73 protein-coding genes, 6 tRNA genes, 9 rRNA genes and 2 pseudogenes (1 of these 90 running past the window's edge) are annotated in these 115,343 nt (G+C 64.6%); 64 read left to right on the top strand and 26 right to left on the bottom strand.

All coding sequences use genetic code 11. From position 1 onward, the window contains the following. Positions 1 to 339: 339 nt before the first annotated feature. The 12 genes from E7V67_000005 (at position 340) to rrf (E7V67_000060) (ending at position 16,111) form a co-directional block, all read left to right on the top strand. Positions 340 to 1,870: ribosomal RNA gene (locus E7V67_000005) — 16S ribosomal RNA — on the top strand. A gap of 81 nt (positions 1,871 to 1,951) precedes the next feature. After that, positions 1,952 to 2,028 (top strand) — tRNA-Ile (locus E7V67_000010). A gap of 7 nt (positions 2,029 to 2,035) precedes the next feature. Next, positions 2,036 to 2,111: transfer RNA gene (locus E7V67_000015), tRNA-Ala, on the top strand. Positions 2,112 to 2,332: 221 nt separating this feature from the next. After that, positions 2,333 to 5,205, top strand: a 23S ribosomal RNA gene (locus E7V67_000020). A gap of 121 nt (positions 5,206 to 5,326) precedes the next feature. Next, a 5S ribosomal RNA gene (gene rrf, locus E7V67_000025) occupies positions 5,327 to 5,439 on the top strand. The 16S, 23S and 5S rRNA genes sit together here with 2 tRNA genes alongside, the layout of an rRNA operon. 368 nt (positions 5,440 to 5,807) lie before the next feature. Next, positions 5,808 to 8,144: a penicillin acylase family protein gene (locus E7V67_000030; protein WUR13543.1), complete on the top strand. Its 2,337-nt coding sequence runs from the start codon at positions 5,808 to 5,810 to the stop codon at positions 8,142 to 8,144. A 127-nt stretch (positions 8,145 to 8,271) separates the two neighbouring features. Beyond that, on the top strand, positions 8,272 to 10,605 hold the full coding sequence (locus tag E7V67_000035) for a penicillin acylase family protein (GenBank protein WUR13544.1): 2,334 nt from the start codon (positions 8,272 to 8,274) through the stop codon (positions 10,603 to 10,605). A gap of 400 nt (positions 10,606 to 11,005) precedes the next feature. Next, positions 11,006 to 12,536 (top strand): 16S ribosomal RNA (locus tag E7V67_000040). Positions 12,537 to 12,631: 95 nt separating this feature from the next. After that, positions 12,632 to 12,708: transfer RNA gene (locus tag E7V67_000045), tRNA-Ile, on the top strand. A gap of 13 nt (positions 12,709 to 12,721) precedes the next feature. After that, positions 12,722 to 12,797, top strand: a tRNA-Ala gene (locus E7V67_000050). A gap of 207 nt (positions 12,798 to 13,004) precedes the next feature. Next, positions 13,005 to 15,877 (top strand): 23S ribosomal RNA (locus tag E7V67_000055). Positions 15,878 to 15,998: 121 nt separating this feature from the next. Continuing rightward, positions 15,999 to 16,111: ribosomal RNA gene (gene rrf, locus E7V67_000060) — 5S ribosomal RNA — on the top strand. 157 nt (positions 16,112 to 16,268) lie between these two features. On the opposite strand, the gene E7V67_000065 is transcribed toward rrf (E7V67_000060), so the two are convergent. From E7V67_000065 to E7V67_000075, 3 genes are all read right to left on the bottom strand, one after another. After that, entirely contained in the window at positions 16,269 to 18,134 is a 1,866-nt protein-coding gene (locus E7V67_000065; GenBank protein WUR13545.1) for a reverse transcriptase family protein, read from the bottom strand. 343 nt (positions 18,135 to 18,477) lie between these two features. Then, positions 18,478 to 20,136, bottom strand: coding sequence for an SWIM zinc finger family protein (locus E7V67_000070; GenBank protein WUR13546.1), 1,659 nt, complete (start codon positions 20,134 to 20,136; stop codon positions 18,478 to 18,480). Further along, entirely contained in the window at positions 20,133 to 23,117 is a 2,985-nt protein-coding gene (locus E7V67_000075; GenBank protein WUR13547.1) for a hypothetical protein, read from the bottom strand. The genes E7V67_000070 and E7V67_000075 overlap by 4 nt, the downstream gene beginning before the upstream one ends. A gap of 219 nt (positions 23,118 to 23,336) precedes the next feature. On the opposite strand from E7V67_000075, the gene E7V67_000080 reads away from it, so the two are divergent. The 12 genes from E7V67_000080 (at position 23,337) to rrf (E7V67_000135) (ending at position 40,714) form a co-directional block, all read left to right on the top strand. Next, positions 23,337 to 25,109, top strand: coding sequence for a DUF885 domain-containing protein (locus E7V67_000080; protein WUR13548.1), 1,773 nt, complete (start codon positions 23,337 to 23,339; stop codon positions 25,107 to 25,109). 105 nt (positions 25,110 to 25,214) lie between these two features. Beyond that, on the top strand, positions 25,215 to 26,792 hold the full coding sequence (locus tag E7V67_000085) for a DUF2138 family protein (protein WUR13549.1): 1,578 nt from the start codon (positions 25,215 to 25,217) through the stop codon (positions 26,790 to 26,792). After that, positions 26,789 to 27,454 (top strand): DUF1175 family protein, encoded by a 666-nt coding sequence (locus E7V67_000090; GenBank protein ID WUR13550.1) that lies wholly within the window; start codon positions 26,789 to 26,791, stop codon positions 27,452 to 27,454. The genes E7V67_000085 and E7V67_000090 overlap by 4 nt, the downstream gene beginning before the upstream one ends. Positions 27,455 to 27,462: 8 nt before the next feature. Continuing rightward, positions 27,463 to 31,998, top strand: a complete 4,536-nt coding sequence (locus tag E7V67_000095) for an alpha-2-macroglobulin (GenBank protein WUR13551.1) — start codon at positions 27,463 to 27,465, stop codon at positions 31,996 to 31,998. Further along, positions 31,998 to 33,686, top strand: a complete 1,689-nt coding sequence (locus tag E7V67_000100; GenBank protein WUR16194.1) for a DUF2300 domain-containing protein — start codon at positions 31,998 to 32,000, stop codon at positions 33,684 to 33,686. The genes E7V67_000095 and E7V67_000100 overlap by 1 nt, the downstream gene beginning before the upstream one ends. Continuing rightward, positions 33,683 to 34,477 carry a DUF2135 domain-containing protein gene (locus E7V67_000105; GenBank protein WUR13552.1) on the top strand — a complete coding sequence of 265 codons (795 nt, stop codon included), beginning with the start codon at positions 33,683 to 33,685 and terminating at the stop codon, positions 34,475 to 34,477. The genes E7V67_000100 and E7V67_000105 overlap by 4 nt, the downstream gene beginning before the upstream one ends. A 5-nt stretch (positions 34,478 to 34,482) precedes the next feature. Continuing rightward, positions 34,483 to 35,244 (top strand): DUF2135 domain-containing protein, encoded by a 762-nt coding sequence (locus E7V67_000110; protein ID WUR13553.1) that lies wholly within the window; start codon positions 34,483 to 34,485, stop codon positions 35,242 to 35,244. A gap of 367 nt (positions 35,245 to 35,611) precedes the next feature. Then, positions 35,612 to 37,142, top strand: a 16S ribosomal RNA gene (locus tag E7V67_000115). 92 nt (positions 37,143 to 37,234) lie between these two features. Further along, positions 37,235 to 37,311 (top strand) — tRNA-Ile (locus tag E7V67_000120). A gap of 7 nt (positions 37,312 to 37,318) precedes the next feature. Next, a tRNA-Ala gene (locus E7V67_000125) sits at positions 37,319 to 37,394 on the top strand. Positions 37,395 to 37,607: 213 nt separating this feature from the next. Then, positions 37,608 to 40,480: ribosomal RNA gene (locus E7V67_000130) — 23S ribosomal RNA — on the top strand. A gap of 121 nt (positions 40,481 to 40,601) precedes the next feature. Next, positions 40,602 to 40,714: ribosomal RNA gene (rrf, locus tag E7V67_000135) — 5S ribosomal RNA — on the top strand. Positions 40,715 to 40,899: 185 nt separating this feature from the next. On the opposite strand, the gene E7V67_000140 is transcribed toward rrf (E7V67_000135), so the two are convergent. Both E7V67_000140 and E7V67_000145 read right to left on the bottom strand, forming a co-directional pair. Then, positions 40,900 to 41,445, bottom strand: a complete 546-nt coding sequence (locus tag E7V67_000140; protein ID WUR13554.1) for a GNAT family protein — start codon at positions 41,443 to 41,445, stop codon at positions 40,900 to 40,902. Between the two features lie 215 nt (positions 41,446 to 41,660). Continuing rightward, positions 41,661 to 42,209, bottom strand: coding sequence for an acyloxyacyl hydrolase (locus E7V67_000145; GenBank protein WUR13555.1), 549 nt, complete (start codon positions 42,207 to 42,209; stop codon positions 41,661 to 41,663). 143 nt (positions 42,210 to 42,352) lie between these two features. On the opposite strand from E7V67_000145, the gene E7V67_000150 reads away from it, so the two are divergent. After that, entirely contained in the window at positions 42,353 to 43,252 is a 900-nt protein-coding gene (locus E7V67_000150; protein WUR16195.1) for an NAD(P)-dependent oxidoreductase, read from the top strand. On the opposite strand, the gene E7V67_000155 is transcribed toward E7V67_000150, so the two are convergent. Beyond that, on the bottom strand, positions 43,253 to 44,446 hold the full coding sequence (locus E7V67_000155; protein WUR13556.1) for a M20 aminoacylase family protein: 1,194 nt from the start codon (positions 44,444 to 44,446) through the stop codon (positions 43,253 to 43,255). It lies immediately after the preceding gene. A 157-nt stretch (positions 44,447 to 44,603) separates the two neighbouring features. On the opposite strand from E7V67_000155, the pseudogene E7V67_000160 reads away from it, so the two are divergent. The 4 genes and pseudogenes from E7V67_000160 (at position 44,604) to E7V67_000175 (ending at position 51,569) form a co-directional block, all read left to right on the top strand. After that, positions 44,604 to 46,680: pseudogene (locus tag E7V67_000160) on the top strand (molybdopterin oxidoreductase family protein). Between the two features lie 9 nt (positions 46,681 to 46,689). After that, positions 46,690 to 47,820 (top strand): aminopeptidase, encoded by a 1,131-nt coding sequence (locus tag E7V67_000165; GenBank protein WUR13557.1) that lies wholly within the window; start codon positions 46,690 to 46,692, stop codon positions 47,818 to 47,820. 299 nt (positions 47,821 to 48,119) lie between these two features. After that, positions 48,120 to 49,817: a long-chain fatty acid--CoA ligase gene (locus tag E7V67_000170; GenBank protein ID WUR13558.1), complete on the top strand. Its 1,698-nt coding sequence runs from the start codon at positions 48,120 to 48,122 to the stop codon at positions 49,815 to 49,817. Positions 49,818 to 49,898: 81 nt separating this feature from the next. Next, on the top strand, positions 49,899 to 51,569 hold the full coding sequence (locus E7V67_000175) for a long-chain fatty acid--CoA ligase (GenBank protein WUR13559.1): 1,671 nt from the start codon (positions 49,899 to 49,901) through the stop codon (positions 51,567 to 51,569). Between the two features lie 81 nt (positions 51,570 to 51,650). On the opposite strand, the gene E7V67_000180 is transcribed toward E7V67_000175, so the two are convergent. Continuing rightward, positions 51,651 to 52,580 (bottom strand): LysR family transcriptional regulator, encoded by a 930-nt coding sequence (locus tag E7V67_000180; GenBank protein ID WUR13560.1) that lies wholly within the window; start codon positions 52,578 to 52,580, stop codon positions 51,651 to 51,653. 82 nt (positions 52,581 to 52,662) lie between these two features. Here E7V67_000180 and E7V67_000185 point away from each other — a divergent pair, with 82 nt between their 5' ends. Genes E7V67_000185 through E7V67_000200 form a run of 4 tightly spaced genes read left to right on the top strand, consistent with a single transcriptional unit; the run spans position 52,663 to position 57,612 of the window. Beyond that, positions 52,663 to 53,913, top strand: coding sequence for an acyl-CoA dehydrogenase family protein (locus E7V67_000185; protein ID WUR13561.1), 1,251 nt, complete (start codon positions 52,663 to 52,665; stop codon positions 53,911 to 53,913). Continuing rightward, positions 53,910 to 54,743 carry an SDR family oxidoreductase gene (locus E7V67_000190; protein ID WUR13562.1) on the top strand — a complete coding sequence of 278 codons (834 nt, stop codon included), beginning with the start codon at positions 53,910 to 53,912 and terminating at the stop codon, positions 54,741 to 54,743. The genes E7V67_000185 and E7V67_000190 overlap by 4 nt, the downstream gene beginning before the upstream one ends. Positions 54,744 to 54,746: 3 nt before the next feature. Beyond that, on the top strand, positions 54,747 to 56,609 hold the full coding sequence (locus tag E7V67_000195) for an acyl-CoA dehydrogenase (protein WUR13563.1): 1,863 nt from the start codon (positions 54,747 to 54,749) through the stop codon (positions 56,607 to 56,609). Positions 56,610 to 56,631: 22 nt separating this feature from the next. Next, on the top strand, positions 56,632 to 57,612 hold the full coding sequence (locus E7V67_000200; protein ID WUR13564.1) for an NADPH:quinone oxidoreductase family protein: 981 nt from the start codon (positions 56,632 to 56,634) through the stop codon (positions 57,610 to 57,612). A gap of 110 nt (positions 57,613 to 57,722) precedes the next feature. Here E7V67_000200 and E7V67_000205 read toward each other — a convergent pair whose 3' ends face one another. Both E7V67_000205 and E7V67_000210 read right to left on the bottom strand, forming a co-directional pair. Beyond that, positions 57,723 to 59,297, bottom strand: coding sequence for an alkaline phosphatase D family protein (locus E7V67_000205; GenBank protein ID WUR13565.1), 1,575 nt, complete (start codon positions 59,295 to 59,297; stop codon positions 57,723 to 57,725). Next, positions 59,297 to 59,746: an acyl-CoA thioesterase gene (locus E7V67_000210; GenBank protein ID WUR16196.1), complete on the bottom strand. Its 450-nt coding sequence runs from the start codon at positions 59,744 to 59,746 to the stop codon at positions 59,297 to 59,299. Before E7V67_000210 ends, E7V67_000205 begins: the two co-directional genes overlap by 1 nt. An 89-nt stretch (positions 59,747 to 59,835) precedes the next feature. Here E7V67_000210 and E7V67_000215 point away from each other — a divergent pair, with 89 nt between their 5' ends. Both E7V67_000215 and E7V67_000220 read left to right on the top strand, forming a co-directional pair. Beyond that, complete coding sequence (locus tag E7V67_000215; GenBank protein WUR13566.1) at positions 59,836 to 61,665, top strand: ABC transporter ATP-binding protein/permease; 1,830 nt, start codon at positions 59,836 to 59,838, stop codon at positions 61,663 to 61,665. 117 nt (positions 61,666 to 61,782) lie between these two features. Then, the gene (locus E7V67_000220) at positions 61,783 to 62,100 is read left to right on the top strand and encodes a hypothetical protein (protein ID WUR13567.1); all 318 of its coding nucleotides are present in this window, start codon (positions 61,783 to 61,785) and stop codon (positions 62,098 to 62,100) included. A gap of 63 nt (positions 62,101 to 62,163) precedes the next feature. On the opposite strand, the gene E7V67_000225 is transcribed toward E7V67_000220, so the two are convergent. After that, entirely contained in the window at positions 62,164 to 63,453 is a 1,290-nt protein-coding gene (locus tag E7V67_000225; protein WUR16197.1) for a dicarboxylate/amino acid:cation symporter, read from the bottom strand. 327 nt (positions 63,454 to 63,780) lie between these two features. Between E7V67_000225 and E7V67_000230 the strand changes: the two genes are divergently transcribed. Genes E7V67_000230 through E7V67_000245 form a run of 4 tightly spaced genes read left to right on the top strand, consistent with a single transcriptional unit; the run spans position 63,781 to position 67,417 of the window. Then, positions 63,781 to 64,506, top strand: coding sequence for an amino acid ABC transporter ATP-binding protein (locus E7V67_000230; protein ID WUR13568.1), 726 nt, complete (start codon positions 63,781 to 63,783; stop codon positions 64,504 to 64,506). A 41-nt stretch (positions 64,507 to 64,547) separates the two neighbouring features. Further along, entirely contained in the window at positions 64,548 to 65,603 is a 1,056-nt protein-coding gene (gene pyrC / locus E7V67_000235; protein ID WUR13569.1) for a dihydroorotase, read from the top strand. After that, on the top strand, positions 65,604 to 66,413 hold the full coding sequence (locus E7V67_000240) for a DUF3025 domain-containing protein (GenBank protein ID WUR13570.1): 810 nt from the start codon (positions 65,604 to 65,606) through the stop codon (positions 66,411 to 66,413). Then, on the top strand, positions 66,410 to 67,417 hold the full coding sequence (locus E7V67_000245; protein ID WUR13571.1) for a Gfo/Idh/MocA family oxidoreductase: 1,008 nt from the start codon (positions 66,410 to 66,412) through the stop codon (positions 67,415 to 67,417). The genes E7V67_000240 and E7V67_000245 overlap by 4 nt, the downstream gene beginning before the upstream one ends. Before the next feature lie 48 nt (positions 67,418 to 67,465). Here E7V67_000245 and E7V67_000250 read toward each other — a convergent pair whose 3' ends face one another. Beyond that, positions 67,466 to 67,906 carry a PEPxxWA-CTERM sorting domain-containing protein gene (locus E7V67_000250; GenBank protein ID WUR13572.1) on the bottom strand — a complete coding sequence of 147 codons (441 nt, stop codon included), beginning with the start codon at positions 67,904 to 67,906 and terminating at the stop codon, positions 67,466 to 67,468. Between the two features lie 134 nt (positions 67,907 to 68,040). Between E7V67_000250 and E7V67_000255 the strand changes: the two genes are divergently transcribed. Continuing rightward, positions 68,041 to 69,258: an MFS transporter gene (locus E7V67_000255; protein WUR13573.1), complete on the top strand. Its 1,218-nt coding sequence runs from the start codon at positions 68,041 to 68,043 to the stop codon at positions 69,256 to 69,258. A gap of 1 nt (position 69,259) precedes the next feature. Then, complete coding sequence (locus tag E7V67_000260; protein ID WUR16363.1) at positions 69,260 to 69,388, top strand: hypothetical protein; 129 nt, start codon at positions 69,260 to 69,262, stop codon at positions 69,386 to 69,388. On the opposite strand, the gene E7V67_000265 is transcribed toward E7V67_000260, so the two are convergent. The 5 genes from E7V67_000265 to recG form a co-directional block, all read right to left on the bottom strand. After that, complete coding sequence (locus E7V67_000265; protein WUR13574.1) at positions 69,348 to 70,469, bottom strand: acyltransferase; 1,122 nt, start codon at positions 70,467 to 70,469, stop codon at positions 69,348 to 69,350. The genes E7V67_000260 and E7V67_000265 overlap by 41 nt on opposite strands. Positions 70,470 to 70,478: 9 nt before the next feature. After that, entirely contained in the window at positions 70,479 to 72,557 is a 2,079-nt protein-coding gene (locus tag E7V67_000270) for a TonB-dependent receptor (protein WUR13575.1), read from the bottom strand. Positions 72,558 to 72,631: 74 nt separating this feature from the next. Next, positions 72,632 to 74,095: a M23/M56 family metallopeptidase gene (locus E7V67_000275; protein WUR13576.1), complete on the bottom strand. Its 1,464-nt coding sequence runs from the start codon at positions 74,093 to 74,095 to the stop codon at positions 72,632 to 72,634. 2 nt (positions 74,096 to 74,097) lie between these two features. Then, the gene (locus tag E7V67_000280; GenBank protein WUR13577.1) at positions 74,098 to 74,472 is read right to left on the bottom strand and encodes a BlaI/MecI/CopY family transcriptional regulator; all 375 of its coding nucleotides are present in this window, start codon (positions 74,470 to 74,472) and stop codon (positions 74,098 to 74,100) included. 127 nt (positions 74,473 to 74,599) lie between these two features. Beyond that, a complete protein-coding gene (gene recG, locus E7V67_000285) occupies positions 74,600 to 76,672 on the bottom strand; it encodes an ATP-dependent DNA helicase RecG (GenBank protein WUR13578.1) in 2,073 nt (690 codons plus the stop codon). 78 nt (positions 76,673 to 76,750) lie between these two features. On the opposite strand from recG, the gene queA reads away from it, so the two are divergent. The 7 genes from queA to E7V67_000320 all read left to right on the top strand — a co-directional run bounded on the left by queA (position 76,751) and on the right by E7V67_000320 (position 86,424). After that, complete coding sequence (queA, locus tag E7V67_000290) at positions 76,751 to 77,776, top strand: tRNA preQ1(34) S-adenosylmethionine ribosyltransferase-isomerase QueA (GenBank protein WUR13579.1); 1,026 nt, start codon at positions 76,751 to 76,753, stop codon at positions 77,774 to 77,776. 17 nt (positions 77,777 to 77,793) lie between these two features. Continuing rightward, positions 77,794 to 78,933, top strand: coding sequence for a tRNA guanosine(34) transglycosylase Tgt (gene tgt, locus E7V67_000295; GenBank protein WUR13580.1), 1,140 nt, complete (start codon positions 77,794 to 77,796; stop codon positions 78,931 to 78,933). A 181-nt stretch (positions 78,934 to 79,114) separates the two neighbouring features. Beyond that, complete coding sequence (gene yajC / locus E7V67_000300; protein WUR13581.1) at positions 79,115 to 79,447, top strand: preprotein translocase subunit YajC; 333 nt, start codon at positions 79,115 to 79,117, stop codon at positions 79,445 to 79,447. A gap of 66 nt (positions 79,448 to 79,513) precedes the next feature. Further along, on the top strand, positions 79,514 to 81,373 hold the full coding sequence (gene secD, locus E7V67_000305; protein WUR13582.1) for a protein translocase subunit SecD: 1,860 nt from the start codon (positions 79,514 to 79,516) through the stop codon (positions 81,371 to 81,373). A gap of 20 nt (positions 81,374 to 81,393) precedes the next feature. Continuing rightward, positions 81,394 to 82,416, top strand: coding sequence for a protein translocase subunit SecF (gene secF / locus E7V67_000310; protein WUR13583.1), 1,023 nt, complete (start codon positions 81,394 to 81,396; stop codon positions 82,414 to 82,416). Positions 82,417 to 82,687: 271 nt separating this feature from the next. Beyond that, entirely contained in the window at positions 82,688 to 84,049 is a 1,362-nt protein-coding gene (locus tag E7V67_000315) for an MFS transporter (GenBank protein WUR13584.1), read from the top strand. An 11-nt stretch (positions 84,050 to 84,060) separates the two neighbouring features. Then, positions 84,061 to 86,424 carry an NdvB protein gene (locus tag E7V67_000320; protein ID WUR13585.1) on the top strand — a complete coding sequence of 788 codons (2,364 nt, stop codon included), beginning with the start codon at positions 84,061 to 84,063 and terminating at the stop codon, positions 86,422 to 86,424. A gap of 67 nt (positions 86,425 to 86,491) precedes the next feature. Here the strand turns inward: E7V67_000320 and E7V67_000325 are convergent, their stop codons facing one another. Then, the gene (locus tag E7V67_000325; protein ID WUR13586.1) at positions 86,492 to 87,004 is read right to left on the bottom strand and encodes a gluconokinase; all 513 of its coding nucleotides are present in this window, start codon (positions 87,002 to 87,004) and stop codon (positions 86,492 to 86,494) included. A 180-nt stretch (positions 87,005 to 87,184) separates the two neighbouring features. Next, positions 87,185 to 88,213, bottom strand: coding sequence for a LacI family DNA-binding transcriptional regulator (locus E7V67_000330; protein ID WUR13587.1), 1,029 nt, complete (start codon positions 88,211 to 88,213; stop codon positions 87,185 to 87,187). A 171-nt stretch (positions 88,214 to 88,384) separates the two neighbouring features. Here E7V67_000330 and E7V67_000335 point away from each other — a divergent pair, with 171 nt between their 5' ends. From E7V67_000335 to E7V67_000350, 4 genes are all read left to right on the top strand, one after another. Continuing rightward, complete coding sequence (locus E7V67_000335) at positions 88,385 to 89,173, top strand: FRG domain-containing protein (protein ID WUR13588.1); 789 nt, start codon at positions 88,385 to 88,387, stop codon at positions 89,171 to 89,173. A 62-nt stretch (positions 89,174 to 89,235) separates the two neighbouring features. After that, the gene (locus E7V67_000340) at positions 89,236 to 89,928 is read left to right on the top strand and encodes a YafY family protein (GenBank protein WUR13589.1); all 693 of its coding nucleotides are present in this window, start codon (positions 89,236 to 89,238) and stop codon (positions 89,926 to 89,928) included. A 66-nt stretch (positions 89,929 to 89,994) separates the two neighbouring features. After that, positions 89,995 to 90,612 (top strand): glutathione S-transferase family protein, encoded by a 618-nt coding sequence (locus E7V67_000345; protein ID WUR13590.1) that lies wholly within the window; start codon positions 89,995 to 89,997, stop codon positions 90,610 to 90,612. 173 nt (positions 90,613 to 90,785) lie between these two features. Further along, entirely contained in the window at positions 90,786 to 90,968 is a 183-nt protein-coding gene (locus E7V67_000350) for a hypothetical protein (protein ID WUR13591.1), read from the top strand. Here E7V67_000350 and E7V67_000355 read toward each other — a convergent pair. The 6 genes from E7V67_000355 to E7V67_000380 all read right to left on the bottom strand — a co-directional run bounded on the left by E7V67_000355 (position 90,898) and on the right by E7V67_000380 (position 95,779). Beyond that, the gene (locus E7V67_000355; GenBank protein WUR13592.1) at positions 90,898 to 92,340 is read right to left on the bottom strand and encodes a heavy metal sensor histidine kinase; all 1,443 of its coding nucleotides are present in this window, start codon (positions 92,338 to 92,340) and stop codon (positions 90,898 to 90,900) included. The genes E7V67_000350 and E7V67_000355 overlap by 71 nt on opposite strands. Next, on the bottom strand, positions 92,340 to 93,011 hold the full coding sequence (locus tag E7V67_000360) for a heavy metal response regulator transcription factor (GenBank protein ID WUR13593.1): 672 nt from the start codon (positions 93,009 to 93,011) through the stop codon (positions 92,340 to 92,342). Before E7V67_000360 ends, E7V67_000355 begins: the two co-directional genes overlap by 1 nt. A 62-nt stretch (positions 93,012 to 93,073) precedes the next feature. After that, positions 93,074 to 94,003 carry an alpha/beta hydrolase-fold protein gene (locus E7V67_000365; GenBank protein ID WUR13594.1) on the bottom strand — a complete coding sequence of 310 codons (930 nt, stop codon included), beginning with the start codon at positions 94,001 to 94,003 and terminating at the stop codon, positions 93,074 to 93,076. 113 nt (positions 94,004 to 94,116) lie between these two features. Then, positions 94,117 to 94,953: an HDOD domain-containing protein gene (locus tag E7V67_000370; protein WUR13595.1), complete on the bottom strand. Its 837-nt coding sequence runs from the start codon at positions 94,951 to 94,953 to the stop codon at positions 94,117 to 94,119. A 77-nt stretch (positions 94,954 to 95,030) separates the two neighbouring features. Further along, positions 95,031 to 95,312, bottom strand: coding sequence for a hypothetical protein (locus tag E7V67_000375; GenBank protein ID WUR16198.1), 282 nt, complete (start codon positions 95,310 to 95,312; stop codon positions 95,031 to 95,033). A gap of 14 nt (positions 95,313 to 95,326) precedes the next feature. Further along, positions 95,327 to 95,779 (bottom strand): MarR family transcriptional regulator, encoded by a 453-nt coding sequence (locus tag E7V67_000380; GenBank protein ID WUR13596.1) that lies wholly within the window; start codon positions 95,777 to 95,779, stop codon positions 95,327 to 95,329. Between the two features lie 139 nt (positions 95,780 to 95,918). Here E7V67_000380 and E7V67_000385 point away from each other — a divergent pair, with 139 nt between their 5' ends. The 8 genes and pseudogenes from E7V67_000385 (at position 95,919) to E7V67_000420 (ending at position 109,192) form a co-directional block, all read left to right on the top strand. Further along, positions 95,919 to 96,860: a helix-turn-helix domain-containing protein gene (locus E7V67_000385; protein ID WUR13597.1), complete on the top strand. Its 942-nt coding sequence runs from the start codon at positions 95,919 to 95,921 to the stop codon at positions 96,858 to 96,860. A 194-nt stretch (positions 96,861 to 97,054) separates the two neighbouring features. Further along, positions 97,055 to 98,299 (top strand): acetylornithine/succinylornithine family transaminase, encoded by a 1,245-nt coding sequence (astC, locus tag E7V67_000390; GenBank protein WUR13598.1) that lies wholly within the window; start codon positions 97,055 to 97,057, stop codon positions 98,297 to 98,299. 113 nt (positions 98,300 to 98,412) lie between these two features. Next, positions 98,413 to 99,444, top strand: coding sequence for an arginine N-succinyltransferase (locus E7V67_000395; GenBank protein WUR13599.1), 1,032 nt, complete (start codon positions 98,413 to 98,415; stop codon positions 99,442 to 99,444). 22 nt (positions 99,445 to 99,466) lie between these two features. Next, a complete protein-coding gene (gene astA, locus E7V67_000400; protein ID WUR13600.1) occupies positions 99,467 to 100,516 on the top strand; it encodes an arginine N-succinyltransferase in 1,050 nt (349 codons plus the stop codon). Further along, positions 100,509 to 101,985: pseudogene (astD, locus tag E7V67_000405) on the top strand (succinylglutamate-semialdehyde dehydrogenase). Before astA ends, astD begins: the two are co-directional and overlap by 8 nt. A 9-nt stretch (positions 101,986 to 101,994) precedes the next feature. Beyond that, positions 101,995 to 103,332: an N-succinylarginine dihydrolase gene (astB, locus tag E7V67_000410; protein ID WUR13601.1), complete on the top strand. Its 1,338-nt coding sequence runs from the start codon at positions 101,995 to 101,997 to the stop codon at positions 103,330 to 103,332. A gap of 138 nt (positions 103,333 to 103,470) precedes the next feature. Then, entirely contained in the window at positions 103,471 to 108,195 is a 4,725-nt protein-coding gene (locus E7V67_000415) for an NAD-glutamate dehydrogenase (GenBank protein WUR13602.1), read from the top strand. Between the two features lies 1 nt (position 108,196). Further along, a complete protein-coding gene (locus tag E7V67_000420; protein ID WUR13603.1) occupies positions 108,197 to 109,192 on the top strand; it encodes a succinylglutamate desuccinylase in 996 nt (331 codons plus the stop codon). An 80-nt stretch (positions 109,193 to 109,272) separates the two neighbouring features. On the opposite strand, the gene E7V67_000425 is transcribed toward E7V67_000420, so the two are convergent. Then, positions 109,273 to 109,569: a hypothetical protein gene (locus E7V67_000425; GenBank protein ID WUR13604.1), complete on the bottom strand. Its 297-nt coding sequence runs from the start codon at positions 109,567 to 109,569 to the stop codon at positions 109,273 to 109,275. A 183-nt stretch (positions 109,570 to 109,752) separates the two neighbouring features. On the opposite strand from E7V67_000425, the gene E7V67_000430 reads away from it, so the two are divergent. The 4 genes from E7V67_000430 to E7V67_000445 all read left to right on the top strand — a co-directional run bounded on the left by E7V67_000430 (position 109,753) and on the right by E7V67_000445 (position 115,125). Further along, the gene (locus E7V67_000430; GenBank protein WUR13605.1) at positions 109,753 to 110,865 is read left to right on the top strand and encodes an NADH:flavin oxidoreductase/NADH oxidase; all 1,113 of its coding nucleotides are present in this window, start codon (positions 109,753 to 109,755) and stop codon (positions 110,863 to 110,865) included. Positions 110,866 to 110,869: 4 nt separating this feature from the next. After that, positions 110,870 to 111,541, top strand: coding sequence for an HAD hydrolase-like protein (locus E7V67_000435; GenBank protein WUR13606.1), 672 nt, complete (start codon positions 110,870 to 110,872; stop codon positions 111,539 to 111,541). Between the two features lie 178 nt (positions 111,542 to 111,719). Then, positions 111,720 to 113,195 carry an amino acid permease gene (locus E7V67_000440; GenBank protein ID WUR13607.1) on the top strand — a complete coding sequence of 492 codons (1,476 nt, stop codon included), beginning with the start codon at positions 111,720 to 111,722 and terminating at the stop codon, positions 113,193 to 113,195. 1 nt (position 113,196) lies between these two features. Next, positions 113,197 to 115,125: a S9 family peptidase gene (locus E7V67_000445; GenBank protein WUR13608.1), complete on the top strand. Its 1,929-nt coding sequence runs from the start codon at positions 113,197 to 113,199 to the stop codon at positions 115,123 to 115,125. A 212-nt stretch (positions 115,126 to 115,337) separates the two neighbouring features. Here E7V67_000445 and E7V67_000450 read toward each other — a convergent pair whose 3' ends face one another. After that, positions 115,338 to 115,343, bottom strand: partial view of an MFS transporter gene (locus tag E7V67_000450; GenBank protein ID WUR13609.1) — the final stretch only. 1,791 nt of this gene lie beyond the right edge of the window; the window shows 6 of its 1,797 coding nt (coding positions 1,792-1,797); its start codon lies off the right edge, out of view; its stop codon occupies positions 115,338 to 115,340.

Genomic DNA, 115,343 nt, shown 5'->3' on the forward strand with positions numbered 1-115,343 from the left:
ATAGTTCTGTCCCTGCCGCAGCGTAGACGTGAAAACGAAACGAAGCGACGGAAACCGAGGGGTTGACGAGCTGCACGAAACACCGCATAATCTCATCTCTCTGCTGCTGACAAACACAACGATTTGTCAACGGATGCAGCAAGCGCCTGATGGCAGAATTCTTTAACAATCAACAGTCGATAAGTGTGGGCGTTTGATGTGAGTGTGCCCGGGGCTTCGGTCCCGATACTCAAAATATATAGCATCAAACGCTTACACAAGAAATAAACGTGACCTCGCAAGAGGAACGTCAGTATCTTGAGTGAGTGGCCCCGACAGCAATGTCGGAAAACAGAGATTGAACTGAAGAGTTTGATCCTGGCTCAGATTGAACGCTGGCGGCATGCTTTACACATGCAAGTCGAACGGTAACAGGGAGCTTGCTCCGCTGACGAGTGGCGAACGGGTGAGTAATATATCGGAACGTGCCCAAGAGTGGGGGATAACGTAGCGAAAGTTACGCTAATACCGCATACGATCCAAGGATGAAAGCAGGGGACCGCAAGGCCTTGTGCTCCTGGAGCGGCCGATATCTGATTAGCTAGTTGGTGAGGTAAAGGCTCACCAAGGCGACGATCAGTAGCTGGTCTGAGAGGACGACCAGCCACACTGGGACTGAGACACGGCCCAGACTCCTACGGGAGGCAGCAGTGGGGAATTTTGGACAATGGGCGCAAGCCTGATCCAGCAATGCCGCGTGAGTGAAGAAGGCCTTCGGGTTGTAAAGCTCTTTTGTCAGGGAAGAAACGGTCGTGGCTAATATCCACGGCTAATGACGGTACCTGAAGAATAAGCACCGGCTAACTACGTGCCAGCAGCCGCGGTAATACGTAGGGTGCAAGCGTTAATCGGAATTACTGGGCGTAAAGCGTGCGCAGGCGGTTTTGTAAGTCTGTCGTGAAATCCCCGGGCTTAACCTGGGAATGGCGATGGAGACTGCAAGGCTGGAATCTGGCAGAGGGGGGTAGAATTCCACGTGTAGCAGTGAAATGCGTAGAGATGTGGAGGAACACCGATGGCGAAGGCAGCCCCCTGGGCTAAGATTGACGCTCATGCACGAAAGCGTGGGGAGCAAACAGGATTAGATACCCTGGTAGTCCACGCCCTAAACGATGTCTACTAGTTGTCGGGTCTTAATTGACTTGGTAACGCAGCTAACGCGTGAAGTAGACCGCCTGGGGAGTACGGTCGCAAGATTAAAACTCAAAGGAATTGACGGGGACCCGCACAAGCGGTGGATGATGTGGATTAATTCGATGCAACGCGAAAAACCTTACCTACCCTTGACATGGCAGGAATCCCTGAGAGATCGGGGAGTGCTCGAAAGAGAACCTGCACACAGGTGCTGCATGGCTGTCGTCAGCTCGTGTCGTGAGATGTTGGGTTAAGTCCCGCAACGAGCGCAACCCTTGTCATTAGTTGCTACGAAAGGGCACTCTAATGAGACTGCCGGTGACAAACCGGAGGAAGGTGGGGATGACGTCAAGTCCTCATGGCCCTTATGGGTAGGGCTTCACACGTCATACAATGGTACATACAGAGGGCCGCCAACCCGCGAGGGGGAGCTAATCCCAGAAAGTGTATCGTAGTCCGGATTGTAGTCTGCAACTCGACTGCATGAAGTTGGAATCGCTAGTAATCGCGGATCAGCATGTCGCGGTGAATACGTTCCCGGGTCTTGTACACACCGCCCGTCACACCATGGGAGCGGGTTTTACCAGAAGTAGGTAGCTTAACCGTAAGGAGGGCGCTTACCACGGTAGGATTCGTGACTGGGGTGAAGTCGTAACAAGGTAGCCGTATCGGAAGGTGCGGCTGGATCACCTCCTTTCTAGAGTGGCACGGATCAGAAATGGTCGTGCATCAAACGCTCACACTTATCGACTGTTGTTAGAGAAACAGCAAGAAGCGCGGGTCTGTAGCTCAGCTGGTTAGAGCACCGTGTTGATAACGCGGGGGTCGTTGGTTCGAGCCCAACCAGACCCACCACAAACATGGGGGATTAGCTCAGCTGGGAGAGCACCTGCTTTGCAAGCAGGGGGTCGTCGGTTCGATCCCGTCATCCTCCACCATCGCTTCTGTTGAAAGCACAAACGTAAGTCTCGCACTGTCGAGGATTTAGGTTTGATCTTTTAGAGATCTAAGCTGTTTCGCTCTTTAACAATCTGGAAGAAGTAAAGTTTTATTAAGCGTGTGAGAAATCACACACTTAGGGTAGTGTTCGAAAGAACGCATACAAAAACTCATCAAACACAGTAGTAAATGCTTGAACCGATAGCCGTCAAGGTTATAGGGACAAGTGAATAAGTGCACATGGCGGATGCCTTGGCGATTACAGGCGATGAAGGACGTAGTAGTCTGCGATAAGCTACGGGGAGCTGACAAACGAGCTTTGATCCGTAGATTTCCGAATGGGGAAACCCACCCTTTTAGGGTATCACTCACTGAATACATAGGTGTGTGAGGCGAACGCGGCGAACTGAAACATCTAAGTAGCTGCAGGAAAATAAATCAACCGAGATTCCCAAAGTAGTGGCGAGCGAAATGGGAAGAGCCTGTACGTGATAGTCGGACTGATAGTGGAAGCCTCTGGAAATAGGCGCCATAGCGGGTGATAGCCCCGTACACGAAATCAGACCGGTGGTACTAAGCGTACGACAAGTAGGGCGGGACACGAGAAATCCTGTCTGAAGATGGGGGGACCATCCTCCAAGGCTAAATACTCGTAATCGACCGATAGTGAACCAGTACCGTGAGGGAAAGGCGAAAAGAACCCCGGGAGGGGAGTGAAATAGATCCTGAAACCGTGTGCATACAAACAGTCGGAGCGGACTTGTTCCGTGACGGCGTACCTTTTGTATAATGGGTCAGCGACTTACATTCAGTAGCGAGGTTAACCATATAGGGGAGCCGTAGAGAAATCGAGTCCGAACAGGGCGTTAGTTGCTGGGTGTAGACCCGAAACCAAGTGATCTACCCATGGCCAGGTTGAAGGTGCGGTAACACGCACTGGAGGACCGAACCCACTAATGTTGAAAAATTAGGGGATGAGCTGTGGGTAGGGGTGAAAGGCTAAACAAACTTGGAAATAGCTGGTTCTCTCCGAAAACTATTTAGGTAGTGCCTCAAGTATCACCATCGGGGGTAGAGCACTGTTATGGCTAGGGGGTCATCGCGACTTACCAAACCATTGCAAACTCCGAATACCGATGAGTGCGAGCTTGGGAGACAGACGTCGGGTGCTAACGTCCGGCGTCAAGAGGGAAACAACCCAGACCGCCAGCTAAGGTCCCAAAGATTGGCTAAGTGGAAAACGAAGTGGGAAGGCTAAAACAGTCAGGATGTTGGCTTAGAAGCAGCCATCATTTAAAGAAAGCGTAATAGCTCACTGATCGAGTCGTCCTGCGCGGAAGATGTAACGGGGCTAAGCCAGTCACCGAAGCTGCGGATATCCGTAAGGATATGGTAGGAGAGCGTTCTGTAAGCCTGCGAAGGTGTCTTGTAAAGGATGCTGGAGGTATCAGAAGTGCGAATGCTGACATGAGTAGCGATAATGCGGGTGAAAAGCCCGCACGCCGTAAGCCCAAGGTTTCCTGTTCAACGTTCATCGGAGCAGGGTGAGTCGGCCCCTAAGGCGAGGCAGAGATGCGTAGCTGATGGGAAGCAGGTTAATATTCCTGCACCGTCGTATGATGCGATGGGGGGACGGATCGCGGAAGGTTGTCTGACTGTTGGAATAGTCAGTTTCTGGTTCATAGGAGGTACTTAGGCAAATCCGGGTACGTAATCCAAGGGATCGGGACGAGCGAACTTGTTCGCGAAGCAATCGGAAGTGGTTCCAAGAAAAGCCTCTAAGCTTCAGTCATACGAGACCGTACCGCAAACCGACACAGGTGGGCGAGATGAGTATTCTAAGGCGCTTGAGAGAACTCGGGAGAAGGAACTCGGCAAATTGGTACCGTAACTTCGGGAAAAGGTACGCCCCGGTAGCTTGACCACTTTACTGTGGAAGGGTGAAAGGGTTGCAATAAACTGGTGGCTGCGACTGTTTAATAAAAACACAGCACTCTGCAAACACGAAAGTGGACGTATAGGGTGTGACGCCTGCCCGGTGCTGGAAGATTAAATGATGGGGTGCAAGCTCTTGATTGAAGTCCCAGTAAACGGCGGCCGTAACTATAACGGTCCTAAGGTAGCGAAATTCCTTGTCGGGTAAGTTCCGACCTGCACGAATGGCGTAACGATGGCCACACTGTCTCCTCCCGAGACTCAGCGAAGTTGAAGTGTTTGTGATGATGCAATCTACCCGCGGCTAGACGGAAAGACCCCATGAACCTTTACTGTAGCTTTGCATTGGACTTTGAACCAATCTGTGTAGGATAGGTGGGAGGCTTTGAAGCGGGGACGCCAGTTCTCGTGGAGCCAACCTTGAAATACCACCCTGGTTTGTTTGAGGTTCTAACCTTGGCCCGTGATCCGGGTCGGGGACAGTGCATGGTAGGCAGTTTGACTGGGGCGGTCTCCTCCTAAAGTGTAACGGAGGAGTTCGAAGGTACGCTAGGTACGGTCGGATATCGTGCTAATAGTGCAATGGCATAAGCGTGCTTAACTGCGAGACCGACAAGTCGAGCAGGTACGAAAGTAGGACATAGTGATCCGGTGGTTCTGTATGGAAGGGCCATCGCTCAACGGATAAAAGGTACTCTGGGGATAACAGGCTGATTCCTCCCAAGAGTTCATATCGACGGGGGAGTTTGGCACCTCGATGTCGGCTCATCACATCCTGGGGCTGTAGCCGGTCCCAAGGGTATGGCTGTTCGCCATTTAAAGTGGTACGTGAGCTGGGTTTAAAACGTCGTGAGACAGTTTGGTCCCTATCTGCCGTGGGCGTTGGAAATTTGAAGGGGGCTGCTCCTAGTACGAGAGGACCGGAGTGGACGAACCTCTGGTGTACCGGTTGTCACGCCAGTGGCATTGCCGGGTAGCTAAGTTCGGAAGAGATAACCGCTGAAAGCATCTAAGCGGGAAACTTGCCTTAAGATGAGATTTCCCGGAGCCTTGAGCTCCTTGAAGGGTCGTTCGAGACCAGGACGTTGATAGGTCAGGTGTGGAAGTGCAGTAATGCATTAAGCTAACTGATACTAATTGCCCGTACGGCTTGTCCCTATAACCTTGACGGTTACAGAGCATTTGCCTGTGTTTGAGTTTTACCAGTAACACCCAACTTACTTCTTCCAGATTAGTAGCCGCGTTGCCCAACCGGGAACGAGACTACGTACAAGTCATGCCTGATGACCATAGCAAGTCGGTCCCACCCCTTCCCATCCCGAACAGGACCGTGAAACGACTTTGCGCCGATGATAGTGCTGCAACCAGTGTGAAAGTAGGTTATCGTCAGGCTGTTATATAGAAAAACCCCCGTCCAGTGATCTGGCGGGGGTTTTTCGCTTTGGGCTTCGCGCTGCTCTGGCGAGCCGCGGCCCTTTTCCAATCATGCATCGTGGTTGTTGCCGAACGCGCGCTGTCAGGCACGTTGCCCCCGGGCCGGCATTCGGCGAGGGCGATCCGCCGCGCCGCCTGACAGCATGGGTTGAATGCAGCAAACCCGTTGTCCACTTCATTTCCCTACCAGATTTTACGCCTGCCGGCGCTCTCCGATCCTCACTGTTGTACAGAATATTTCTTTTGCCAGAGGTCTGCACACGCATGCAAGCCACTGCTATCCTTCGCTGTTAGATATCGTTTTAATAACTATAACGGAGGTATGGATGAGGAAGCATATTGCAGTCGCCGTGGGAATCATGGTGCTGGCCGCACAGGCTCACGCCGCAGGGGTGCGTAGTGAAGTTGCCCGCACCAGCTACGGCGTGGTGCACGTGAAGGCCAATGATTACCGCAGCCTGGGATACGGCGCCGCATACGCCTATGCCGAGGACAACGTCTGCATGCTGGCGGATACCCTGCTGACCGTCCGTGGCGAGCGCTCGCGTTACTTCGGAGGCGATGCCGAAGCCACCGCACCCCGCAACGGCGAATATGGCGCGGCGATGGACCTGTTCTTCAAGTTGCGCAATGAGGACAGCGACTTCTTCTTCAAGGGCTATCTCGACCTCGACCAATTGCGCGCCGGTTATGCCGCCGGTTCCGCCGACGTGCGCGAACTGCTGGCCGGCTATGCCGACGGCTATAACCGCTTCCTTGCCGACCACCGCAGCCGCCTGCCGAAGGCGTGCCGCAACGCGGCGTGGGTCAAGCCCATCACCGTCGACGACGTCTACCTGCTGATCGCGGAAAAGGCGATCCACGCGTCCGGCGAAGTATTCGCAGCGGCGATCGTCGGCGCATCGCGCGATCCGGCAGCCGCGCCACCATCGCTGAACAAGAGCATGCCGGCTGCAATGAAACCCCTGCCGCGCGGCATTCCGGCTGGCGTCGGCAGCAACGGCCTCGCGCTGGGCCGCGACGCGACCGCGAACGGCCGCGGCATCCTGCTGGGCAATCCGCATTATCCATGGACGGGCACCGACCGCTTCTACCAGCTGCACATGACCATTCCCGGCAAATACGACGCGATGGGCGTCAGCCTGGGCGGCCTGCCCCTGGTGTCGATCGGCTTCAACAAGCATCTCGCCTGGACGCATACCGTGACGGCGGCCTATCACTTCACGACGTTCATGCTGACACTGGACCCGTCCGATCCGACCGGGACCACGTATTACTACGACGGCGCGCCGATCAAGATGACCGAGCGGAACGTCACTGTCGACGTGCTGCAGGCCGACGGCACCATCGCGACGAAACAGCGCACGTTCTACTTCAGCAAGCATGGCGCCGTGATCGTCATGCCCGACTCGGGCGTGGACTGGACCGCGCAAACCGCCTTCGTGCTGGGCGATGCCAATCGCTTGAACACGCGCCTGGCGGAACAGTGGCTCGCGATCGGCAAAGCCGACAGCGTCGGTGCGCTGCAGCGCAGCGCCAACGCCATCGCCGGCCTGCCTTGGGTGAACACGATCGCGGCAGACAGCGACGGCAACGCGCTGTACATCGACGCCAGCGTCGTACCGCACGTCGCCACCGAGCGCTTCGCATCCGACTGCATGCTGGCGCCGACGCTGCTGGCCCTGGATGGCTCGCGCAGCGAATGCGAATGGGGCCAGGATCCGGATACGCCCAAGGGCGTGTTTGGCGCGGCGAACATGCCCACGCTGATCCGCCAGGATTACGTGGTGAACTCGAACGACAACTACTGGCTGACCAATGGGCGGGCACCGCTGACGGGGCCGGAGCCATACGGTTACTCGCCGCTGTATGGCACGCCAGGCACGCAGCCAACGCTGCGTACCCGCCTGGGCCTGGTCCAACTGGAAGGCGCGCTGGCGCAGCAGCAGTTCCTGCGGACCAGCGACGTGCACGACCTGCTGTTCTCCAACCGGGTCCACGCCGCCGAACTGGTCCTGCCGGACCTGCTGTCGGCATGCTTCAAGTCGCACGACCTGCGCCTGCTGTCGCCCTGCGCGGTATTGACCGCATGGGACCGCAAGGCCGACGTCGACAGCCGCGGCGCGGTGCTGTTCCGCGAATTCTGGAACACGGTGCGTACCCGTGCCGACCTGTGGGCCGTGCCGTTCGACCCGGCCGACCCGGTCAACACGCCCCGCGGCGTGGCGACGGACGCCATGCCGGCATTGCTGGCGGCCCTGCGTGACGCGACGGCCAAGCTGCACTCGCTGGGCGTGCCGCTCTATGGTCGCCTGGGCGACTACCAGACCCAGACGCGTAACGGTCGCCGCATCGGCTTGCACGGCGGCCAGGGCGATGAGGACGGTGTTTACAACGTGCTGACGATGGCGACGGATTTGACGTCGTCGGGTTATCGCGATGTGGCCTGGGGGAGCAGCTACATCCAGCTGATCGGGTTCGACAATGCGGGCCCGGTGGCCAAGGGCGTACTGACGTATGGCCAGTCGGTCGATCCGCTGTCGCCGTACTACGCCGATCAGTTGTCGCTGTTCGCCAGGAAAACGCTGGTGACGCTGCCGTTCACCGAGGCGCAAATCCGCACGGACCGCAATTACTCGCGCAAGGTCCTGACGGACAAATAAGTATCGGGTCGTGCCGCGGCGCTTGGCGCGCCCTGGCACGACTGTCGCGCGAGAGTGCGTTTGCGCGCGATCAAAGCCCGATGCCGGGCGCTTGCGATGATGTCCGTTGACTCATCGGAGGCAGACCATGTGGCGGTTCCATGTAGCATTGTTGTGGATGCTTTTGGCAGGCTGTGGCGACGATGGCGCTCACCCCGCACGCCGCCTCGGCGCTGAAGTGGCGCGTACGTCTTACGGCATCGTGCACGTACGTGCGGAGGATTTCGGCGGTCTCGGCTTCGGCCTCGCGTACGCCTATGCACAAGACAACATCTGCATGCTGGCGGACTTCCTGTTGACGGTACGCGGCGAGCGCTCACGCTACTTTGGCGGCGACGCTCCACCCACGGTCGGAACGAACGGCGAGTACAGCGTCGCGATCGACTACCTGAACGAGCACATGTTCGACCTGCGCAATGAGGATAGCGACTTCTTCTTCAAGGCGTATCTCGATCTCGACGCCTTACGGGCCGGCTACGCGCGCGCCAGTCCGGATGCTCGTGCGCTGCTGCGCGGTTACGTCGCCGGCTATAACCAGTATTTGCGGGAATACCGTGCGAGCCTGCCCAAGGCCTGCCATGACGCCGCGTGGGTAAAGCCGATCACGGTGGACGACCTCTATCTGCTCATTGCCGAGAAGGCCATACACGCGTCCGGTCAGGTGTTCCCGCGCCAGATCCTGGCGGCGGCGCAGGATGTGGACGAAGCACGCACGTTTGCCGCTGTCCGGCCCCGCGACTGGGGTAATCTGGGCCTGGGCAGCAATGGCCTGGCCCTGGGCGGCGACGTCACCCGCAACGGTCGCGGCATGCTGCTGGCGAACCCGCACTATCCGTGGTTCAGCACGGACCGCTTTTATCAGGTGCACCTGACGGTACCGGGTGCTTACGATGTGATGGGCGTCAGCCTGGGCGGCTTGCCTGCGGTCGTCATCGGTTTCAACAGGGACGTGGCCTGGACCCATACGGTGACGAAGGCGCTGCACTTCACGACGTTCCGCCTGCAGCGCGACAAGGCCGATCGTTCAGGCCGCAGCTACCTGATCGATGGCGTGCCGCAGCGGATGACGGAGCGCGTTGTTGAAGTGCAGTTGCGGCAGCCGGACGGCTCTCAGCGGGTACGACGCAAGACGTTCTTCTACACCAGGCTCGGCATGCCGATCGTCGTGCCAGGTGTGCCGGTCGGCCCCGACGATATCATCGTGCTGGGCGATCCCAACCGGGACAATACCCGGCTGCTCGACCAGTGGCTGGCGATCGGCCGCGCGACCAGCGTACAGGCGCTGCGTACGACGCTGGGCAGCATCATGGGCCTGCCATGGGTAAACACGGTCGCGGCCGACCGCCAGGGCGGGGCGCTCTATATCGATGCCAGCGTGGTGCCGCACGTGACAACGGCGCAGTTCCTGTCCGATTGCATGCTGTTCGGGCCGCTACTGCTGTTCGACGGGTCACGCAGTGCCTGCCATTGGGGCAGCGATCCCGGCAGTCCTGCCGGCATCTTCGGCGTGGCGCAGGCTCCACAACTGCTGCGCCGCGACTACGTTGCCAATTCCAACGACAGCTATTGGCTCACCAACAGTGCCCACCTGCTGACGGGCCCTGAGCCGCTGGGTTACTCGCCGCTGTATGGGCCCACCGCGGTGCCGCAACACTTGCGCACCCGGCTGGGCTTCGTGCAGATCGACAGCTTGCTGGCGGCACGCCACGATGTCGATCTCGACGATCTGCAAGACCTGATATTCTCGAACCGGGTGCATGCCGCGGAGCTGGTATTGCCCGATCTCCTGGCAGCGTGCCTAGGCACGACCGACGTTACCCTGGGCAACGCCTGCGGCGTCTTGCGCGCATGGGACCGCAAGGTCGACCTGGACAGTCGCGGCGCGTTACTGTTCCGCGAATTCTGGCTCAAGGCTGTCGCCTTGCCTGCAATTTGGGCGGTACCGTTCGACCCCCGCGACCCGGTCCATACGCCGCGCGGCGTGGCAGCCGCAGCGGTGCCATCGTTGCTGACTGCGCTGAAGGAAACGGCACAGCGACTGTCCGCGCTCGGCATTGCGCCCGACGCCCGCCTGGGCGACTACCAGGTCGACCAACGAGCCGCGTATCGCACCGAGGTGCACGGCGGTACCGGGGACATCGACGGCGTCTACAACGCCCTGCACATGACCGGACCGTTGACGGCGCAGGGGTATGGCAGCGTCAGATGGGGAACCAGCTATGTGCAGTTGGTCGCTTTCGACGATAGCGGACCCATCGCACGCGGTTTGCTGCCTTATGGTCAGTCGACCGACCCGGTATCGCCCTGGTATGCCGACCAGCTACCGCTATATGCCGGTAAGGACTTGCCGAGGCTGCCGTTCACAGAAGAAGAAATCCAGATGGACGGGAACTTCCGGCGCGACACCGTGTCTGAGAAATAGAGGTTGCCACGCGCAAGGCACTTTGCTATCATTCTGTCCCTGCCGCAACGTACCAGTGAAAACGAAACGACGCGACAGGGTTTTGGATCGATATGGAAACAATGCGATACAAAACGAGGGGTTGACGAGCTGCACGAAACACCGCATAATCTCACCTCTCTGCTGCTGACAAACACAACGATTTGTCACCGAATGCGGCAAACGCCTGAGGGCAGAATTCTTTAACAATCAACAGTCGATAAGTGTGGGCGTTTGATGTGAGTGTGCCCGGGGCTTCGGTCCCGATACTCAAAATATATAGCATCAAACGCTTACACAAGAAATAAACGTGACCTCGCAAGAGGAACGTCAGTATCTTGAGTGAGTGACCTCCGATAGCAGTATCGGAACAACAGAGATTGAACTGAAGAGTTTGATCCTGGCTCAGATTGAACGCTGGCGGCATGCTTTACACATGCAAGTCGAACGGTAACAGGGAGCTTGCTCCGCTGACGAGTGGCGAACGGGTGAGTAATATATCGGAACGTGCCCAAGAGTGGGGGATAACGTAGCGAAAGTTACGCTAATACCGCATACGATCTATGGATGAAAGCAGGGGACCGCAAGGCCTTGTGCTCCTGGAGCGGCCGATATCTGATTAGCTAGTTGGTGAGGTAAAGGCTCACCAAGGCGACGATCAGTAGCTGGTCTGAGAGGACGACCAGCCACACTGGGACTGAGACACGGCCCAGACTCCTACGGGAGGCAGCAGTGGGGAATTTTGGACAATGGGCGCAAGCCTGATCCAGCAATGCCGCGTGAGTGAAGAAGGCCTTCGGGTTGTAAAGCTCTTTTGTCAGGGAAGAAACGGTCGTGGCTAATATCCACGGCTAATGACGGTACCTGAAGAATAAGCACCGGCTAACTACGTGCCAGCAGCCGCGGTAATACGTAGGGTGCAAGCGTTAATCGGAATTACTGGGCGTAAAGCGTGCGCAGGCGGTTTTGTAAGTCTGTCGTGAAATCCCCGGGCTTAACCTGGGAATGGCGATGGAGACTGCAAGGCTGGAATCTGGCAGAGGGGGGTAGAATTCCACGTGTAGCAGTGAAATGCGTAGAGATGTGGAGGAACACCGATGGCGAAGGCAGCCCCCTGGGCTAAGATTGACGCTCATGCACGAAAGCGTGGGGAGCAAACAGGATTAGATACCCTGGTAGTCCACGCCCTAAACGATGTCTACTAGTTGTCGGGTCTTAATTGACTTGGTAACGCAGCTAACGCGTGAAGTAGACCGCCTGGGGAGTACGGTCGCAAGATTAAAACTCAAAGGAATTGACGGGGACCCGCACAAGCGGTGGATGATGTGGATTAATTCGATGCAACGCGAAAAACCTTACCTACCCTTGACATGGCAGGAATCCCTGAGAGATCGGGGAGTGCTCGAAAGAGAACCTGCACACAGGTGCTGCATGGCTGTCGTCAGCTCGTGTCGTGAGATGTTGGGTTAAGTCCCGCAACGAGCGCAACCCTTGTCATTAGTTGCTACGAAAGGGCACTCTAATGAGACTGCCGGTGACAAACCGGAGGAAGGTGGGGATGACGTCAAGTCCTCATGGCCCTTATGGGTAGGGCTTCACACGTCATACAATGGTACATACAGAGGGCCGCCAACCCGCGAGGGGGAGCTAATCCCAGAAAGTGTATCGTAGTCCGGATTGTAGTCTGCAACTCGACTGCATGAAGTTGGAATCGCTAGTAATCGCGGATCAGCATGTCGCGGTGAATACGTTCCCGGGTCTTGTACACACCGCCCGTCACACCATGGGAGCGGGTTTTACCAGAAGTAGGTAGCTTAACCGTAAGGAGGGCGCTTACCACGGTAGGATTCGTGACTGGGGTGAAGTCGTAACAAGGTAGCCGTATCGGAAGGTGCGGCTGGATCACCTCCTTTCTAGAGTCGGCACGGATCGTCAAGATCGTGCATCAAACGCTCACACTTATCGACTGTCGAATGAAGAAGAAACAGTAGCACCGCAGTATGAACGCGGGTCTGTAGCTCAGCTGGTTAGAGCACCGTGTTGATAACGCGGGGGTCGTTGGTTCGAGCCCAACCAGACCCACCAAGTATCGCGCCCAGGGGGATTAGCTCAGCTGGGAGAGCACCTGCTTTGCAAGCAGGGGGTCGTCGGTTCGATCCCGTCATCCTCCACCAAAAGTTTAAACGTAAGCGTGACGAGTTCACTTTTATGTTTAGTCTTTTAGAGACTACTGCTGTTTCGCTCTTTAACAATCTGGAAGAAGTAAAGTTTTATTAAGCGTGTGAGAAATCACACACTTAGGGTAGTGTTCGAAAGAACGCATACAAAAACTCATCAAACACAGTAGTAAATGCTTGAACCGATAGCCGTCAAGGTTATAGGGACAAGTGAATAAGTGCACATGGCGGATGCCTTGGCGATTACAGGCGATGAAGGACGTAGTAGTCTGCGATAAGCTACGGGGAGCTGACAAACGAGCTTTGATCCGTAGATTTCCGAATGGGGAAACCCACTCTTTTAGAGTATCACTCACTGAATACATAGGTGTGTGAAGCGAACGCGGCGAACTGAAACATCTAAGTAGCTGCAGGAAAATAAATCAACCGAGATTCCCAAAGTAGTGGCGAGCGAAATGGGAAGAGCCTGTACGTGATAGTCGGACTGATAGTGGAAGCCTCTGGAAATAGGCGCCATAGCGGGTGATAGCCCCGTACACGAAATCAGACCGGTGGTACTAAGCGTACGACAAGTAGGGCGGGACACGAGAAATCCTGTCTGAAGATGGGGGGACCATCCTCCAAGGCTAAATACTCGTAATCGACCGATAGTGAACCAGTACCGTGAGGGAAAGGCGAAAAGAACCCCGGGAGGGGAGTGAAATAGATCCTGAAACCGTGTGCATACAAACAGTCGGAGCGGACTTGTTCCGTGACGGCGTACCTTTTGTATAATGGGTCAGCGACTTACATTCAGTAGCGAGGTTAACCAGATAGGGGAGCCGTAGAGAAATCGAGTCCGAACAGGGCGCTAGTTGCTGGGTGTAGACCCGAAACCAAGTGATCTACCCATGGCCAGGTTGAAGGTGCGGTAACACGCACTGGAGGACCGAACCCACTAATGTTGAAAAATTAGGGGATGAGCTGTGGGTAGGGGTGAAAGGCTAAACAAACTTGGAAATAGCTGGTTCTCTCCGAAAACTATTTAGGTAGTGCCTCAAGTATCACCATCGGGGGTAGAGCACTGTTATGGCTAGGGGGTCATCGCGACTTACCAAACCATTGCAAACTCCGAATACCGATGAGTGCGAGCTTGGGAGACAGACGTCGGGTGCTAACGTCCGGCGTCAAGAGGGAAACAACCCAGACCGCCAGCTAAGGTCCCAAAGATTGGCTAAGTGGAAAACGAAGTGGGAAGGCTAAAACAGTCAGGATGTTGGCTTAGAAGCAGCCATCATTTAAAGAAAGCGTAATAGCTCACTGATCGAGTCGTCCTGCGCGGAAGATGTAACGGGGCTAAGCCAGTCACCGAAGCTGCGGATATCCGTAAGGATATGGTAGGAGAGCGTTCTGTAAGCCTGCGAAGGTGTCTTGTAAAGGATGCTGGAGGTATCAGAAGTGCGAATGCTGACATGAGTAGCGATAATGCGGGTGAAAAGCCCGCACGCCGTAAGCCCAAGGTTTCCTGTTCAACGTTCATCGGAGCAGGGTGAGTCGGCCCCTAAGGCGAGGCAGAGATGCGTAGCTGATGGGAAGCAGGTTAATATTCCTGCACCGTCGTATGATGCGATGGGGGGACGGATCGCGGAAGGTTGTCTGACTGTTGGAATAGTCAGTTTCTGGTTCATAGGAGGTACTTAGGCAAATCCGGGTACGTAATCCAAGGGATCGGGACGAGCGAACTTGTTCGCGAAGCAATCGGAAGTGGTTCCAAGAAAAGCCTCTAAGCTTCAGTCATACGAGACCGTACCGCAAACCGACACAGGTGGGCGAGATGAGTATTCTAAGGCGCTTGAGAGAACTCGGGAGAAGGAACTCGGCAAATTGGTACCGTAACTTCGGGAAAAGGTACGCCCCGGTAGCTTGACCACTTTACTGTGGAAGGGTGAAAGGGTTGCAATAAACTGGTGGCTGCGACTGTTTAATAAAAACACAGCACTCTGCAAACACGAAAGTGGACGTATAGGGTGTGACGCCTGCCCGGTGCTGGAAGATTAAATGATGGGGTGCAAGCTCTTGATTGAAGTCCCAGTAAACGGCGGCCGTAACTATAACGGTCCTAAGGTAGCGAAATTCCTTGTCGGGTAAGTTCCGACCTGCACGAATGGCGTAACGATGGCCACACTGTCTCCTCCCGAGACTCAGCGAAGTTGAAGTGTTTGTGATGATGCAATCTACCCGCGGCTAGACGGAAAGACCCCATGAACCTTTACTGTAGCTTTGCATTGGACTTTGAACCAATCTGTGTAGGATAGGTGGGAGGCTTTGAAGCGGGGACGCCAGTTCTCGTGGAGCCAACCTTGAAATACCACCCTGGTTTGTTTGAGGTTCTAACCTTGGCCCGTGATCCGGGTCGGGGACAGTGCATGGTAGGCAGTTTGACTGGGGCGGTCTCCTCCTAAAGTGTAACGGAGGAGTTCGAAGGTACGCTAGGTACGGTCGGACATCGTGCTAATAGTGCAATGGCATAAGCGTGCTTAACTGCGAGACCGACAAGTCGAGCAGGTACGAAAGTAGGACATAGTGATCCGGTGGTTCTGTATGGAAGGGCCATCGCTCAACGGATAAAAGGTACTCTGGGGATAACAGGCTGATTCCTCCCAAGAGTTCATATCGACGGGGGAGTTTGGCACCTCGATGTCGGCTCATCACATCCTGGGGCTGTAGCCGGTCCCAAGGGTATGGCTGTTCGCCATTTAAAGTGGTACGTGAGCTGGGTTTAAAACGTCGTGAGACAGTTTGGTCCCTATCTGCCGTGGGCGTTGGAAATTTGAAGGGGGCTGCTCCTAGTACGAGAGGACCGGAGTGGACGAACCTCTGGTGTACCGGTTGTCACGCCAGTGGCATTGCCGGGTAGCTAAGTTCGGAAGAGATAACCGCTGAAAGCATCTAAGCGGGAAACTTGCCTTAAGATGAGATTTCCCGGAGCCTTGAGCTCCTTGAAGGGTCGTTCGAGACCAGGACGTTGATAGGTCAGGTGTGGAAGTGCAGTAATGCATTAAGCTAACTGATACTAATTGCCCGTACGGCTTGTTCCTATAACCTTGACGGTTACAGAGCATTTGCCTGTGTTTGAGTTTTACCAGTAACACCCAACTTACTTCTTCCAGATTAGTAGCCGCGTTGCCCAACCGGGAACGAGGCTACGTACAAGTCATGCCTGATGACCATAGCAAGTCGGTCCCACCCCTTCCCATCCCGAACAGGACCGTGAAACGACTTTGCGCCGATGATAGTGCTGCAACCAGTGTGAAAGTAGGTTATCGTCAGGCTGTTATATAGAAAAACCCCCGTCCAGTGATCTGGCGGGGGTTTTTTCATTTCTACGCGCCATCGGAATGCATGCAAGACCCGCCGCTGGCAGGCCGCACGGCCCGGACAACAGCCGGGGTCAGACCCGCCGAGTCTCACCCCGGACCCTTGCGAGCCTCAATCCCATCGATGCAGCACATCCGCCAGCGCCACCAGGAGCACCATCGCGCAGATAAACCGCGTCCAGTGCGGACGGCCATCGCGTCGGGAAGTGCGTGACAGCAGCAGGATGCCGGCAATCGGCAGCGGCGTGCGGTACGTCAGAGCCAGCGCCAGTGCGATGAGCAACTGCGCCAGCAAGGCAAGCCATGGCACCTGGATTTGCGGTACGTCTTGCGGCACAGCGGTTTCCGAATCCGCTGCGGCTGCCGGCGTCTCCGTCGCGGGAGCAGCCGACGCCAACCGCCGCGCTTCCTTCTTGGCCAGCGTTACCTGCTCCTGCGTCTTTTCCAGCACCGGCGGTGCCGGTGGCGCGGCCTGCCAGAAGCCGCCCCATGGTGCCACGCCTTGTGCCGACAGTGCCCGGAAGTTTCCGCCACGGCGGGCAGGCAGCGGCTCGCCGGTGGCCGGTGTGTCGGAGAAGCGCTCCCGCGCAGCGCGCACGCGCGCCAGCAGCGGCGCGCCCTTGTCCGGATCGACCATCCTGATGAACTGCGCATAGCCCTCCAGCGCCGCCAGGACATTCGGGTTGCCGTTCCACTGCTTGCCCTCCGGCCCATCCTTCTCCACCTGGAACAGCGTCGCGCGGAAGCGCCGCAGCGTGTCACGTTCGATGGTCGGCTTTTCGTTGACGACGATGCCGGTCACGCTCTGCCGCTGTGATGCGGCCATCACGTGCTGCTTGTCCGGATGCGGCGTGAACCCTTCGTCGACGACGATCCGACGCACGCGCCACAGCAGCTTGCCAGCCAGCTTGCGCGTTGCCTCGGGTCCCGAGAATGTCAGGTCGTCGGCATAGCGTGTGTACGTGAATCCCAGCTTGGCGGCCGCGCCCTGCAGCCGGGCGTCGAGACGGCGGCACAGGATGTTCGTCAGCGCGGGGCTGGTCGGGGCGCCCTGTGGCAGCACGCGCGCGCCCTGCGCGACAAAGAAGGTCTCGCCATCGACGTTCACTTCCTCCGTTGTCGCCTCCGTGCACAGCAGGGCCAAGGTGGTGGCGACCTGCTTGCTGTAGCCCAGCTGACCGAATACCCCGGCGATGCGGCGCATGTCGATAGACGGGAAAAAGTCCTTCAGGTCGACGTTGATCACGACCGCCTGAGCCACGTGCGGCGCCGCGTTGCTGACGATCGAGCGTCCCTTCAGGAAGCCGTGCGCTGCGGGATGGACGGGCGCGCGTGCCAGCACGTTGTCCAGCACCCAGTACTGGCTGCGTTTCAGGCGCGGCATCGGCGCCGAGATGATCCGTTCGCCACCGGTTTTCTTTGGCATCGCGAAACGCCGGTAGTGGCTGATGCGTGACACGCGGCGGTCGAACGCCAGGAAGCGCAACTCCTGCAGCGACAGGCCCATCGCCTGTGCCAGTGCTCGCGCGTCGTGCAAGGCCGGCAGGGCGGCACGTGCCAACTTGTCGCCGTCGCTGCGCGCCTCGTTCAGGCCCGCCGACACCGCTTCGCCCAGGTAAAGGATTTCGCTGGCGTGACGTTGATGCCAGGCGCTGGCGCGCTCGAACCGTTCGCGCGCGCGGCGCTGCTTCGTTTCTTCGCGGCGGGCACGTGCCTTGGCCATGCGTTCCTGGCGCATCGCCTTCAACGCCAGCGCCGGGTCTTCCGTGCCGCGCAGTTCCTTGCCCAGCTCGCGCAACGCCTTGCTCAATTCCGCTTCGCGCTGGATCAGCGCTTCCGCGGCCGCCAGGCCCGGATCGTCCTTGGGCCAGAAACCCAGGCGCTGCATTTCGCTCAGGGTGACTTCCTCGCGCGTGGACGTACGCAGGCGTTCGTACAGTTCCTGGCGGGTCATCGAAGATGGGGACGGCGCGTTCATTGGGGGGCTCCTGGCAGGGAGGCGAACGCGGTATGCAAGCATGGCGGGACCGTCATCGAAGGGCCGGCAGGACTGGGCCGCTCAACTCGACGCCGGACCGCACTGGTAGCGCTGATGTAATTCAGGGAATTCACACCGACTCGCGCTACCAGTGCTGGTCCGGCACAGTGAAGAGCGGGCCAGTGACGCATGGGGAGGGCAAAGTACGAGGACGGCGATCCACCGTCCGGGTTGCAAGAGCCATCCCGCCATGCTTGCGCGGTCGAGTATAGCAGCGGAGCGGTGCGCGCCTCAAGCGTTGGGTCGCCCTGGAAGTCGTGATGGTGCATAGTGAATGCCCTGGTCATGCTGCCTGTCCTGATTCTTGTCGGTCCCCTTGCGCCAGGCGCAGGGCCAGCATGTGCGCGCATGGGCCCTGGCGCAGCCGGTTCTGGGTGAAGTGATTGCACTGGCAGCTGCCGTCGGCGATGCGCAGGTCCGCGTCGAGGCGCAGGGCGACGTCGTACTTCCTGTCGCCGCTGCGTGCCACGCCGGCCAGGCGCAAGCCGCCGTCGGCCTGCGCTTCGCGACGTTGCAACGTGATCGCATGCAGCGCGAACAGGGTCCAGGCTTCGCTTTCCAGCGAGCTGGCAAAGCGCAGCTCGTCCAGCGGCAGCGGCTCGCGTGTCAGCTCGCGCAGTCGATAGACGCGTTGGGCCAGGTCGTAGATGACGCGACCGGCCTGCGTATACAGCGCCAGCGCCCGTTCCACCACGAGCCGCGACAGTCCCGTGTCCGCGGCCAGTTGGTCGGCCGTCGCAAGCCAGCGCCGTGCCAGCGCCGCGAAGACGCGCCCCTTGCTGTCGTTGTCGACGTCGCCGCGTGGCGCCAGCAGGTCGAAATTCGCGGCCTGCGACCAGTCGTTGGCGGTCCAGCCGGAGAGGCCGAGCGTGAACTGCATGTCTGGCAGGTTGGCGATCCAGAAGCTGGGCATCCCGCTGCCCATCAGGTGCACCGTCACGCTGCGCGCCACCGGGATCAGGCGCTCCAGCAGCAGCAGGCGCCGGCGGCCCCAGATGCGGATCTCTTCCGCGACATTGCCCGGATAGAGCGAGCGGCGGCACACGATCTCCTCGTTCCAGGGCTCGAACATCACCCTTACCGGTTCGCCCGGCCGCAGGATGAAGCGCAGGGAGCGTGGTCCGGTGCGCTCCTTGCGGCGGCGCAGCCGCAGGCAGAAGTTGTGCAGGTCCATCGGATGCAGCTCGAATGTGCGGGCCGGCAGGCTCATCGCGCTGCTCACCTGCAGGAAGCCGCGTACCCAGGTCTCCGGCACGTCGATCTTCTGTTCGACGAACGTTGGATCGTCCGCCGTGCTGACCTGGAAGCCGCCTGGGTCGATGGCCAGCTGGGTACTCTTGTAGTCGCGGATCTTCTGGAATTGGCCGTACAACGCCTCGGAATAATCGATATTGGTGGTGCCGCAGGCGAATTCGCCGATGCGGTCGAACACGTCGTGGCTGCAGCTCAGCGCCGCGTAGCTGGACTCGTCGCGGCTGAAACATTCGAAAAAGATGCGGTCCGGATGGACCGTGATGACGGGATCGAGCACGTACCACAGCTCGCGGTTGTTCTCGTACAGGTAATCGAAGTACTTGCGTTGTGCCGCGAAAAACGGCTTCAGCACGGCGCCCTTGCGCGTCCGTACGTCCTTCAGCTCCTGCATCAGCGGTTCCTGGCGGGCTCGCAAATCCGCCGCCCGGGCCATATAGTCGGCCAGCAGGCGGTCCTCGTTTTCCGCCAGCCAGGCTTTATACGCCGTCTTGTCCGGGGCCTGGTAACGCTGGTCGGCGACGACGACGTCGTGCAGGGCCGACATCGCCTCGCGGAAGGGCAGCCGCCGGTTGATCTCCGCGACGAAGTGGGTGGGCGGACGCAGCACGTCCGGCGCGAAACGCAGGTCGGTGGCCGACGCGCTGTTGTCCACCGTGGTACTGCCGTAATAGCGGTAGTTGAATCTCATCGGACGGCTTCCCCGGTGGTTTCGCGCATGGCGGGCGGCACGATCGTCAGCGCCGGCGGCAGGGCCGGATAGCGCCGCTGGATGTCGCGCAGTCCCTCGATGTATTGCGCCTTGTCGGCGATGGCGACGGTGACGACCTGGCGTGCGAACAGCTGCGCGACCACCGCCGCGATTTCCTCGGACAGCATGGCTTGCGCGCGCAGGAAGCGCTGCACGCGCTGCTTGACGACGCGGCCCCGATTGACCTGCGACAGCACGGTCAGGAAGTAGGGCTCCAGCCGGCGCAGCTTGTCCGCATCGCCGCCACACGCGCTTTCCAGCCAGGTGCTGACGAACAGCTGCATGTTGGCGGACGGGTGTTGGCTCAGCTTGAACATGAACTCGGTGACGTCGGCGATATCGAAGTGCTGCGTGATCATCGCGCGGCCGAAGCGCTGGGCCGCCGGGTCGGGGTGGTCGCACAGGTTCACCAGCAGCAGCGGGCTCCAGTCCTCGGGTCCGCACTGGGCGGCAAAGAACTGCGTCGCGAACTCGCGCGTGTCGTCGAACTTGCTGTCGAACAGGCGCAGCGCGCCCTCCATGTCCGCACGTACCTGGTCGGGATGGGCGGCGAAGGCGCCGTAGGCCCAGCGGCGTACCGTGGCGTTCTGGTTGCGGCCGAATGCCGCCCAGTCGCGCACGCCGAACTGGCCCGGCGTGAACTGACCGATCAGCAGGGCGCCCAGGCGTTGCGCGCCACGGCCGCGTGCCGCCAGCAGCCGGCGCAGCAGGTCCGGGCTGGCCAGTTCGGGCGCCGCGCTCAGTGGACCGGTCAGCCAGCCCAGGATGTCGTCATGGACGCCGTCCGCCGCCTCGCTGCGGAACAGGCTGTCGAGCAGCGTGGGCAGCAGCATGGCCACGCTGTCCGTGTCCGATGCCAGCCGGCGCACGACGTCGTCGATGGCCGCGCGCACGACGCCGTCGGCACTGGTGGCGAAGACCGCCACCAGGTCCAGCTGCGCCTTGAGCACATGCTCGGGCAAGGCCGCGAACAGGCGTACCGCCATGCCGCGCACCTCGACATCGTCGTCGCGCAGCAGGCCGGCCAGCGTGGTGCCGGGCAAACCGGACGGCGGCAGCGCGTGCAGCAGCAACCAGCGGCAGGCCAGCAGTCGCACCGCCGCCAGCCGATGGACGGCGAGGCGCAGCAACGCGTCATACGGTGCCTCGGCGGCGGCCGCGTGCAGCGGATTGTCCAAAGCGTGGAACAGATCGGCGGCCACGGCCGGCACGGTGGCCGCGGCATCGTCGCTGTCGTCGCAATGGGTCAGCCAGTCCAGGATCTGCAGGACGATTTCATCGGGCACGCCGGGCAGGCGCAGCGCGGCCTGGCACAGGATCCAGCCGTGCCTGCGCACGGCCGCATCCGGCGCGCACAGGATGGTGCGCACCAGTACCGGATCGGTCGCATAGCGGGCGCTGTCGCGGCCGATCCACTCCATCGCATAGTCGCGCGCTTCCGGCAGCGCCGCCAGTGCCAGTACCACCAGCCACTCGTGATCCGGCGGCTCCGGCTCGAAGCGTGCGCGGGTGACGGTAAACGCAAAGCGGGCCGTCGCCTGGTATGGGCTGCGCAGCAGGTCGCGCAGCTGATCCAGCGTCAGGGCCGCGCTGAAGGCGGCGTTGTCGGCCAGTGCACGCGCGGCGAATTCGTGCACGCCTTCGCAGCGGCTGCGCTGCATCAGTGTCAGCAGGGCCTCGGGATGGCGGTCCCAGAGTTCCGGGAACGCTTCGGTACGCAGGTCGTCGGCCGCGTGCTCCACAGTGCGATACCAGGTCAGCCCCGTGCGGCTGTGGCGCAGCCCGGCGTGACTGCGCAGCAGGTGGTTGAACAGGGCCCAATGGGCGTAGCGGTCCAGCAGGCGTGCGCCGCGTCGTGACGGTGCGGCGGCGTCACGGTCGTCCAGCGACAGCAGCACGCCCAGCGCCATCGAGATATACGAGGGATCGTCCAGCTCGCCCAGCCGGCGCAGCGTGCGCCAGCCGCGCAGCAGCAGGTAAACGCGGGTGCGGTGGCCGTAGGCCACCGTGCTGTCCGGGTGCGCCGCTTCTTCCGCGAACGGGCGATAGCGCCCTCGTGCCCACACATAGGAGCCCGGCATGTGCGGCGTGGTCTCGAAGCGGCGCTGCAGCAGCCCGAACATCTTCGGGTCCGTGCGCAGTTCGGCCGCCTTGTACAGATGCCGCACGGCGCGGAACACGCCGGCTCGCAGCGGCACCGCGCGCAGCAATGCCAGCAGCAGCGTGCGAGCGGCCGGCCGGGCCAGCGCCACCTGGTCGAGCTGTTCCAGCCAGCTGCCGTCAGCCGCCACCTGGCCGAGCAGGACTTCGGCGTTACCATTCTCACAGGCCGAGCGCAGCGGCTCGGGCCATGTCTCGACCAGCGCGTGCGCGTGCCGCTCGCGTTCCTCGGGCGACGCCAGCATCAGCCACGCCAGCAGGGCGACGCGGCGTACGGCATCGGTGGTGCCGCGCGCATGCAGCTCGCGCATGGCGATCGCCGCGCCGGGATCGCCGCAACGGCCGATCGCCCAGGCGATGCAATAGTCCTGCATGGCGTCGCCCCGTTGCAGCTGATCGACCAGCACCGGCACCGCGGCGCGCAGTCGGCGTTCACCGAGGCGCCAGATGGTGCGGTTGCGCTGGTGCTGGTCGAGCAGCTTCCAGCTGCCTGGCTCCAGCCGGCGCAGCAGCGTGCGGTCCGCTTCCGTGATGGCAGGCGCGGCAGCGGCGGCGGCAACCGTCGGCGTCGCGGCTTCCACGTGGGCGGGGTCGGCGAAGCCCTGGGCCTGCCGGTCGATGATGGCACGCTGGTACAGGGCTTGCGCAGTCGCCAGGTCGACGGGCTGCGGCGTGCGCGTGCTGTCGCGCCATTCGCCGCCCAGGCGGCCCTGGCGCAGGTTGACGAGGTAGCGGCCCGGGGCCCCGGCGGCCTCGCACAATTCGATCTCGCAGTGAACCGCAGTGTCCTTTTGCCTGCGTAACAGGCTGGTTTTTCTGATCAGTTTCACCGCTCGTTTTCCTGGTCGCCTCAACCAGGGAATATTAACCAACTATTATTGTTCAGTAAATATGAGCGCGTGGTCGACAAGCAGGGCTGCCGCCAGGTTAATGCTAAGATAATCCGCGCTGGATTATCAAACCAACCGTGGGGAAAACGAATGTCGTACACCAAGGGAAAATTGCGCCGTATCGCCGCCAGCGTGGCGATGGCCGTGCTGGCGCTGCCGGCGCTCGCCGCCGAGCAGGCATGGGTCACGAAGAGTAACGAGAATGCCCGGCTGCTGCTGAATGTAGTGGCCAAGTATTCGCCGGAAAACGCGACCAGTCTTGGTGTGGATGGATTCGACGAACAGATTACCGACCTGTCGCGCGACCAGTTCGAGTCGACCAACAAGGACACCCGCGCCGCCATCGCCGAATTACAGAAACGCCTGAAAGGCGAAACGGACCCGAAAGTGCGGCAGGACCTGGAAATCCTGATCAAGACGGCACAGGACCAGTTGCGCACGGCCGCGGTCAATCGCAAATACCTGCTGCCTTACATGGACGTGACGCAGCTGCTGTTCGGCGTGGTGCGCCAGACGCTCGATCCGCGCATTCCAAAAGAGCGCCAGCAGAAGATCGTGGCGCGGCTGGAGAAATATGCCGGCCTGGCGAAGGGCTATCGGCCGGTCACGCTGCTGGCCGAGGAGCGCCTGCACGAACGACTGAAGGCGAACCGGCAGCTGCTCGGCCCCTACAAAGGCGAAGTGGAGCAGGCCCTGAACGACAGCCCGACGCTGGTCAAGGGCATGCGCGAGCTGCTGGCCAAGAGCGACGTGAAAGGCTGGGAGCCTGCCTTCGCCGCGCTCGAAAAGCAGCTTGCGGCCCACGACGACTATGTGCGCACGCAACTGCTGCCGCGTGCGCGCCCGGACCACCGCCTGCCGCCGGAAGTCTACGCGGACAACCTGCGCCAGTTCGGCGTCGACATCGCGCCGCAGGAACTGATCGCCAAGGCCTTGACCTCGTTTGCCGAGATCCGCAACCAGATGAACATCACGGCCGGCCTGATCGCCAAGGAACGCAACCTGCCGGATGCTGATTACCGCGCTGTCATGAAGGAACTGAAGAAGCAGCAGATCCCGGTCGACAAGGTGATGCCGCTGTATGCCGAACGGCTGGCGCAGATCGAGGCCGCGGTGCGCCAGCAGGGCATCGTCTCGCTGCCGTCGCGCAAGGCGGTGATCAGGCTGGCCACGCCGGCCGAAAACGCGCAGCAGCCGGCGCCCCACATGAGCGCCCCGCGCCTGATCGGCAACACGGGCGAATACGGCGAGTTCGTGCTGACCACCGGCATGCCGCCGGATGCCAGCGGCAAGGCCCTCGTGTTCGACGACTTCACCCACCAGGCGGGCAGCTGGACCCTGACGGCGCACGAGGCGCGCCCCGGCCACGAACTGCAGTTCGCGAAGATGCTGGAGGCGGGCGTGTCGACGGCGCGCGCCGTGTTTGCCTTCAACAGCGTCAACGTGGAAGGCTGGGCGCTGTACGCGGAGGCCGAGATGCAGCCGTACGAGCCGCTGGACGGCCAGCTGTTTGCCTTGCAGGCACGCCTGCAGCGGGCCGCGCGCGCCTTCCTGGACCCGATGGTCAACCTGGGCGAGATCACGCCCGAAGGCGTCAAGAGCTTCCTGATGGACGAAGTGGGCCTGTCCGAAGGCATGGCCACGCAGGAGATGCAGCGCTACACGTTCCGCTCGCCCGGCCAGGCCACGTCGTACTTCTACGGCTACCAGCGGCTGATGGAAACCCGCCAGGCCGCCGAGGTGGCGCTGCGGCGCAAGTTCAACCGCCAGGCCTTCAACGATTTCGTGCTGGCGCAGGGCCTGGTGCCGCCCGCGCTGTTGCGCAAGGCCGTCATGCAGGAGTTCGTGCCAAGCCAGCGCTGAGCGAGGCGGCCAGCGGTGCCGACGGTATTATCTAATTCTAATTAGCAATTATTGTGTGATAAAATTGCTAATGGTTTAAAAGATAAGTCATCCTCCGGGCACCTCATGAACAAGAAAACGCTGGGCAAGGCGGCGGCGGGCCTCGCGCTCGTCGCCGCAGCCGTCATCAGCTATCGCACTTTCGGCTGGGGCCATATGCGCGGCTCGGTGCACGATCTCCACCTGGACCTGTCGGCACCCGATGCGTTGATCGTCACGCAAAGCCTGTCGACGTTGCCGCGCGACCTGCTGACCATCCCGCTGGCGCGCGACGTGCTGCGCGAAGACCTGCTGTTCTACTACGAGCAGAACGAAGACCGCCTGGGCCTGAAGGGCAGCCTGCGCCGCATCGCGTACGAACATGAACTGGGTTGGGGCGACCAGCTGATCCGCATGGTGCTCGACGAGCCGGCCGACGTCGCCGTCTGGCGCGATGCCGACGGCTCGCTGCAGCACTATGCCATCGCCGTCTCGCGCGGCAAGCTGACCCGCCTGCTCGAGGAGGCGGGCAAGGTGGCGCTGAAGGACAGCCAGATGCGCATCGCCGGCACCATCAAGGTCGACGGCGACAAGGTGGACGTGTTCGCGCTGGACTATGCCCAGCGGCGCACCTTGCTGCTGGCCGCGCACGGCGAGCGCCTGGTGATCCTGTCGCACCCGGGCATGCTATATCACGGCAAGGACGGCAGCGACATCGACAGCACGGCGGAAAAGACCGTCATCGGCCTGCTGGGCAAGGACACCGCGCAGCGCCATCAATTCCATAAACAGTTCCAGCTGCCCGAACAGGCGGCGACCGGCCATACCGTGGCCGTCAAGGCGGACGTGCTGGCCTTCGGCTACCAGCCGTTCTTCAGCGCGCTGCAGGCCGTGCGCTTCGATTTCAGCAAGGGCACGTGGCGCTCGCAGGCGCTGATCGATGGCGCCAAGCTGGGCAAAGGCGGCTATGACAGCCGGGGCCTGTGGGCCGCGCTGCCGCTCAACCCGAGCGCCTGCTTCACGGTGCCGGTGGACTGGGCCGCGACCGAGCCGGTATTGAAAGCGCTGGGCGCGGACGGTGCCGACGCCTTGGCCGGCCAGATGCAGGGTCCGGCGGCCGCTTGCTGGTATGGCGGCTCGCGCCTGCACACGCCGGTCTTCGTTGCCACCCGCGCCAATGCGCCCGATGCGGCCTTCGGCAATCTGTTTACGGCGGCCGTCGGCGGCAAGCAGCCCGTGGCCAAGCCCGCCACGCTGGGCGGCGCGCTGCGCTGGCAACAGCCGGTCGATACCGCACAGGGTGCGGCCATGCCGACGCTGGCGCTGTCGGGCAACCTCGTCGTCTTTTCCGCCGACCCGAAACTGGTGGACCAGGTGCTGGCGGTGAAATGCAAGCAGGCCGCCGCCACCGCCGACCGCCTGCCGGATGCGGCGCGCACCGTGGGCGTGATCGCGCCAGCATCGCTGGCCCAGCTGATCCAGCGCGAGACCTTCAATACGCTGCCGGCAAAGCAGGAGCCGATGCTGCGCGGCGCGGCCGACGCGCACCTGGTGCCGCGCCTGAACGCGCTGAAGAAATATCCACCGTACCGCCTGGTGCTGAAGCAGCTGCCGAAGTCCGGTACCGCCTGGGAGCCGCTCGAATGGCAGGTCATCGGACAGTGAACGGACGCCGCACGCTGCTGCGCTGGCTGGCGGCAGGTGCCGGCGTTGCGGCCGCACCGGCCGCGCTGGCGCTGAAAGCCCCGCTGACGGAGCAGGTGCGCCTGTCGCAGGCGCAGACGCGCGCGTTCCAGGCCTGGATGCTGCGCATCATCAGCGCCCAGGTCGAGCAGGGCCCCACGCCACGCTGGCATCATCGCGACTGCGCGGGCCTGGTGCGTTTTGCCGTCAACGAGGCGCTGGCCGTGCACGATGCGAAGTGGCTACGCGCGAACGGCATCGCGACCGACCGCCGGTTGCCGCCGGAACTGAACCTGACGCCGGCGCAGGCCGCGCTGCGCAACCGCTGGGTGCAATCGGATGGCCAGGTCGGCCACTTCGTCACGGCGCTGGCACTGGTGCAGAACAACAGCCGCTTCGTCGCGCGCGAGATCAGCCAGGCGCTGCCCGGCGACCTGCTGTTCTTCGACCAGGGCGACGAACAACACCTGATGGTCTGGATGGGTGCGCGCATCGCCTACCACACCGGCACTGTCACCCCGGAAGACAACGGTCTGCGGACCGTCGATATCGATCAACTCACGAACTGGAAGGACACGCGGTGGCAACCAGCGGTCAACAATCCCAACTTCGCCGGCGTGTTCCGGCTTTCCTTTCTGTCCTGACGCTGTGCATGGTGGCGGCGCTGGCCGCGCTGTTGGCCGCTTTGCTGCCCACCTCCGCCGCGATGGCGCAGGAGGCCGAGGCGGCCGTCGGCAGCTATACGCCGTTCAAGGGCGAGCCGTTCTTCCTGCTGGCCGACACGGGGTTCGGCAGCGGCGAAGAGGCGCGTGTGCGGCTGGAAGTGCCGGGCCGCGACATGGGCCGCATGAACCTGGAGGCGTATTCGGGCGCGGACATCGTCGTCTATCGCGTGCCCGAGCCGCTCGAGTTCCTGAAAAAGCAGCGTAACCTGCACCGCGTGCAGGTCGTGGGCAATTACCAAGGCGAAGGCCTGGCCAACACCCTGCGCTTCCTGTGGGACAGCTGGTGGAAGCAGTCGCGCCTGGCCTGGCGCCGCCTCTTCTCTCCGGAGGCGCGCCGCGCCGTCACGGGCGAGCAGCCACGCCTGGCCACCAGCGAAGCGATCCGCCGCCCCGTGGTGTTCGCCAACCACCCGCAATACAAGCCGCTCAAGGGCTTCGACATGGTGGACAGCTTCCGCTACCCGATCTGGAAGGCCAAGCCGATCGCGCCGCCGAAGGGCGTGCAGCTGGACGGCTCGAGCAGCGAATTCATTCCGACCGGCGCCGGCAACGTGATGATCCCGATCGGCAAGCGCAAGCCCGGCCTGTACCTGGTCGAAGCCATCATCGGCGAACACCGCGCCACCACGCTGGTCTTCGTCTCGGACACGATCGCCGTTACCAAGGTATCGTCCGGCCAGATGCTGGTGTGGACGGCACGGCGCGACAACGGCGCCACCGTCGCCGGTACCAACGTGGTCTGGACCGACGGCACCGGCGTGCTGCAATCCGGCGCCACCGGCGCGGACGGTGTCGCCACGCTGGAGCGCGGCAGTCCGGAGCACACCTACGTGCTGGGCGAGGATCGCAGCGGCGGCGTGTTCGTGTCCGAGAATTTTTACTATGACAGCGAGATCTACAACACCAAGATCTATGCCGTGACGGACCGGCCGCTGTACCGCCCGGGCGACGAAGTCGCCGTCAAGTTCCTGGCGCGCGATTTCAAATCCGCCCGCGTGTCGGCTGCCGCGGCGCAGGCGCCGGTCGCCCTGACGGTCCTCGACCCGAACGGCACGCCGCTCTTGACGCAGACCTTGCAGCTGTCGCCGGAAAACGGTACCGAAACGCGCTTCCGCCTGCCCGAGCAGGCCGGCGCCGGTGGCTACGAGCTGCGCTTTACGTACCAGGGCGACACCTACGGCGCCGCGTTCCGCGTGGCCGAGTACATCAAGCCGCACTTCGAGATCAACGTGCAGCCCAAGCAGCCCGAGTTCAAGACCGGCGAGAACGTCACCGGCACGATCGCGCTGCGCTATGCGGACGGCAAGCCGGTCAAGGACGCGGCGCTGACGCTCTCGCTGCGCAGCCAGCAGAACACGATGGTGGAAGGAGAGCTGCGCTACAGCGGCTTGTTCCCCGTCGAGCTGAAGACGGTCGAACTGAAAACCGACAGCAAGGGCAATGTGGACTTCTCGCTGCCGCCGGCCGCCGAGCCCTCGCGCTACATCCTGACGGTGCTGGCCACCGACGGCGCGGCCTACCGCGTGAAAACCACGCGCGAGCTGCTGATCGCCCGCTCGGCCAGCAGCTACCAGCTCAAGGCCGCACGCCAGTTCTCCGATCCGGGCCACACGGTGCACTTCGACCTGGTGGCCGACGGCAAGGCCGCGGCGCGCCCCGTACGCTGGGAGATGGTGCAGCTGGAGCAGCAGACCAAAACGTCAGGCGCGTTCAACCCGGCCGCCAAGGGCTGGGACGTGGTGTTTCCGACCTCCGGTTCCTATCAACTGAGCCTGCGCGACGAGCGCGGCAACCTGCTGGCCGCGGCCAGCCACTGGGTCGCCGGTGCCGGCGTCAAGACGACGCCGGGCAGCATCGAGATCGTGCTGGACAAGGCGCGCTACCGCGCGGGCGAGACGGCCGAGGCACTGGTCACGTTCTCGCAGCCGGCCGACGAGGCGCTCGTCACGCTGGAGCGCGACAAGGTCGAGCAGTACGGCCTGCTGAAGGGCGGCGCCGGCTGGTTCAAGGCGGTCCGCGTGGCGCCGAACCAGTGGCGCGTGCGCATTCCGGTCACCGAGGAGCATGGCCCCAACATGACGGTTTCCGTGGCCACCACGCGCAACGGCGAATTCGTGTTCGAGAACGCGGGCCTGCAGGTCATCGAGCCGCGCATTGCGCTGCAGTTCAAGGCCGACAAGGAGGTCTACCAGCCGGGCGACAAGGTCACGCTGGACGTGACGGCCACGCTGGAGGGCAAGCCCGTCTCGACCCTGGTGGCGCTGGGTGTGGTGGACGAGATGATCTACGTGCTGCAGCCGGAGATCGCACCGGACATCGCCGAGTTCTTCTATCACCCGCGCCGCAACAACGTGCGCACGACGGCCAGCCTGTCCTTCATCAGCTACGACATGGCGCAGGGTCGCACCAGCGGCGTACCGGCGCGGCACAACTACAACGAGCGCGGCGTCAAGGTGCTGGAGCGGCCGCGCCGCGACAACGTCGATACGGCGTTCTGGGCACCGTCGCTGAAGACCGATGCCAGCGGCCACGCGCGCGTGACATTTACGATGCCGGACGCGCTGACGCGCTGGCGCATCACGGGGCGCGCGATGGACGCGCAAGGCCGCGTGGGCCAGAGAACGGGTTACCTGCGCTCTGACAAGGCGTTCTATGCCAAGTGGACGGCGCCGGACTGGATGCGCGCGGGCGACGCCCCGCGCGCCACGGTGGCGGTGTTTAACCAGAGCGGCAGCAAGCAGGCGCTCGAGGTCACGCTGGCCGGTGCCGGGATCGCCAGGACGGAAAAGCTGGACGCCAACCCGGGCGTCAATTACGTGTCGTTCCCGCTGGCGGGCAGCGCCGGTGCGCTGCGCCTGGAGGTGAAACAGAACGGCAAGCTGGTTGACGCCGTCGATACGGCAGTGCAGGTGCAGCCGGCGACCTGGAACAGCCCGCGCTCGCAGGCACTGGCGCTGGCGGGTGCGGAGACGGCGTTGAAGCTGCCGCCGGATGCGCGCAATGTGCGCGTGTCGTTCGTGCAGGGCGCCGCCGGGCAATTCTCGCGCATCGCGGACGACCTGATCGAGTACCCGTTCGGCGGGGTCGAGCAGACCGCCAGCCAGATCATTCCGCTGACGCTGGCCACGCAAAGCCTGGGCGCGGACGCGGCCGGCCTGCGCGAGCGCCTGCTGACGCGCCTGCAGTCGAGCCGCCTGCGCCTGGTATCGATGGCCGGACCGAAGGCGACGTTCGGCTGGTGGGGCAACGCCACGCAGGGCGATGCGCTGATGACGGCTTATGCGTATTACGCCGACTGGTACGCGGCACGCGCGCTGCAGATCGAACTGCCGGCGGAGCACTGGGACAACCTGCTGGCCGTGTATGCCGAGACAGGCCTGAAGGACAGCCTGAGCCGGCGCGCGCTGACCTTGTGGATGGCCCAGCAGATGGGCCTGGCGACGAAGACGCTGGTCGAAGGCCTGGTCGGCGACAGCGCCGCGACGGTATTGGCCGACAAGGCCCGTCCGCAAGGGCCCGGCGCCAGCCTGCTGCTGGGCGCAGCCGACGATCGCGTGACGCAATCGATGGGCGTCGGCCTGCTGGCGCTGGTCGCTGGGCAAAACGGCGTGCCGCTGCCGCCGGCGCTGCAGGAGCAGGTGGCGGCGGCGTGGACCACGTTGCGCGCGACCCCGGCGCCAGTGGCGCAGGCGCTGCTGATGCTGGCCGGCGAGCTGCCGGCAACGCAGGCGGAAGCGGTGCTGGGTGCGGTCAAGGCGGAAGCGCCGACGTTCGACCGTGCGCTGACCTTGTTGTGGGTGCAGAAGAAGCTGGGCGGACCGGCATTCGGCAAGGCGCCTGCCGTCGCGCTGGAAGGCCCGTGGCAGAAGATCGACAGCGGTACCGGCCAGCCGGGCTGGCGCTGGACGGACGTGAAAGCGGCACCGGCAATGCTGCGGGTGGCCGGCGCGATCCCGGCCGGCACCACCGCCATTGTCCAGTATGACAGCCGTGCCGCCGAAAGCAGCACCCTGGCCGTCACGGTGGAACGCCGCATCCTGCGCATGGTGCGCGGCAGCGACGGCTACAAGACGGAACTGGTCAAGGCGGGCGCAGCGCTGCGCAGCGACGAGCTGTATCTGGACGAGATTCGCCTGAAGCCGGCCGCCGGTGCCCGTCATCGCTATGGCCTGGTGGAAGTGGCGTTGCCGCCTGGCGCCACCGTCGAGCCGACCACCTGGGGCATGAACATGGCCGGCGCGACGCCGGTGCCGCTGGAGCGGGCGCGCCATGTCGAGCGTCGCGACGGCTATGCCGTGCCGGTCGACCCGCTCGACGGCGAAGTCACCGTGCGCCACCTGGTGCGGTTCGCGCAGAAGGGCAGCTACGTGCTGCCGCCGGCACGCTACTATCGCGCCTATCAGCCGGACCAGAAGGGCTTCGAGGGCGGCGGCAAGAGCATGCGCACGCTGAAGGTGGAGTGATGCCACGCCGCGGCATCGTCCATGCCGCGCTGGCGCTGGCCGCGCTGGCGGCCCAGGCCTCGGCGGCGACGCTGGACGTCGCGTGGCGCCAGGACGGTGCCACGCGCGTGGTGCAGCTGCGCGATGGCGGGCCGGCGCCGCGGCCATTCGACGGCGGTCGCGCCGTGCCGCTGGGCAGCCTGTGGAAGCTGTTCGTCTACGTCTATGCGGCCGACACGCGCACGCCACTGCCGGACTACCGCTGCACCGGGCGCGACCCGGAGGAAGTGTATTGCTGCGACGCCGGCCAGACGATCGAGCGCGATGCCGCGCTGGCGCAGTCGTGCGGCCTGTTCTTCGCGCCGCGCCGGCTGATGCTGACCGTGCCGGCCTGGCGCGACTACTGGACGAAACGGCTGGGGACCGCGCCGGCCGGGCAGTTTGCCTGGCTGGCCGATCCGGCCCGGCTGGAACCCGGCCGCGAGGTACGCCTGGACAGCCTGCTGCGCGCGCTGGCCAGCGTGGCGCCGGCCAGTCGCGCCGAGGCCGAAAGCGCGTTGCTGCGCGTGGTGCTGGATGGGCGCGGTGCCGATACCGTGCGCTGGTTCGGCAGCCAATTGCGCGTCAAGACGTTTTCCTGGCATGAAGGCGATGGCGCGGCCCGGCATCGGCTGGGTGGCGCCGCAGGCTGGCTGGCCGACGGTACGCCGGTCTGGTTCGCCGGCGAGGGCGCCAGTGCGAGCATCCTGCGCCAGTGGGCGCCACGCCTGGCGGCGGCGTTGCCGCCGGCCCGACCGGAAGACAGCGGCTGCGTAATGGTCGACTACTTTGCCCGCTACCCGGTGCGCAGCGTGCGCGGCGCCGATGGCGACGTCAGCGCCGGTGCGCTGAACGGGCGCTACGTCGTTACCTTCGAAAACGGCAACAGCCTGGCGTTGCGCAGCAATGGCGAGCTGCAGGTGGAGCGGGGCAGCGACGAGCGGCCGCGGGTGCGCGGGCGACTCGGCGTCAACGAATACGTCGCGCGCGTAATCGACCGCGAGGGCAGCACCCGGGACCCCGAGGCGGCCAAGGCGCTGGCTGTCGCCGCGCGCAGCTACCTGCAGCAGAACGCCCGGCTGGTGGCCGGCTGCCAGCAGATCGCCGACAGCAGCGCGCGCCAGCGCGTCAGCCCGAACCCTGCGACACCCGAAGCGCTGGCCCTGGCGCGCTGGACCGACCAGCTGGTGGTCGATGGCGTCACGGTCCGCTACCACCGGGACACCGCGGCCGCCGACACGCTGGTGTGGTCGCAGGCTGTCGCGCAGGCGCGCCAGGGCAAGCGCTTCGACGAACTGCTGGCGGCGGCTTACCCGGCCGGTTCGCTGGCGGTCGCCGGCAACAGCGGCACGCGCTGCAAGCGGCTGGCGCGCAACGAAGCCTGGCTGGCGGCGGCGCTGCCGCGCTGGCGCCGGCAACTGGTGCGGGAAGCCGGCTACGAAGCGCCGCCGGCTCTGCCCATCGTCTGCGAGCTGGCCAGCGGCATGCCGTACTCCGAGCAATCGCGCAACCGCATCTTCATGCGTCCGCTGGCGACGCGCGAGGACCGCATCACGCTGGCGCACGAATACCTGCACATCGGCCTGCGGCAACACCCGCGCGGCCAGGACGAGCAGTACGTCGAGCGGCTGGCGCGCCGGCTCGTCGATATCGACCTGGAGACGTTATGAGAGCTTGTCGCACGTTCGTCACCGTGTTGCTGGCGCTGGCCGCCTGGCCCGCACCGGCGCAGGACCGCGCTGTCGTGTCACCCCAGGGCGGCTGGAATCGCGCTGGCTTGACGGACCGCTCGCAGGAGCTGGCCGTCAATTACCCGTATGCGCTGATCGATCGCGGCACGCAGTCGAACCGCCGCATGATCGAGGGGCAGCTGCGCCAGGCCAGCAAGCAGCGGCCGTTCCACAAGCTGGTCGTCAATGGCAACCCTACGCCGCTGTACTCGGGCGAAGACGGCCGCTATGCGCGCGCCTATTCGTTCGGCGCGGGCTCGAACAGCGTGGAGGTGCGCGCGCCGGACGGCAAGTCGCTCAAGCGCATCCAGTTCTACGAGACGAACACGGCGCGGCCGCAGGCGATGATCCAGGTGATCGCGGCCTGGGACGACAACCAGGCCGAGGTCGACCTGCACATCGTCACACCGGACGGTCAGCACGCCTACTTCGGCCATCCCGTGCTGACCAATGGCGGTGGCCTGGATGTCGACACGGTGGACGGTCCGGGTCCGGAGAACTTCATGATGACGGCGCCGCAGCGCGGCCTGTACCAGGTGTGGATCAACTACTGGGGCAATTTCGGCAGCGACGGCTATCACTTCGACGAGTCGACGCGCCAGCGGCCCATCATCACGACGCGCATCACGCTCGTCTTCCACGAGAACACGGCAAGGGAGCGGCGCGAGGAATTCGTCGTCCCGTTGCGCAGCATCGGCGAGCTGACACTCGTCAAAACCTTCAAATTCTGAGTCCTATGAAGCTTATCTCTACTGGCCTGCTGGCTGCTGTCCTGGTTCCTGCCCTGGCGGGGGCGCAAGTGACGGCCGACGCGCCCAAGTCCGGCTGGCGCAATTCGGCCGGCGCGCGCGAAACGTACTCGCAGGAAGTCAATTATCCGGCCAGCTCCGTCAACCTGCAGCCGGGGCAGAGCGAGACGGCGCAGATTCGCGGCCGCATCGCCAATGCACCGAAGGGCAAGCCGGCCACGCTGGTCGTCAATGGCGTGGCGATGCCGCTGGAACTGGACGAGAACGGCCGCTACGGCCGGCCGTATGGTTTCGGCAATGGCTCGAACAGCGTCGAGGTGCGCGCGCCGGAGGGCAAGGGCCGCGCCCGCACACAGTTCTACGACAACTACGAAGGGAAAACGCAGGCGCGCCTGCGTGTGGTGCTGTCGTGGGACAGCCCTGGAACGGACCTGGACCTGCATGTGGTGACGCCTGAAGGTGGCCACGCCTGGTACGGCAATCGCGTGACCAGCGATGGCGGCGCACTCGACGTGGACGTCACGACGGGATACGGGCCCGAAATTTTCTCCAGTGCCGCACCGCCAAAGGGAAATTATCACGTTTACGTCAATTACTTCGGCAGTGGTGCCGATCAGTCCATATTGACGATTGCGCAAGTGGCGATTATCACCAATGAAAACACCCCACGTGAAAAGCAGCAGGTGTTTCGTGTACCGATGCGTGCCGCAGGCGAGCTGACGCTGGTGAAGTCGTTCGTGTTTCCCTGATGAGGGCTTGTCACGCGGCGGTGGCTTTGCTATAGTTCTGTCCCTGCCGCAGCGTAGACGTGAAAACGAAACGATGCGACGGAAACCGAGGGGTTGACGAGCTGCACGAAACACCGCATAATCTCACCTCTCTGCTGCTGACAAACACAACGATTTGTCACCGAATGCGGCAAGCGCCTGAGGGCAGAATTCTTTAACAATCAACAGTCGATAAGTGTGGGCGTTTGATGTGAGTGTGCCCGGGATTTCGGTCCCGATACTCAAAATATATAGCATCAAACGCTCGCAAGAAATTAAACGTGACCTCGCAAGAGGAACGTCAGTATCTTGAGAGTGACCATGTCAGCAATGACATAAAACAGAGATTGAACTGAAGAGTTTGATCCTGGCTCAGATTGAACGCTGGCGGCATGCTTTACACATGCAAGTCGAACGGTAACAGGGAGCTTGCTCCGCTGACGAGTGGCGAACGGGTGAGTAATATATCGGAACGTGCCCAAGAGTGGGGGATAACGTAGCGAAAGTTACGCTAATACCGCATACGATCTAAGGATGAAAGCAGGGGACCGCAAGGCCTTGTGCTCCTGGAGCGGCCGATATCTGATTAGCTAGTTGGTGAGGTAAAGGCTCACCAAGGCGACGATCAGTAGCTGGTCTGAGAGGACGACCAGCCACACTGGGACTGAGACACGGCCCAGACTCCTACGGGAGGCAGCAGTGGGGAATTTTGGACAATGGGCGCAAGCCTGATCCAGCAATGCCGCGTGAGTGAAGAAGGCCTTCGGGTTGTAAAGCTCTTTTGTCAGGGAAGAAACGGTTGCGGCTAATATCCGCAGCTAATGACGGTACCTGAAGAATAAGCACCGGCTAACTACGTGCCAGCAGCCGCGGTAATACGTAGGGTGCAAGCGTTAATCGGAATTACTGGGCGTAAAGCGTGCGCAGGCGGTTTTGTAAGTCTGTCGTGAAATCCCCGGGCTTAACCTGGGAATGGCGATGGAGACTGCAAGGCTGGAATCTGGCAGAGGGGGGTAGAATTCCACGTGTAGCAGTGAAATGCGTAGAGATGTGGAGGAACACCGATGGCGAAGGCAGCCCCCTGGGCTAAGATTGACGCTCATGCACGAAAGCGTGGGGAGCAAACAGGATTAGATACCCTGGTAGTCCACGCCCTAAACGATGTCTACTAGTTGTCGGGTCTTAATTGACTTGGTAACGCAGCTAACGCGTGAAGTAGACCGCCTGGGGAGTACGGTCGCAAGATTAAAACTCAAAGGAATTGACGGGGACCCGCACAAGCGGTGGATGATGTGGATTAATTCGATGCAACGCGAAAAACCTTACCTACCCTTGACATGGCAGGAATCCCTGAGAGATCGGGGAGTGCTCGAAAGAGAACCTGCACACAGGTGCTGCATGGCTGTCGTCAGCTCGTGTCGTGAGATGTTGGGTTAAGTCCCGCAACGAGCGCAACCCTTGTCATTAGTTGCTACGAAAGGGCACTCTAATGAGACTGCCGGTGACAAACCGGAGGAAGGTGGGGATGACGTCAAGTCCTCATGGCCCTTATGGGTAGGGCTTCACACGTCATACAATGGTACATACAGAGGGCCGCCAACCCGCGAGGGGGAGCTAATCCCAGAAAGTGTATCGTAGTCCGGATTGTAGTCTGCAACTCGACTGCATGAAGTTGGAATCGCTAGTAATCGCGGATCAGCATGTCGCGGTGAATACGTTCCCGGGTCTTGTACACACCGCCCGTCACACCATGGGAGCGGGTTTTACCAGAAGTAGGTAGCTTAACCGTAAGGAGGGCGCTTACCACGGTAGGATTCGTGACTGGGGTGAAGTCGTAACAAGGTAGCCGTATCGGAAGGTGCGGCTGGATCACCTCCTTTCTAGAGTGGCACGGATCAGAAATGATCGTGCATCAAACGCTCACACTTATCGACTGTTGTTAGGGAAACAGCAATAAACAGAAGAAAGTCGCGGGTCTGTAGCTCAGCTGGTTAGAGCACCGTGTTGATAACGCGGGGGTCGTTGGTTCGAGCCCAACCAGACCCACCACAAACATGGGGGATTAGCTCAGCTGGGAGAGCACCTGCTTTGCAAGCAGGGGGTCGTCGGTTCGATCCCGTCATCCTCCACCATCGCTTCTGTATGAAAGTCCAAACGTAAGTCGTCAGATTTAGGTTTGATCTTTTAGAGATCTAAGCTGTTTCGCTCTTTAACAATCTGGAAGAAGTAAAGTTTTATTAAGCGTGTGAGAAATCACACACTTAGGGTAGTGTTCGAAAGAACGCATACAAAAACTCATCAAACACAGTAGTAAATGCTTGAACCGATAGCCGTCAAGGTTATAGGGACAAGTGAATAAGTGCACATGGCGGATGCCTTGGCGATTACAGGCGATGAAGGACGTAGTAGTCTGCGATAAGCTACGGGGAGCTGACAAACGAGCTTTGATCCGTAGATTTCCGAATGGGGAAACCCACTCTTTTAGAGTATCACTCACTGAATACATAGGTGTGTGAGGCGAACGCGGCGAACTGAAACATCTAAGTAGCTGCAGGAAAATAAATCAACCGAGATTCCCAAAGTAGTGGCGAGCGAAATGGGAAGAGCCTGTACGTGATAGTCGGACTGATAGTGGAAGCCTCTGGAAATAGGCGCCATAGCGGGTGATAGCCCCGTACACGAAATCAGACCGGTGGTACTAAGCGTACGACAAGTAGGGCGGGACACGAGAAATCCTGTCTGAAGATGGGGGGACCATCCTCCAAGGCTAAATACTCGTAATCGACCGATAGTGAACCAGTACCGTGAGGGAAAGGCGAAAAGAACCCCGGGAGGGGAGTGAAATAGATCCTGAAACCGTGTGCATACAAACAGTCGGAGCGGACTTGTTCCGTGACGGCGTACCTTTTGTATAATGGGTCAGCGACTTACATTCAGTAGCGAGGTTAACCAGATAGGGGAGCCGTAGAGAAATCGAGTCCGAACAGGGCGTTAGTTGCTGGGTGTAGACCCGAAACCAAGTGATCTACCCATGGCCAGGTTGAAGGTGCGGTAACACGCACTGGAGGACCGAACCCACTAATGTTGAAAAATTAGGGGATGAGCTGTGGGTAGGGGTGAAAGGCTAAACAAACTTGGAAATAGCTGGTTCTCTCCGAAAACTATTTAGGTAGTGCCTCAAGTATCACCATCGGGGGTAGAGCACTGTTATGGCTAGGGGGTCATCGCGACTTACCAAACCATTGCAAACTCCGAATACCGATGAGTGCGAGCTTGGGAGACAGACGTCGGGTGCTAACGTCCGGCGTCAAGAGGGAAACAACCCAGACCGCCAGCTAAGGTCCCAAAGATTGGCTAAGTGGAAAACGAAGTGGGAAGGCTAAAACAGTCAGGATGTTGGCTTAGAAGCAGCCATCATTTAAAGAAAGCGTAATAGCTCACTGATCGAGTCGTCCTGCGCGGAAGATGTAACGGGGCTAAGCCAGTCACCGAAGCTGCGGATATCCGCAAGGATATGGTAGGAGAGCGTTCTGTAAGCCTGCGAAGGTGTCTTGTAAAGGATGCTGGAGGTATCAGAAGTGCGAATGCTGACATGAGTAGCGATAATGCGGGTGAAAAGCCCGCACGCCGTAAGCCCAAGGTTTCCTGTTCAACGTTCATCGGAGCAGGGTGAGTCGGCCCCTAAGGCGAGGCAGAGATGCGTAGCTGATGGGAAGCAGGTTAATATTCCTGCACCGTCGTATGATGCGATGGGGGGACGGATCGCGGAAGGTTGTCTGACTGTTGGAATAGTCAGTTTCTGGTTCATAGGAGGTACTTAGGCAAATCCGGGTACGTAATCCAAGGGATCGGGACGAGCGAACTTGTTCGCGAAGCAATCGGAAGTGGTTCCAAGAAAAGCCTCTAAGCTTCAGTCATACGAGACCGTACCGCAAACCGACACAGGTGGGCGAGATGAGTATTCTAAGGCGCTTGAGAGAACTCGGGAGAAGGAACTCGGCAAATTGGTACCGTAACTTCGGGAAAAGGTACGCCCCGGTAGCTTGACCACTTTACTGTGGAAGGGTGAAAGGGTTGCAATAAACTGGTGGCTGCGACTGTTTAATAAAAACACAGCACTCTGCAAACACGAAAGTGGACGTATAGGGTGTGACGCCTGCCCGGTGCTGGAAGATTAAATGATGGGGTGCAAGCTCTTGATTGAAGTCCCAGTAAACGGCGGCCGTAACTATAACGGTCCTAAGGTAGCGAAATTCCTTGTCGGGTAAGTTCCGACCTGCACGAATGGCGTAACGATGGCCACACTGTCTCCTCCCGAGACTCAGCGAAGTTGAAGTGTTTGTGATGATGCAATCTACCCGCGGCTAGACGGAAAGACCCCATGAACCTTTACTGTAGCTTTGCATTGGACTTTGAACCAATCTGTGTAGGATAGGTGGGAGGCTTTGAAGCGGGGACGCCAGTTCTCGTGGAGCCAACCTTGAAATACCACCCTGGTTTGTTTGAGGTTCTAACCTTGGCCCGTGATCCGGGTCGGGGACAGTGCATGGTAGGCAGTTTGACTGGGGCGGTCTCCTCCTAAAGTGTAACGGAGGAGTTCGAAGGTACGCTAGGTACGGTCGGACATCGTGCTAATAGTGCAATGGCATAAGCGTGCTTAACTGCGAGACCGACAAGTCGAGCAGGTACGAAAGTAGGACATAGTGATCCGGTGGTTCTGTATGGAAGGGCCATCGCTCAACGGATAAAAGGTACTCTGGGGATAACAGGCTGATTCCTCCCAAGAGTTCATATCGACGGGGGAGTTTGGCACCTCGATGTCGGCTCATCACATCCTGGGGCTGTAGCCGGTCCCAAGGGTATGGCTGTTCGCCATTTAAAGTGGTACGTGAGCTGGGTTTAAAACGTCGTGAGACAGTTTGGTCCCTATCTGCCGTGGGCGTTGGAAATTTGAAGGGGGCTGCTCCTAGTACGAGAGGACCGGAGTGGACGAACCTCTGGTGTACCGGTTGTCACGCCAGTGGCATTGCCGGGTAGCTAAGTTCGGAAGAGATAACCGCTGAAAGCATCTAAGCGGGAAACTTGCCTTAAGATGAGATTTCCCGGAGCCTTGAGCTCCTTGAAGGGTCGTTCGAGACCAGGACGTTGATAGGTCAGGTGTGGAAGTGCAGTAATGCATTAAGCTAACTGATACTAATTGCCCGTACGGCTTGTCCCTATAACCTTGACGGTTACAGAGCATTTGCCTGTGTTTGAGTTTTACTAGTAACACCCAACTTACTTCTTCCAGATTAGTAGCCGCGTTGCCCAACCGGGAACGAGACTACGTACAAGTCATGCCTGATGACCATAGCAAGTCGGTCCCACCCCTTCCCATCCCGAACAGGACCGTGAAACGACTCTGCGCCGATGATAGTGCTGCAACCAGTGTGAAAGTAGGTTATCGTCAGGCTGTTATATAGAAAAACCCCCGTCCAGCGAGCTGGCGGGGGTTTTTCGCTTTGGGCTTCGCGCTGCTCTGGGAGCACCGCGCTGTTGCTCCGCCGGGCACTGCCCGACCTCGCTATACCGAAAGAAGCCCGTAGCGTGATCGCTGCGGGCTTTTTTCATTCTGCGTGCCATCGGAATGCATATGAGTCATTCAGCGCTGCCCTGGGCATCGGGGCTTTCCCGCTCGCGCGTATAAATGCCGACCGCTTTGCCATATAACGCCATTTCCCCGGTATAAGCCAGGCCAAGGCGCCTGGCAACGCGCAGCGATGACTCGTTCGCTGAAGCGATGAGTGCCCGAACAGCTGGTTCGCGCCGGACCTCGAAGGCATGGTTCAAGGCTGCCGCCGCCGCTTCGTTCGCGTATCCCCGGCCCCAAAAGGCGCGATAGGTATTCCAGCCCAGCTCGATGACTGTGGCGTCTTCGCGAAAGAACGCGCCGACCGTGCCGACCAGCTGACCACTCTGCTTATCCTCGACAGCCCACCACCCGGCGCCATGGATGAGCCATAGTCCTGCTTGCGCACAGAAGATTCGCCATGCAGCAGGGCGGTCAGCCGGCACCAGGTGGGCCGAGCTTACAGGGTCGGCGATATGTGCCGCGAACAGGTCGAAGTCCTCCTTTCGATATTCACGAAGCAGGAGCCGTTCCGTATGAAGGTATGGAACAGAAGTGGTGAACTCGTTATTCATGAGCTGGACTCCATGTACTGGCGCCAGATAAGCCGTCCATTGCCGGCTGAAAGCATCGATCTCCGTTTCTGGCCGATAGCGCTCGGTCAGTACGGCCCAGTGTACCGGGCAGTTGTGGTAAGGGCAACGGGAGGATCGTGCCTGGGCAGGGCACCGCGCGTACGCTCGAAAAAAAGCCCGCCAGAGGCGGGCTTCGTGTGCCGCGCAGCGGCTGATCAGAAACGGTAAGCCAGCTTGAGCACGCCGTAATCGACGCCGCTGTTGGGCTTCTTGATGCTGCCATTCGAAAAGTGCTGCATTTTCAGCGCGATTTCCCAGTTCTTGTTGAAGACATAGCCGATACCGATATGGTCGCCGAACTGGAACGCCGTCGACAGGCCATCGTCGTTGTTGTCGTAGTGGTGGGACAGCAGGTGCGCGCCGATGCCGATCTCCGCATACAGACCCAGCTTGTTGGTGTTCTCAAAGCGGAACACCGGGGTAAAGCCGATGTCGACGATATGCGATTTATCGCCCGGTACATTCTTGTACTGGCGCAGTTGCCAGTAGCCGATGCTGGCGTCCCAGTAACCCGTCAGGTGCGTGCCATTCGATTCGAACCAGCTCCAGCTGGGTTTCCAGTCTTGCGTGGCGCCGAGGCGCCCCATGCGCACTTTCGACGCGGAGCCGAATTCGCCATATGTGGTATCGACCAGTTTGCCGTCGGCGGCGATTGCCGCCTGCGCGGCCACCAGGGCGGCCATCGCCGCGATGATTTTCTTCATATCGATTCTCTCAAGTAGTGGTGCCTTACCCGTAGCGATAAGGCAATCCGAACATTGTACCCATTCTTGTAAATTCCTTCCGCCCGCCCCGCAATTGTTAGACTCGAGACAATCGTCGATCTACGGAGTGCAAAATCGTGGCATTGTTTTCGAAAATCGCTTTTCTTGGTATTGGACTGATGGGTGAGCCCATGGTCCGCCGCCTGCGCGCGGCCCGGCTGCCGGTGCACGTGTGGAACCGCACCGCCAGCAAGGCCGAGGCCCTGGCCGAAACTGGCGCCGTGCCGGCGGCACTCCTCGGGGAGGCCGTGCGCGATGCCGACCTCGTCATCACGATGCTGGAAGCCGGACCCGTCGTCGGTGAGGTCCTGGCGGCCGCCCTGCCTGCGCTGCGTCAGAACACGCTGTGGATCGACATGAGCTCGACGCGGCAGGCCGAGGCCCAGGACTTCCACGCCAGGCTGACGGCGGCAGGCTGCCGCTTTGTCGACGCCCCCGTGTCCGGTGGCGTCGGCGGCGCCCAGGCCGGCACGCTGGCGATCATGGCTGGTGGCAGCGAAGCGGACATCGAGCAGGCGCGCCCCGTGCTGGAAGCCATGGGACGCTTGACCCGCGTCGGCCCCGCCGGTGCTGGCCAGGTGGCGAAGTTGTGCAACCAACTGATCGTGGGCGGGACGATCAACATCGTTGCCGAGGCGCTGCTGCTGGCCCAGGCAGCCGGTGCCGATCCGGCGGCCGTGCGCGCGGCGATCCGCGGAGGTTTTGCGGAGAGCCGTGTCCTGGAAGTGCACGGTCAGCGCATGCTGGAGCGAAATTTCATCCCTGGCGGCCAGGTCACGACGCAACTGAAGGACATGCACAATATCCTGGCCGCGGCCGCCGCGGCCGGCGTCGCCTTGCCCGTCACGAGCCTGGTGACGGAACGGTATGAATCGATCCGGGAGGTGTACCCGCAGGCCGACCATGCGGCCGCGCTGCTGGCACTGGAGCGGCTGAATCCGGGCCAGCGCGTGGGCGACGCGCCGGACCGGTTGCCGGACTGACTAGCGCAGCGGCAGGGCGCGCTCGGCCAGCCGGACCCAGAAGCTGGCACCGATGGGCAGCAGATTGTCGTTGAAGTCGTAGCTGCCGTTGTGCAGCACACAAGGGCCGAGGCCGTGGCCGCCGGCGCGGTGATCGCCCTCGCCGTTGCCGATGAAGATGTAGCAGCCCGGCTTTTCCTGCAGGAAGAAGGCGAAGTCCTCGGCGCCCATCGTGGGTTCGACCTGGGCGTTGACGCGGTCTGCGCCCACCACTTCCTGCATGACCTCGACCGCGAACGCGGTCTCGGCGGCATGGTTGATCAGCGGCGGATAGTTGCGCTTGAACGTGAAGTCGACCTCCGCGTCGAAGCCGGCCGCGATGCCCTGCGCCAGCGCGTGCATGCGGCGCTCGATCATGTCCAGCACCGGCGTCGTGAATGTGCGCACGGTGCCTACCAGCTGCGCCGTATCGGGAATGACATTGGTGGCACTGCCGGCATGGATCTGCGTGATCGACAGCACGGCCGTGTCGAGCGGGCTCTTGTTACGGGTGATGATGGTCTGCCACGCCTGCGCGATCTGCACCGCGATCATGACCGGATCGATGCCGTTGTGCGGCTGGGCGGCATGCGCGCCCTTGCCCTTGACGGTCACGTGGAACTCGTTGGACGAGCCCATCATCGGTCCCGTGCAGACGTTCATCGTGCCGGTCGCATAGCCGGGCCAGTTGTGCATGCCGTAGATGGCATCCATCGGGAAGCGCTCGAACAGGCCGTCCTCGATCATGCGGCGCGCGCCGGCACCGCCTTCCTCCGCCGGCTGGAAGATCAGGTACACGGTGCCGTCGAAGTCGCGCTGGCGCGCCAGGTGGTAGGCGGCACCCAGCAGCATGGCCGTGTGGCCGTCGTGGCCGCAGGCGTGCATCTTGCCGGGGTGGCGCGACGCGTGGGCGAAGGTGTTCACCTCCTGCATCGGCAACGCATCCATGTCGGCACGCAGGCCGATGGCGCGGTTGGAACTGCCGTTCTTGATGATGCCGACCACGCCGGTCAGGCCCAGCCCGCGCACGACGGGAATGCCCCATTCGGCCAGCTTGGCGGCGACGGCGTCGGAGGTGCGCACTTCCTCGTAGCACAGCTCGGGATGGGCATGCAGGTCGCGACGGATTTGCTGCAGCTCGGATTGAAACGCAATGATGGGTTCGACGAGTTTCATCTGTCTCTCCAGGTTTTATTCTCATGCGCCCGGGTAGGGCGCGTCTCCAGCAGCGGTCCGTTCATTGTAGCCTTTGCGTGCAGGGGAGGCCAGCCGCTGCCGCATTGCGCCGAATGGTTTACGATAGCGGCTTGCCTGCAATCACTTCAGCGATCCCATGACCACCACCCAAGTGCGTGCCGCCTGTCCGCACGACTGCCCCGATACCTGCGCCATCCTCGTCACTGTCGAAAACGGCGTTGCCACCGAGATCAAGGGCGATCCCGACCACCCGACCACGGCCGGCGTGCTGTGCACCAAGGTGTCGCGCTATGCCGAACGCACCTATTCGCCCGACCGCCTGCTGTATCCGCTGCGCCGCGTGGGCGCCAAGGGGGAGGGAAAGTTCGAGCGCATCAGCTGGGACGAGGCGCTGGACACCATCGCCGCGCGCCTGAAGCCGCTGGCCGAGCAGCGCCCGGAAGCGATCCTGCCGTACAGCTACTGCGGCACGATGGGCCTGCTGCAAGGCGAGTCGATGTCGATGCGCTTCTTCAACCGCATCGGCGCCTCGCTGCTGGACCGCACCATCTGCGCGATGGCCGGCGCGACCGGCTACAAGTACACGATCGGCGGTTCGATCGGTACCGACATGGAGCAGTTCCAGAACGCCAAGTTGATCCTGATCTGGGGCGGCAATCCGATCGCGTCCAACCTGCACTTCTGGATGCGCGCCCAGGAAGCCAAGCGGCGCGGCGCCAAGCTGGTCGCCATCGACCCCTACCGCTCGCTGACGGCGGAAAAGTGCCACATGCACATCGCCCTGCTGCCCGGCACCGATGCGGCCCTGGCGCTAGGCCTGATGCACGTGCTGATCCGCGACGGCCTGCTCGATCACGATTACATCGACCGCCATACCCTCGGCTTCGAACAGTTGAAGGAACGGGCGGCCGAGTGGACGCCGGAACGCACGGCCGACGTCTGCGGCATCACGGCCGATCAGGTGCTCGAACTGGCGCACCTGTATGGCGAGACGGCCAAGGCAGGCGAGCCGGCCGCCATCCGCGTCAACTACGGCGTGCAGCGCGTACGCGGCGGCGGCATGGCGGTGCGCAATATCGCCTGCCTGCCCGCGCTGGTGGGCGCCTGGCGCCATGCCGCCGGCGGCGTGCAGCTGTCGACCTCCGGCTCCTTCCCCAGCAACAAGCCTTGGCTGCAGCGCACCGACCTGCTGAAAAAGCAGCCGCGCACGATCAACATGACGACGATCGGCGACGACCTGCTGCGGCCCGCCTCGCCCGAATTCGGCCCCGCCGTGGAAGCGGTGATCGTCTACAACGCCAACCCGCTGGCCATCGCGCCCGATTCCTCGAAAGTGGCCGCCGGCTTTGCGCGCGAAGACCTGTTCACCGTGGTGCTGGAGCAGTTCCAGACCGACAGCGTCGACTACGCCGACATCGTGCTGCCGGCCACCACGCAGCTGGAACACACGGACGCGCACCTGGCCTACGGCCACCTGTACATGATGGCCAACAACCCGGCCATCGCGCCGCTCGGCGAGGCCAAGCCGAATACCGAGATCTTCCGCCTGCTGGCACGCCGGATGGGCTTCGACGATCCCTGCTTTGCCGAAACCGATGACGAACTGGCAGCACAAGCGTTCCGCACCGATGACGTTCGTGCCATGCATTTCGACTGGGACGCGCTCAGGCAAAAGGGCTGGCAGAAGCTGAACATGCCAGAAGCACCATTTGCCTGCGGCAATTTCCCCACACCTTCGGGAAAATGTGAGTTCTTTTCGGCCAGCATGGCGAAGGACGGCCTGGACCCCTTGCCGGCGTACATTCCAAACTGGGAATCCGCGGCATCTACCCCTGATCTCGCAGCAAAATACCCTCTGGCGATGATATCTCCGCCGGCACGCAACTTCCTGAACTCGACTTTTGTAAAACGTGCAAAGCCTGCGTGCCACGGAGGGCGAACCGCACCTCGACATCCATCCTGACGATGCGGCAACACGTGATATCAACCACGGCGAAATGGTGCGCATCTTCAATGATCGTGGCGCGTTCGTGTGCAAGGCACGGGTCACGGACAAGGCCCGCAAAGGGCTGGTCGTGGGGCTGTCGATCTGGTGGAAGAAGCTGGCCGCCGATGGCAAGAATGCCAATGAAGTGACCAGCCAGCGGCTGACCGACATGGGCCGCGCGCCAACGTTTTACGATACACTGGTTCAGGTGGAGAAAGTCCTGTGAGCCTGATGTATGTCCAAGTTTGCCTACCTGAAAACACGTGCCCGCGATCTGGTGGTGGGGGTAGGCTGCGCGGCCATGCTGGCCGGTTGCGCCCAGTTCAAATACTACTTCCAGGCGGCGCAGGGCCAGTATTCGCTGTGGTCTGAATCGCGTCCCGTCGAGGACTGGCTGGGCGACCCCGCCACCGATCCCAAGCTGCGCGCGCGCCTGGAAAAGGCGCTGTTCATCCGCCGCTTCGCCGTCAAGGAACTGGGCCTGCCGGACAACGCCAGCTACAAGAATTACGCCGCCCTGAATCGCCCCTTCGTGCTGTGGAACGTCGTCGCCACGCCGGAGCTGTCGCTGCGCCCGATCCAGTGGTGCTTCCCGATTGCCGGTTGCGTGGCCTACCGCGGCTACTACAACAAGGAAGACGCGCTGGCGTATGCCGAAGAGCTGCGCGCCGAAGGCGACGACGTGCAGGTCGGCGGCGTGCCGGCCTATTCCACCCTGGGCTGGTTCAGCGATCCGCTGCTGTCCACCTTCATCAATTATTCCGATGCCGAGCTGGCGCGCATGGTGTTCCACGAGCTGGCGCACCAGGTCGTCTACATCGCCGGCGACTCGCGCTTCAACGAGGCGTTTGCCACCGCCGTCGAGGAGGCCGGGGTCGATCGCTGGCTCGAGTTGTACGGCAACGAGGCGATGCGTGAAGCGTATTTGCGCTACAGCGCACGCCGCAAGGATTTCGTGGCCCTGCTCGTCAAGCACCGCCAGATGCTGGCCGACCTGTATGCCAGCAAGGCCAGCGTGAAGAAAAAGCGCGAGGAAAAGGCGCGCATCTTTGCGGCCTTGCACGAGGAGTACAAAGTGCTGAAGGCGAACTGGGGCGGCTATGCAGGCTACGACCGCTTCTTTTCCGAAAAGCTGACCAACGCGCACCTTGCCGCCGTTGCTACCTATAATGACTTGTTGCCAGGATTCCGCGCTTTGCTGGCCAAGGAAAAAGACTTCAAGCATTTCTATGCTGCGGTGCAGCGGATGAGCAATCTGCCATCCGTCGAGCGTCACGACCGGTTGCTGCAGCTCGCAAGCCAGATGGCACAGCCGGCGCCGACCGTGCTGGCGGAGAAACAATCCCCGACGGCCGGGGGACACTGATTGCTGCGTCGCAAAACACGAAGGCCGGCAAATGCCGGCTTTTGCGCGTAAAAAGCGCTTGCATCGGCGACTGCGTGCCGATAGCATCTTATTTCGCAGATAGTACGAGCGTTCGTTTTTTTCAACGCAGGCTGCGGACATGACGGGTTCAGCCGGTGCCGTGCTGCCGGCGTTCATCAAAGAGCTGGTATAAAGAGGCAGGCTCGCGCAGCCAGGGCTTTGCCCGGTCCGGTGTACCGGACGGGCGGAACCGGGGTGGACGACCTCCCAACGATAATATCGAGACACGAGGGCACAGCATGGAAAAAATCTGGTTGAAGTCGTACCCGCCCGGCGTTCCTGCCGAGATCGATCCGAATCAGTACCGCTCCCTGGTACATCTGCTGGAAGATTCCTTCCACAAGTTCGGCAACCGCAAGGCCTTTGTCTGCATGGACAAGGCCATCACCTACGCGGAACTGGATGCCTATTCGAAGCGCCTGGGCGCCTGGTTGCAAAGCCGCGGCATGAAGCCGGGCGCGCGCGTGGCCGTGATGATGCCGAACGTGCTGCAATACCCGATCGCCATCGCCGCCGTGCTGCGCGCCGGCTATACCGTCGTCAACGTCAATCCGCTGTACACGCCGCGCGAGCTGGAACACCAGTTGACCGATGCCGGCGCGGAAGCCATCGTCATCCTCGAGAATTTCGCGCACACGCTGGAGCAGGTGCTGCCGCGCACGCCGGTCAAGCACATCATCGTCGCCAATATGGGCGAGATGCTGGGCGGCCTGAAGGGCGCCATCGTCAATTTCGTCGTGCGCAATGTCAAGAAGATGGTGCCGGCCTATTCGCTGCCGAACGCCGTGCGCTTCAAGGCCGCGCTGGCCCATGCCTCGGCGATGAAGCTGACGCCCGTCGAGCTGGGTCATGAGGATGTCGCGTTCCTGCAGTACACGGGTGGCACGACCGGCGTTGCGAAGGGCGCTACCTTGACGCACCGGAACGTCATCGCCAACGTGCTGCAATCGGAAGCATGGTCGCAACCAGGCGTGCAGAAGGAGCCGCAAGTCGAGCAGCTGTCGATCGTCTGCGCGCTGCCGCTGTACCATATCTTCGCGCTGACCGCGTGCGCCCTGTGGGGCATGCGCATGGGCGCGCTGAACATCCTGATTCCGAACCCGCGCGACATTCCCGGCCTGATCCGCGAACTGGGCAAATACAAGTTCAACATCCTGCCGGCCGTGAACACGCTGTACAACGCGCTCGTCAACCACCCCGGCTTCCGCCACCTGGACTTCTCCGGCCTGAAGATGGCCAACGGCGGCGGCATGGCCGTGCAGAAGGCCGTCAACGACAAGTGGCTGGCCGCGACGGGCGTGTCGATCATCGAGGGCTATGGCCTGTCGGAGACGTCGCCGGTGGCCACCTGCAACCGCTCCGACAGCACGGCGTTCACCGGCACGATCGGCCTGCCGCTGCCGTCCACCGAGATCGCCATCCTGGACGACGACGGCAACGAAGTCCCGCTCGGCCAGCCGGGCGAGATCGCGATCCGCGGCCCCCAGGTGATGCGCGGCTACTGGAACCGGCCGGACGAAACGGCCAAGGTCATGACGCCCGACGGCTTCTTCAAGTCGGGCGACGTGGGCATCATGGACGAAACGGGCTACACCCGCATCGTCGATCGCAAGAAGGACATGATCCTGGTCTCCGGCTTCAACGTATATCCCAACGAGCTGGAATCGGTGGTGGCGACCCACCCGGGCGTGCTGGAATGCGCCTGCATCGGCGTGCCGGACGAGCATTCGGGCGAGGCCGTCAAGCTGTTCGTCGTGCGCAAGGATCCGAACCTGACGATCGACGAGCTGATGGCCTTCTGCAAGGACAACCTGACCGGCTACAAGAAACCGAAGTACATCGAGTTCCGCGACGAACTCCCGAAAACCAATGTCGGCAAGATCCTGCGCCGCGCGCTGCGCGACGAGATGACGGCCGGCGCCAAAAAGGCGGCATAATCCCGGCCCCCGGCCGAAAAAGCCGCCTGGCGACAGGCGGCTTTTATACTTGCCGCAGACAGACGAAAGAAGAGGCATCGAATGGAAAAAATCTGGTTGAAATCCTATCCTGAAGGCGTACCGGCCGAAATCGACTGCACGCAGTACCGCTCGGTCACGCACTTGCTGGAGGATTCGTTCCGGAAGTACGCGAACCAGAACGCGTGCGTGTGCATGGACAAGTTCCTGACCTATGCGCAGCTGGACCAGATGTCGCAGAAGTTCGGTGCCTGGTTGCAGGGCAAGGGCCTGAAGCAGGGCGCCCGCGTGGCGATCATGCTGCCCAATGTGCTGCAGTACCCCGTGGTGATGGCCGGCATCCTGCGCGCCGGCTACACGGTCGTCAACGTCAACCCGCTGTACACGCCGCGCGAGCTGGAACATCAGCTGAAGGACTCCGGCGCCGAAGCCATCGTCGTGCTGGAGAACTTCGCGACCACCGTGCAGGAAGTGCTGCACAACACGCCGGTCAAGCACGTCATCGTCGCCTCGATGGGCGACCTGCTGGGCGGGATCAAGGGCGCCATCGTCAACTTCGCCGTGCGCCACGTGAAGAAGATGGTGCCGGCCTATTCGCTGCCGACGGCGATCCCTTTCAAGCAGGTACTGGCCGAAGGCAGTCGCATGACGCTCTCGCCGGTGAAAACGGGCCACGACGACATCGCCTTCCTGCAGTACACCGGCGGCACCACGGGCGTATCGAAGGGCGCGATGCTCACGCACCGCAACATCATCGCCAACGTGCTGCAGAACGACGCCTGGCTGCAGATGAAGCCGGGCAGCGACCAGCTGGTGTTCGTCTGCGCGCTGCCGCTGTATCACATCTACTCGCTGACGATCAGCGCGCTGATGAGCATGCGCGTGGGCGGCCTGAACGTGCTGATCCCGAACCCGCGCGACATTCCCGGCTTCGTCAAGGAACTGGCCAAGTACAAGGTCACCGTGTTCCCGGCCGTGAACACGCTGTACAACGCGCTGCTGAACAACCCCGATTTTCACAAGCTGGACTTCTCCAGCTACAAGATCTGCAACGGCGGCGGCATGGCCGTGCAGCAGGCCGTGGCCGACCGCTGGCTGAAGGTGACGGGCACGCCGATCATCGAAGGCTACGGCATGTCGGAGACGTCACCGGTGGCCACCGCCAACCGCATCGACATCAAGGAATTCACCGGCACCATCGGTCTGCCGATCTCCTCGACCGACATCGCCATCCTGGATGATGACGGCAACAAATTGCCATTGGGCGCGACCGGCGAGATCGCGATCCGCGGCCCGCAGGTGATGGCCGGCTACTGGCAGCGCCCGGACGAGACGGCGAAGTCGATGACCCCGGATGGCTTCTTCAAGACGGGCGACGTGGGCATCATGGACGAGCGGGGCTATACCCGCATCGTCGACCGCAAGAAGGACATGATCATCGTCTCCGGCTTCAACGTCTACCCGAACGAGGTGGAAGGCGTCGTCGCCGCGCATCCGGGCGTGCTGGAATGCGCCTGCATCGGCGTGCCGGACAAGAACTCGGGCGAAGCGGTGAAACTGTTCGTGGTGCGCAAGGACCCGAACCTGACCGCCGAGCAGCTGCAGGACTTCTGCAAGCACGAGCTGACCGCATACAAGAAGCCGAAGTACATCGAGTTCCGCGACGAGCTGCCGAAGACGAACGTGGGCAAGATCCTGCGGCGCCAGCTGCGCGACGAGAAGCAGGCGGCTTAAGCAAGACCCATGGTGTCAGGCACCGAACTTCGCGTCTTCGACGCGAAGTTCGGTGCCTGACACCGGTGTTTGGGACAGACCCTAGTGCTGGTGGTAAGCCTGCGTCACCAACCCCCGCAACCAGCGCTGCCCCGGATCCTCGTCCAGCGCGGCATGCCAGTACATCTCGATCCGCAGCGGTTTTAGCCTGATGGGCAGCGGCCGCACCACGATCGGCAGCAGCGCGCTCATCGCGTTGGCAAACGCCGCCGGCGCCGTCAGCAGCCAGTCGCTGCCCGCCACCACCTGGCAGGCCGAAAAGTAGTGCTGGCACACCATCCCGATCTCGCGCGCCTTGCCGCCTTCGGCCAACAGCTGGTCGAGCGGATCGGTTCCGCCCTGCGACACCACCGACACATGCTTCGCCGCCAGGAAGTCGCGCGTGCGCAGCTCGTCCGCCAGTGGATGACCGGCGCGCAGCACCACCACCATCGTCTCGTGCGCCAGGAAGGCGCTGTTGATGCGGCTGTCCGTGTGCGTGCTGCGGTCGATCACCAGGTCGATCGCGCCGGAGACCAGCTGACGGTCGACGTCCTCGCGCGGCACGCGCCGGCTGATCAGTTTTACCTTGGGCGCCTGGCTCGTGATGTGGCGCACCAGCACGGGCAGCATGACCGATTCCAGCACGTCCCGAAAACCCACCGTGAACACGGCGTCCACCTGGGCCGGATCGAACTCCTCGACCGCCTCCACGGCGGCGCGCAGGCCGCTCAGGTGGAACGCGATCTTCGGCATCAGGGCCTGGGTCTTGAAGGTCGGGACCATGCGGTTGCCCTGGCGGACGAACAGCGGGTCGCCGAAGATCTCGCGCAGCCGGTTGAGCGAATGCGTGATCGCCGGCTGGGTCAGGTGCAGGGCTTTCGCCGCGCCCGTGATGCCGCCGTTGGCGTAGATCGATTCCAGCACTTTCAGCAGGTTGACGTCGAAGCGCACGAGGTTCCTTCGCCCATAAACAGGATTGATGACCTCCATAAAAATACGTCAATTTGATTTAAGGGGCAACTGTTCTAGACTCGGTTCACCACACCCACCATGAACACAGCGAGGAGCAGCGATGGATTTCGAACCGAGCCCCCGGGCAGCCGATTACCTGGCCCGCGTCCGGGTCTTCATGCGCGATGAGATCGCGCCCGTCGAACCGGCCTTCTGGGCCGGCATCAGCCAGGCCAACCACGGCGCCGACTGGCGCCGCTGGGAGGTGCCGCCCATGCTGGAGGAACTCAAGCGCAAGGCGCGTGCGCAGGGCCTGTGGAACATGTTCCTGCCAGATAGCCAGGCGGGCGCCGGCCTGTCGGTGCTGGAGTATGCGCCGATCGCCGAGGAGTCCGGCCGCAGCCTGCTGGCACCGACGGTCTTCAACTGCAATGCGCCGGACAGCGGCAATATGGAGCTGCTGTTCAAGTACGGCTCGGAAGAGCAGAAGGCGCGCTGGCTGCAGCCGCTGCTGGCCGGCGAGATCCGCTCCGCGTTCTGCATGACGGAGCCGGACGTGGCGTCGTCGGATGCCACCAATATGCGCGCCACCGCCGTCGTCGAGGGCGACCAGATCGTGCTGAACGGGCGCAAATGGTGGTCCAGCGGCATCGGCGACCCGCACACGAAAATCCTGGTCGTGATGGCGCATACGCCCGATGCGGCCAAGGGCAAGCACGAGCAGCATTCGATGGTACTGGTGCCCGTCGGGACACCCGGCGTGACGATCGAGCGCATGCTGCCCGTATTCGGCTTTTACGACGAGCCGCACGGCCATGGCGAGATCCGTTTCGAGAACGTGCGGCTGCCGCTGTCCGCGTTCGTCGGCGGGCCGGGGCGCGGCTTCGAGATCGCCCAGGGCCGCCTGGGACCGGGCCGCATCCACCACGCCATGCGCTGCATTGGCGCGGCCGAGGCGGCGCTGGAGCTGATGGTCCACCGCGGCATGGCGCGCGTTGCATTCGGCAAGCCGCTGATGGAGTTGGGCGGCAATGCCGAGCGCCTGGCGGAAGCGCGCATCGCCATCGACCAGGCGCGCCTGCTGACATTGCACGCGGCCTGGAAAATCGATACCGTAGGGGCAGCGAAGGCGATGAAGGAAATCTCGCTGATCAAGGTGGTCGCGCCCAACGTGCTGCAGCAGGTGTGCGACATGGCGATCCAGATCCATGGCGGCGCCGGCCTGTCGGACGACACGCCGCTGTCGTCCTTCTTCATCCAGGCGCGCTCGATCCGCCTGGCGGACGGGCCGGACGAAGTGCACAAGACGTTGATCGCGAAACTCGAACTGAAGCGGCTGGGCTACGGCAAACAGGGAGGCGGCAAGGCATGAGCGACAGGATTTTCATCACGGGCGGTGCGTCGGGACTGGGGCGCGAGATCGCGCTGCGCTGGGCGCGCACGGGCGCGCGCGTGTGCATCGGCGACTTGAACGATGCACGCGGCGCGCAGGTAGAGGCGGAAATCCGCCAGGCCGGCGGCACCGGCATGTACGTGCACTGCGACGTGACGAGCAGCGAGGACCTGCAGGCGGTGGCGCAGCGCCTCGTTGGCGAGTGGGGCGGCATCGACATCGTCGTCAACAACGCCGGCGTGGCCACGGCCGGCACCGTCAACGCCGAACCGATCGAGCAGTGGCAGTGGATCCTGAACATCAACCTGCTGGGCGTCGTGCGCGGTTGCCAGACGTTCGCGCCGCCGTTGCGCGCGCAGCAGCGTGGTCACATCGTCAACGTGGCGTCGATGGCCGGCCTGGTGCATCCGCCCGGCATGGGCAGCTACAACGCCAGCAAGGCGGCCGTCGTCGCATTTTCCGAGACCTTGTTCCTGGAGCTGGCCAACGACAATGTCGGCGTGACGGTGGTGTGCCCGTCGTTCTTCCAGACCAACCTGGCCGAATCGCTGCGCACCACCGACCCGAAGGCCGCCGCCGGCGTGGCGAAGCTGCTGAGCAAGGGCCGCATCACTGCCGCGGGCGTGGCCGACAGCGTGTTCAACGCCGTGCAGGCCAACCAGTTCCTCGTGCTTCCGCACGCGGACGACCGCAAGACCCACCTGATGAAGCGCTGGCTGCCGCTGCGCACCTACCTGAACAAGATGCGCCACCTGACCCGCAAGTCGTTCCCCGGTGGCCGCGCCGCCGCTGCCGCCAAGGAGGCATAAACGATGCAATCGAAGATCCTGTCCCGCCGCGACCTGGCGTTCCTGCTGTACGAATGGCTCGACGTGGAAAGCCTGACGCAGCGGCCGCGCTTTGCCGACCATAGTCGCGAAACGTTCGACGGCGCGCTCGACACGGCCGAGCGCATCGCGACCGACCTGTTCGCCACCCATAACAAGAAGAACGACCAGAACGAGCCGCACGTCGTCGACGGCAAAGTGGTGCTGGTGCCGGAAGTGAAGGCGGCGCTGGACGCGTGGTCGCAGGCCGGCCTGCTGGCTGCATCACAGGACTACGACTACGGCGGCATGCAGCTGCCGTGCACGGTCGAAAAAGCCGTCGTCGCCTGGTGCAAGGCGGCCAATATCGCCACGGCGGCCTACCTGCTGCTGACCGGCGCCAACGCCAACACGCTGCTGAAGACCGCGACGCCGTTGCAGGTCGAGCGCTTCGTGCGGCCGATGCTGGCCGGCGAGTTCTTCGGCACCATGTGCCTGTCCGAACCGCAGGCCGGATCGAGCCTGTCGGACATCACCACCCGCGCCGTGCCTGATCCGGTGGACGGGCCGGAAGGCGAGCGCCAGTACCGGCTGTCCGGCAACAAGATGTGGATCTCGGGCGGGGAGCATGAGCTGGCCGGGAATATCGTGCACCTGGTGCTGGCGAAGATCCCGGACGCGGAAGGGCGCCTGATCCCCGGCGTGAAGGGCATCTCGTTGTTCATCGTGCCGAAGTACGTGCTGGATGCGGACGGCAAGCCGGGCGAACGCAACGACATCGTGCTGGCGGGCCTGAACCACAAGATGGGCAACCGCGGCACCACCAACTGCCTGCTGAACTTCGGCGAAGGCCAGTTCAAGCCGGGCGGGTGCGCCGGCGCCATCGGCTACCTGGTCGGCCAGCCGCACCAGGGCCTGGCGAACATGTTCCACATGATGAACGAGGCCCGCATCGGCGTCGGCATGGGCGCCACCGTGCTGGGCATCACCGGCTACCTGCACGCGCTGGACTATGCGCGCACACGCCTGCAGGGCCGGCATCCGGCCCAGAAGGACCCGGCGCAGCCGCAGCTGCCGATCATCGACCATACCGACGTGCGCCGCATGCTGCTGGCACAGAAAGCGTACGTGGAAGGCGCACTGGCACTGGTGCTGTATTCGGCCCGCCTGGTGGACGAGCAGCGCACGGCGCCGGACGAGGCGGCGCGCACCCGCGCCGGCATGCTGCTGGACTTCCTGACGCCGATCACGAAATCCTGGCCGGCGCAGTGGTGCGTGGAGGCGAACAGCCTGGCCATCCAGGTGCATGGCGGCTATGGCTACACGCGCGAGTACAACGTCGAGCAGTTCTATCGCGACAACCGGCTCAACCCGATCCACGAAGGCACGCATGGCATCCATGGCCTCGACCTGCTGGGGCGCAAGGTGTCGATCCAGCAGGGGGCGCTGTTCCAGGCCCTTGGCGAAGAGATCGGACGCACGGTGTCACGCGGCAGCGACGTGCCGGGCGATGTGGCAGCCTATGCGGGGCAACTCGACGGTGCCTGGCGCCGCGTGACCGAGGTGACGCAGGCGCTGTACGGCGCGGGCGACATGAACAAGACGCTGGCCAACGCCAGCCTGTACCTGGAGGCGGTCGGGCACGTCGTCATCGCCTGGATGTGGCTGGAGCAGGCGATCGTGGCCCATGCCGCGCTGGCGCGCGCAGAACGTGACGAAGTACGCGACGAGGAGCGCGATTTCTACCGCGGCAAGCTGCAGGCGTGCCGTTACTTCTACCGCTGGGAATTGCCGAAGGTGGCGCCGCAGCTGGCGCTGCTGGCGCAACTCGACACCACGGCGCTGGACATGCAGGACGCCTGGTTCTGACAAGATAAAACAAGGAGACGATATGCAAGCAGTGCTGTGCAAGGCCTGGGGCCTGCCCGAAACGCTCGTGGTGGAAGACCTGCCGGACCTGGTGCCGGGGCCGGGCCAGGTCGCGGTGGACGTCAAGGCGGCCGGCGTCAATTTCCCGGACGTGCTGATCATCCAGGGCAAGTACCAGTTCAAGCCGGAGCTGCCGTTCACCCCCGGCAGCGAGCTGTCCGGCGTCGTGCGCGCGGTGGGCGAGGGCGTCAGCGCCGTCAAGCCGGGCGACCGGGTCATCGCGTTCACGACCGGCGGCGCGTTCGCCCAGCAGGCCGTGGTGCCGCAGCAGGCCGTGATGCCGATGCCGCCGGGGATGGACTTCGATACGGCGGCCGCCATCACGCTGACGTATGGTACCTCGCACCACGCCGTCGTCGATCGCGCCGCGCTGCAGCCGGGCGAGACGATGCTGGTGCTGGGCGCGGCCGGCGGCGTCGGCCTGGCCGCCATCGAGATCGGCAAGGCGCTTGGCGCGCGCGTGATCGCCGCCGCGTCCAGCGAGGAAAAGCTGGCCGTCTGCCGCGAGCATGGCGCGGACGCCACGATCAACTATGCCAAGGAAGACCTGCGCGAAGCCATCAAGGCCGCCACCGACGGCAAGGGCCCGGACGTGATCTACGACCCGGTCGGCGGCGAGTATGCGGAAGCGGCATTCCGCTCGATCGGCTGGCGCGGCCGCTATCTCGTGATCGGCTTTGCCAACGGCGAGATTCCGAAGCTGCCGTTCAACCTGATGCTGCTGAAGGGCGCTTCGGTGGTCGGCGTGTTCTGGGGCGAGTTCGCCAAGCGCGAGCCGGCTGCGAACGGCCGTGCGATGCGCCAGCTGATGGGCTGGATGGCCGAGGGCAAGATCCGGCCGCACATCTCGGCGCGCTATCCGCTGGCGCGCACAGCGCAGGCGCTGGAGGACATGGCGGCGCGCAAGGTGACGGGGAAGGTGGTCATCCAGCCGGGCAGTTGATCCGCATGGGGTCTGTCCCCGCAGGGGACTGACCCCGAAGTTTGCCGGCGATTTCACGGAACGTCGCCAACTTCGGGGTCAGTCCCTTTGCAGAGACAGACCCCAATGGTTCAAGCGTCCTGGATGATTCTTGGCGCCCCGGCTTCCACGGCAAACCGCGCCAGGGTGTTGACGGCGCTGTGCCGGTCGCGCACGTCGTCCAGACCCTGGCACAGCACCGTCATGCGCGCCGGCGTCAGCTCGCACAGCATGTAACCGCGCCGGTCGCTGCGGCCATACTTGATGTGCGGGTTCATCGCCACGTATTGCGCGGTGCGCTGCTGCGGACGTGAATTCGACGTGATCGACGTGCCGCAGAATTCCGTCGCCACCACGGGATTGCGCGGCCGGCCCGGTTGTGTAGGATCGCGCCGCAGCTCGGCCGCGTAGAAGGTGTGCACGTCGCCGGACAGCACGACCGGATTGGCGGCGCGGCTGCCGACCAGCGCGTCCAGCAGGCGCTGGCGCGCGGCCGGATAACCGTCCCAGCCATCGGTCCAGAAGCGCCCGTCGCTGACGCGGTGGATCTCCACCTGCGACGACTGCGCCATCAGGGTCTGCTGCGCCAGCACGTTCCAACGCGCGCGCGAGGTGCGCAAGCCCTCCTTCAGCCACTGTTCCTGTTCATTGCCCAGCATCGTGCGGCGGCCGTCGGCCAGCATCGCGCAGGCGTTGCGATAGACCGAACTCGAGCCGCCCCGGCCCGGCCGCGGGCAGGCTTGCGGCGAGCGGTACTGGCGATTGTCCAGTACGTGGAAGCGCGCCAGCTGGCCCCAATCGTAGCGACCGTGCATGCGTACCTGGTCGAAGCGGCGCATGTCGAAACGGATCGGCTGGTGCTCGCAATAGGCCTGGTAGGCTGCGGCCCGGCGTGCCGCGAAATCCGGCGACAGCAGCTCGTCGCGCAGGCCGCCGTAGTCGTTGGCCACTTCGTGGTCGTCCCACGTCATGATCCAGGGCGCGACCAGGTGCGCCGCCTGCAGGTCCGGATCGCTCTTGTACTGGGCATAGCGGGCGCGGTACTGCGCCAGCGTGAAGCTGTCGTCGCGCCTTACGGCACGCTGCGGATGTTGCAGGCTGTAGGCGCCCCACTCATAGATGTAGTCGCCCAGGAAGGCAACCAGGTCGGGCGCCGCGCGCGCGATGTGGCGGTGCGCGCCATACGCGCCGAACTCCCAGTGCTGGCAGGAGGCGACGGCCAGCTTGAGCGTATCCGGCAGCGTGTCCGGGGCGGGAGCGGTGCGGGTGCGGCCGACCGGGCTGACGGCGTCGCCCAGCAGGAAGCGGTACCAGTACCAGCGGTCCGGACGCAGGCCGCGCACGTCCACGTGCACGCTGTGCGCCAGCGCGGGCAGGGCGCTGGCGCTGCCTTGCGCGACGACGCGGCGGAATGCCTCGTCCTCCGCCAATTCCCAGCGCACCGTGTAGGCGATCGGCGGGGTGGCGGCGGCGTCGAGGGGATTGTGCAGGATGCGGGTCCACAGCACCACGCTGTCCGGCAGCGGGGCGCCGGAGGCGACGCCCAGCGTGAACGGATATGGTGCATTGCGCAGCGCCGCGAACGTGCGTGGCGCTGCCGCCGCCAGTGCCGCCAGCCCAGCGATGCGGGCGCCGGTTTGCAGCAGCAGGCGGCGTGCGTTAACCATTATTTGTGCAGCAGGCTTTCGATCGGCGGCACGGGGCGCGGCTTGCGGTCCGGGCCCGTGGCGACATAGGTCAGCGTGGCTTCCGTCACCTTGACGATGTCCGCCTGCAGGCGGTTGCGCTCCGCGTACACCTCGACGTTGACGGTGATCGACGTATTGCCGACCTTGACGATATCGGCATAGAACGACAGCAGGTCGCCGACGAACACGGGGTTCTTGAACACGAACGAATTGACGGCGATGGTGGCGACGCGGCCGTTGGCGCGCCGGGTGGCCGGCAGCGAGCCGGCGATGTCGACCTGGGCCATGATCCAGCCGCCGAACACGTCGCCGTACACATTGGCGTCGGAAGGAGCGGGCATCACGCGCAGTTCGGGCATTTTGCCGGCAGGAAGGCCAGTCGGTGCGGGAGTCGGCGCTGGAGTGGGATTGGCTTGGGACGTGGTCATCATGAAATCTCTTCTGGGGCTACAATGGGTCAAATTGTAAACCACGGGGCCCGGACCAGCCCGGCCGCCCTGCCAGCCAACAGCCCGCCATGCGCCGTTCCGCCTATTCCGATACCGCTCCCGTGCCCGGCGCCAATGCCCGCGGCGACTTTGCCACCCTGAAAACTTTGTTGCCGTACCTGTGGGTCTACAAATGGCGGGTCGGCGCCGCGCTGCTGGCGCTGGTCGGGGCCAAGCTGGCCAACGTCGGGGTCCCGGTCGTCCTGAAACACCTGGTCGATGCGATGACCGTCAAGCCGGGCGACCCGCACGCGCTGCTGATCCTGCCGGTCGGCCTGCTGGTGGCGTATGGTGCGCTGCGCCTGTCCACCACCGTGTTTACGGAGCTGCGCGAGTTTCTGTTTGCCCGCGTCACGCAGCGTGCCGTGCGCACCATCGCCCTGAGAGTGTTCCGTCATCTGCACGCGCTGTCCCTGCGCTTCCACCTGAACCGCCAGACCGGTGGCATGACGCGCGATATCGAGCGGGGCACGCGCGGCGTCGGCTCGCTGATCTCGTACACGCTGTTCAATATCCTGCCCACACTCGTCGAGATCGCGCTGGTGCTGGGATACCTCGTCACGCATTACGACGTGTGGTTCTCCGTGATCACCTTCAGCGCGCTGGTGCTGTACATCGCCTTCACCGTGACGGTGACGAACTGGCGCACGCACTTCCGCCGCACCATGAACGACCTTGATTCGAAGGCGAACACGAAGGCGATCGATTCGCTGCTGAACTACGAGACCGTCAAGTATTTCGGCAACGAGGAATACGAGGCGCGCCGCTACGACGAAGGCCTGCAGCGTTATGAAACGGCGGCGGTGAAGTCGCAGACGTCGCTGTCGCTGCTGAACACCGGCCAGTCGGCCATCATCGCCACGGCCGTGACGCTGATCCTGTGGCGCGCCACCCAGGGCGTCATCGACGGCAAGATGACCCTGGGCGACCTGGTCCTGGTGAATTCGTTCATGATCCAGCTCTACATCCCGCTGAACTTCCTGGGCGTGATCTACCGCGAGATCAAGCAAAGCCTGGCGGACATGGAGCGCCTGTTCTCGCTGCTGGACCAGAACCGCGAAGTCGCCGATGCGCCGGAAGCGCGCCCGCTGGCCACGCATGGCGCGCAGGTGAAGTTCGCGCACGTCGATTTCAGCTACGAGGCCAAGCGCCAGATCCTGTTCGACGTCGACTTCACCATCCCTGCCGGCACCACCACGGCCGTCGTCGGGCACAGCGGCTCGGGCAAGTCCACGCTGTCACGGCTGCTGTACCGCTTCTATGACGTCAACGCCGGCGCGATCACGATCGACGGCCAGGACCTGCGCGGCGTCACGCAGGATTCGCTGCGCCATGCCATCGGCATCGTGCCGCAGGATACGGTGCTGTTCAACGACACCATCGAGTACAACATCGGCTACGGCAAGCCAGGCGCCACGCGCGAGGAGATCGTGGCGGCCGCCCGGGCCGCGTCGATCCACGAGTTCATCGAGAGCCTGCCGGACGGCTATGCGTCGATGGTGGGGGAGCGTGGCCTGAAGCTGTCCGGCGGCGAAAAGCAGCGCGTGGCGATCGCCCGCACGCTGCTGAAGAACCCCGCCATCCTGATCTTCGACGAGGCCACCTCCGCGCTCGATTCGAAGTCCGAGCAGGCGATCCAGGCGCAGCTGAAGGAGATCGCGAAGAACCGCACCACGATGGTCATCGCGCACCGCCTGTCGACCATCGCGGACGCCCAGCAGATCCTCGTGATGGACCATGGGCGCATCGTCGAGCGGGGCACCCACCAGGCGCTGCTGGCCAAGGGCGGCTTGTATGCGCAGATGTGGGAGCGCCAGCAGGTGCGTGGCGACGAGGAGTCGGAATTGTTGACAAGCTGAGACGGGCCGCCACGGTCGTCCCGGCAAGCCACTGATTTGCCGGGCATTTTTCGGCTGGCCCGCAACTTGCCTGCATCACCTCCAGCCGTGCCCCGCACGGCATCGGCGGAGGTGCTCGTGAAAACCGTGCTGATGGTCCATCTTGCCTTGCTGCTGTGGGTGGCCGGAGTGCCCGCGGCGGCCGCGGTCTGGCTGGGAGAATACCCGGCGGGCACCATGACCGTTGTCGCGCCGGTCACGCCGGAGCCGTCCGCCCTGGAGCTGGAGCTGGCGCCGCCCCGGCCGGAACCGCTGCCCGCGCCGTTGCCGCCCGTCCCGGAACCGCTGCTCGTCGTCATGCTGGCTTGCGGCCTGCTGTTGATGATGCCGCGCACCTGGCTGGCCGATTGGTCGCGCCTGGGCGACCCCAAAACCCGGGACAGGCCCTGGTTTTGAGGAAATGTCGGCGCAAACAAAAAGGCCGGGCTTGCAGCCCGGCCTTTCGCAGGAAACACCGACTCAGCGCAGCGGCGCGGTGGCCGGGTCCTGCTTGATGGGCGTCGTCAGCTCGCCTTCCCACTTGGCCACGACGGCGGTCGCGACGCTATTGCCGATCACGTTCGTCGCGGAACGCGCCATGTCGAGGAAGTGGTCGATGCTGAGCAGCAGTACCAGGCCCGCCTCGGGGATGTTGAACTGCGCCAGCGTGGCGGCGATGACGACCAGCGACGCGCGTGGCACGCCCGCCATGCCCTTCGACGTCAGCATCAGCACGGCCATCATCGAGATCTGCGTGCCCATCGACAGTTCGATGCCATAAGCCTGCGCGATGAACACGGCGGCGAAGGTGCAGTACATCATCGAGCCGTCCAGGTTGAACGAATAGCCGATCGGCAGCACGAAGGCGGCGATGCGGTTGCGCACGCCGAAGCGCTCCAGGCCTTCCAGCGTTTTCGGGAATGCCGCTTCGGAGGAGGCGGTCGAGAAGGCCAGCAGGGTCGGGCCGCGCACTTCGGTCAGCAGCGCGAAGATGCGCTTGCCGAGGAAGATGAAGCCGGCGGCGATCAGCAGGATCCACAGGATGGCGATGCCGATGTAGAACTCGGCCATGAAGAAACCGTAGGTCTTCAGCACGCCGAGGCCTTCCTTGGCGATGATGCCGGAAACGGCGGCAAACACGGCGATCGGCGCGAACTGCATCACGTAGCCCGTCACCTTCAGCATGATGTGCGCCACGCCGTCGATCGCGTCGATCGTCGGCTCGGCTTTCTTGCCGACGGCGGCGGCCGCGAGGCCGAAGAACAGCGAGAACACGACGATCTGCAGGATTTCGTTCTTCGCCATGCCGTCGACGATGGAGGAGGGCACCAGGTGGGTGATGAAGTCCTTCAGGGTCAGGCTGCTGGTCGCCAGCTCGGCGTGGCCGGTGGTGGCCAGCGTACCGGCGAGCATGTCGCCCGGACGGAAGATGTTCACGAGGATCAGGCCCAGCGCCAGCGACATCACGGAAGCGATCAGGAACCAGCCCAGCGTCTTCAGGCCGATACGGCCTACCTCGCCGGCGTCGCCCATACGCGCGATGCCGACAACCAGCGTGGAGAACACCAGGGGCGCAATGATCATCTTGATCATGCGCAGGAACAGCGTCGTGATCAGGGACATCGCGTCCGAATACTTGGCCGGGGTTTCCAGCGACGTATTCAACAGGTAGCCTGCCAGGATGCCGAGCGCCAGCGCGACCAGGATATAGGTCGTCAGGCGGCTTTTCTTCTCCACGGGGCGGTGCTCCCCATCGTATTTGTCGTGCATATGGTGCGTATGGTCCATATTTATCTCCGTGGTGGGGCCAGCGCCGCCGGGTGGGTGGCGTGGCCGGGTTGCCGCTACAATGCTAAAAAACCTCGCCAACCCTCGCTGGCAAGCCGACCTGCGTGCACCGGTGCAACAGATCGGAAGGCGCCGGCGGCGGTTTTCCGAGGTTTTTTGCTGCTATCTCCGCGCGTCCGATTGTGGATCGTTGCTAAAAGATAAGGCAATTTGATTAATAAGTCCCGCAGTATCCTTGTGGCTCAGGACACTGTCAAGCGACTGTGGGCGCCCGTCCACAACGCGCCGGGGCACCCGATACGGACAACGATGATCGAACTCACGGACGTCAGCAAGTGGTACGGCAGCTTCCAGGTACTGGACGGCTGCAGCACTCGCGTCAACAAGGGCGACGTGATGGTGATCTGCGGCCCGTCCGGCTCCGGCAAGTCCACTCTGATCAAGACCGTCAACGGCCTGGAGCCGTTCCAGCGCGGCCAGATCGTGGTCGACGGTACCTCCGTCGGCGCGCCCGGGACGGACCTGGCACAGCTGCGCGCCCGCATCGGCATGGTGTTCCAGAACTTCGAGCTGTTCCCGCACCTGTCCGTGCGTGCCAACCTGGCGCTGGCGCAGGTCAAGGTCTTGCGGCGCTCGCGCGACGAGGCCAACGAGCGCGGACTGCGCTACCTGGACCGCGTCGGCCTGCTGGCGCAGCAGGACAAGTACCCGCACCAGCTCTCCGGCGGCCAGCAGCAGCGCGTGGCGATCGCGCGCGCGCTGGCGATGGACCCGGTGGCCATGCTGTTCGACGAGCCCACCTCCGCGCTCGACCCGGAAATGATCGGCGAGGTGCTGGACGTGATGGTAGGCCTGGCGCAGGACGGCATGACGATGATGGTCGTCACCCACGAGATGGGCTTCGCGCGCCGCGTGGCCAGCCGCGTGCTGTTCATGGACGGCGGGCGCATCCTGGACGACTGCGCCAAGGACGAATTCTTCGGCAGCCCCCGTTCCGGCCGGGCTGGCGAGTTCCTGGCACGCATCCTGCGTTGACGGGGAGAGTAGAATGTCGCATCCGTTTTCCGAGAACCGCCATGTCCCAACAACCCTACACCGCTCCTGATTCGATCACCATCATCCGCCCGGACGACTGGCACCTGCACCTGCGTGACGGCGCCACGATGGCGGCCGTGCTGCCGCACAGCGCGCGCCAGTTCGGCCGCGCGATCGTCATGCCGAACCTGAAGCCGCCCGTCACGACGGTGGCGCAGGCCGCCGCCTACCGCGACCGCATCCTGGCCGCGCTGCCGTCCGATCTGGCGTTCGAGCCGCTGATGACGCTGTACCTGACCAACAATACCAGCGCCGACGAGATCCGCCGCGCCGCCGAGAGCGATTTCATCCACGCCGTAAAACTGTATCCGGCGGGCGCCACCACCAACTCCGACGCCGGTGTGACGGACCTGGTCAACTGCTACCCGGTGCTGGAAGTGATGCAGGAAGTCGGGCTGCCGTTCCTGGTGCACGGCGAAGTGACCGATCCGGACGTCGACCTGTTCGACCGCGAAGCCGTCTTCATCGAGCGCATCATGCGCCCGCTGCGCCGCAATTTCCCGGCGCTGAACATCGTCTTCGAACACATCACGACGAAAGACGCGGCGCAGTACGTGGCCGAGGCGGAAGGCCCGATCGCCGCGACGATCACGGCGCACCACCTGCTGTACAACCGCAACGAGATCTTCAAGGGCGGCATCCGCCCGCACTATTACTGCCTGCCGGTGCTCAAGCGCGAGGAACACCGCCTGGCGCTGGTCACGGCCGCGACCAGCGGCGACGAGCGTTTCTTCCTCGGCACCGACTCGGCGCCGCACGCCCAGGGCGCCAAGGAAGCGGCCTGCGGCTGCGCCGGCTGCTACACGGCGCTGCATGCGATGGAGCTGTACACGGAAGCCTTCGAGCGCGCCGGCGCGCTGGACAAGCTGGAAGCCTTCGCCAGCCTGAACGGCCCGCAGTTCTACGGCCTGGCGCCGAACGCCGATACCATCACGTTGAAGCGCGAGCAGTGGACCCTGCCACAAACCTTGCCGTTCGGCGAGCAGGAGCTGGTCCCGCTGAACGCGGGCGAAACCATCAACTGGAAAATGGTGTAAGTGTTCGCCACGATCGACTGGGCGCAGCCGTGGTACGCGTCCGTGCGCGGCGCGGCCGCCCTGGCCGCGCAAGAGCATGCGGACGTGATCCCCGCTTTCAATGCGCGCGCGGCGGCGCTGGGCCTGGTCAACCATGCCGACCTGCCGCTGCGCTTCGTGCCGCAGGCCAGCCTGCCGGAGGGCACGGCGTATGAGGAGTTCATCGGCGCCACCGGCAACGTGCCCACGCGCGACAACCTGCACGATTTCTTCAATGGCCTGGTATGGCTGACGTTCCCGCTGGTGAAGCGGCAGCTGAACGCGCTGCAGGCCGCGCAGATCGCGCGCGACGGCGTGGGCAAGTCGCGCGGCCCCGCCCGCGACGCGGCCACGATTTTCGACGAGAACGCTGCGCTGCTGGTCGTGCAGGACGATGCCGACGGCGCCGCCCTGGTCGAGGCGCTGCGCAACCACCGCTGGCGCGAAGCCTTTGTGACGCGTGCCGCGCAGTTCGGTGCGAGCGCCGAGGTCTGGCTGTTCGGCCACGCCCTGATGGAAAAGCTGGTCGCGCCCTATAAAGCCATCACGGCGCACACGCGCGTGGTGATGGCCCCGGCCTTGTACTTCACGTGGCCTGCGCAGCAACGCCAGGCCTGGCTGGACGAGCAGGTGGCAAACCAGCTGCAGCAGGAAGGGTTGAACAATGCAGGATTCACGCCGCTGCCGGTGCTGGGCATTCCCGGCTGGTGGCCGGCGCAGGATGACGCTTTTTATGACGACACCGCCGTGTTCCGTCCCAAACGGCACACGCCCAAACAGGAGAACGCATGACGCAGACCAAAACCATCCGCTGGGGCATCCTCGGCACGGGCAAGATCGCCAAGGCCTTCGCCACCGCGCTGAAGGATACGCCGGACGCCGTCCTGGCGGCCGTTGCCTCGCGCAGTGTTGATAGCGCTACCGCCTTCGCGACGGCGTATGGCTCGCACGAGCTGACCAAAAGCCACGGCAGCTACCAGGCGCTGGCGGACGACCCGGACGTGGACGCGATCTACATCGCCACACCGCACCCGATGCACCACGAGAACGCGCTGATGTGCCTGAACGCCGGCAAGGCCATCCTGGTCGAGAAGGCATTTACGGTGAACCGCCGCGAAGCGGAGGAGATCGTCGCGCTGGCGCGCGCCAAAAAGCTGTTCGTGATGGAAGCGATGTGGACGCGCTTCCATCCCTCGCTGCTGGAAGCGAAACGGATCGTCGCCAGTGGCGAGATCGGCACGGTGGCCACCATCCAGGCCGACCTGGGTTTTTATGCGGACGTCGGTCCGGAGCACCGGCTGTTCAACCCGGCGCTGGGCGGCGGCTCGCTGCTGGACCTGGGCATTTATCCGCTGTCGATCGCGACCTACTTCCTGGGCCCGGTGCAGTCGGTGAAAGCCAGCGGCCAGCTCGGCCCGACGGGCGTGGACGTGCAGGCGGTATTCGCGCTGACGCACGAAAACGGTGGCCTGTCCGCCTGCAGCAGCAGCCTGTTGGCGCGTACGCCGGTGGAATGCACGATCTGCGGCAGCAAGGGTTTTATCCGCCTGCACAGCCGCTTCCACAATACGGAGGACCTGACGGTGGAACTGAACGACGGCAGCCGCCGCGCCGTGCATGTGCCGCGCATCGGCAACGGTTATGCGCACGAGATCATCGAGGTCAATCGCTGCTTGCGCGAGGGGCTGCTGGAGAGTCCTGTCATGCCGCTGGACGAGACCCTGGCGCTGATGGGAGTACTCGATGAGATGCGGCGGCAGATCGGGGTGACGTACGAGGCCGATCGGGCTGTCTAAGTAAAAAGGGACAGCGCTTGCTGTCCCTTTTGTTTTGCGTGCCGCTGCTTACGCGGCGGTCTTGCGGCGGCGAGCTACCACGCCCAGGATGCCGACGCCGGCCAGGAGCATGGCCCAAGTCGTGGGTTCGGGGACCAGCATCACGTCCCTGCCAGCCAAGGGGACAGTTCTAAAGCCGGAATCATTGCCATACTGATTCTCCACGACGTCGTATGCCCCGTCGATAACGTTGGCGCGCCCGCCATCTTCGTTGAACTCATGACCGCTGCCGGCAGTCGCCCACGATTGCGACCCGTTGGGTCCGGAAGCAGCCGAGCTAAATAGCCAGTCTGGCGAACCATTGGGCCCGGAAACAGCAGAGGAAAGCAGCCATTCTTGTGACCCATTGGGTCCCGCAACAGCAAAGTCGAACTGCGGAAAATGATCCGCGTGCGCCATGGGAGTCATGGCCGCCATGGCTAATGCCAAGCCAAGAATTTTCGTCTTCATCGATTCGCCTGAGTAGTCAGAGTATGCTGCTGAAAATTTGTAGCATATGGTTTTATTGCAATTTTCACAAGCGGTGTCAGCAGGCATATTTTGCTTCGGGTACACTGAACCGCCAGTCATCGCCAGGAAACGTCATGTTCACCGCTCCCCGTGCCCCCAACCTAAAAACCGTCCTGATCGCCACCGGCGTCATCCTGACCCTGGCCATGGGCGTGCGCCACGGCTTTGGCCTGTGGATGCAGCCGATCTCCCAGGCCAACGGCTGGAGCCGCGAGACCTATTCGCTGGCGATGGCGCTGCAGAACCTGATGTGGGGCGCGTTCGGGCCGTTTGCCGGCATGGTGGCGGACCGCTTCGGCACCATGCGCGTCGTGCTGGCCGGCGCGTTCGCGTACATGGGCGGCCTGCTGTGGATGGCGCTCGTCACGCAGCCGGCGCTGTTCGTCATCGGCTCCGGCATCCTGATCGGCCTTGGCCTGGCCTGCACGGCGTTTGGCGCCGTCAGTGGCATCATCGGCCGCGCGGCGCCGCCCGAGCGGCGTTCCTGGGCCTTCGGCATTTCCGGCGCGGCCAGCTCGTTTGGCCAGTTCATGCTGATGCCCGTCGAGCAGACGCTGATCTCGTCGGTCGGCTGGCAGACCGCGTTGTATCTGCTGGCGGCCCTGGTCGTATTCCTGATGGTGCCGATGTCGTTCCGGCTGCGCGAGCCGGCCCACGTGAAGGCGGCGGGGCATCATCAGAGCATCGGCGCCGCGCTGGGCGAGGCGCTGCGCAATCGCTCGTTCCTGCTGCTGGTCACCGGCTACTTCGTCTGCGGCTTCCAGCTGATCTTCATCGGCGTACACCTGCCGGCCTACCTGAAGGACAAGGGTGTGCTCGATCCGCAGGTCGCCGTCACCGCGCTGGCGCTGATCGGCCTGTTCAACATCTTCGGCTCGTACATGGCCGGCCAGCTGGGCGGCAAGGTGCCCAAGCGTTACCTGCTGTCGTTCATCTATTTTGCCCGCGCCGCCATCATCGCGCTGTTCCTGCTGGCGCCCCTGTCGCCGCTGACGGTCTACATCTTCGCGGCGGCGATGGGCGTGCTGTGGCTGTCCACGGTGCCGCTGACGAACGGCATCATCGCCGGCGTGTTCGGCTTGTCGCACATGTCGATGCTGGCCGGCCTCGTGTTCTTCTCGCACCAGATCGGCAGCTTCATCGGTGTGTGGTTGGGCGGCTACCTGTTCGACCTGCAGGGCAGCTACGATGTCGTGTGGGGCATCGCCATCGGCCTCGGTGTCATCGCCGGCCTGGCCAACCTGCCGGTGGACGAGCGCCCGCTGGTGCGCGCGCAGCTGAAGGCGGCGTGACGTGAACGAACGTCTCAAGCGCCTCGCGTGGTGGCTGTTGATCGCCGTCGTGCTGGCGTTGTGCTTTGCGGCCTACCTGCGTCCCGCCTTTATGCTGGACCTGGCAAACCGGATCTACCTGTGCTTCTGATCCGGCGCGCCAGCAGCCGCCGCACACCCCACGCCAGCAGCGCGCTGGCGGCCAGGAACAGCGCGAACAGCGGCAGGCGCGCCGCGTAGCCGATCTCCTCCTTGCTGAACAGGTTGCGCAGCAGCGCCAGCACGACGACATGGAACAGGTACAGCTCATAGCTGTGCCGGCCCAGCCAGCGCAGCGGCGCCAGCATGCGTGCCGTTGCCATGCTGGCGCCGCTGGCACGGCGCCTCGTCACCAGCAGCACGGCGGCGGCCAGCGCGATCCACGTGAACCCGAACACTTCGTGACCATGGATGCCGCGCAAGTATAGCGAGATGAGCGCCGCGCCCGCGAGCCAGCGCAGCAGCCGCGCATGGGGCAACGGCCGGTGCAGGCGATGGGCCAGCAGCGCGGCCAGGCAGCCCAGCGCGATCGCGTCGAAGCAGGCCAGGTAGCCGTACAGGTAATACAGCTCGTTGTCGGCGTGCGCCGCGCGGTACAGCGGACCGGCCACGATCAAGGCCACGCCCAGCAGCACCAGCAGCCAGGTGCGGCGCAGCAGCAGCGCGACCAGTGGCAGCGCCAGATAAAACAGTTCTTCCACCGACAGCGACCAGTACACGTTCAAACAGTAATTGAAGTAGCCGGCCGACTGCATCAACACGTTGTGCCAGAACGTCAGCACCGAGCCCACGGCGGGCACGAAAAACGACGCCGGCAGGGCCGGATCGGCATCCGAATTGTCGAAGTAGGGCACGCCGGCGCAGCCGAGCGTGACGATGATCGCCAATGCCAGCAGCAGGGGCGGCAGGATGCGCCGGGCGCGCGCCGCGTAAAACGCGCGGGCGTCGATGCGAGACAAGCTGCCCCAGCGCGCCAGCGAATTGGTCGTGATCAGGAAGCCGGAAATGACGAAAAATACAGTGACGCCATAGTTGCCGTTCCGGGCCACGGCCGTGACGAACGCGGGACCGAACAAGCTTCCCAGCGGGCTGTCCTTTAGGCCATAGGCCAGTGCGAAGTGGAGCACCAGCACGCTGGCAATGGCCGCGCCGCGCAGCAGGTCGATATGGGGATTACGGTGGCTACCGATCATCGGGATTCCTTATTGGCGTAGTTCGAAGCCGACACGCAGCGTGCGGTAGCTGCGCGTGCGGGTGACGGCGTCCTGCCACAGGCCGTGGTCGTCCGGGCCGTACCGGCGCTGGGTCACCCGATCCGGGCGCAGCAGGTTGAGGGCGTCGATGCGCAGGCGGCGCCGGGTGTCCAGCTGCCACGTCGCCCAAGCATCGAGCTTGCGCTGCCGTCCAGCATCATCCACCAGCGCGGACGAGGTCCGGGCCACCACCCCCTGCTGGAACACATAGTTGGTGCCCAGTGCAACGGCGCCGATGCGATAGTCCAGCCCAAGGGTGCCGCTGGCCGGGGCCTGCCGGTCCAGCCGGTTGTCCGGACCCGGCAGCGCGGCCACACGCGACCAGTTGCGCGCCACGTTGCCGCGCAGCGTCAGCGCCGCCGACAGCGCGATCCTTGCCTCCAGCGCCACGCCGTGCACAGTGGCGCGGCCGGCGTTGACGGGGCGGGACAACCAGCGTCCATCGACGCCGGAGAGCTGCTGCACCGTCACGTCATCGATGCGGCGGCTGTATGCGCTGGCGCTGAGCAGACCGCCGCCGGCCAGGTAGCGGTCGATGCCGGCGTCGACACCCCATGCGACTTCCGGGCGCAGCGCCGGATTGCCTTCCGTGTCCGGGTTGGTGACGCTGTTGTTGTTGTCGGTCGTGTAGCGGCGCGGCACCAGCTCGACCATCGTCGGCGCCTTGTACGTGCGGCTGACACCCGCGCGCAGCGTCGTCGCCGGCGTCAGCTTGAATGCCGCCTGCAGCACGGGACTCCACAGCCGGCTGCGCGCGCTCGTGCCGGCCACGCTGGTCGCCAGCGCCTCATGGCGCAGGCCAGCCGACAGCGACCAGGCACCACGCTGCCAGTCGTCCTGCGCGTACACGGCCGCGTGGCGCATGCGGCCGTCGTAGCGCTGGTCCAGCACGAAGTTCAACGCGCCGTCGGGCGCCCGTTCGCGCTCGACACGGGTCTGGTGCCGCCTGGCCTGACTGATGTCCCAGCCGACGACGATCGAATGAGCGCCCAGCGGCGCGAAGCCGTAGCGGCCTTTCGACAGCAGCACATCGTCGCCGATATCGGCCCGCACGGCGCGCAGCGTCGGCCGTGCGGCGGCGGTCTCGCGGCCGGCGAAGTCGAAATCCGAGTTGCGCGGGCTGTGGCTGGCCAGTGCTGTCAACGCCAGCGTCGCGCCATCGGTAAACTGGTGCTGCCACGTCAGCTCGCCGCGCAGCAGTGGTGCGCGCGAACGGAACAGGTTGTCCTGTGCCGCGAATTGGCCCGGCGCCGTGGCGCCTGGCAGCTCGCGTCCCGCTGCCGTGATGCGGCGCCAGGTCAGGCTGGCGAAGCCTTGCCACGTCAGCGTGTCCGCGTCGCCGGCGCGCCAGGTCAGCCGCGGTGCCAGGCTGGCGCTGTCCGCGACGTTCAGGTTCCCGATGGCCATCGCGCGCCTACCGGCGGGCAGCCGCTCGTGCAGCAGCTGGGGTTCCGGCAGCACGCTGCGCGTCGCATTGAACCCGACAAGCCATGCCAGCGTGTCGCCCTTGCCCGACCACTGCGCGCTGGCGCGCGGCGCCCGGCGACCGTCCGGCCATTCCACGCCGGCGCCGTATTCGGCCAGCGTCCGTGGCGGCATCTTGCGCAGCACGATATTGACGGTGCCGGCAATGGCCTGCGTGCCCAGCTCCGCCGAGGCGCTGCGCAGGATCTCGACCCGCTCCACCAGCTCGGGCGCGAGCGTGTCGATGCTGAAGCCGGCGGGGGCGGGCAGGCCGTCCAGCAGCACCTGCGTGTAGCCGCTGCCCAGGCCGCGCATGCGCACCGTGGCACCGCGGCCCGTCGTCTCGACCGTGATGCCGGGCAGGCGCTGCAACGCCTCCGCCAGGGTGCGGTCTCCGTCGGCCGCCAGTTGGGCGCGCCCGAGCACGACGGTGCTGGCGGTGTCGTCGCGGCGCTGGTCATGACGCACGCCCTTGACCTCCACGGTCGTCAGGGTATCGGCGGCGGCGGTGCCGCAGCCCAGGGCGAGCGCGAGCCAGCCGCGCGCCAGGCGGTCGATATGCATGATGTCCTTTCGATGGGTGTGACGGGCCCCGCCGCCCGAGGGGCAGCGCGGCAACGCAACAGGAAGCGGGCGGTTTAACGAAGCGGCAGGGCGGTATCGAGCAGGGTGCGCGGATCGACCTGGCCGCCGTCGCGCAGCACCTCGAAGTGCAGGTGCGGACCGGTCACCTTACCGGTCGCGCCGGACAGCGCGATGCGCTGGCCCGCCGCGACACGGTCGCCGGCCTGCACGGCCAGCGCGTCGAGGTGCGCGTACAGCGTCTGCAGGCCGTCGCCATGATCGACGACGATCACCTTGCCGTACCGGGTGCCGCCGCCATAGCGGTCGGTGGCGACAGTCACGACGCCGGCGGCAGGCGCCAGCACCGCGCTGCCGCGCCGCGCGGCAAAGTCCATGCCGCGATGGGGTTTGCCGCTGGGGCGGTTGGTCGAGCCAAATTCACTGGTTACGCGCAGCGTTGCCAGCGGCGCCTGCCAAGGCGAAGCCGTGACCACCGCAGCCGGCGCGCTGGCGGGTATGGCTGGCATGCCGTGGTCGGCCGCGAGCCGCGGCTGCAGCAGCACGCTGGCGGCGCACAACGCCGGCAGCGCCAGGACGATGACGCCGAGCACGGAAGCCGGCGCCGCCGGCGCGGCTGTGCGAATCCGGCGCACCCGCTCCGCCAGCGTCGGTCCGGCGGCACCGAACTGCAGGGCCACCGGCGCCGGGCCGGCAGCCTGGCGCTGCAGCACGCTCAATTGCGCCAGCAGGGCCGCCGCATAACTGCGGCGCGCGCTGGCCGGCCGCGCCGCCAATACGGCACTGTCGCAGCCCAGCTCGAGCGCCCAGTGCAGCTGGCGGCGCAGGGCGTGCGCCGCCGGCACGAACCACAGCATGGCCTGCAGCAGGACGCCGGCGTGCTGCCACCAGTGATCGCGGCGGCGCAGGTGCGTCAGTTCATGGGCGACGATCAGGCGTTGCTGCTCGACGTCGAAGCCGCGCAGGTGGCGCGGCAGCAGCAGCACGGGACGACGCAGGCCGGCCAGCATCGGCGTGACCGGTGCGTCCACCTCCAGCACGGGCAGCGGGCAGGCTTGGTCCGCCAGCGCCGGATGTGCCGCCAGCGCATCGTCGTCGAGGCGCTCGGCTGCCTGCAGCAGCGCGCGCACCAGACGGCGCGCGCGCTGCCAGCGCCAGGCGTGCCAGCTGGCGCCGGCGGCATAGCAGCCCAGCCAGAGCCAGGCGCACAGCGGCAGCATATCGGTGTCGTCCAGGTCGTCGCCGCCGTATAGTGCGGCGCCGTCGGCGGCAACCGCCATCGTGGGCTTCGTCAGAGGCAGTGAGACCACCACGGGCACGAGGCTGTAGCGCGCCGGTACCGGCAGCAGCATCAGCGGCATGGCCAGCACGCCGGTCAGCAGCGCCAGCAGCCATGGCATGCGGCGCATCGCCAGGGCCGGCCAGCGCCGCCGGGCCAGCGCCAGCAGGCCCCAGGCTGCGCTGGCGCTCAGCAGGGCGCCCACGCTCGCCTGCAGGAAGTCGATCGCGAAGGCCGCCATGTTCATTCCTTGTCCGCCGGCCAGTCGTGCAGCAGCTGTTCCAGCTCCGCCAGTTCGCTGTCGTTGACCAGTTTCGAGCCTGTGAACATATTGACGGGCAGCGGCTCGTCCAGCTCCATCACGCGGCGGCCGAAGTCATGCGCGAACGCGGCCAGCGTCTCCACCTTGTCCAGCACCGCGCGGTAGACGTTGACGCCATGGACCACGTCGATGGCGACCATGCCCTTGTCCAGCATGCGGTCGAGCGTCTTGCGGGTGGACGAGTACGACCACTGCAGTTCGCCCTCCGCCTGCTCGTGCAGCTCGCGGGCGGACAGTGGTTGCTGCTTCCACAAACACTTCAGCAGCGTGAGTTCGGTAACGGATGGGATGGACATGACGGCTCCTGTGACGTTTGACGCAATCATACGACACGTGTCGCAAGGCGACAACGACTTTGTGCGACATTTGTCGCACGAACGGAAGAGTGAGACGCCAGCGTGATGTTGCCGCCGAAGTGGACGGCTAAACCTTCAGGAACTCCTCGCGCCCGCCCAGCCAGCGCTCCAGGTGTGCCGCCACGATGGCGGCGCTGCCCGGCAGCTCGTCGTGCAGCAGCGCATGCGCCACGTCGCGCGCCTTGTCCACCAGCCAGCCATCCGTCTCCAGGTCGGCAAAGCGCAGCATGGCCTGGCCGGACTGGCGCGCGCCGAGGAATTCGCCCGGGCCACGAATCTCCAGGTCGCGCCGGGCGATCTCGAAGCCGTCGGTGGTCTCGCGCATCGTCATCAGGCGCTGCTTGGCGATCGGCCCGAGCGGGCTTTGATACAAGAGCAGGCACACGCTGGCCGCCGAGCCGCGGCCCACGCGGCCACGCAGCTGGTGCAGCTGCGACAGGCCGAAGCGCTCTGCATGCTCGATCACCATCAGCGAGGCGTTCGGCACATCCACGCCGACCTCGATGACGGTGGTTGCCACCAGCACGTGCACGTCGCCAGCGGAAAACGCGTCCATGACGACCTGCTTCTCGGCTGGTTTCAGGCGGCCGTGTACCAGGCCCACCTGCAGGTCGGGCAGGGCGGCGGCCAGGGTTTCGTAGGTTTCCGTCGCCGTCTGCAACTGCAGCGCTTCCGATTCCTCGATCAGCGGGCAGACCCAGTACACCTGGCGGCCCTCCAGGGCCGCCGCATGGACCCGCTCGATGACCTCGTCGCGCCGGTTCTGGTCGATCACGCGCGTGACGATGGGCGTGCGCCCCGGCGGCAGCTCGTCGATGACGGACACCTCCAGATCGGCGTAGTACGTCATCGCCAGCGTGCGCGGGATCGGCGTGGCGGACATCATCAGCTGGTGCGGCACCAGGCCCTCGGCGCCCTTGTTGCGCAAGGTGAGGCGCTGGCCCACGCCGAAGCGGTGCTGCTCGTCGACGATAACGAGGCCCAGGCGGTCGAACTGCACCGTGTCCTGGATCAGCGCATGCGTGCCGATCACCAGGCGCGCGGCGCCCGACTCGACCCGTTCGACGGCCGCCTGTTTCTCCTTCTTTTTCAGGCTGCCCGTCAGCCATGCCACCTCGACGCCGAGCGGCTCCATCCACGCCGCGATCTTGCGGAAGTGCTGCTCGGCCAGGATCTCCGTGGGCGCCATCAGCGCGGCCTGGAAGCCGCTGTCGATGGCCTGCGCGGCCGCGAGGGCTGCGACCACGGTCTTGCCGCTGCCGACGTCGCCCTGCAGCAGCCGCTGCATCGGATACGGCTGGCGCAGGTCGGCGCGGATCTCGTCCAGCACCCGCGCTTGCGCCGCCGTCAGCCGGAACGGCAGTTGCGCCTGGAACGCGGCCGACAGCGAACCCACCGCCGTCAACGGCGCCGCACCCTTCTGGCGGCGCGCCTGCTGCGCCCGTTTCAATGACAGCTGCTGGGCCAGCAGCTCGTCGAACTTCATGCGCGTCCAGGCCGGATGGCTGCGCTCTTCCAGGGCGTGCTCGTCGATGTCCTGGGGCGGGTAGTGCAGCAGGCGGATCGATGGGGCGAACGGCTGCAGGTGCAGGCGTTCGCGCAGGTCGTCGGGCAAGGTGTCGGTCCAGTCGACCCGCCGCATCGCCTCGGCGATGGCCTTGCGCAGCACCGTCTGCGACAGGCCTTCGCCGGAGTGGTAGACGGGCGTCAGCGACGTCGGCAAGGGCGCGCCTTCGTTGACGACCTTGTAGGTCGGGTGCACCATCTCGGCGCCGAAGAAGCCGTGTTTCAGTTCGCCGCGCGCACGCACGCGCGTGCCTTCGGCCAGCTGCTTGACCTGGCTGCCGTAGAAGTTCATGAAGCGCAGTTGCAGCTCGCCGGTCTCGTCGGCGATATGGACGATGAACTGGCGCCGCGGTTTATAGGCGATCTCGTTCGACGTGACGACGCCTTCCACTTGCGACGTGTGGCCGCCGCGCAGGCAGGCCTCGCGGATGGGGATGACCTGGGTCTCGTCCTCGTAGCGCATCGGCAGGTGCAGCACCAGGTCCATGTCGGTGCGCAGTCCCAGCCTGGCCAGCTTGCTTTCGGCGGTCGCCGCCTTCTTCACTGCGGGCTTGCTTTGCTTCGTTTCAGCCATTTTTGCGCGATTTTTGGGCAGTAGCGTAAAATAGAGGGTTGCCCTTTGGTTTTCAAATGCTCCGCCTGCTATCACGACATGTATTCGTTATCCGACTTCGATTTTAACTTGCCGCCAGAGCGAATTGCTCAATTTCCTCTGCCGGACCGCAGCGCCTCGCGCCTGCTGCACGTCGACGGCCCGCGCCTGGCCGACCGCCAGTTCACCGACATCCTCGCGCTGCTGCAGCCGGGCGACCTGCTGGTGATGAACGACACCCGCGTGCTGAAGGCGCGCTTCTTCGGCGTCAAGGACAGCGGCGGCAAGGTCGAGGTGCTGGTCGAGCGCGTGCTGGACACCCGCACCGTGCTGGCGCAGGTGCGCGCGTCGAAATCGCCCGGCCCCGGCGTCAGGATCCGCCTGGCCGAGGCGTTCGACGTGACCGTCGGCGAGCGCGCCGGCGAGTTCTATACCCTGAAATTCGAGGCCGACGTGTTCGACCTGATCGAGCAGTATGGCCGCCTGCCGCTGCCGCCCTACATCGAGCACGCGCCGGGCGAGGTGGACGAGACGCGCTACCAGACCGTGTTCAACAAGGTGCCCGGCGCCGTCGCCGCGCCCACCGCGGGCCTGCATTTCGACGAAGCGCTGCTGCAAAAGTTGAGGGACAAGGGCGTCAACTTCGCCTACGTCACCCTGCATGTGGGCGCCGGCACCTTCCAGCCGGTGCGCACGGAAAACCTGGCCGAGCACAAGATGCACACGGAGTGGTACACGATGCCGCAGGAAACCGTGGACGCGGTGCGCGCCACCCGCGCGGCCGGGCGCGACGTCATCGCCGTCGGCACCACCAGCCTGCGCGCGCTGGAGTCGGCGTCGCAAACGGGCGAACTGGTGGCGGGCAGCGCGGATACCGCCCTGTTCATCACGCCGGGTTACCTGTTCAAGACCGTCACGCGCCTGATCACCAACTTCCACCTGCCGAAGTCGACGCTGTTGATGCTGGTGTCGGCCTTTGCCGGCTACGACGAAATCCGCGCCGCGTACGCCCACGCGATCGCCCACGAATACCGCTTCTTCAGCTATGGCGACGCCATGCTGCTGACCACGCCCAACCGCGCCTGACCCTCTCTGGAACACGAATGCTGGAATTTAAACTGCACAAGACCGACACCACCGGCCTGACCAAGGCGCGCCGCGGCACGCTCAAACTGAACCACGGCACCGTCGAGACGCCGATCTTCATGCCGGTCGGGACCTATGGTTCCGTCAAGGCCATGTCGCCGCTGGAGCTGAAGGAAATCGGCGCCCAGATCATCCTCGGTAACACCTTCCACCTGTGGCTGCGCCCGGGCAACGACGTGATGTCGAAGTTCGGCGGCCTGCATGGCTTCATGGGCTGGGACAAGCCGATCCTGACCGACTCCGGCGGCTTCCAGGTGTTTTCGCTGGGCGAGATGCGCAAGATCACGGAAGAGGGCGTGCACTTCAACTCGCCCATCAACGGCGACAAGCTGTTCCTCTCGCCCGAGATCTCGATGCAGATCCAGCGCGTGCTCAATTCGGACATCGTCATGCAGTTCGACGAATGCACGCCATACGAGATCAACGGCCGGCCCGCCACCTTGGACGAGGCGGCCAAGTCGATGCGCATGTCGCTGCGCTGGGCGCAGCGCTCGATGAACGAATTCAAGGCCGGCGAAAACCCGAACGCGCTGTTCGGTATCGTCCAGGGCGGCATGTTCGAGTCGCTGCGCGACGAATCGCTGGAAGGGCTGGAGAAGATCGACTTTCCGGGCCTGGCCATCGGCGGCCTCTCGGTGGGCGAACCGAAGGAAGACATGCTGCGCGTGCTGGAGCACGTCGGCCCGCGCCTGCCGGCCAACAAGCCGCACTACCTGATGGGCGTGGGCACGCCGGAAGACCTGGTGGCCGGCGTGTCGAACGGCGTCGACATGTTCGACTGCGTGATGCCGACCCGGAATGCGCGCAACGGCTGGATCTTCACCCGCTTCGGCGACATCAAGATCAAGAACGCCCGCTACAAGGACGACAAGGAACCGCTCGACCCGACCTGCTCGTGTTACGCCTGCCGCAACTTCAGCCGCGCCTACCTGCACCACCTGCACCGCGCGCAGGAGATCCTGGGCGCGCGCCTGAACACGATCCACAACCTGCATTACTACCTGGACATCATGCGCCAGATGCGCGAGGCGCTGGACGAGGACCGCTTCCCCGACTGGGTCAGGCAGTTCCACGCCGACCGCGCGCGCGGCGTCTGAAAACCCGGGTCAGACCCGGGTTGTCAGGAAACTTGCTTCGAAACAGGGGTCTGTCCCCGGTTTTTCAGGGCGTCGTGGCGAATTGCACACTACTTGCAATTTCCGCCATGGGCCCAATCTGATGGCCTTTGGCCGGTGCTAGAATACAGCGCTGCATTTTTTAACTATATTGGAGTCACCCGTGTTCATTTCCAACGCATATGCTCAAACCGCCGGCGCTGCCGACGCCTCGCTGATGGGCAATCTGTCGACCTTCGTGCCGCTGATCCTGATGTTCGTGGTCATGTATTTCCTGATGATCCGTCCCCAGCAGAAGCGCGCCAAGGAACAGAAGGCCATGATGGACGCGCTGACCAAGGGCGACGAAGTCGTCACGGCGGGCGGCATTCTCGGCAAGGTCTCCAAAGTGACCGACATCTACGTGACGCTCGAAGTCGCGGCCGGCACGGAAATCGTCGTGCAGAAGCCATCGATCACGACGCTGCTGCCGAAGGGCACGCTGAAGGGTCTGTAAGACACGTGCGGGCGGCCTGGCCGCCCGCTTGCGTATCGACGTCGCTCTACTAGAACGCTGAAGAATATGAACCGCTATCCTGTCTGGAAATACATCGTCATCGCCGTGGTCGTGCTGCTGGGGGCACTGTACACGGCGCCCAACTACTTCGGCGAATCGCCTGCCCTGCAGATCACCAGCGGCAAATCCACCGTCAAGGTCGACGCCGGCGTCGCCGCCCGTGTCGCCGAGGTGCTGAAGGCGCAGAACCTGCCCGCCAGCGAAGTGACGCTGGACGAAGGCGCCAGCCATTCCGTGCGCGCCCGCTTTACCGATACCGACACCCAGTTCAAGGCCAAGCTGGCCCTGGAACGCGGCCTGAACGCGGACCCGAACGACCCGACCTATATCGTCACCAACAACCTGCTGGCCAATACGCCGAAGTGGATGCAGAAGGTGGGCGCCCTGCCGATGTACCTGGGTCTCGACCTGCGCGGCGGTGTGCACTTCCTGATGCAGGTGGACACCAAGGCGGCGCTGGTCAAGCGCATCCAGGGCTTCCAGGCCGCGATCCGCACCCAGCTGCGCGACAAGAACGTCCGCCACGCCGGCATCGAGCGTGTGGGCGATGCCATCGTCGTCAAGTTCCGCGACGACGCCACCCGCCAGGCCGCGCACAAGGCGCTGGAAGACATGGCCGAACTGGCGCTGGTCGACAGCACCAGCGGCCCCGACCTGATCATGACGGCCAGCATGAAGCCGGCCGCGCTGAAGGCCGCGCTGGACAACGGCGTCAAGCAGAACATCGCCACCCTGGCCAAGCGCGTCAACGAACTGGGCGTGACCGAACCGATCATCCAGCAGCAGGGCGCCGACCGCATCGTCGTGCAGCTGCCGGGCGTACAGGACGTCGCCCGCGCCAAGGCCATCATCGGCCGCACCGCCACCCTGGAAGTGCGCCTGGTCGACCAGAGCGTCACGCGCGGCACCGAAATGACGGCGTCGATCCCGTACAACTCCGAGCTGTTCACGGTGGGTAAAAACGTGCCGGTCGTGCTGTACAAGGACGTGATCCTGACGGGCGACTACATCTCGTCGGCCGATGCACGCCTGGACCAGAACCAGCAGCCGGCCGTGTCGATCGACCTGAACGGCGACGGCGGCCGCAAGATGCGTGAAGCCACCCGCGACAACGTGGGCAAGCTGATGGCCATCGTCCTGTACGAGAACAAGAAGCCGGAAGTGCTGTCGGTCGCGACGATCCAGCAGGAGCTGGGCAGCCAGTTCCAGATCACCGGCATGGGCAGCATGGAGAACTCGACCGAGCTGGCCCTGCTGCTGCGCTCCGGCGCGCTGTATGCGCCGATGACGGTCATCGAGGAACGCCTGGTCGGCCCGCAGCTGGGTGCAGAGAACATCTCGAAGGGCTTCCACTCGACGATGTACGGCTTTGCCGCCATCGCCGCGTTCATGATCATCTACTACATGATGTTCGGCTTCTTCAGCGTGCTGGCGCTGGGCGTCAACCTGCTGCTGCTGGTGGCGATCCTGTCCGTCATGCAGGCCACGCTGACCTTGCCGGGTATCGCCGCTATTGCGCTGGCGCTGGGCATGGCGATCGACGCCAACGTGCTGATCAACGAGAGGATACGGGAAGAGCTGCGCGCCGGCGCCTCGCCGCAGGCCGCCATCGCGGCCGGCTTCGACCGCGCCTGGGCCACCATCTTCGACTCCAACGTCACCACCCTGATTGTCGCGCTGGCGCTGCTGGTGTTCGGCTCGGGTGCCGTGCGCGGCTTCGCGATCGTCCACGCGCTGGGCATCCTGACCTCGATGTTCTCCGCCGTCTTCGTGTCGCGCGGCGTGGTCAACCTGTGGTACGGCCGCAAGAAGAAACTGCAATCGCTGTCGATCGGTACCGTCTGGGTACCCGGTCAGGCCAAGTAACGCATTAGCCAGAGGATCTCATGGAATTTTTCCGCATTCATAAAGACATCCCGTTCATGCGCCACGCGTTGATCTTCAACGTGGTGTCGGCGCTGACGTTCGTGGCTGCCGTGTTCTTCCTGTTCCAGAACGGCCTGCACCTGTCGATCGAATTCAAGGGCGGCACCGTGCTGGAAGTGAAGTACCCGCACGCGGCCAACCTGGAAGGCATGCGCGCATCGCTGTCCGCCGCCGGCTACGAGCACCCCGAGGTGTCGAGCTTCGGCACCGCCAGCGATGTGATGATCCGCCTGCCGATCACGCCGGGCACCAGCTCGGACAAGACGTCGGCCAATGCGTTCGAAGCGCTGTGCCGTGCCGAGAAGGGCACCACGCGCCACTTCGACACGACCACGCCGCAGGGCGAGCACGTCAGCCGCACCGCCTGCCTGGACGCGGCCGGCAAGGAACTGGTCTCGCTGCAGCGCGTGGAATTCGTCGGCCCGCAGGTCGGCGAGGAACTGGCGCAGAACGGCCTGAACGCGCTGGTGATGGTCGTCATCGGCGTGATGATTTACCTGGCGATTCGCTTCGAGTGGAAGTTCGCCGTGGCGGCCATCATCGCCAACCTGCACGACGTCGTCATCATCCTGGGCTTCTTCGCCTTCTTCCAGTGGGAATTCTCGCTGACGGTGCTGGCGGCCGTGCTGGCGGTGCTGGGTTACTCGGTCAACGAATCGGTCGTCATCTTCGACCGGATCCGCGAGAACTTCCGCAAGCAGCGCAAGATGAGCGTGCACGAGGTGATCGACAACGCGATCACCAGCACGATCAGCCGCACGATCATCACGCACGGCTGCACGCAGATGATGGTGCTGTCGATGCTGTTCCTGGGCGGCCCCACCCTGCACTACTTCGCCATCGCGCTGACGATCGGTATCCTGTTCGGTATCTACTCGTCGGTATTCGTCGCCGCCGCCGTCGCCATGTGGCTGGGCGTCAAGCGCGAAGACCTGATCAAGCCGGTCAAGGAAAAGGACGAGACGGACGGCGCGGTCGTCTGATCGCTCCCGCCCCACGCGAATGCCGCCTTCGGGCGGCATTTTTTTGTTTCCCAAAATCGGGGACTGTCCCCGTTTTTGGGAAACTTTTATCGGTCACATTTTTGTTGACTTCATTGATAGCCGTTATTACACTTGATTTTGTTAGCGCTAACATTGCGCTGTAAGGTCCGATGGGCGGACCGGGGTGTTCACTTGCCCGGTCTGTTTTTTACTGTGCGGACGAGCCTGGGCTCGTCCGTGCAGGTTTTTTTTCAGGGGCGTGGTCGACCCGATGGCAGAGCAGCAGGCACTCTCCTGGCGCGAGCGGATCAGCTACGGCGTCGCCGACATGGGCTTCAATTTTTACTGGGCCAACATCGCCACGTTCCTGCTGTTTTTCTATACCGACGTGTTCGGCATCAGCGCTGCCGCCGCCGCGTCCATGATGTTCGCCATCAAGCTGGTCAACGCCTTTACCGATCCGATGATCGGCGCGCTGGCCGACCGCACCAGCACCCGCTACGGCAAGTTCCGTCCCTACCTGGTGTGGGGCGCGCTGCCGCTGGGCGCTGCCGCCGTGCTGACCTACACGACGCCCGACCTGGGCCAGGACGGCAAGCTGGCCTGGGCCTATGGCAGCTACCTGCTGATGATGGTGTGCTACACGGCGATCAACATCCCGTACAACGCGCTGTCCGGCGTGATGTCGGCCGACCCGCAGGAGCGCTCTACCATCAACGGCCTGCGCTTCATCTGCGCGTTCGGCGGCAGCACGCTGGTGACGGCCGCCACCCCGGCGCTGGTGCAGTGGCTGGGTGGCGGTAACGACAAGCTGGGCTGGCAGCTGACGATGGCCGCGTGGGCCGTCGCCGCCTCGCTGCTGTTCCTGCTCTCCTTCGCCAACACGCGCGAGCGCATCGCGCCGCCGCCGGGCCAGCGTTCGAACGTGCTGCAGGACGTGCGCGACCTGACCCGCAACGGCCCGTGGCTGGTGCTGTTCTTCCTGGCGCTGATCATCATGGTGACGATTACCCTGCGCACCACGACCGCCGCCTACTACTTCAAGTACTACGTGGGCCGCCCGGACCTGATGGCCAGCTTCGTGCCGACCTATATGATGGCTGCTGCCGCCGGTGCCGCCGCCACACCCTTGATGACACGCTTCGTCGACAAGAAGACCCTGATGATCGTGCTGATGTCGCTGACGGCGCTGCTGTCGGCCGCCTTCTTTGCGGTGCCGCCGGACCAGGTCTGGTTGATGTTCGTGCTGCAAGCGGCGCTGGGCCTGGTGCTGGGGCCGAAGTCGCCGCTGGCCTTCTCGATGTACGCCGACACGGCCGACTACACGGAATGGCGCACGGGCCGGCGCGCGACGGCGATGACGTTCGCCGCCGCCACGTTCTCGCAGAAGCTGGGCACCGCGCTGGCGGTGGCGGTGATCGGCGCGCTGTTCACGGCGCTGGGCTACGTGCCGAACGCCGCGCAGTCGACCGGCTCGCAGGCCGGCATCGTCTGGCTGATGTCGCTGATCCCCGCCGCGTTCGCACTGCTGGCGGTGGCCGTGATGTGCTGCTACCGGCTCGACGGCAAGCGCCTGCAGGCCATCCAGGCCGACCTGCTCGCCCGTAAGCATTCATTGTCCCCGCAAGCCTGACCGGAGAACCCATGTCGTCGCAACTGTTACGCCCCGCCGCTGGCGGCCACCGCTACGAGCTGCTGTCGCCCACCGCGCTGCCCCGCGCCGCCGGCTTTCTGTGGAATCGCCGCATGATGATGCAGATGACGTGCCGCGGCTATGCCGTCGCCCAGTTCATGCAGCCGGAGCCGGCCAAGTATGCGCATGCGCCCAACCTGGAGGCGAAGACGTTCATGCAGCCGGAGCAGGGCTATTACGCCCATCACCCGGGCCGCTTCTTTTATGTGCGCGACGACGACACCGGCGAGCTGTTCTCCGCGCCGCACGAGCCGGTGCGGGCCACGCCCGAGCGCTTCGTGTTCTCGGCCGGGAAGAGCGACCTGGCCTGGACGGTGGATCACCACGGCATCCGCGTCGAACTGGTCGTCAGCCTGCCGGTCGACGACGTCGTGGAACTGTGGTCGCTGCGGGTGACGAACCTGTCCGGGCGCGCACGCCGGCTCAGCGTCTACCCGTATTTCCCGATCGGTTACATGTCGTGGATGAACCAATCGGCCGAGTACCGCGCCGACCTGCAGGGCATCGTCGCCAGCTGCGTCACGCCATATCAGAAGGTGGCGGACTACTTCAAGCAGAAGGATTTCAAGGACAAGACGTACTTCCTGTGCGAATGCGCGCCGGATGCCTGGGAAGCGGCACAGGAAGCGTTCGAAGGCGAGGGCGGCCTGCAGGCGCCGTCCGCGCTGCAGGCGGACATGCTGGCCGGCGGCGACGCCCGCTACGAGACGCCCGCGGCCGTTGTGCAATACCGCGTGACGTTGGCCGCCGGCGCCGCCGAGGACTACCGTTTCCTGTTCGGCCCCGCGTTCGACGATGCCGAGATCGCGGCCATGCGCACGCGCTACCTCAGCGAAGCAGCGTTCGCCCAGGCGCGCGCGGATTATGCGGCGTACGTGGCCGAGGGCGCCGGCTGCGTCGCCATCGAAACCCCGGACGCGGCGCTGGACAACTTCGTCAATCACTGGCTGCCGCGCCAGGTGTACTACCATGGCGACGTCAACCGCCTGACCACGGACCCGCAGACGCGCAACTACCTGCAGGACAACATGGGCATGACCTTCGTGCGGCCCGCCACCGCGCGCGCCGCGTTCCTGCACGCGCTGTCGCAGCAGGAAGCGACGGGCGCGATGCCGGACGGGATCCTGCTGGTCGAGGGCGCGGAGCTGAAGTACATCAACCAGGTGCCGCACACGGACCACTGCGTCTGGCTGCCGGTCTGTCTGAAGGCCTACCTGGACGAGACGGCCGACTGGGCCCTGCTGGACGAGCCGGTCGTGGCGGCCGACGGTGCCAGCCTGACGATGGCCCAGCGCATCAGTCGCGCGATGGACTGGCTGCTGAAGGAACGCGACCTGCGCGGCTTGTCGTTCATCGCCCAGGGCGACTGGTGCGACCCGATGAACATGGTGGGCTACAAGGGCAAGGGAGTGTCGGGCTGGCTGACGGTGGCGGCCGCGTATGCGCTGAACCTGTGGGCCGACATGTGCGCGCACCGTGGCGACGGCGATGACGAGGCGCGCTACCGCGCCGGTGCGCGCGAACTGAACGACGCCGCCAATCACTACCTGTGGGACGGCCGCTGGTTCGCGCGCGGCATCACGGACGATGGCGTCGTGTTCGGCGTCAAGGACGATGCGGAAGGACGCCTGTGGCTCAACCCGCAGGCCTGGGCCATCCTGTCCGGCGCGGCCAGCGCCACGCAACGCTTGCCGATGCTGGCCGAGATCGAACAACAGCTCTACACGCCGTACGGCGTGCAGATGTTCGCGCCGCCGTACTCGAAGATGCGCGACGACGTCGGCCGCGTCACGCAGAAGCATCCCGGCTCGGCGGAGAACGGCGCCGTCTACAACCACGCCGCCGCGTTCTACATCCACAGCCTGTACACGATCGAGGAGGGCGGGCGCGCCTACGACCTGCTGCGCCGGATGATACCGGGACCGGACGAAGCGGACTACCTGCGGCGCGGCCAGCTGCCGATCTTCATCCCGAACTACTATCGCGGCGCGTGGAAGGAATATCCGCGCACGGCCGGCCGTTCCAGCCAGTTGTTCAACACGGGCACGGTGTCGTGGATCTACCGCTGCGTGGTCGAGGGCCTGTGTGGCCTGGTGGGTGATGAAGCGGGGCTGCGCATCGCGCCGCAGCTGCCGCCCGCCTGGCCGGGGATGCGCGTGGTGCGCCAGTTCCGCGGTGCGACGTTCGACGTGACGATCCGGCGCGGCGGCGGCGACAAGGTCGAGGTGCGCTGCGATGGCGAGGTGTTGGCGGCGCCGCGCGTGACGGCGATCGAGGCCGGGCGCCGCTATCTGCTGGAGGTAAGCGTTCCTTGAAACCCACGGTGACAGGCACCTATCCTGGGGTCTCCCGACCCCAGGATAGGTGCCTGTCACCAGGGGTCTACTCCCGGGCCAGGATCGCCCGCACCAGCGCCGGCACCTCAGTCCCGATATCGAGCCGCAAGCCTGCTTCGTCGTCCTGCAACGGCTCCAGGGTGGCCAGCTGGCTGTCCAGCAGCGACAGCGGCATGTAGTGGCCCTGGCGCGCCGCCATGCGCGCGGCGATCAGTTCACGGCTGCCGTCCAGGTGGGCAAAGCGCAGCGCCGGGTCGCCCGCGCGCAGCAGGTCGCGGTAGCGCCGCTTCAGGGCCGAGCACGACACGACGAGGCCGGTACCGGCCGCCGCCGCCGCGCGGATCTCGGCTTGCAGGCTGTGCAGCCATTCTTTGCGATCGTCATCGGTCAACGGAATGCCGGCCGCCATTTTGGCGACATTGGCGGCCGGATGGTACTGGTCGCCCTCGACGAACCGCACGCCCAGCGCCTGAGCCAGCGCGATGCCGACGGAGCTCTTGCCGCAGCCGCTGACACCCATCACGACCCAGCGTGGTGCGTTCCCGATCCTTTCGTTCATCTTGCCCTCTGATAGCGCTAACATTGGCCTCAGTCTAGCGCAAGCAGTCGCGTTCTTCAAGCAGTTTGGGGTCTGTCCCTTCAGGGACTGACCCCGAAGTTCGGCGGGCCACGTACGGACGGGCCAACAAAACGCTTGCAAACTTCGGGGTCAGTCCCGCAGGGACAGACCCCCGCCCCGTCAAGCGCTCTCGCGCGCCATCAACGTGAAACCCAGGTCCAGGTGCGTCTGCGCCGGCACCTCGCCGCGAATGGCGGCGCGCAGCATCGTCGCCGCCTCGTAGCCGATGCGGTAGCGCGGCGTGCCCACCGTCGTCAGCGACGGTTTCATCCAGGCCGAGGCGGGCAGGTCGTTGAAGCCGCAGATCGCGAGGCGCTCCGGCACCGCGATGCCGCGCCGCTGGCACTGGTAGACCGCGCCGTGGGCCAGGTCGTCGTTGCAGCAGAAGATGGCGTCGCAGTCCGGCACCCTGGCCAGCATGCGGCCCAGCAGTTCGGCACCCAGCGCGATCGTGGAAGGATCGGGCACCATCAGCTCCAGCTGCGGATCGGCCAGGCCGGCGTCCATCATCGCCTTGCGGTAGCCTTCGCGGCGCTTCAAGGTCCGCTCGTCCAGTTGGGCACCCATGAAGCCGATGCGGCGGCGGCCCTTGTCGATCAGGTAGCGCGTCATCGTCTCGCCGGCGTCCAGCTGGGAGAAGCCGACGCACAGCTGGGCCGGATCGTCGGACAGGTCCATCATCGACACCACCGGCACTTTCGAGGTGGCCAGCATCTGCTGCACGCGCGGGCTGTGCGTCAGGCCGCACAGCAGGATGCCGTCCGGGTTCGACTGCATGTAGATGTTGAGGAGCTTTTCCTCCTCGGCGTCGGAATAGCGGGTATTGCCGATCAGGACCTGGTAGTTGTCGGCATCGAGCACGTCCTGGATGCCCTGCAGCACGGCCGTGAACACGGTGTTCGACAGCGACGGCACCAGCACGACGATGACGTTGGACTGGGCCGACGCCAGCGCGCGCGCGGCGCGGTTCGGCACGTAGCCCAGTTCCTGCACGGCCTGTTCGACGCGCTGGCGCAGCAGGGACGACACGAGCTCCGGCTGGTTGATCGCCCGCGACGCGGTCATCGGCGCGACGCCGGCCAGGCGCGCGACGTCGCTCAGCGTGACGCGGCCGCTGGCGCGGCTTTTGGTGGAAGTGCTTCGGCTCATGGTTGGCTAAGGTTGTCGTTATAGTTATCAGGGCTGGATTTCGCCACGAATCGGTGGGGCTGTCAATTGCTGACTGACGCAATGCCCGCGGCGCGCACGCGAATACGACGGATTTGACGCTCATGCATGGGCTGTGGGAGCATCCTGGCCGGAATCAACACGGGGCCGCGCATGGAAATCGTCCATATCGACAGCTGGGAGCAATTCGTGACCGCCACGTCCGCCTGCGACGGCTGGGCCTTCCGGGGCCTGCCGGACGCCGACTGGCAGCTGTTCAGTTCATTGTCGCGTTACCTGCACAGCTTCGTGCCGGACCGGGCCAGCTGGCGCCAGCGCGAGGAACGGGCCCTGCGCATCTTCCGGCGCAAGGCGCATATCTACCTGGCCGATCCGAACGTGCTGGTCGACGACATCCGCTGCCTGGCGCTGATGCAGCACCACGGCGCGCCCACGCGCATGCTGGATTTCACCAAGTCGCCCTTCGTCGCCGCGTTTTTCGCCCTGAACAATACCAACCGCAGCGCCGCCGTCTTCGCCCTCGACACGCCCACATTGTGGCGCGCGGCGCCGCGCCACGCGCCCGGGCTGCGTCGCGAAGCGATCGACCCGCGCGTGGCCGGCAATTTCGAGCGCTATTTCGCGCCCAACGACCAGGACATCCTGTGGGTGGGCGAGCCGGAAGCGATGGACCGGCGCCTGGTGGCGCAATCGGGCACGTTCGTCGTGCCCGGGGTGCTCGACAAGCCGCTCGATGCCATCATCGGCAAGTACGGCGCGGGGCCCGCGCTGATGCGCAAGTTCGTGCTGCCGCCATCGTTGCGCGCCGACGCGATGCTGGCGCTGTACCGCATGAACATCACCCACGCGACACTGTTCCCCGACCTGGACGGGCTGGCCCGCTCGATCGGCTACGAGCTGGAAATCACCTGGCCGGGGCACCGTGCGGGCGGGCCGGGCTGACCGCTGTCGCCGCCGCGTCACCGCATGCTAAGCTGTCGTTCTGACCAGGGAGGACGATACCAATGAGCCGAGCCGGCCGGCTGTTCCAGTTGATGGACGCGCTGCGCGCCAACCGCCGTCCCGTTACGGCCGCGGCGCTGGCCGAGCAGCTGGGCGTCTCCGAACGAACGATCTACCGCGACATCCAGTCGCTGGCCGAACTGGGCGCGCCCATCGAGGGCTCGGCCGGCGTCGGCTACCTGATGAAGACGGGCTTCTTCCTGCCGCCGCTGATGTTCGGCGCCGACGAGCTCGAAGCGCTGGTGCTGGGGGCGCGCTGGGTGCGCCGGCAGGGCGACCCGGCATTGGCGCGCGCGGCCAGCGCCGCGTTGGCGAAGATCGCCACGGCCTCGCCCAAGGACCTGCGCGACCGCATGGCCGAAACCAGCCTGTGGGTGCCGATCGGCGTGCCGCAGGCGCCCAGCGACGAATTCGTCCAGCCCGCGCGCGAAGCCATCCGCAACCAGTACAAGCTGCGCATCGAGTACAGCGACGAGGCCGGCCAGGCCACCGAGCGCATCGTCTGGCCGTTCGCGCTGGCGTTCTTCGAAGGCCGCCGCCTGCTGGCCGCGTGGTGCGAACTGCGTGATGCGCAACGCCACTTCCGCATCGACCGCATCCGCGCCGCCGCCACGCTGGCCGAGCGCTATCCGATCCCGCGCCAACAGCTGATCAGCCGCTGGCGCAGCGAACACGGCATCCAGGAAGACTCCTGACAAAAACTGACAGTCGCTCCCGCTACGATAACGCTTCGACAACAAGCAAAACAGGGAGCGACGACCATGCGCCTGTACCACCACCCCAAATCCTCCAGTGCCCGCCGCGTGCTGATGACGGCACAGCATCTTGCTGCCGACCTGGAACTGGTCGAGATCGACCTGATGAGTTCGGACGACCGGCGCCGCCTCGAGGAGCTGAATCCGAACAGCAAGATCCCGGTGCTGGAGGACGGCGGCTTCGTGCTGTGGGAATCGGCTGCGATCATGCAGTACCTGGCCGACCGTACGCCGGGGCAGACGCTGTATCCACAGAACGTGCGCGACCGCGCGGACGTCAACCGCTGGCTGTTCTGGACCTGCCAGCATTTCGGGCCGGCGCTCAGCGTGTTTACCTGGGAAAACGTGTGGAAGAAAATGGTGACCGGCGTCGATGCCGACCCGGCCGAGCTGGCGCGCGCGGAGCAGGGGCTGGCGCCGCTGGCGACGCTGCTGGACGAGCACCTGGCCCGCCGCACCTGGCTGGTGGGGCACGATGTGACCCTGGCGGACTACGCCATCGCGGCATCGTTGATGTATGTCGAAAGGGCACGCGTGCCGCTGGCGCGATGCGCGCACATCGTGGCCTGGATCGGCCGCGTCCAACAGCTGGACGCCTGGAAAAAGACAGAGCCGACCTGGTAAAGCTGGCAGGTCGAACCCGTTTATGACTTTTATGTGAAATGGCGCACAGAGCGCGGCAGGCCCAGGCCTTACTATGGACTCGTCTCTTTCAGGACATCCCTAGTTTTGGACTTGGCCCGCTTTCGAGCGGGCATTTTTTTTGCCCATGCTATGCACGATGCCTGGAGAAGCAGATGGACGAATCGACAACCTATATGCCGGCGCCGGAGCGGGCAGCGAATGACGCCGCGGGCCCCGAGCCCCAGCCACCGGCGCGGCGTCCGGACGACGGCCCGGACGGCCTGTTCAATCATTACCGGCTGCGCCGCCTGCGCGCGCTGGGCGTGCCGCCGGCGCCGGCGGAAAACGCAGCGTGAAGACGGTGCTGCCGTCCGCACTGGTGGCGCTGGCGCTGCCGCCGTGCAGCTGTATGATGGCGCGCACGATGGCCAGGCCCAACCCGGCGCCGCCACCCGCCTCGCCGCGTGACGGGTCGGCCCGGTAGTAGCGATCGAACAATAATCCCAGATGCTCCGGCGCGATCGCGCTGCCCGTGTTGCGCACTTCGATATGGCAGCCCGTGTCGTCCGCGCGCGAGCACAGCGTCACCCTGCCGCCGCGCGGCGTATGGCGCACGGCGTTGGCCACCAGGTTGTTGACGGCGCGTCGCAGCAGGATCGGGTCGGCATGCACGCTGCCCGCCGCGTCGATGTGCAACGCGATGCCGGCATCGTCCGCCAGCACGTCGAAGTAGTCGGCGATGTGAGCCAGTTCGGCCGCCGCGTCCAGCGCCACCGGCCGCAGCGCCAGCTGGGCGTGATCGGCGCGGGCCAGGAACAGCGTGTTCTCGATCATGCGTCCCAGGCGCTCGTATTCCTCCAGGTTCGAGGCCAGCAGCGCCTCGTACTCGCCGCTGTCGCGCGGGCGTGACAGCGCGACCTGGGTCTGCATCATCAGCGTGTTCAGTGGCGTGCGCAGGTCGTGCGCCAGGTCGGCGGCAAAGCCGGACAGCCGCTGCACGCCTTCCTCCAGCCGGTCCAGCATGGCGTTGAAGGCCACACCCAGCTCGCGCAGTTCGGCCGGCACGTCCTGCACCGACAGGCGGCCGGCCAGGCGCTGCGTGCTGATTTCGTTGGCCTTGCCGATCACGTCGTGCAGCGGGCGCATGCCGCGCCGGACCACGGCAAAGGCCAGCGCCGTCGCCACCAGCGTGCCCACGGCCAGGCCGGCCAGCAGGTCGGCCGTGTAGCGTTTCAGGATGGCCAGCCGCTGCGAGCGCTGGCGCACGATCGCGATGCGCACCGGCGTACGCTCGCTGCCCGCACTGGCCAGGGCGACGATGGCCCGGCCCGGGCCCGACGCGAGCTGCCAGTCGTGGATATCGGTGCGGGCCGGCGTGCGGTCGAGGGGAACGCCTGGCCAGCCTGGCGCCGGCGCGCCCGTGCCGCCCGGTGCCGCCGTCAGCACCACCGTGCGGCCAGCCGCATCGACGAGGCGCAGCTGCATGCCGTCCTGGCCGAACACGTTGTCGAGCACCATGCGCAGTTCGTCCGGCATCGCCAGCGGCATCGGCTGGCTGGCCAGCAGATGGCGGATCAGCACCACCTTGTCCAGCAGGGCGACGTCGTCGCGTTCGGACATCTGCTGCGACAGCGCCTGGTACAGGTAGGCGCCCACGGCCAGGAACACGGCCGCCGCGATGGCGGAAAACAGCAGCGCCAGGCGCAGGGCGATGGAGAGACGGCGCATCAGGCTTTGTCGTCCACCGTGTAGCCGATGCCGCGCACCGTGTGCACCAGTTTCACGGGCCAGGGGTCGTCCAGCTTCGCGCGCAGGCGGCGGATGGCGACGTCGACCACGTTCGTATCGGAATCGAAGTTCATGTCCCACACCTGGGCGGCGATCTGGCGCCGCGACAGCACTTCGCCGCGCCGGCGTGCCAGCAGGTGCAGCAGCGCGAATTCCTTCGGCGTCAGGTCGATGCGCTGGCCGGCGCGCGTGACCCTGTGGCGCAGCACGTCGATCTCGGCGTCCGCGATGCGGATGACGGCTTCCTCGCGCACCGGACCGCGCCGCAGCAGCGTGCGCAGGCGCGCCAGCAGCTCGGCGAAGGCGAATGGCTTGACCAGGTAGTCGTCCGCGCCCAGCTCGAGGCCGCGCACGCGGTCGGGGATGTCGTCGCGCGCGGTCAGGAACAGCACCGGCGTGTCCTTGTGCTCGCGCAGGGAGCGCAGCACGGTCCAGCCGTCCATGGCCGGCAGCATCACGTCCAGCACGACCAGATCGTAATCCTCGGCCAGCGCCAGGCGCAGGCCTTCCGGCCCGGTGCGGGCCAGCGCGGCGTCGAAGCCCGCTTCCCGCAGCCCCTGCAGCAGGTGATTGCCGGTTTTCGGCTCGTCTTCCACGACCAGTATGCGCATGCTGTCCTCCCGGCCGTATCGTGACCGCATTTTACGAAAGCGTGGATGACGATTTCGTCATGTCAGCGCACGCTGCCGGGCAGGGCCCAGCGCAGGCCGCGCGTGATGACGATCGGCGCGATGGTCAGATGGTCCTCGTCCGGCACGACGACACTCGTCACGTTCAGGTTCGGGTAATTGCGCGACTTCAGCGCGGCCGTGAAGTTGCGCAGGTCGCGCACCATGTCCTCGTCCTTGTTGAAGCGGGCGCCGTGGCGCACCGCCTCGTAGCTGCCGACGGCAAAGAACACGTTGGCGCGCAGGTCCTTGTGGCTGGCCGCGTACGCCTTTTCGCGCTCGAACATCACGCGCTTGTTGAACCACAGCGAGGGGCTGCCCAGCACGTAGTTGTCGAACAGCTCCGGCTCGCTGAGCAGCATGTCCAGGCCCAGCAGGGAGCCGTACGAGTGGCCGATGAAGGTCTTGCGGCCCATGTCGGCGCGGTAGTGCTTGGCCACGAAGGGAAAGACTTCGTCGGCGATGAAGCGGCGGTAGCCGGCGGCCTCGCCGAACCTGGGCTCGCGGCCGGGCATGTCGGACACCAGCGTGCTGTCGGCCGTGGCCGTGGGCGTGTAGTCGCGCCGGCGGCTGTATTCCGCGCTGTCGCCCCGTGCGTACGACAGGCCGACCAGGATGAATTCGTCGATGCTCTTGCCGCCGCGGCCGGCGCGCAGGCCGATGGCGCGCGTAACTGGAAAGGCGTACGGCGCATCGGTGACGAAGACGACCGGATAGCTGCGACCGGACTTCGCATACGACGGCGGCAGGCTGACATAGATCTGGTAATCGCGCTGCAGGTTTTGCGCGCGGATGCTGCGCACCTCGGTGCCTTCGAGCACGTACGGCGCGCCTTCCAGCGCGATCGTACCGCCCTGGGCAAACGCCAGCGCGGCGCTGGTGGCCAGCAGCACGGCAGCCGCCACGCGGCGCAGGGGAAAGTCGGATCGGTTCATCGGAGCATGGTGCAAAAAAGCCAATTATCGCCGATTCCCGCCCGCCTCAACGCCGAGCCCGTGTCCCACCGCGGGGTCAGGCACCGAAATGGGACAGGGGCTGACCGTGCTGATTAAAGCATCAGCACGGCGTACAACGATTGCACCTCGTCGGCCGATTCGCGCAGGATCGCGTCGAAGGTGCCGTCGCCGATGGCGAAATCGATGGTGCGGGCCGCCTGCGCCGTGGTGGCGCCGGGGCGGGTGTGCATGGGGGAAGGGACGGGCGCCAGGTCGTCGGCCAGCAGCAGGGTGTCGCCCAGGTTCTCCGGCGGCAGCGCGCGCATGCCGCGCCACATGGACTCGACGGCGTCCATCACGGATTCGGGCACCATCAATTTCGCCAGCACGCCACGGCCGATCTCGACTTCGCCGTGGTCGATCCATTCGGCCGGTTCGCCGTCCATGATGCCGGGGAAGTCCTGCGCGCGCGACAGTAAATAGAAAGCGCCCACTTCGTGCACGATGCCGGCAAACAGCGCCGTATCCGGATCGACGTGGGTGACGCGGCGCGCGATCACCTGGGCCAGGGCGGCCGTGTGGGCGGTGTGTTCCCACAGGCGGCTGACATAGTCCCGCAGCACGGGATCGGCCACGCGGCTGCCGATCTGGCGCACCAGCACGGCGGCGACCAGCGACTGCAAGGTGCGCACGCCCAGGCGCTGCACGGCCGAGCGCACGCTGGAGATCTCGGTGCCGGAGCGGTTGTAGGCGACGGAATTGGCGATGGCGACGGTGCGCGCGGCCAGCAGCGGGTCGGCCTGGATCAGGCGCGTGGCCACGTCCGCATGGCAATCGGGGTCCATCAGCGCCCGCTGGAGCTTGATGGAAGCATCCACGTTGGCGGGAAATGCAAGCTCGCCGCGGCTCGCCTGAGCTGCGATGGTGTTGAAGGCGTCCAGTCTGTCCATCGAAAAATTATACCCACAATATTGCCGTGTGGAATTATTTTTAACGGGGAGCGTTGCGTGGAAGCCCCGCGGGGCGATTATTCCTGGCGGAAGATGGCGTCGCAGCCTTCCTGCGTGCCTTCCACGTCGCTCAGTTCGTCGACCAGTTCCAGGTCTTCCAGTTCCTCGACGGCGTTGGTGAAGCTGTTGTGCTTGGTGGCACCGATCAGGCGGTAGATCTCTCCCTCTTCGTTGCGCACGCCGATCAGCAGCTTTTCCTTGCGTACTTCGTCGCTGGTGGTGGTTTCCAGCAGCAGGTTGCCGGTGATCTGTTTGTCGAACTTGGCCGGCGTGACGCCGTCGATCAGGGTGGTTTTCAGCATTTTATTTTCCGTTATCGGTGGTTGTTGTCAGGTTGGGGAGCGGCGTCGATGACGGCTTTCAGGCCTGCCAGCGTGCTTTCCAGGCGATCGAAATCGGCGTCGTCGTACTGGGCGAACACGGCGGCGCCGCCGGCCACCACGCGCGGGAAGACCTCGTCGAACAGCCGTTCGCCCGCTTCGGTCAGGCGCAGGAACCAGGAGCGCTTGTCGTCGCAGCTGCGGGTGCGTTCCACCAGGCCTTTCTGTTCCAGGCGCTCGATCACGCCCGTCATCGTGCCTTTCGTGATCAGCGTGCGCTCGCCCAGCTCCTTGTACGACATGCCGGGCGTGTTGCCCAGGGTGGCGATGATGTCGAACTGGGCATGCGTCAGGCCGCAGGCGCGCGCATGCTGGCCCGACAGCCGCTCGAAGCCTTGCATGCACTCGGCCAGCAGCCGGATACTTTTCAGATAGCGTTCCCCCATGCCGCGATTATAGCGCCGGGCCTGGCCGAATCCTTGGGCGGGAAACCCGGTATCATAGGGTGTTGCAACGCTGAACGCTTACCGATGTCCGCCGATTGCCCGATGTTTGCCTTGATGCCTGTTCCGCTTTGTTCCGGCGATGTCGTTCGCTGACCTGAACCGCTTGGCGCGGCAGGCCCCGCTGCGCATGCTGCTGGTGCAGGCCGGCGAGGGCGACAGCCTGTCCTGGGCCGGCCTGGTACAGCCGCTCCGCGTGGCCCAGCGCCTGTTGGGCCAGGAATTCCGGCTGGACGTGCGCACGCCCGAACAGGTCGCGCAGGACGTCGACGAAGGCTGGCATGTCGCGCTGCTGGTGGCCGACGAGCCCCAGCCACGTCCGGCCGATGCGCTGCTGCGCACCGTCATCGAGCGCTGCCGTGGCGCCGCCTATTGGGGCGGGGTGGGCGCGGCCGTGCTCTGGCTGGCCGATGCCGGCGTCATGGGCGGCGTGCGCATCGCCTTGCCGTGGGCGCTGTACGCGGAGACGGAAGACATCACCGAGCGCGCCATCCTGACGCCGCACCTGTTCGAGATCGACGGCCGCCACCTGAGCTGCTGCGGCGGCGCCGCCAGCGTCGACTTCGCGCTGACCCTGATCGATGCCCTGTTCGGTTCGAGCGTGCAGGCGGCCGTCAAGGAAACCCTGTGCATCGACCGCGTGCGCAGCGCCGACGAGCGCCAGCGCGTGGCCCTGCAAGCCCGCTTCGGCGCGCTGCAGCCAAAGCTGTCGGAAGCCGTCACCCTGATGGAGGCGAACATCGAGGAGCCGCTGTCGACGGACGACATCGCCAACCTGGTCGGCCTGTCGCGCCGCCAGCTGGAGCGCCTGTTCAAGCAATACCTGGGCAGCCTGCCGTCGCGCTACTACCTGGAACTGCGCCTGCAGCGTGCCCGTCAATTACTGCTCGAAACCAATCATTCCATCGTGCAAGTTGGCCTGATGTGCGGCTTTTCCAGTGGCTCGCATTTCTCCACCGCCTTCGGCACGCTGTTCGGCAACACGCCGCGCGAGGAACGCCAGCGCAAACTGGCCGCCGCGTAAAAATGGGGACAGACCCCAATTTCCGAGAAATTGTTGCTCCAAAAATGGGGTCTGTCCCCATTTTTGAAGCAACTGATGGAATTTGAAAAACCTTGTCGCAGATTCAAAAGAGTTTTAGCATCCCCGCTTTTACAATGCAGTACACCCGCAGCGGCTCTGCTGCGGCCGTACCTCTTAACTCGATGGGGATTGCCATGAACGCCAAGCTTGACACGACTGTTACCACCCGCCCTGTCACCCGACAGACTTTTGACGAAGTGCTCGTGCCGACCTATGCACCCGCAGCGATGGTACCAGTGCGTGCATCGGGCCTGGACCTGTGGGACCAGAACGGCAAGCAATACCTGGACTTCACCTCCGGCATCGCCGTCGCGGCCCTGGGCCACTGCAATCCGCTGGTCGTCGAGGCGCTGACCCGCCAGGCCAACACGCTGTGGCACCTGGGTAATGGCTACACCAACGAGCCGGTCCTGCGCCTGGCGCTGGCGCTGACGGAAGCCACGTTCGCCGACCGCGCGTTCTTCTGCAACTCCGGCGCGGAAGCCAACGAGGCCGCCTTCAAGCTGGCCCGCAAGTACGCCCACACCAAGTTCGGCCCGCACAAGTCGCGCATCATCTCGTGCTACAACTCGTTCCACGGCCGCACGCTGTTCACCGTCTCGGTCGGTGGCCAGTCGAAGTACACGGAAGGCTTCGAGCCGCTGCCGCCAGCGATCGACCATATCCCCTACAACGACATCGAAGCAGCCCGCGCCGCCATCGGTGACGACGTCTGCGCCGTGGTGGTCGAGCCGGTGCAGGGCGAAGGCGGCGTCATGCCGGGCAATCCGGAGTTCCTGGAAGAGCTGCGCGCGCTGTGCGACAAGACCGGCGCCCTGCTGATCTTCGACGAAGTCCAGTGCGGCATGGGCCGTACCGGCTCGCTGTTCGCCTACATGGGCTACGGCGTCACGCCGGACATCCTGACCTCGGCCAAGGCGCTGGGCAACGGCTACCCGATCGGCGCGATGCTGACGACCGAAGCGCTGGCGCAGACGCTGTCCGTCGGCACCCACGGCACCACGTACGGCGGCAACCCGCTGGCCGCGACGGTGGCGCTGACGGTGCTGGAGACGATCAACCAGCCGGCCTTCCTGGCGCGCGTCAAGGAAGCGAGCCTGTACCTGATCGACAAGCTGGAAGAAGTCATCCGCGACTACCCGCAGGTATTCACCGCCGTGCGCGGCGCCGGCCTGCTGCTGGGCATGGTCGTGGCCGAACAGTTCAAGGGCCGTTCGAAGGACATCCAGCGCGCCGCCGAGGCCGAAGGCCTGATGGTGCTGATCGCCGGTACGGACGTACTGCGCCTGGCCCCGGCCCTGATCGTGACCGACGCGCAGATCGACACCGCCGTGGCGCTGCTGCGCAAAGGCCTGGACAACCTGCTGGCCGCCAAATAAGCGCCGGGCGCGCAAGCGCCTCGCGTCGCCGCGCCTCGGCGCGGACCCGTACAGCGGCGCTGCCCTTGGGCGGCGCCGCGACGGTTTTCGCCTTCTTCCATTGAGGAGTCAATATGTACGTCGTCCGTCCGGTAGAAGCCGGGGATATTGCAGCCCTCGAAGCGCTGGCCGCGGTGACCATGCCAGGGGTGCATACGCTGCCCAAGACGCGCGACAAGATCGAGCAGGCCGTGGAACGGTCGATCGCCTCGTTCGCCGCGCAAGTGGACATCCCAAGCGAGGAGTCCTACCTGTTCGTGCTGGAATCGCTGGCCGAGCGCCGAATCGTCGGCACCGCCGCCATCTTCGCCTCCGCCGGTTCCAATGGCACCTATTTTTCGTTCCGTAACGACGTGATCCAGCAGGTCTCGCGCGACCTGAACATCAGCCACAGCGTGCACGCGCTGACCTTGTGCTCGGAACTGACCGCGTATTCGCAGCTGTCGTCGTTCTACATCGACGAGGCGCTGCAGACGCGCCCCGAGGCGGCCCTGCTGTCGCGTTCCCGCCTGCTGTTCGCCGTGCAGCAGCCGCAGCGCTTCGGCGACCGCTTCTTCGTGCCGCTGGCCGGCGTGACCGACGAAAACGGCGGCTCGCCATTCTGGGACGCCCTGGGCCGCAAGTTCTTCAAGATGGACTTCCTGGACGCCGAGCGCGTCATCGGCGGTGCCCGCAACCGCACCCTGATCGTCGAGCTGATGCCGCATTACCCGGTCTACGTGCCGCTGCTGCCGGGCGACGCCCAGGCCGCGATGGGCCAGATCCACCCGTCCGGCGAGCTGGCGTTCAACCTGCTCACCGAAGAAGGCTTCGAGGCCGACGAGTACATCGACATCTTCGACGGCGGCCCGATCCTGCAGGCGCACAAGCACGCGCTGCGCACCTTCACCAGTTCGCTGACCCTGCGCGTGCGCACCAGCGACGGCCAGGTACCGGAAGGCCCGCTGGTCAACTACGCGATCGCCAACACCGCCGGCCCCGCGTTCCGCGCGGTGACAATCGCCAGCCCGGAACTGGAAGGCTGCGAAGCGGTGGCCCTGAGCCCGGAACTGCAGGACATCCTGCGCGTCGCCGAAGGCGACAGCGTGACCTGCGTGCGCGTTTAACATCCCTGAAGCGAGAACACCTATGCTAGTTGTACGCGCCATCAACGAGAACGACCTGGACGCCCTGTACAGCATGGCCACGCAGGTCGGCACCGGCATGACCACGCTCAAGCCGGACATGAAGATGCTGGGTGACCGCCTGGCCACCGCGTGCGCCTCGTTCGCCGAGACGATCCCGCCGGAGCAGCGCGACTACATGTTCGTCATGGAGGACACCAGCAACGGCCGCATCGCCGGCGTCTGCGCCATCAAGGGCGCGGTCGGCCTGACGGAGCCGTTCTATAACTACCGCATCGGCACGCTGGTGCACTCCAGCCGCGAACTGAACGTGTTCACCAAGATGGACACGCTGTACCTGTCGAACGACCTGACCGGCTCCTCCGAACTGTGCTCGCTGTTCCTGCATCCGGACTACCGGCAGGGGCACAACGGCAAGCTGCTGTCGAAGAGCCGCTTCCTGTTCATCGCCCAGTTCCCGCACCTGTTCACGCAGAAGATCATCGCCGAGATGCGCGGCTACCAGGCCGAGGATGGCAGCTCGCCGTTCTACGAGGGCCTGGGCCGGCACTTCTTCAAGATGGATTTCCACCATGTAGACGACCTGACGGCGCTGGGCAAGAAGTCCTTCATCGCCGAGCTGATGCCGCGCCAGCCGCTGTACATCGACTACCTGCCGAAGGAAGCCCAGGAAGTGGTGGGCCAGGTGCACAAGTCGACCGCGCCAGCGCGCCGCCTGCTGGAGCAGGAAGGCCTGCACTACGAGGGCTACGTCGACATCTTCGACGCCGGCCCCGTGCTGCAGGCGCGCGTGTCGGAACTGCGCGCGATGCGCGACAGCGAACTGGCGGTCGTGGCGCCGGATACCGACATGACGCACGCCTGCGCGCCGGCCCATCCGGAACCGACCCTGGTGTCGAACACGGTGCTCAAGGATTTCCGCATGATCATCACGCAGGCGACGCCGGTGAACGGCGAGATCGACCTGTCCACGCAGGACCTACAACTGCTGCGCTGCCATATGGGCGATACCGTGCGCACGCTGCCACTCAACGTGAGGAAGAACAATGTCTGAACAAGCCCTGAGCAATTTCATCAACGGCCAGTGGAAAGCCGGCAGCGGCGTGGAGCTGGTGACCGTCAATCCCGCTACCGGTAAAACAGACCTGGGCCAGCCGCGAGGCGACCACCGCCGACGTGGCCGAGGCCTGCGCCGCCGCGCGCAATGCCTTCGAGGCCTGGGCGTTCCGCCCGCTGGAGGAACGCATCGCCATCGTCACGAAATTCCGCGACCTGCTGAAGGAAAACAACGAGCAGCTGGCCGCGCTGATCGCCGAGGAAGTGGGTAAGCCGATGTGGGAAGCCCGCACCGAAGTGACGACGATGGCCAACAAGGTCGACATCTCGATCCAGTCGTACAACGCACGCACGGGAGAAGTGCACAACAAGGTGCCGGACGGCGAAGCGGTGCTGCGCCACCGTCCGCACGGCGTGTTCGGCGTGTTCGGCCCGTATAACTTCCCCGGCCACCTGCCGAACGGTCATATCGTGCCGGCGCTGATCGCCGGGAACACCGTGGTGTTCAAGCCGAGCGAATATGCACCGCGCACCGCCATCAAGACCGTGCAGCTGTGGCAGCAGGCCGGCGTGCCGGCCGGGGTGATCAACCTGGTCAACGGCGGGCGCGAGACCGGCGTCGCGCTGGGCCAGAACCAGGACATCGACGGCGTGCTGTTTACCGGCAGCAGCCAGACCGGCGCCGCGCTGCACCGCCAGTTCGGCGGCCAGCCGGGCAAGCTGCTGGCGCTGGAAATGGGCGGCAACAACCCGCTGGTCGTGTGGGACGTGCAGGACATCGACGCCGCCGTCTTCATGGCGATCCAGTCCGCCTTCATCTCGGCCGGCCAGCGCTGCACCTGCGCGCGCCGCCTGGTGGTGCAGGCGGGCGCGCAGGGCGACGCCTTCGTGCAGCGCCTGGTGCAGGTCGCAGCGCAAATCCAGGTCGGCGAGTCGCATGCGGAACCGCAGCCGTTCATGGGCCCCGTGGTGTCAAGCGCCGTGGCCGAACGCCTGGTGCAGGCGCAGCAGGACCTGGTCGCCAAGGGCGGCAAGCTGCTGCTGGAAATGAAGCAGCTGCAGCCGGGTACGGGCTTCGTCTCGGCCGGCATCGTCGACGTGACCGACGCGAAAGGCATCCCGGACGAGGAATGGTTCGGCCCCCTGCTGCAGATCTTCCGCACCGATGATTTCGACCAGGCCCTGCGCATCGCCAACAACACGGAGTTTGGCCTGGCCGCCGGCCTGCTGTCGAACGACGCAGCGCTGTGGCAGAAGTTCCAGGTGCGCGCCCGCGCCGGCATCGTCAACTGGAACCGCCCGACCACCGGCGCGGCCAGCTCGGCGCCGTTCGGCGGCGTCGGCAAGTCCGGCAACCACCGCCCCAGCGCCTACTATGCGGCGGATTACTGCGCCTACCCGGTCGCCTCGATCGAGAACAGCGCCCTTGAAATGCCGGCCAAGCTGTCGCCCGGCCTGACCTTTTAAGTATTTGCCATGAGCGCACGTGAATTCAACTTCGACGGCCTGGTCGGGCCGTCGCACAACTACGCTGGCCTGTCGTTCGGGAACGTCGCCTCGTTCAACAACGTCAAGAGTGCCTCCAATCCGAAGCAGGCCGCATTGCAAGGCCTGGCCAAGATGCGCGCGCTGGCCGCGCGCGGCTTCGCCCAGGCCGTGCTGCCGCCGCAGGACCGGCCCAACTTCCGCCTGCTGCGCAGCCTCGGTTTCAGCGGCAGCGATGCCGACGTGCTGGCACGCGCCTACAAGGAGTCGCCCGTCATCCTGGCGTGCGCGTACTCCGCTTCGCCGATGTGGACGGCCAATGCCGCCACCGTCAGCCCGTCGCGCGACACGGCGGACGGCCGCGTGCACTTCACGCCGGCGAACCTGAACAACAAGCTGCACCGCGCGCTGGAATACGTGCAGACGACGCGCACGCTGAAGGCCATCTTCGCCGACGAGCGCCGTTTCGCCGTGCATGACGCGCTGCCATCGACGCCGGCCTTCGGCGACGAAGGCGCCGCCAACCACACCCGCCTGGGTGCCGGCCACGGCGCCGATGCGGTCGAGATGTTCGTCTATGGCCGCGTGGAGTTCGATCCGAACGCGCCGGCGCCGAAGCGCTACCCGGCCCGCCAGACGCTGGAAGCGTCGCAGGCCGTGGCCCGCAAGCACGGCCTGGCCGAGGCGCGCACCGTCTACGTCCAGCAGAATCCGGACGTGATCGACCAGGGCGTGTTCCATAACGACGTGATCGCCGTCGGCAACGCCAACGTGCTGTTCTACCACGAGCAGGCGTTCGCGGACGAGCAGGGCGCGCTGTTCCAGCTGCGCCAGGCCATGGCCGGCGTGGATGCGGAACTGACGCCGATCCGCGTCGACACCGGCATGGTGTCGGTGCAGGACGCGGTGCACAGCTACCTGTTCAACAGCCAGCTGCTGTCCAAGGACGGCGGCAAGATGGCGCTGGTGATCCCGCAGGAATGCCAGGAAAACGCCGCGGTGGCGCGCTACCTGGAAAGCCTGGTCGCCAGCGGCGGCCCGGTCGACGAGCTGATTCACTTCGACCTGCGCCAGAGCATGCGCAACGGCGGCGGTCCTGCTTGCCTGCGCCTGCGCGTGGCGCTGACGGACGAGGAAGCGGGCGCCATGCACCAGGGCGTGATCATGACGGAAGCGCTGTACCACACGCTGGTGGCGTGGGTCGAAAAGCACTACCGCGACAAGCTGGAGCCGAGCGACCTGGCCGACCCGAAACTGGCCATCGAGGTGCACGCCGCACTGGAGGAACTGGCGCGCATCCTCGGCATGCCGGGGCTGTATGATCTGTAGTTTTAGAGTTTGCAATCCTTTCAAGTGACCCAAGATGGGGCTGAGCGATCCTCGGCCCCATCGGCCATGACGGCATGATCGCAGGCGGCCCGCCACAAGCCCCGGCCGCGCGACACAACAACTATCTGGAGAAGCACGATGACCAAAATGCCACAAGACCTGCGTAAAGAGACGCTGGATCTCGTCAATGCCGGCAAGCCGGCCGAAGGTAGCCAGGGAGACGATCAAGCGCGCGCGCTGATCGCCGCCTGGCTCAAGTCCCTGGACGATGAAGACCTGGCGGATACCTCGCCCGACAGTCTCGCGCCGGTGCTGGTGGCAGGGTTCTCGCAAGCGGCACGCCGCACGGCGCCGGGCGCGCAGGTCGCCACGCTGCGCTACGCCGACGGTCGCGGCGGCATGGCCACCGCGCTCTTGATCCTGAACGACGACATGCCGTACCTGGTCGATTCGATCGTCATGGCGCTGCGCAAGCAGAAGGTCCTGGCCAACGGCGTGCTGAACGCCGTGCTGCCGGTCGCGCGCGATGCCAATGGCGCCGTCACGGCGGTCGGCGAAAGCGGCGCCAAGCTGGAATCCTACGTCCTGTGCCTGCTGGCCGAAGAGCTGGACGCCGCCGAGCTGCAGCAGCTGGTCGCCAGCATCGAGATGGTGGCGCGCGACGCCGCCGTCGTGAAGCGCGACCTGGCCGCGATGAAGGACCGCTTCACCGCCGTTGCCACCGCTGCCGCCGGGCAGGGCGAGGAGGGCGCCGAAGCGGCTGCCTTCCTGCAGTGGGCCCGCGACGAAGGCTTCGAGGTGCATGGCTACGCCTACTACCAGAACAAGCCGGGCGCCAAGGAACTGGAACGCGACATCCCGAGCCGCATCGGCGTGCTGCGCGATACCGCGCACCCTGTGTACGGCACTTGCCTGGCCAATATCCCGGGCGATCCGGAAACGCTGTCGAAGCGCGCGCACACGCTGTCCATCGTCAAGGCCGACGTGGGCGGCACGCTGCACCGCGACCAGCAGCTGGACTTCATCGGCGTGCGCGCCACCGACGCCAACGGCAACCTGCTGGGCGAGCACTGCTTCATCGGCCTGTTCACCCGTGCCGCCATGCTGACACCGCTGGCGCGCCTGCCGTTCGCGCGCGGCCGCATCGCGCAAGTGCTGAAGATCGCCAACCTGCGCCAGGAAGGCTTCCGCGCCGAGAAATTCATCGAGATCCTGGAGTCCCTGCCGCGCACGGAAGCGCTGGAAGCGGACCCGCAATGGCTGGCCGACGTGTGCGGCTCGGTCGTTTCGCTGTACAAGCAGCCGCGCACGAAAGTGTTCGCGCGGCGTGACGTGTATGCGCGCCACCTGAACGTACTGGTCTACCTGCCGCGCGAGCGCTACAGCGCGAGCGTGGCCAATGCGCTGTCGCGCGCGCTGCAAGAGTCCTCCGGCGCCAGCCATGTCAGCTCGCAGACGCTGGTGGCCGATGGCCCGCTGGCCCGCCTGTACCTGATCGCGCACGCCGCCCGTAATCCGCTCGACCTGGAAAGCGATATCCAGCGTCCGCTGCTGTCGATCCTGGACGGTTGGCACAACAGCTTCTCCGAACTGGCCGATGCCGTGCCGGACGAGCCGCTGCGCAACAACATGCGCCGCCTGTGCTCGACGCTACCGGTCGACTACGTGGCGTCCACGTCGCCGGCCGTCGCCTTCCACGACATCGACACGATCCTGCGCAATGGTCACGACAACCGTGTCAGTGTGCGCCTGGAGCTGGCCTCCGAAGCCGATCCCCTGACGACGATCCGTATCTACTCGGTGGACAAGGTGCCGACGCTGTCGTCGATCATGCCGGCCCTGCACAATGCGGGCGTGCTGATCGACCGCGAGCGTTCGCACTCGATCCGCACCGCCGACGGCAAGCGCCACTACGTGACGAGCCTGACGGTCGACGCGGCCAGCGCCGAGAAGCTGGCCAAGGATGGCGTGGCCCACGTGGCCGAGGACCTGTTCACGGCCCTGTTCAACGACGAGGTGGAAGACGGCCGCCTGAACGGCCTGGTGGTCGAGGGTGGCCTGAACAAGCGCCAGATCCAGCTGGTGCGCGCCTACATGAGCTACTGGCGCCAGACCGGCACGCAGTTCTCGGTGCGCTACATCGCCGAAAGCCTGCGCCGCCAACCATCGATGGTCAAGCAGATCGTCGACGCGTTCGAGCAGCGCTTCAATCCTGCCCTGGACGACGGCCAGCACGAATCGGCGCGCGACGCGCTGACGGGCCTGAAGGGCCGCCTGGCATCGGTCAACCACGCCGACACGGAAGTGATCCTGGCCGCGCTGATCGACCTGATGCAGGCGACCGTGCGCACCAACTACTTCCAGCAGACCGATAACGGCGACAAGATCATCTTCAAGTTCGACACCAGCAACCTGGCGCTGGTGCCGGAACCGCGCCCGTACCGCGAGATCTACGTGTTCTCGCGCCGCTTCGAGGGCGTGCACCTGCGCGGCGGCCCGGTCGCCCGCGGCGGCCTGCGCTGGTCCGACCGCATGGAAGACTACCGCACCGAGGTGCTGGGCCTGGTCAAGGCGCAGATGGTGAAAAACGCCGTCATCGTGCCGGCCGGCGCCAAGGGTGGCTTTGTGTGCAAGCAGATGCCGGCCGGCGCGCCGCGTGAAGTGGTCGCGGCCGAAGGCGAAGCCGTCTACCGCCTGTTCATCGCCAGCCTGCTGGAAGTGACGGACAATCGCGTGCTGGGCAAGATCGTGCCGCCGGCCGACACGGTCCGCTACGACAACGACGACCCCTACCTGGTGGTCGCCGCCGACAAGGGCACCGCGACGTTCTCCGACATCGCCAACAGCATCGCGGTAAAACGCGGCTTCTGGCTGGGCGACGCGTTCGCGTCCGGCGGTTCGAACGGCTACGACCACAAGAAGCTGGGCATCACCGCCAAGGGCGCGTTCGAAGCGGTCAAGCGCCACTTCTACGAGATGGGCCATGACATGAACACGACGCCGTTCACCGTCGTCGGCGTCGGCGACATGTCGGGCGACGTGTTCGGCAACGGCGTGCTGCTGTCCAGGCAGATCAAACTGCTGGCCGCGTTCGACCATCGCCACATCTTCCTGGACCCGAATCCGGACACTGCGACGTCGTTCGCCGAACGCCAGCGCATGTTCGCGCTGCCGCGCTCCTCATGGGACGACTACAACAAGGCACTGATCTCGCAGGGCGGCGGCGTGTTCCCGCGCACCGCGCGCACGATCGAGCTGTCGCCGGAAGTGCGCGCGGCGCTGGACATCGCCGAGACGTCGCTGAGCCCCGAGGAGCTGATGCACCGCATCCTGCTGGCGCCGGTGGACCTGTTCTACAACGGCGGCATCGGCACCTACATCAAGTCGTCCAGCGAAACGCACGCGCAGGTCAAGGACCGCGCCAACGACCATATCCGCGTCAACGGCAATGAGCTGCGCTGCAAGGTCGTCGCCGAGGGCGGCAACCTGGGCGCGACGCAGGCGGGCCGGATCGAATTCGCGCTGGCGGGCGGCCGCATCTTCACCGATGCGATCGACAACTCGGCCGGCGTGGACTGCTCCGACCATGAAGTGAACGCGAAGATCTGGCTGGACGTGGAAGTGAACGCCGGCCAGCTGAGCGAAGAAGAGCGCAACCGCGTGCTGAACGACATGACGAACGATATCGAGCGCCTGGTCCTGCGCGACAATACGCAGCAGACGCGCCTGCTGGTGCGCGAGCAGCAGGCCCAGTCCGAAGGCTGGGTGCAGGACGGCTACGCCGCGCTGATCGCCAGCCTGGAGGAAGAGGGCGCCCTGTCGCGCGAGCTGGAGCAGTTGCCGACGGTGGCCGAGCTGGCGCGCCGCAAGGTCGACAACCGCGGCCTGACAACGCCGGAGCTGGCGGTCGTCATCGCCAACGTCAAGAACCGCTACAAGCGCACCCTGTCGGTGCTGCCGCTGACGGAAGAAAGCTGGGCCGAGTCGGTGCTGAAACCGTACTTCCCGGACCTGCTGGTGGCCACGCGCTCCGCGCTGGCGCACCCGCTGGCCAACGCGATCCTGGCGACCGTGTTGGCCAACGAAGTGGTCAACCGCTGCGGTCCGCTGATGCTGCGCCGCCTGGCGGCCGATCACGGCGTGCCGGAAACGGACGTGATCCTGGCGTGGGGCCAGGCCTGGTCCGCGCTGAACCTGGCGCCGGTGTTCGACACGCTGGACGCGGACGCGCTGAACGTGCCGCGCGACGTCTCGATGAAGGTCGATGCGCGCACCCGCGGCATGCTGCGCGCCGCGATGGAAGGCGTGCTGTCGGTGCCGAAGGAACAGCTGCGCAATGCCGACGGCATGGCGGAACTGAAGCGCGTGTTCGCCGAGCCGGCGATGCTGGCCAAGCTGATGCCGGCCGATGCGAAATTCGAAGCGGAAGGCCAGCCGGCCCTGCGCGCCGAATTCGTGCAGGCCTGGAAGACGGTCGACGCGATCGAGAACGTGGCGGCCTTCCTGTTCGCGGCGCTGTCGGTCAAGCGTCCGGCCGGGATGGACCTGCCGGGCTTTATCCACGTCGGCATGGCGCTGCGCAGCCGCGCCGGCATCGACACGCTGGAACGCGGCCTGAAGCTGCCAGCCTCCAGCCGTTCGCAGGAACAGCTGCGCAGCTACGCCCAGCAGGCGCTGGGCCGCACCCAGCAACGCCTGCTGGCCCAGGTGCTGGCGCAGGGCGGCAGCGAGCAGGCCGTCGAGGCGGTGGTCGGTTCGTTGCAGGTGCCGGCATTTACGGCGCCGTCCGACCTGGAGCAGGCGATGCTGGACGTGTGGACGTTGTCCGAAGCGGTCAGCGGCCCGCAGGCAAAGGCGGCTTGACATGGCGGGTGACGGACACGCTGCGCTGCCGCCAGCAGTGAAGGCACTGGCGGAGGCGGATTTTTCCGCCGTCGCCGGCAGTTTCACGCAAGCCGGCTTCACGGTCGCGCAACCGGCCGACGGCATCCTGACGCTCCGCCGGCCGGGCGAGCTGCGCCCGGCCGTGCTGGTGTCGGTGGGCGTGCACGGCGACGAGACGGGCCCGATCGAACTGACGGCCTACCTGCTCGACGCGCTGGCGCGCGAGCCGCAAGCGCTGGCGGTGGACCTGATGGTCTGCGTCGGCAATATCGGCGCGATCCGGGCCGGCAAGCGCTTCATCGACGCGGACCTGAACCGCATGTTCCGCGTCGAACGGGGTTCGCTGGCCGGCACCGCCGAAGCGGCGCGGGCGGACGAGATGATCGCCGCCACGGTGGCGTTCTTCGCCCACGCCGGGCCGCGGCGCTGGCACCTGGACCTGCACACGGCGATCCGGCCGTCCGTCTACCCGACCTTCGCGATCGTGCCCGACCTGATCGAGGCGGGCGCCAAGCGCGAGCTGGTGTCCTGGCTGGGCGAGGCGGGCATCGGCGCCATCATCATGAACCCGGAATCGGTCGGCACCTACAGCTACTACAGCGCCGAGCACCATGGCGCCGCCGGCACGACGGTGGAGCTGGGCCGCATCGGCACGCTGGGGCAGAACGACCTGTCGCAGTTCGATGCCGCGTCGCGCGCGCTGGACCGCCTGCTGCGCGGTGGCCCGGCCCCGGCATCGCCGGAGCTGCCACACGTGTACAAGGTCGCGCGCAACATCATCAAGCTGTCGGACGCCTTCACGATGGCGTTCGGCAAGGACACGCAGAACTTCACGGCACTGAAGCGGGGCGACGAGATCGCCCGCGACGGCGACACCGTCTACACGGTGCAGCACGACGAAGAACTGGTCGTATTCCCGAACCCGGACGTGCGCGTGGGCCTGCGCGCCGGCCTGATGATTACCCGCGCCGAGTAAGCCAAACAGCCGAGTTCGTGCCTCGGCCGCAGAATGCAAAAAGCCGCCCTCGGGCGGCTTTGTTTTGGCTGGGGCTGCTGTCAGGCCGGTTGCAGGCGCGGGCGGCGCGGCGCCGCCTCGGCACTGGCGGGCCTGGTCGTGGCAGACGACGCCCGCGCGGCCGTGGCCGGGACAGGCGACGAAACTGTGGCGTACCCAGTGTCCGTCACGTCGGCATTCTCGCCAGGAATGATCGGCGCGGCAGTGCGCGCCGCCGGCAGCCAGCCCACGATCGCCGCGGTCGCGACCGCGCTGAGCAGGATGACGGCGATGGCGGCACCAGCCATCAGCGGATGAATGCGCGTGGAGGTGGTCGGTATCTTCTGATAGAGCGTCATGCGGCCTCCTTGTGACGTTGGCGTTGGGGTTGATGAAAGAGTACCGAATTGACTATTTGCAAGCTACCGTTTGGCTGTATCAAAAGTAAGCACTTGTAACGACGGACGCAATGTCGGGAGGAACGGGACAGGTAAGGCCGTATAAATCTCGCTACACTCGTTACTGGCAAACCAGGAGGAACCATGAGTCAGCTTTTTTCGCCCTTCGCGCTGGGCCCGCTGCAACTGAAGAACCGCATCGCCATCGCGCCGATGTGCCAGTATTCGGCCGTCGAAGGCCTCGCCACCGACTGGCACATGATCCACCTGGGCAGTCTGGCGCTGTCCGGCGCGGCCTTGCTGATCATCGAGGCGACCGCCGTGTCGCCCGAGGCGCGCATCACGCCGGCCGACCTGGGCCTGTGGTCGGACGGCCACCAGGCCGCGCTCGCGCCGGTGATCGCGGCGATCCGCAAGCACTCGCCGATCCGCCTGGCGGTGCAACTGGCGCACGCGGGCCGCAAGGCCTCTTCGCAGGTGCCATGGGAAGGCGGCGCCAATATCGCGCCGGGCGACATCGGCTGGCAGACCGTCGCCCCCTCCGCCGTGCCGCATGCCGAGGGTGAGGCGGTGCCGCTGGCGCTGGACGCCGCTGGCCTGCAAAAAGTGAAAGACGATTTCGTCGCCGCCGCGCGACGCGTGCATGCGCTGGGCATCGAAGGCATCGAGCTGCACGCCGCACACGGCTATCTGCTGCACCAATTCCTGTCGCCGCTGTCGAACCGGCGCGATGACCAATACGGCGGCGCGCTGGAAAACCGCATGCGCTTCCCGCTCGAGGTGTTCGACGCGGTACGCGCCGCCGTGCCGCGCGAGGTGGCGGTCGGCGTACGCATCTCCGCCAGCGACTGGGTCGAGGGCGGCTGGGACCTGGAGCAGAGCATCGTCTTCGCCAACGCGCTGAAGCAGCGCGGCACGGACTTCATCCACGTCTCCAGCGGCGGCATCTCGCCATTGCAGAAAATTCCGGTCGGCCCCGGTTACCAGATCCAGTTCGCCGAACGCATCAAGGCCGCGACCGGCCTGCCGACCATCGGCGTGGGCCTGATCACCGAGCCGGAACATGCGGAATCGATCGTGCTGCAGGGCCAGGCCGACGTGGTCGCGCTGGCGCGCGGCATCCTGTACGACCCGCGCTGGCCGTGGCATGCGGCGGCCAGGCTGGGCGCGCACGTGGATGCGCCGCCACAGTACTGGCGCTCGCAGCCGCACCACCTGACAACGCTGTTCGGCGCCACGCGCCTGGGCCAGCGCTGACATCATGAACGACGTGCGCCCGCCGCCGCTGGTATCGCCACACATCGTGCGCGGCTACGAGCTGTGGATCTTCGACTTCGACGGCACGCTGGCCAACAGCTTCCCGTTCTTCCTCGAGGTGTTCGACACGCTGGCGCGCACGCACGACTTTCGCTGCCTGGAGCACGACAAGATCGACATGCTGCGCGGCTGCGACCTGCCCCAGCTGATGCACCACCTCGGCCTGCCGCGCTGGAAGCTGCTGCCGGTGGCGCTGCAGTTCCGCGCGCTGATGGCGCAGAACATCGCCCGCATCGCGCTGTTCGATGGCATGCGCGACGTGCTGCACGCGCTGGCCGGGCGCGGCGTGCGGCTGGCGATCGTCTCGTCCAATTCGGAGGCGAACGTGCGCGCGGTGCTGGGCGCGGACGCGCGGCTGTTCGCCCACTTCGAATGCGGCGCCGCGTTGTTCGGCAAGCGGCGGCGCCTGCGCCGCGTCGTACAGCACAGCGGCGTGGCCGACCGCGCCGTACTGTGCCTGGGCGACGAGGTGCGCGACATCGCAGCGGCGCACGCCGAAGGGCTCGACTTCGGCGCGGTCGGCTGGGGCTACGCCAAGGCGCAAGTGCTGCAGGCGCAACGCCCGCGGCTGATGTTCGGCAGCGTCGCCGAGCTGGCCGCCGCCCTGGCGGACTGACCGCGCGGCGCTACCGCCGGTTGTCAGATTTTCCTCACCACTTGTCTTTTCCATACAAACAACCGTAGGGAAGGAGCGCCAACAGGCCCTATAATCGTCAGGTTTTTTTATCGAAATTGCGATAGGGGCGCGACGCCATGAGCGCCGCAGCAGCCGAACCACCCGAGAAGGAATGCCTGTGAGCCAAACGCTGGTCCAGAAACTGACGCGTACCAAGCCTGTCGATCCCGCCGCCGAAGAAGATCATCCATCGCAGCCCGGCGGCCTGCACCGTTCGATTGGCCTGTTCGCCCTGACCATGATCGGCGTCGGCGCCACCATCGGCACCGGCATCTTCTTCACGATGGTCGAAGCGGTACCGAAGGCCGGACCGGCCGTGATCCTGTCGTTCCTGATGGCCGCATTGACGGCCGGCCTGACGGCGCTGTGCTACGCCGAGCTGTCGTTCCGCATTCCCGCTTCCGGTTCCTCGTATTCGTTCGCGTATGCGACCGTCGGCGAATTCCTGGCCTTTATCATGGCGGCCTGCCTGCTGCTCGAATACGGCCTGGCGGCCAGCGCCACCGCCATCGGCTGGTCCGATTACCTGAACAACTTCCTGACCAATGCATTCGGCTGGCAGATCCCGCAGTTCCTGCGCACGCCGATGATCGTCTCGACGCAGGAAGGCGTCGTCTTCAACGTCGGCCACATGAACCTGCCGCCGATCCTGCTGGTCTGCCTGTGCTGCTTCCTGCTGGTGCGCGGCACCAAGGAGTCCGCGACGATGAATGCCGTGATGGTGCTGATCAAGCTGGCCATCCTGATCTTCTTCGTCGCGATCGCGCTGCAGGGCTTCGACATCAATAACTTCAAGCCCTTCTTCAAGCCGGAAAATGCGGCGGGGCTGGCCGGCATGACGGGCGTGACCGCCGCCGCCGGCACCGTGTTCTTCTCGTTCATCGGCCTCGATACCGTCGCCACCGCTGGCGAGGAAGTACGCAACCCGAAACGCAACGTCCCGCTGGGCATTCTGGCGGCGCTGGTCATCGTGACCGTGTTTTATCTGCTGGTCGCGGTAGCTGCCGTCGGCGCGCAGCCAGCGCACATGTTCGAGCACCAGGAAGCCGGCCTGTCCGTCATCCTGCAAAACGTCACGGGCAAGGCCTGGCCGGCGCTGGTGCTGTCCGCCGGCGCCGTCATCTCCGTGTTTTCCGTCACGCTGGTGACGATCTACGGCCAGACCCGCATCCTGTATGCCATCTCGCGCGACGGCCTGATCTCGAAGGTGTTCCACAAGGTGAACACGCGCACCGCATCCCCGGTCAGCAATACCGTCATCGTCTGCCTGGTCGTCGGCCTGGTGGCCGGCTTCGTCGACGCCACCTTCCTGTGGGACATGGTCAGCATGGGCACGTTGACGGCCTTTATCGTCGTCTCGATCGCCGTGCCGGTCATGCGCCGCAAGGAGCGCCGCCTGGGCACGTACAAGAAGGGCGGCTTCCGCGTGCCGCTCGGTCCTTACCTGATTCCGGGCCTGTCGGTGCTGGCCTGCCTGTACATCATGAAGGACCTGTCGCATACCACGCGGGTGATCTTCACGATCTGGATGGCGGCCTCGGTCCTGACGTACTTCGCCTACGGCATGCGCAACTCGCGCTTGAACAAGGTCTGATATGCGAGTGAGCATACTGGCCCGGGCGGCCTTCGCCGCCACCGCCATCCTGGCCGGGAGCCAGGCGCAGGCCGGGCGCGAATACCGGGCCGTCGCGCTGGCCGCGGACGGCGAACGCCTCGTCGCCATCGAAAGCGCCGATACCGGCGCGGCGGGCCGCAAGGCGCATGCCGTCGTCGTCGTGCGCGATGCCCGCAGCGGCAAGATCCTGAACGAGTACGACCCGTGCCGCCACTGCGCCTACGACCGCCCCAGCTGGTCGCCGGACGGGCGCAGCGTCGCGTTCATCGCCAGCGAGCAGGGTAGCGCGGCCGTCTACGTGGCGGCCAATGGCAAGACGCGTGCGCTCGCCACCGTGAAGGGCGTCGCCAACTCGGCGCGCTGGTCGCCGGACGGCAAGCAGGTAGCGTTGCTGGCCACCGTGGGCGCCAGCAAGGAGACCGGCGCGACGGCCGCCGGCGCGCGTCTGGTCGGCGAGATCGGCAGCCGCGAGGATGCCCAGCGCATCGCCACGGTGCCCCTCACGGGCGGCGCCTTGAAGCTGCTCTCGCCGGACGACACCTTCATCTACGAATACGACTGGGCGCCGGACGGCAAGGGCTTCGTTGCCACCGGTGCCAAGGGCAATGGCGACAACAACTGGTGGGTGGCGAAGCTGGCCTATATCGACGCGACCTCCGGCGCGCTGCGCGTGATCGCCACGCCGACCACGCAGCTGAACATGCCGCGCGTCTCGCCGGACGGCCGTACCGTCGCCTATATCGGTGGCCTGATGAGCGACTTCGGCGCCATCGGCGGCGATGTGTATACCGTGCCGCTGGCCGGCGGCGAGCCGAAGAACATCACGCCAGCCTTCAAGGGCTCGTTCAATGGCCTGGCCTGGAAGCAGGGCGGCATTGTCGCCACCGCGCTGATGGGCGACCAGATGACGGCATTGGCCGTCGATGCCGCCAGCGGTGCGACGACAAGGCTGTGGTCCGCGCCCGTGACGGCCAGCGCGGCGGACGGCCGCCTGTCCTTCAGCGCGGACGGCGCCAGCGCCGCCGCGATCGTCGAGGACTTCACGCATGCGCCGCGCCTCGTCGCGGGGCGCCTGCCGCAACTGCAACCGATCACGCACGACAACGATGCGGCGCCGGCCCAGGTGAGCGTGCAGAACGTCAGCTGGACCAACGAAGGCTTCAATGTGCAGGGCTGGCTGGTCGGGCCTTTGCTACCGACGGCGGGAAAAAAATACCCGATGATCGTGCAGGTGCACGGCGGGCCGGCATCGGCCGTGACGCCGCGCTATATCGGCCCGGCCGATACCGGCAACCCGCTGGTGCGGGAACTGGTCGGCGCTGGCTATTTCGTCTTCATGCCGAACCCGCGCGGCAGCTTCGGCCAGGGCCAGGAATTTACCCGCGCGAACCGGCGCGACTTCGGCGGCGGCGACCTGCGCGACATCCTCACCGGCGTGGATGCGGCAGCGCAGGTGGCGCCTGTCGATACGACGCGCCTGGGCCTGATGGGCCATTCCTACGGCGGCTTCATGACGATGTGGGGCGTAACGCACAGCCAGCGCTTCAAGGCGGCCGTCGCCGGCGCCGGCATCGCCAACTGGATCAGCTACTACGGCCAGAACGGCATCGACCAGTGGATGGTGCCGTTCTTCGGCGCGACGATGTACGACGATCCCGCGATCTACCGCCAGCTCTCGCCGATCGATTCCATCAAGGTGGCGAAGACGCCGACGCTGGTCTACGTCGGTGAGCGCGATGTCGAAACGCCGGCGGCGCAGTCGATGGAGTTCTGGCACGCGCTGAAGGCGCTGAACGTGCCGACGTCGCTGGTGATCTACGAGGACGAAGGCCACGGCATCCGCAAGCCGGCGCACCAGCAGGATTTAAGGCGGCGCACCCTGGAGTGGTTCAACCGCTATCTTCAGTAGCGCGGAGGGTCTGTCCCTGCAAGGCACTGACCCTGAAGTTTGGTTGCGCGTCGGAAATCAACAACAACTTCAGGGAAATCACAGCAACTGCAGGGTCATGATGCCAGCTGGCAGGCCGGCACCGCTGCGCAGGCGAGGAGCAATGCTCCTCGAAACCCCTGCTACACTCCCCATGCGGGGACAGACCCTAACCCCGCGACTTCACCAGGGGCTCAGCG

Origin of the sequence: [Empedobacter] haloabium (assembly GCA_008011715.2) — a bacterium.
Taxonomy (GTDB): Bacteria; Pseudomonadota; Gammaproteobacteria; order Burkholderiales; family Burkholderiaceae_D; genus Rugamonas; species Rugamonas haloabia.

Coding starts and splice junctions, on each gene's coding strand:
- E7V67_000415 (WUR13602.1), top strand. CDS start 103,471: ATGACCAAAATGCCACAAGACCTGCGTAAAGAGACGCTGGATCTCGTC.
- E7V67_000270 (WUR13575.1), bottom strand. CDS start 72,557: ATGCATATCGACCGCCTGGCGCGCGGCTGGCTCGCGCTCGCCCTGGGC.
- E7V67_000315 (WUR13584.1), top strand. CDS start 82,688: ATGGCAGAGCAGCAGGCACTCTCCTGGCGCGAGCGGATCAGCTACGGC.
- secD (WUR13582.1), top strand. CDS start 79,514: ATGAACCGCTATCCTGTCTGGAAATACATCGTCATCGCCGTGGTCGTG.
- E7V67_000085 (WUR13549.1), top strand. CDS start 25,215: ATGAACAAGAAAACGCTGGGCAAGGCGGCGGCGGGCCTCGCGCTCGTC.
- E7V67_000140 (WUR13554.1), bottom strand. CDS start 41,445: ATGAATAACGAGTTCACCACTTCTGTTCCATACCTTCATACGGAACGG.
- E7V67_000035 (WUR13544.1), top strand. CDS start 8,272: ATGTGGCGGTTCCATGTAGCATTGTTGTGGATGCTTTTGGCAGGCTGT.
- E7V67_000420 (WUR13603.1), top strand. CDS start 108,197: ATGGCGGGTGACGGACACGCTGCGCTGCCGCCAGCAGTGAAGGCACTG.
- E7V67_000155 (WUR13556.1), bottom strand. CDS start 44,446: ATGAAACTCGTCGAACCCATCATTGCGTTTCAATCCGAGCTGCAGCAA.
- E7V67_000095 (WUR13551.1), top strand. CDS start 27,463: ATGGTGGCGGCGCTGGCCGCGCTGTTGGCCGCTTTGCTGCCCACCTCC.
- E7V67_000435 (WUR13606.1), top strand. CDS start 110,870: ATGAACGACGTGCGCCCGCCGCCGCTGGTATCGCCACACATCGTGCGC.
- E7V67_000280 (WUR13577.1), bottom strand. CDS start 74,472: ATGTCCATCCCATCCGTTACCGAACTCACGCTGCTGAAGTGTTTGTGG.
- astB (WUR13601.1), top strand. CDS start 101,995: ATGAGCGCACGTGAATTCAACTTCGACGGCCTGGTCGGGCCGTCGCAC.
- queA (WUR13579.1), top strand. CDS start 76,751: ATGTATTCGTTATCCGACTTCGATTTTAACTTGCCGCCAGAGCGAATT.
- E7V67_000230 (WUR13568.1), top strand. CDS start 63,781: ATGATCGAACTCACGGACGTCAGCAAGTGGTACGGCAGCTTCCAGGTA.
- E7V67_000070 (WUR13546.1), bottom strand. CDS start 20,136: ATGAGATTCAACTACCGCTATTACGGCAGTACCACGGTGGACAACAGC.
- E7V67_000325 (WUR13586.1), bottom strand. CDS start 87,004: ATGAACGAAAGGATCGGGAACGCACCACGCTGGGTCGTGATGGGTGTC.
- E7V67_000340 (WUR13589.1), top strand. CDS start 89,236: ATGAGCCGAGCCGGCCGGCTGTTCCAGTTGATGGACGCGCTGCGCGCC.
- E7V67_000030 (WUR13543.1), top strand. CDS start 5,808: ATGAGGAAGCATATTGCAGTCGCCGTGGGAATCATGGTGCTGGCCGCA.
- E7V67_000080 (WUR13548.1), top strand. CDS start 23,337: ATGTCGTACACCAAGGGAAAATTGCGCCGTATCGCCGCCAGCGTGGCG.
- E7V67_000345 (WUR13590.1), top strand. CDS start 89,995: ATGCGCCTGTACCACCACCCCAAATCCTCCAGTGCCCGCCGCGTGCTG.
- E7V67_000370 (WUR13595.1), bottom strand. CDS start 94,953: ATGGACAGACTGGACGCCTTCAACACCATCGCAGCTCAGGCGAGCCGC.
- E7V67_000275 (WUR13576.1), bottom strand. CDS start 74,095: ATGGCGGCCTTCGCGATCGACTTCCTGCAGGCGAGCGTGGGCGCCCTG.
- E7V67_000185 (WUR13561.1), top strand. CDS start 52,663: ATGGATTTCGAACCGAGCCCCCGGGCAGCCGATTACCTGGCCCGCGTC.
- E7V67_000365 (WUR13594.1), bottom strand. CDS start 94,003: ATGAACCGATCCGACTTTCCCCTGCGCCGCGTGGCGGCTGCCGTGCTG.
- E7V67_000165 (WUR13557.1), top strand. CDS start 46,690: ATGTCCAAGTTTGCCTACCTGAAAACACGTGCCCGCGATCTGGTGGTG.
- E7V67_000105 (WUR13552.1), top strand. CDS start 33,683: ATGAGAGCTTGTCGCACGTTCGTCACCGTGTTGCTGGCGCTGGCCGCC.
- E7V67_000200 (WUR13564.1), top strand. CDS start 56,632: ATGCAAGCAGTGCTGTGCAAGGCCTGGGGCCTGCCCGAAACGCTCGTG.
- E7V67_000065 (WUR13545.1), bottom strand. CDS start 18,134: ATGAACGCGCCGTCCCCATCTTCGATGACCCGCCAGGAACTGTACGAA.
- E7V67_000175 (WUR13559.1), top strand. CDS start 49,899: ATGGAAAAAATCTGGTTGAAATCCTATCCTGAAGGCGTACCGGCCGAA.
- E7V67_000355 (WUR13592.1), bottom strand. CDS start 92,340: ATGCGCCGTCTCTCCATCGCCCTGCGCCTGGCGCTGCTGTTTTCCGCC.
- E7V67_000335 (WUR13588.1), top strand. CDS start 88,385: ATGGAAATCGTCCATATCGACAGCTGGGAGCAATTCGTGACCGCCACG.
- E7V67_000380 (WUR13596.1), bottom strand. CDS start 95,779: ATGGGGGAACGCTATCTGAAAAGTATCCGGCTGCTGGCCGAGTGCATG.
- E7V67_000110 (WUR13553.1), top strand. CDS start 34,483: ATGAAGCTTATCTCTACTGGCCTGCTGGCTGCTGTCCTGGTTCCTGCC.
- tgt (WUR13580.1), top strand. CDS start 77,794: ATGCTGGAATTTAAACTGCACAAGACCGACACCACCGGCCTGACCAAG.
- astA (WUR13600.1), top strand. CDS start 99,467: ATGCTAGTTGTACGCGCCATCAACGAGAACGACCTGGACGCCCTGTAC.
- secF (WUR13583.1), top strand. CDS start 81,394: ATGGAATTTTTCCGCATTCATAAAGACATCCCGTTCATGCGCCACGCG.
- pyrC (WUR13569.1), top strand. CDS start 64,548: ATGTCCCAACAACCCTACACCGCTCCTGATTCGATCACCATCATCCGC.
- E7V67_000245 (WUR13571.1), top strand. CDS start 66,410: ATGACGCAGACCAAAACCATCCGCTGGGGCATCCTCGGCACGGGCAAG.
- E7V67_000215 (WUR13566.1), top strand. CDS start 59,836: ATGCGCCGTTCCGCCTATTCCGATACCGCTCCCGTGCCCGGCGCCAAT.
- E7V67_000250 (WUR13572.1), bottom strand. CDS start 67,906: ATGAAGACGAAAATTCTTGGCTTGGCATTAGCCATGGCGGCCATGACT.
- E7V67_000360 (WUR13593.1), bottom strand. CDS start 93,011: ATGCGCATACTGGTCGTGGAAGACGAGCCGAAAACCGGCAATCACCTG.
- E7V67_000195 (WUR13563.1), top strand. CDS start 54,747: ATGCAATCGAAGATCCTGTCCCGCCGCGACCTGGCGTTCCTGCTGTAC.
- astC (WUR13598.1), top strand. CDS start 97,055: ATGAACGCCAAGCTTGACACGACTGTTACCACCCGCCCTGTCACCCGA.
- E7V67_000145 (WUR13555.1), bottom strand. CDS start 42,209: ATGAAGAAAATCATCGCGGCGATGGCCGCCCTGGTGGCCGCGCAGGCG.
- E7V67_000445 (WUR13608.1), top strand. CDS start 113,197: ATGCGAGTGAGCATACTGGCCCGGGCGGCCTTCGCCGCCACCGCCATC.
- E7V67_000330 (WUR13587.1), bottom strand. CDS start 88,213: ATGAGCCGAAGCACTTCCACCAAAAGCCGCGCCAGCGGCCGCGTCACG.
- E7V67_000210 (WUR16196.1), bottom strand. CDS start 59,746: ATGACCACGTCCCAAGCCAATCCCACTCCAGCGCCGACTCCCGCACCG.
- E7V67_000320 (WUR13585.1), top strand. CDS start 84,061: ATGTCGTCGCAACTGTTACGCCCCGCCGCTGGCGGCCACCGCTACGAG.
- E7V67_000225 (WUR16197.1), bottom strand. CDS start 63,453: ATGCACGACAAATACGATGGGGAGCACCGCCCCGTGGAGAAGAAAAGC.
- E7V67_000180 (WUR13560.1), bottom strand. CDS start 52,580: ATGGAGGTCATCAATCCTGTTTATGGGCGAAGGAACCTCGTGCGCTTC.
- E7V67_000100 (WUR16194.1), top strand. CDS start 31,998: ATGCCACGCCGCGGCATCGTCCATGCCGCGCTGGCGCTGGCCGCGCTG.
- E7V67_000265 (WUR13574.1), bottom strand. CDS start 70,469: ATGATCGGTAGCCACCGTAATCCCCATATCGACCTGCTGCGCGGCGCG.
- E7V67_000430 (WUR13605.1), top strand. CDS start 109,753: ATGAGTCAGCTTTTTTCGCCCTTCGCGCTGGGCCCGCTGCAACTGAAG.
- E7V67_000395 (WUR13599.1), top strand. CDS start 98,413: ATGTACGTCGTCCGTCCGGTAGAAGCCGGGGATATTGCAGCCCTCGAA.
- E7V67_000385 (WUR13597.1), top strand. CDS start 95,919: ATGTCGTTCGCTGACCTGAACCGCTTGGCGCGGCAGGCCCCGCTGCGC.
- E7V67_000170 (WUR13558.1), top strand. CDS start 48,120: ATGGAAAAAATCTGGTTGAAGTCGTACCCGCCCGGCGTTCCTGCCGAG.
- E7V67_000425 (WUR13604.1), bottom strand. CDS start 109,569: ATGACGCTCTATCAGAAGATACCGACCACCTCCACGCGCATTCATCCG.
- recG (WUR13578.1), bottom strand. CDS start 76,672: ATGGCTGAAACGAAGCAAAGCAAGCCCGCAGTGAAGAAGGCGGCGACC.
- E7V67_000255 (WUR13573.1), top strand. CDS start 68,041: ATGTTCACCGCTCCCCGTGCCCCCAACCTAAAAACCGTCCTGATCGCC.
- E7V67_000190 (WUR13562.1), top strand. CDS start 53,910: ATGAGCGACAGGATTTTCATCACGGGCGGTGCGTCGGGACTGGGGCGC.
- E7V67_000205 (WUR13565.1), bottom strand. CDS start 59,297: ATGGTTAACGCACGCCGCCTGCTGCTGCAAACCGGCGCCCGCATCGCT.
- E7V67_000350 (WUR13591.1), top strand. CDS start 90,786: ATGGACGAATCGACAACCTATATGCCGGCGCCGGAGCGGGCAGCGAAT.